95 protein-coding genes and 3 pseudogenes (2 of these 98 running past the window's edge) are annotated in these 115,343 nt (G+C 69.3%); 46 read left to right on the top strand and 52 right to left on the bottom strand.

What is annotated here, in order from left to right; translation table 11 throughout:
- On the bottom strand, positions 1-257 hold the 5' portion of the coding sequence (locus tag H976_RS29805) for a hypothetical protein (protein WP_155917883.1). It extends 793 nt beyond the left edge of the window; the window shows 257 of its 1,050 coding nt (coding positions 1-257); its start codon is at positions 255-257; its stop codon lies off the left edge, out of view.
- Here H976_RS29805 and H976_RS29800 point away from each other — a divergent pair.
- Both H976_RS29800 and H976_RS24065 read left to right on the top strand, forming a co-directional pair.
- Positions 240-623, top strand: a complete 384-nt coding sequence (locus H976_RS29800; RefSeq protein WP_155917881.1) for a hypothetical protein — start codon at positions 240-242, stop codon at positions 621-623. The two genes, H976_RS29805 and H976_RS29800, sit on opposite strands and share 18 nt — an antisense overlap.
- An 80-nt stretch (positions 624-703) precedes the next feature.
- Positions 704-1,987, top strand: coding sequence for an aromatic acid exporter family protein (locus tag H976_RS24065; RefSeq protein WP_051275975.1), 1,284 nt, complete (start codon positions 704-706; stop codon positions 1,985-1,987).
- Positions 1,988-1,997: 10 nt separating this feature from the next.
- Here H976_RS24065 and H976_RS24060 read toward each other — a convergent pair whose 3' ends face one another.
- Positions 1,998-2,606: a hypothetical protein gene (locus H976_RS24060; RefSeq protein ID WP_051275974.1), complete on the bottom strand. Its 609-nt coding sequence runs from the start codon at positions 2,604-2,606 to the stop codon at positions 1,998-2,000.
- 99 nt (positions 2,607-2,705) lie between these two features.
- Between H976_RS24060 and H976_RS0101830 the strand changes: the two genes are divergently transcribed.
- The 4 genes and pseudogenes from H976_RS0101830 (at position 2,706) to H976_RS0101815 (ending at position 6,619) form a co-directional block, all read left to right on the top strand.
- The gene (locus H976_RS0101830; protein ID WP_027860131.1) at positions 2,706-3,152 is read left to right on the top strand and encodes a hypothetical protein; all 447 of its coding nucleotides are present in this window, start codon (positions 2,706-2,708) and stop codon (positions 3,150-3,152) included.
- A 6-nt stretch (positions 3,153-3,158) separates the two neighbouring features.
- Positions 3,159-3,708: pseudogene (locus H976_RS24055) on the top strand (Uma2 family endonuclease).
- Between the two features lie 120 nt (positions 3,709-3,828).
- Positions 3,829-4,932: an NAD(P)/FAD-dependent oxidoreductase gene (locus H976_RS24050; RefSeq protein ID WP_051275972.1), complete on the top strand. Its 1,104-nt coding sequence runs from the start codon at positions 3,829-3,831 to the stop codon at positions 4,930-4,932.
- 58 nt (positions 4,933-4,990) lie between these two features.
- Entirely contained in the window at positions 4,991-6,619 is a 1,629-nt protein-coding gene (locus tag H976_RS0101815) for a response regulator transcription factor (protein ID WP_027860130.1), read from the top strand.
- On the opposite strand, the gene H976_RS0101810 is transcribed toward H976_RS0101815, so the two are convergent.
- The 3 genes from H976_RS0101810 to H976_RS0101800 form a co-directional block, all read right to left on the bottom strand.
- A complete protein-coding gene (locus H976_RS0101810; RefSeq protein WP_027860129.1) occupies positions 6,616-7,833 on the bottom strand; it encodes a threonine synthase in 1,218 nt (405 codons plus the stop codon). The two genes, H976_RS0101815 and H976_RS0101810, sit on opposite strands and share 4 nt — an antisense overlap.
- 73 nt (positions 7,834-7,906) lie before the next feature.
- Positions 7,907-8,575 carry a nuclease-related domain-containing protein gene (locus H976_RS0101805; RefSeq protein WP_027860128.1) on the bottom strand — a complete coding sequence of 223 codons (669 nt, stop codon included), beginning with the start codon at positions 8,573-8,575 and terminating at the stop codon, positions 7,907-7,909.
- Between the two features lie 14 nt (positions 8,576-8,589).
- Positions 8,590-9,198 carry a nuclease-related domain-containing protein gene (locus H976_RS0101800; RefSeq protein WP_196803916.1) on the bottom strand — a complete coding sequence of 203 codons (609 nt, stop codon included), beginning with the start codon at positions 9,196-9,198 and terminating at the stop codon, positions 8,590-8,592.
- Between the two features lie 119 nt (positions 9,199-9,317).
- On the opposite strand from H976_RS0101800, the gene H976_RS29795 reads away from it, so the two are divergent.
- Entirely contained in the window at positions 9,318-9,482 is a 165-nt protein-coding gene (locus tag H976_RS29795; protein WP_155917879.1) for a hypothetical protein, read from the top strand.
- A 199-nt stretch (positions 9,483-9,681) separates the two neighbouring features.
- Here H976_RS29795 and H976_RS24045 read toward each other — a convergent pair whose 3' ends face one another.
- Positions 9,682-10,281 (bottom strand): DUF6642 family protein, encoded by a 600-nt coding sequence (locus H976_RS24045; protein WP_051275967.1) that lies wholly within the window; start codon positions 10,279-10,281, stop codon positions 9,682-9,684.
- Between the two features lie 116 nt (positions 10,282-10,397).
- Between H976_RS24045 and H976_RS24040 the strand changes: the two genes are divergently transcribed.
- The 3 genes from H976_RS24040 (at position 10,398) to H976_RS0101770 (ending at position 16,671) form a co-directional block, all read left to right on the top strand.
- Complete coding sequence (locus H976_RS24040) at positions 10,398-12,818, top strand: DUF262 domain-containing protein (protein WP_081682588.1); 2,421 nt, start codon at positions 10,398-10,400, stop codon at positions 12,816-12,818.
- A 98-nt stretch (positions 12,819-12,916) separates the two neighbouring features.
- Positions 12,917-14,914: a hypothetical protein gene (locus H976_RS0101775; RefSeq protein ID WP_051275963.1), complete on the top strand. Its 1,998-nt coding sequence runs from the start codon at positions 12,917-12,919 to the stop codon at positions 14,912-14,914.
- 128 nt (positions 14,915-15,042) lie between these two features.
- Positions 15,043-16,671, top strand: a complete 1,629-nt coding sequence (locus H976_RS0101770; RefSeq protein WP_027860125.1) for an Hsp70 family protein — start codon at positions 15,043-15,045, stop codon at positions 16,669-16,671.
- Between the two features lie 9 nt (positions 16,672-16,680).
- Here the strand turns inward: H976_RS0101770 and H976_RS0101765 are convergent, their stop codons facing one another.
- The 9 genes and pseudogenes from H976_RS0101765 to H976_RS0101730 all read right to left on the bottom strand — a co-directional run bounded on the left by H976_RS0101765 (position 16,681) and on the right by H976_RS0101730 (position 42,967).
- Positions 16,681-20,034 (bottom strand): helicase-related protein, encoded by a 3,354-nt coding sequence (locus H976_RS0101765; RefSeq protein ID WP_081682587.1) that lies wholly within the window; start codon positions 20,032-20,034, stop codon positions 16,681-16,683.
- A gap of 9 nt (positions 20,035-20,043) precedes the next feature.
- Positions 20,044-20,883: a DUF3883 domain-containing protein gene (locus H976_RS24030; protein ID WP_036223926.1), complete on the bottom strand. Its 840-nt coding sequence runs from the start codon at positions 20,881-20,883 to the stop codon at positions 20,044-20,046.
- Entirely contained in the window at positions 20,883-23,093 is a 2,211-nt protein-coding gene (locus H976_RS0101755; RefSeq protein ID WP_027860123.1) for a UvrD-helicase domain-containing protein, read from the bottom strand. The genes H976_RS24030 and H976_RS0101755 overlap by 1 nt, the downstream gene beginning before the upstream one ends.
- Positions 23,093-29,437: a DEAD/DEAH box helicase gene (locus tag H976_RS0101750; protein WP_027860122.1), complete on the bottom strand. Its 6,345-nt coding sequence runs from the start codon at positions 29,435-29,437 to the stop codon at positions 23,093-23,095. The genes H976_RS0101755 and H976_RS0101750 overlap by 1 nt, the downstream gene beginning before the upstream one ends.
- Positions 29,434-34,047, bottom strand: a complete 4,614-nt coding sequence (locus H976_RS0101745) for a restriction endonuclease subunit M (RefSeq protein ID WP_027860121.1) — start codon at positions 34,045-34,047, stop codon at positions 29,434-29,436. The genes H976_RS0101750 and H976_RS0101745 overlap by 4 nt, the downstream gene beginning before the upstream one ends.
- The gene (locus H976_RS30530) at positions 34,044-35,642 is read right to left on the bottom strand and encodes a C-terminal helicase domain-containing protein (protein ID WP_231388773.1); all 1,599 of its coding nucleotides are present in this window, start codon (positions 35,640-35,642) and stop codon (positions 34,044-34,046) included. Before H976_RS30530 ends, H976_RS0101745 begins: the two co-directional genes overlap by 4 nt.
- 357 nt (positions 35,643-35,999) lie before the next feature.
- Positions 36,000-36,896 (bottom strand): annotated as a pseudogene (locus tag H976_RS30525) (DEAD/DEAH box helicase); the annotation flags it as partial.
- Between the two features lie 37 nt (positions 36,897-36,933).
- Positions 36,934-39,687 (bottom strand): hypothetical protein, encoded by a 2,754-nt coding sequence (locus H976_RS0101735; RefSeq protein ID WP_027860119.1) that lies wholly within the window; start codon positions 39,685-39,687, stop codon positions 36,934-36,936.
- Positions 39,680-42,967 (bottom strand): exodeoxyribonuclease V subunit beta, encoded by a 3,288-nt coding sequence (locus tag H976_RS0101730; protein ID WP_027860118.1) that lies wholly within the window; start codon positions 42,965-42,967, stop codon positions 39,680-39,682. The genes H976_RS0101735 and H976_RS0101730 overlap by 8 nt, the downstream gene beginning before the upstream one ends.
- Positions 42,968-43,132: 165 nt before the next feature.
- On the opposite strand from H976_RS0101730, the gene H976_RS28395 reads away from it, so the two are divergent.
- From H976_RS28395 to H976_RS0101710, 4 genes are read left to right on the top strand one after another with little or no spacing between them, the layout of a single operon-like run.
- Positions 43,133-44,290, top strand: coding sequence for an RNA polymerase sigma factor RpoD/SigA (locus tag H976_RS28395; RefSeq protein ID WP_155917875.1), 1,158 nt, complete (start codon positions 43,133-43,135; stop codon positions 44,288-44,290).
- A 31-nt stretch (positions 44,291-44,321) separates the two neighbouring features.
- Positions 44,322-44,762: a very short patch repair endonuclease gene (locus H976_RS0101720; RefSeq protein WP_231388765.1), complete on the top strand. Its 441-nt coding sequence runs from the start codon at positions 44,322-44,324 to the stop codon at positions 44,760-44,762.
- Positions 44,763-44,783: 21 nt separating this feature from the next.
- Positions 44,784-45,842, top strand: coding sequence for a hypothetical protein (locus H976_RS0101715; protein WP_027860116.1), 1,059 nt, complete (start codon positions 44,784-44,786; stop codon positions 45,840-45,842).
- Between the two features lie 10 nt (positions 45,843-45,852).
- Positions 45,853-47,157, top strand: coding sequence for a hypothetical protein (locus H976_RS0101710; RefSeq protein WP_027860115.1), 1,305 nt, complete (start codon positions 45,853-45,855; stop codon positions 47,155-47,157).
- Between the two features lie 89 nt (positions 47,158-47,246).
- On the opposite strand, the gene dcm is transcribed toward H976_RS0101710, so the two are convergent.
- The 3 genes from dcm to nrdR form a co-directional block, all read right to left on the bottom strand.
- A complete protein-coding gene (dcm, locus tag H976_RS0101705; protein ID WP_027860114.1) occupies positions 47,247-48,674 on the bottom strand; it encodes a DNA (cytosine-5-)-methyltransferase in 1,428 nt (475 codons plus the stop codon).
- A 103-nt stretch (positions 48,675-48,777) separates the two neighbouring features.
- On the bottom strand, positions 48,778-51,723 hold the full coding sequence (locus tag H976_RS0101700) for a vitamin B12-dependent ribonucleotide reductase (RefSeq protein ID WP_027860113.1): 2,946 nt from the start codon (positions 51,721-51,723) through the stop codon (positions 48,778-48,780).
- Positions 51,724-51,845: 122 nt separating this feature from the next.
- A complete protein-coding gene (gene nrdR / locus H976_RS0101695) occupies positions 51,846-52,319 on the bottom strand; it encodes a transcriptional regulator NrdR (protein ID WP_027860112.1) in 474 nt (157 codons plus the stop codon).
- A 318-nt stretch (positions 52,320-52,637) separates the two neighbouring features.
- Here nrdR and H976_RS0101690 point away from each other — a divergent pair, with 318 nt between their 5' ends.
- The gene (locus H976_RS0101690) at positions 52,638-52,988 is read left to right on the top strand and encodes a hypothetical protein (RefSeq protein ID WP_155917873.1); all 351 of its coding nucleotides are present in this window, start codon (positions 52,638-52,640) and stop codon (positions 52,986-52,988) included.
- 265 nt (positions 52,989-53,253) lie between these two features.
- Here the strand turns inward: H976_RS0101690 and H976_RS0101685 are convergent, their stop codons facing one another.
- The gene (locus tag H976_RS0101685; RefSeq protein WP_027860110.1) at positions 53,254-53,643 is read right to left on the bottom strand and encodes a hypothetical protein; all 390 of its coding nucleotides are present in this window, start codon (positions 53,641-53,643) and stop codon (positions 53,254-53,256) included.
- Positions 53,644-53,750: 107 nt separating this feature from the next.
- Between H976_RS0101685 and H976_RS0101680 the strand changes: the two genes are divergently transcribed.
- The 3 genes from H976_RS0101680 to H976_RS0101670 all read left to right on the top strand — a co-directional run bounded on the left by H976_RS0101680 (position 53,751) and on the right by H976_RS0101670 (position 55,818).
- On the top strand, positions 53,751-54,302 hold the full coding sequence (locus tag H976_RS0101680) for a DUF6318 family protein (protein WP_027860109.1): 552 nt from the start codon (positions 53,751-53,753) through the stop codon (positions 54,300-54,302).
- A gap of 347 nt (positions 54,303-54,649) precedes the next feature.
- Entirely contained in the window at positions 54,650-55,114 is a 465-nt protein-coding gene (locus tag H976_RS28390) for a hypothetical protein (protein ID WP_155917871.1), read from the top strand.
- Positions 55,115-55,131: 17 nt separating this feature from the next.
- Positions 55,132-55,818, top strand: coding sequence for a lysoplasmalogenase (locus H976_RS0101670; protein WP_027860108.1), 687 nt, complete (start codon positions 55,132-55,134; stop codon positions 55,816-55,818).
- A 128-nt stretch (positions 55,819-55,946) separates the two neighbouring features.
- On the opposite strand, the gene H976_RS28385 is transcribed toward H976_RS0101670, so the two are convergent.
- On the bottom strand, positions 55,947-56,453 hold the full coding sequence (locus tag H976_RS28385) for a LysM peptidoglycan-binding domain-containing protein (protein ID WP_051275955.1): 507 nt from the start codon (positions 56,451-56,453) through the stop codon (positions 55,947-55,949).
- A 267-nt stretch (positions 56,454-56,720) separates the two neighbouring features.
- Between H976_RS28385 and lexA the strand changes: the two genes are divergently transcribed.
- Both lexA and H976_RS24015 read left to right on the top strand, forming a co-directional pair.
- On the top strand, positions 56,721-57,464 hold the full coding sequence (gene lexA / locus H976_RS0101660; protein ID WP_027860106.1) for a transcriptional repressor LexA: 744 nt from the start codon (positions 56,721-56,723) through the stop codon (positions 57,462-57,464).
- A gap of 90 nt (positions 57,465-57,554) precedes the next feature.
- On the top strand, positions 57,555-59,426 hold the full coding sequence (locus H976_RS24015) for a M12 family metallo-peptidase (RefSeq protein WP_051275953.1): 1,872 nt from the start codon (positions 57,555-57,557) through the stop codon (positions 59,424-59,426).
- 6 nt (positions 59,427-59,432) lie between these two features.
- Here the strand turns inward: H976_RS24015 and H976_RS0101650 are convergent, their stop codons facing one another.
- The 5 genes from H976_RS0101650 to hflX all read right to left on the bottom strand — a co-directional run bounded on the left by H976_RS0101650 (position 59,433) and on the right by hflX (position 66,280).
- Positions 59,433-61,343: an ATP-dependent DNA helicase gene (locus tag H976_RS0101650; protein ID WP_027860105.1), complete on the bottom strand. Its 1,911-nt coding sequence runs from the start codon at positions 61,341-61,343 to the stop codon at positions 59,433-59,435.
- Positions 61,344-61,417: 74 nt separating this feature from the next.
- Positions 61,418-61,975, bottom strand: a complete 558-nt coding sequence (locus H976_RS0101645; protein WP_027860104.1) for a LemA family protein — start codon at positions 61,973-61,975, stop codon at positions 61,418-61,420.
- A 61-nt stretch (positions 61,976-62,036) separates the two neighbouring features.
- A complete protein-coding gene (locus H976_RS0101640) occupies positions 62,037-63,764 on the bottom strand; it encodes a DUF2207 domain-containing protein (RefSeq protein WP_027860103.1) in 1,728 nt (575 codons plus the stop codon).
- 36 nt (positions 63,765-63,800) lie between these two features.
- Positions 63,801-64,775, bottom strand: coding sequence for an endonuclease/exonuclease/phosphatase family protein (locus H976_RS24010; RefSeq protein WP_051275951.1), 975 nt, complete (start codon positions 64,773-64,775; stop codon positions 63,801-63,803).
- A gap of 26 nt (positions 64,776-64,801) precedes the next feature.
- A complete protein-coding gene (hflX, locus tag H976_RS0101630; RefSeq protein WP_027860102.1) occupies positions 64,802-66,280 on the bottom strand; it encodes a GTPase HflX in 1,479 nt (492 codons plus the stop codon).
- An 80-nt stretch (positions 66,281-66,360) separates the two neighbouring features.
- Here hflX and H976_RS28380 point away from each other — a divergent pair, with 80 nt between their 5' ends.
- Positions 66,361-68,466: an ATP-binding protein gene (locus H976_RS28380; protein WP_196803915.1), complete on the top strand. Its 2,106-nt coding sequence runs from the start codon at positions 66,361-66,363 to the stop codon at positions 68,464-68,466.
- On the opposite strand, the gene ggt is transcribed toward H976_RS28380, so the two are convergent.
- Positions 68,394-70,241 carry a gamma-glutamyltransferase gene (gene ggt / locus H976_RS0101620; RefSeq protein ID WP_027860101.1) on the bottom strand — a complete coding sequence of 616 codons (1,848 nt, stop codon included), beginning with the start codon at positions 70,239-70,241 and terminating at the stop codon, positions 68,394-68,396. The genes H976_RS28380 and ggt overlap by 73 nt on opposite strands.
- Positions 70,242-70,348: 107 nt before the next feature.
- Here ggt and H976_RS0101615 point away from each other — a divergent pair, with 107 nt between their 5' ends.
- The 3 genes and pseudogenes from H976_RS0101615 to H976_RS31060 all read left to right on the top strand — a co-directional run.
- Positions 70,349-70,576, top strand: a complete 228-nt coding sequence (locus tag H976_RS0101615) for a hypothetical protein (protein WP_027860100.1) — start codon at positions 70,349-70,351, stop codon at positions 70,574-70,576.
- Between the two features lie 31 nt (positions 70,577-70,607).
- The gene (locus H976_RS0101610; RefSeq protein ID WP_027860099.1) at positions 70,608-70,955 is read left to right on the top strand and encodes a hypothetical protein; all 348 of its coding nucleotides are present in this window, start codon (positions 70,608-70,610) and stop codon (positions 70,953-70,955) included.
- 62 nt (positions 70,956-71,017) lie between these two features.
- Positions 71,018-71,299 (top strand): annotated as a pseudogene (locus tag H976_RS31060) (hypothetical protein); the annotation flags it as partial.
- A 123-nt stretch (positions 71,300-71,422) separates the two neighbouring features.
- On the opposite strand, the gene H976_RS0101600 reads toward H976_RS31060, so the two are convergent.
- From H976_RS0101600 to H976_RS24000, 5 genes are all read right to left on the bottom strand, one after another.
- Positions 71,423-72,652: a molybdopterin-dependent oxidoreductase gene (locus H976_RS0101600; RefSeq protein WP_027860097.1), complete on the bottom strand. Its 1,230-nt coding sequence runs from the start codon at positions 72,650-72,652 to the stop codon at positions 71,423-71,425.
- A 57-nt stretch (positions 72,653-72,709) separates the two neighbouring features.
- Complete coding sequence (locus tag H976_RS0101595) at positions 72,710-73,486, bottom strand: SDR family NAD(P)-dependent oxidoreductase (RefSeq protein ID WP_027860096.1); 777 nt, start codon at positions 73,484-73,486, stop codon at positions 72,710-72,712.
- Between the two features lie 79 nt (positions 73,487-73,565).
- Positions 73,566-74,393 (bottom strand): diaminopimelate epimerase, encoded by an 828-nt coding sequence (gene dapF / locus H976_RS0101590; protein ID WP_027860095.1) that lies wholly within the window; start codon positions 74,391-74,393, stop codon positions 73,566-73,568.
- A 114-nt stretch (positions 74,394-74,507) separates the two neighbouring features.
- Positions 74,508-75,143, bottom strand: coding sequence for an MSMEG_1061 family FMN-dependent PPOX-type flavoprotein (locus tag H976_RS0101585; protein ID WP_027860094.1), 636 nt, complete (start codon positions 75,141-75,143; stop codon positions 74,508-74,510).
- Positions 75,121-75,744, bottom strand: a complete 624-nt coding sequence (locus H976_RS24000) for a winged helix-turn-helix domain-containing protein (RefSeq protein ID WP_081682584.1) — start codon at positions 75,742-75,744, stop codon at positions 75,121-75,123. The genes H976_RS0101585 and H976_RS24000 overlap by 23 nt, the downstream gene beginning before the upstream one ends.
- Positions 75,745-75,809: 65 nt before the next feature.
- Between H976_RS24000 and H976_RS0101575 the strand changes: the two genes are divergently transcribed.
- A complete protein-coding gene (locus tag H976_RS0101575) occupies positions 75,810-77,132 on the top strand; it encodes an MFS transporter (RefSeq protein WP_081682583.1) in 1,323 nt (440 codons plus the stop codon).
- Here the strand turns inward: H976_RS0101575 and miaA are convergent.
- The gene (gene miaA, locus H976_RS0101570; protein WP_027860092.1) at positions 77,122-78,042 is read right to left on the bottom strand and encodes a tRNA (adenosine(37)-N6)-dimethylallyltransferase MiaA; all 921 of its coding nucleotides are present in this window, start codon (positions 78,040-78,042) and stop codon (positions 77,122-77,124) included. The genes H976_RS0101575 and miaA overlap by 11 nt on opposite strands.
- 74 nt (positions 78,043-78,116) lie before the next feature.
- On the opposite strand from miaA, the gene H976_RS30975 reads away from it, so the two are divergent.
- Together H976_RS30975 and H976_RS0101560 are read left to right on the top strand one after the other, a co-directional pair.
- Complete coding sequence (locus tag H976_RS30975) at positions 78,117-78,581, top strand: antitoxin (RefSeq protein ID WP_081682581.1); 465 nt, start codon at positions 78,117-78,119, stop codon at positions 78,579-78,581.
- Positions 78,578-78,832, top strand: a complete 255-nt coding sequence (locus tag H976_RS0101560; protein ID WP_027860091.1) for a hypothetical protein — start codon at positions 78,578-78,580, stop codon at positions 78,830-78,832. The genes H976_RS30975 and H976_RS0101560 overlap by 4 nt, the downstream gene beginning before the upstream one ends.
- Before the next feature lie 125 nt (positions 78,833-78,957).
- Here H976_RS0101560 and miaB read toward each other — a convergent pair whose 3' ends face one another.
- The 5 genes from miaB to H976_RS0101535 all read right to left on the bottom strand — a co-directional run bounded on the left by miaB (position 78,958) and on the right by H976_RS0101535 (position 83,168).
- A complete protein-coding gene (gene miaB / locus H976_RS0101555; RefSeq protein WP_027860090.1) occupies positions 78,958-80,451 on the bottom strand; it encodes a tRNA (N6-isopentenyl adenosine(37)-C2)-methylthiotransferase MiaB in 1,494 nt (497 codons plus the stop codon).
- 26 nt (positions 80,452-80,477) lie between these two features.
- A complete protein-coding gene (locus H976_RS0101550) occupies positions 80,478-81,053 on the bottom strand; it encodes a hypothetical protein (protein ID WP_027860089.1) in 576 nt (191 codons plus the stop codon).
- Between the two features lie 88 nt (positions 81,054-81,141).
- Positions 81,142-81,618 carry a hotdog fold domain-containing protein gene (locus tag H976_RS0101545; RefSeq protein WP_027860088.1) on the bottom strand — a complete coding sequence of 159 codons (477 nt, stop codon included), beginning with the start codon at positions 81,616-81,618 and terminating at the stop codon, positions 81,142-81,144.
- 52 nt (positions 81,619-81,670) lie between these two features.
- Positions 81,671-82,492 (bottom strand): DUF72 domain-containing protein, encoded by an 822-nt coding sequence (locus H976_RS0101540; RefSeq protein ID WP_027860087.1) that lies wholly within the window; start codon positions 82,490-82,492, stop codon positions 81,671-81,673.
- Between the two features lies 1 nt (position 82,493).
- The gene (locus tag H976_RS0101535; protein ID WP_051275947.1) at positions 82,494-83,168 is read right to left on the bottom strand and encodes a GNAT family N-acetyltransferase; all 675 of its coding nucleotides are present in this window, start codon (positions 83,166-83,168) and stop codon (positions 82,494-82,496) included.
- Positions 83,169-83,197: 29 nt separating this feature from the next.
- On the opposite strand from H976_RS0101535, the gene H976_RS0101530 reads away from it, so the two are divergent.
- Entirely contained in the window at positions 83,198-83,683 is a 486-nt protein-coding gene (locus H976_RS0101530) for a nuclear transport factor 2 family protein (protein WP_196803914.1), read from the top strand.
- Here the strand turns inward: H976_RS0101530 and H976_RS23990 are convergent.
- From H976_RS23990 to H976_RS0101495, 7 genes are all read right to left on the bottom strand, one after another.
- Positions 83,680-84,354, bottom strand: a complete 675-nt coding sequence (locus tag H976_RS23990) for a TetR family transcriptional regulator (RefSeq protein ID WP_051275945.1) — start codon at positions 84,352-84,354, stop codon at positions 83,680-83,682. The genes H976_RS0101530 and H976_RS23990 overlap by 4 nt on opposite strands.
- Positions 84,302-85,885 carry an MFS transporter gene (locus H976_RS23985; protein ID WP_051275943.1) on the bottom strand — a complete coding sequence of 528 codons (1,584 nt, stop codon included), beginning with the start codon at positions 85,883-85,885 and terminating at the stop codon, positions 84,302-84,304. Before H976_RS23985 ends, H976_RS23990 begins: the two co-directional genes overlap by 53 nt.
- A 68-nt stretch (positions 85,886-85,953) precedes the next feature.
- Positions 85,954-86,496 (bottom strand): regulatory protein RecX, encoded by a 543-nt coding sequence (locus H976_RS0101515; protein ID WP_027860084.1) that lies wholly within the window; start codon positions 86,494-86,496, stop codon positions 85,954-85,956.
- 127 nt (positions 86,497-86,623) lie between these two features.
- The gene (gene recA, locus H976_RS23980) at positions 86,624-87,712 is read right to left on the bottom strand and encodes a recombinase RecA (protein ID WP_051275941.1); all 1,089 of its coding nucleotides are present in this window, start codon (positions 87,710-87,712) and stop codon (positions 86,624-86,626) included.
- A gap of 256 nt (positions 87,713-87,968) precedes the next feature.
- Positions 87,969-89,831 carry a bifunctional UDP-sugar hydrolase/5'-nucleotidase gene (locus H976_RS23975; RefSeq protein ID WP_036223912.1) on the bottom strand — a complete coding sequence of 621 codons (1,863 nt, stop codon included), beginning with the start codon at positions 89,829-89,831 and terminating at the stop codon, positions 87,969-87,971.
- A gap of 108 nt (positions 89,832-89,939) precedes the next feature.
- On the bottom strand, positions 89,940-90,134 hold the full coding sequence (locus H976_RS0101500) for a DUF3046 domain-containing protein (protein WP_027860083.1): 195 nt from the start codon (positions 90,132-90,134) through the stop codon (positions 89,940-89,942).
- Complete coding sequence (locus H976_RS0101495) at positions 90,131-90,685, bottom strand: DinB family protein (RefSeq protein ID WP_027860082.1); 555 nt, start codon at positions 90,683-90,685, stop codon at positions 90,131-90,133. The genes H976_RS0101500 and H976_RS0101495 overlap by 4 nt, the downstream gene beginning before the upstream one ends.
- 108 nt (positions 90,686-90,793) lie before the next feature.
- On the opposite strand from H976_RS0101495, the gene H976_RS0101490 reads away from it, so the two are divergent.
- Positions 90,794-91,141 (top strand): hypothetical protein, encoded by a 348-nt coding sequence (locus H976_RS0101490; RefSeq protein WP_027860081.1) that lies wholly within the window; start codon positions 90,794-90,796, stop codon positions 91,139-91,141.
- Here the strand turns inward: H976_RS0101490 and H976_RS0101485 are convergent.
- From H976_RS0101485 to H976_RS23965, 5 genes are all read right to left on the bottom strand, one after another.
- Positions 91,122-91,955, bottom strand: coding sequence for an S-methyl-5'-thioadenosine phosphorylase (locus H976_RS0101485; protein ID WP_027860080.1), 834 nt, complete (start codon positions 91,953-91,955; stop codon positions 91,122-91,124). The genes H976_RS0101490 and H976_RS0101485 overlap by 20 nt on opposite strands.
- A gap of 18 nt (positions 91,956-91,973) precedes the next feature.
- Positions 91,974-92,786 (bottom strand): ABC transporter permease, encoded by an 813-nt coding sequence (locus H976_RS0101480; RefSeq protein ID WP_027860079.1) that lies wholly within the window; start codon positions 92,784-92,786, stop codon positions 91,974-91,976.
- A complete protein-coding gene (locus H976_RS23970; protein WP_231388764.1) occupies positions 92,786-93,616 on the bottom strand; it encodes an ABC transporter permease in 831 nt (276 codons plus the stop codon). The genes H976_RS0101480 and H976_RS23970 overlap by 1 nt, the downstream gene beginning before the upstream one ends.
- Entirely contained in the window at positions 93,616-94,542 is a 927-nt protein-coding gene (locus tag H976_RS0101470) for an ABC transporter ATP-binding protein (RefSeq protein ID WP_196803926.1), read from the bottom strand. Before H976_RS0101470 ends, H976_RS23970 begins: the two co-directional genes overlap by 1 nt.
- 76 nt (positions 94,543-94,618) lie before the next feature.
- Positions 94,619-95,077, bottom strand: coding sequence for a MarR family winged helix-turn-helix transcriptional regulator (locus H976_RS23965; protein WP_081682579.1), 459 nt, complete (start codon positions 95,075-95,077; stop codon positions 94,619-94,621).
- A 57-nt stretch (positions 95,078-95,134) separates the two neighbouring features.
- Between H976_RS23965 and H976_RS0101460 the strand changes: the two genes are divergently transcribed.
- From H976_RS0101460 to H976_RS0101425, 8 genes are read left to right on the top strand one after another with little or no spacing between them, the layout of a single operon-like run.
- On the top strand, positions 95,135-96,172 hold the full coding sequence (locus H976_RS0101460) for a glutamate-cysteine ligase family protein (protein WP_027860077.1): 1,038 nt from the start codon (positions 95,135-95,137) through the stop codon (positions 96,170-96,172).
- The gene (locus tag H976_RS0101455; RefSeq protein WP_027860076.1) at positions 96,169-97,143 is read left to right on the top strand and encodes a hypothetical protein; all 975 of its coding nucleotides are present in this window, start codon (positions 96,169-96,171) and stop codon (positions 97,141-97,143) included. The genes H976_RS0101460 and H976_RS0101455 overlap by 4 nt, the downstream gene beginning before the upstream one ends.
- Complete coding sequence (locus H976_RS0101450) at positions 97,140-97,538, top strand: MAPEG family protein (RefSeq protein WP_027860075.1); 399 nt, start codon at positions 97,140-97,142, stop codon at positions 97,536-97,538. The genes H976_RS0101455 and H976_RS0101450 overlap by 4 nt, the downstream gene beginning before the upstream one ends.
- Positions 97,538-98,239: a gamma-glutamyl-gamma-aminobutyrate hydrolase family protein gene (locus H976_RS23960; protein WP_051275933.1), complete on the top strand. Its 702-nt coding sequence runs from the start codon at positions 97,538-97,540 to the stop codon at positions 98,237-98,239. Before H976_RS0101450 ends, H976_RS23960 begins: the two co-directional genes overlap by 1 nt.
- A gap of 47 nt (positions 98,240-98,286) precedes the next feature.
- A complete protein-coding gene (locus tag H976_RS0101440) occupies positions 98,287-102,813 on the top strand; it encodes an ATP-dependent helicase (RefSeq protein ID WP_027860074.1) in 4,527 nt (1,508 codons plus the stop codon).
- Positions 102,806-103,591: an Fpg/Nei family DNA glycosylase gene (locus H976_RS0101435; protein WP_027860073.1), complete on the top strand. Its 786-nt coding sequence runs from the start codon at positions 102,806-102,808 to the stop codon at positions 103,589-103,591. Before H976_RS0101440 ends, H976_RS0101435 begins: the two co-directional genes overlap by 8 nt.
- A gap of 59 nt (positions 103,592-103,650) precedes the next feature.
- Entirely contained in the window at positions 103,651-105,162 is a 1,512-nt protein-coding gene (locus H976_RS0101430; protein ID WP_231388763.1) for a spermidine synthase, read from the top strand.
- Between the two features lie 16 nt (positions 105,163-105,178).
- The gene (locus H976_RS0101425) at positions 105,179-106,153 is read left to right on the top strand and encodes a hypothetical protein (RefSeq protein WP_027860071.1); all 975 of its coding nucleotides are present in this window, start codon (positions 105,179-105,181) and stop codon (positions 106,151-106,153) included.
- Between the two features lie 23 nt (positions 106,154-106,176).
- Here H976_RS0101425 and H976_RS0101420 read toward each other — a convergent pair whose 3' ends face one another.
- Together H976_RS0101420 and H976_RS0101415 are read right to left on the bottom strand one after the other, a co-directional pair.
- Complete coding sequence (locus H976_RS0101420; protein WP_027860070.1) at positions 106,177-106,692, bottom strand: putative immunity protein; 516 nt, start codon at positions 106,690-106,692, stop codon at positions 106,177-106,179.
- Between the two features lie 7 nt (positions 106,693-106,699).
- Complete coding sequence (locus tag H976_RS0101415) at positions 106,700-106,903, bottom strand: hypothetical protein (protein ID WP_027860069.1); 204 nt, start codon at positions 106,901-106,903, stop codon at positions 106,700-106,702.
- Positions 106,904-106,947: 44 nt separating this feature from the next.
- Here H976_RS0101415 and H976_RS0101410 point away from each other — a divergent pair, with 44 nt between their 5' ends.
- The 4 genes from H976_RS0101410 to H976_RS0101395 all read left to right on the top strand — a co-directional run bounded on the left by H976_RS0101410 (position 106,948) and on the right by H976_RS0101395 (position 110,352).
- Positions 106,948-107,733, top strand: a complete 786-nt coding sequence (locus H976_RS0101410) for a molybdopterin-dependent oxidoreductase (protein ID WP_081682578.1) — start codon at positions 106,948-106,950, stop codon at positions 107,731-107,733.
- The gene (locus H976_RS0101405; protein WP_027860067.1) at positions 107,720-108,370 is read left to right on the top strand and encodes a cytochrome b/b6 domain-containing protein; all 651 of its coding nucleotides are present in this window, start codon (positions 107,720-107,722) and stop codon (positions 108,368-108,370) included. The genes H976_RS0101410 and H976_RS0101405 overlap by 14 nt, the downstream gene beginning before the upstream one ends.
- A gap of 76 nt (positions 108,371-108,446) precedes the next feature.
- Entirely contained in the window at positions 108,447-109,919 is a 1,473-nt protein-coding gene (locus tag H976_RS0101400) for a tetracycline resistance MFS efflux pump (RefSeq protein WP_027860066.1), read from the top strand.
- Between the two features lie 34 nt (positions 109,920-109,953).
- Complete coding sequence (locus H976_RS0101395; protein WP_231388761.1) at positions 109,954-110,352, top strand: DUF3054 domain-containing protein; 399 nt, start codon at positions 109,954-109,956, stop codon at positions 110,350-110,352.
- Positions 110,353-110,368: 16 nt separating this feature from the next.
- Here H976_RS0101395 and H976_RS0101390 read toward each other — a convergent pair whose 3' ends face one another.
- The gene (locus tag H976_RS0101390; RefSeq protein ID WP_027860064.1) at positions 110,369-111,265 is read right to left on the bottom strand and encodes a nitrous oxide reductase family maturation protein NosD; all 897 of its coding nucleotides are present in this window, start codon (positions 111,263-111,265) and stop codon (positions 110,369-110,371) included.
- A gap of 350 nt (positions 111,266-111,615) precedes the next feature.
- Between H976_RS0101390 and H976_RS31055 the strand changes: the two genes are divergently transcribed.
- The 5 genes from H976_RS31055 to arr all read left to right on the top strand — a co-directional run.
- Positions 111,616-112,155 carry a VOC family protein gene (locus H976_RS31055; protein WP_369758990.1) on the top strand — a complete coding sequence of 180 codons (540 nt, stop codon included), beginning with the start codon at positions 111,616-111,618 and terminating at the stop codon, positions 112,153-112,155.
- Positions 112,156-112,374: 219 nt separating this feature from the next.
- Entirely contained in the window at positions 112,375-113,121 is a 747-nt protein-coding gene (locus tag H976_RS0101375; RefSeq protein ID WP_027860063.1) for a hypothetical protein, read from the top strand.
- A gap of 124 nt (positions 113,122-113,245) precedes the next feature.
- Positions 113,246-113,593, top strand: coding sequence for a YciI family protein (locus tag H976_RS0101370; protein WP_231388772.1), 348 nt, complete (start codon positions 113,246-113,248; stop codon positions 113,591-113,593).
- 23 nt (positions 113,594-113,616) lie between these two features.
- Positions 113,617-114,909 carry an RNA polymerase sigma factor gene (locus tag H976_RS0101365; RefSeq protein WP_036223909.1) on the top strand — a complete coding sequence of 431 codons (1,293 nt, stop codon included), beginning with the start codon at positions 113,617-113,619 and terminating at the stop codon, positions 114,907-114,909.
- Between the two features lie 31 nt (positions 114,910-114,940).
- Positions 114,941-115,343 carry the 5' portion of an NAD(+)--rifampin ADP-ribosyltransferase gene (arr, locus tag H976_RS0101360; RefSeq protein WP_027860060.1) on the top strand. 8 nt of this gene lie beyond the right edge of the window, so 403 of the gene's 411 nt are visible here — the first part of the coding sequence; it begins with the start codon at positions 114,941-114,943; its stop codon lies off the right edge, out of view.

Raw genomic sequence — 115,343 nt, 5'->3', positions numbered from 1 at the left:
TCGAGTGCCGAGCGCTGGATCTCTCCGGTGTCGGTGCCGGGATCGTCAGCACGCGTGCACTGGTAGGCAGCCCAACGAGCCCACAGCCACGGCGTCATCTCCCCCGACAGGTCGGCCAGCTGGGTCAAGATCGAGAGGTGCTGTCCGCGGTCGACCACGGGCATCCCGCGACGGAAAGTCAGCGCGACCTCGGCATCGCCGGCGCGCTCGGCTGCCAGTGAGCTGGTGACAGAGGAGGTGTGAGAAGTCCGAGACATGCGGACAGACAACGCCTGCCGGGGACCAGCTACAACCAGCAAGAACGCATCTGTGGAAAACCCGCGGCACAGGGCCGAGCACCGTCACGTCTCAGGGCATCGACGCGCACCGCCTGCTCGCCCTGCGCGGCCGAGCACATCCGTGACCGTGCCGCTGCCAGGGGCATCGCGTCGACCAGCGGCACGCATGCCGACGGCACCTGGATCGAGTTCCTCGACCCCGACGGCATCGCCATCCGCGTGATCCACTCGCCCACCCTGGCCGACTCCTTCTTCGGCGTCGTCTTCGGCACCGGGGCCGAGCCGGAGTTCTACGACGTCCCGCGGCTCGACCTGTCCGGCCCCGACCAGGCCGCAACCCATTGACCGGCTGAATCGGGTCCAACCATCGCCGCGGCTGCTCACGCCGCGTTGCAGAATGAAGCGTGGCGCAATGGTGGCGAGGCGTGGTCTCCCGGGAGGCCGCACGCGTGCGCCGGGACGGCCGCGCGGCGGTGCTGTGGTCGCTGCGCATCACGATCGCCGCTACGGCCGCCTACGTGGTGGCCTCCCTGTTCTTCCCCGGCACCCAACCCCTGCTCGCGCCCCTGACCGCGATGCTGGTGGTGCAGGTGACGCCGCTGTCGCTCCTGGCCAGTGGCGTCGACCGCGTCATCGCGGTCGTGGCGGGAGTGGGCCTGGCCGTCGGGTTCGCGGCCGTCGTACCGCTCGAGTGGTGGAGTCTCGGCCTGCTCATCCTGGTCTCCATCACCATCGGCCAGTACCTGCGCCTGCGCTCCAACCTGGTCGAGGTCGCGATCAGCGCCATGCTCGTCCTCGGCGTGGGAGCGATCGGCGCGGAGGCGGCGGCCTGGCAACGGATCGCGGAGACCCTCGTCGGTGCCGTGGTGGGCATCATCGCCACGCTCGTCTTCCCGCCGAAGGTGGCCACCTCCGACGCCGGTCGCGCCATCGACGGACTGGCCGACGCGGTCACCGAGCTGTTGGTCAGGGCGGCCGACGAGCTGCAGGCGATGGCGGAGGAGGACCCGAAGCAGCTGTCCGCGGCGGCCCGGGAGTGGCTCGACGACGCTCGCCGCATCACCCACAACATCCCTCAGGTCGGCGCTGCCTTGCTGAACGCGGAGGAGGGGCGTCGGCTCAACGTGCGCGCCGTCCGTACGCCGCTGGTCGAGCCCGGACTCCGGCAGGGACTGGAGGCGCTCGAGCACGCTGCCGTCTCGATCCGCGGCCTGATGCGCTCGGTCGCTGACGCCGCCGACAACGGCTGGCTGGACGAGCCCTCAGCCGCCGACGTGCTGGCCGACCTGTCCCAGACATTCCGTGAGCTGGCGGCTGCCACCGACGCCTTCGGCGAGCTTGTCCGACACGAAGGGGACGTACAGGTCAGCCTGAGCCACGACGACATCGCTCGTCTCCAGGACGCCCAGGACGGCCTGCTCCGCGCGCGCGCCCGGCTCGACGAGGCGCTGGAGACCGAACGCCCGGCTGACGTGGTCGAGCTCTACGCCGCCACCCGCGCCACTGTCCGACGCCTCCAGCACGAGCTGGCCCTTGACGAGCGGGTCCGCCGCCAGCTGCGCTTGGTCCCTCCGCGCCGCCGAGCCCCCCGACCGCTTCCGCGCCGTCGTCCGCAGGTCGACCTCCCCGAGCCGATCGGGCCGGACGACGCGACCCAGGTGATGCCCCGCGTCGGGGACGAACCTCCGGAGGACGATCACCCCCGCTGAGGCGGTTGAGCTAGGCGGTGAGCCCGCGCCACGACCGCGGACCTCGCCCGCTCCGGCGCAGGTCGGCGAGGTAGTCGGCCCACTTGTCGATGGCTTCCTCGTAGGGCAACCGCGGAAGGCCGCGATAGGAATTCCTGCCCGGCACGAGAACCTTCTCGCGCACCACGTTGTCGTCGACGCAGATCGCGAACATCTCCCTGGTGTCTCGACGGTTGCCGATGATCAGACCGTCGAGGCGATGGTCGAAGGAGAATGCCTCGAAGACGGGAAGTCCTGCCGCTGATGCCTCGGCGCCCGGCGCCAGGAAGTGGGCGATGAGGTAACGGAGCCACTGCACCGGTTCGTAGAACTTCTCGTTGCCGTCGAAGCTCAGGCAGCAGCCCTCCCAACACGCCTGCCACTGACAGTAGAGCTGCGGCTGGCCCGGCGTCGGCCGGTTGTAGGCGTCGATGTCGGCGCCCGACCGCTGCTCGGCAAACGGATTCGGCGGCACGTCGTACGCTCCACCCGGCCTGTCCCAGCGCCGGCTGTGGTGGAAGGCAGAGAGGTACGCCGCCTCCTGGTCGTTGAGTGGCGGGTCGATGACGATGTGTCCGAGGAAGTCGGTCGTGTAGCCCATGGCTCGACCTTCCGCTACGCCAGCGCCCCCGGCAACGGCCATCTTCAGACCTGTGGATTGTGGGATGCGTCCACAGCTGTTCGCGAGCACACTCCCGGGATGGCTCTCGAAGACCTCCGGCTCAGGAACACTCAGCAGCTCGTCGACGACGTGGCGTCACGCGTGCCTCTCGTCGCCGACTCCGTGACGCTCGTTCTGGTCGAGCGACCGTCCACCCGGCAACGCGTGCTGGCCGTACGCCGGCTCGACGTCCCTGCGGATCAGTCGGACGACTACTCCCTGTCGCGCCTGCTGTACGAGGAGATGCAGACGCTCCCGATCCCGCTACGCGATCGTGACCGGCCGACCGTCGTGGTGACTGTCATCGCCCGGCGCGGTTTCAACGTCTGGACGCGCACCGAGATGACCTGGGCGATGGCCTGGCGCTACAGCAACCACCTCACTGACGCGTTCAGCGGAGACACGGTCGTGGTCACCGAGCACGGCTGGGCCTCCCTCGACACCCACGCGGCGGGTGCGCAACCGTCGCTCGACGCGGCCTCGTGAAGCACCATGGTCCATGTGAGCCTGCTGCCGCAGAGTCGGCCCCTGACCCGCTCGGACCTCGACGCCCTGCCGGATGACGGGCACCGCTACGAGCTCATCGACGGGGCGCTCATCGTGACGCCGGCGCCGAGCTGGCAGCACCAGACGATCGTCGGCGAGCTGCACGTCCTTCTGCACGCCGCCTGTCCAGCCCATCTCCAGGTCCTGCTGGCCCGGTTCGACGTCGTGCTCGCGCTGAACACCGTCGTGCAGCCGCACCTCCTCGTCGCGCGTCGGAGCGGCCTCACGCACGGGGACCTTCCGACAGCACCCGCGCTCGCCGTCGAGGTGCTCTCGCCCAGCACCCGCCTGATCGACCTCAACCTGAAGCGCGCGCTACGAGCGCTCGGGCGTCCCGGCTTACTGGGTGGTCGATCCAGAACGACCGTCCATCACGGCCTTCGACCTGCGCGACGGCGTCTATGCCGAGACTGCGGTGGTCGTCGGCGAGGACACCTTCCGGCCCACAGCGCCGTACGAGGCGGAGATCGTGCCCGCACGCCTGCTCGGCGACTGACCACAGGGGCATGGGCGGTTTGACCCATCACTCGGCCCACTGAAGATGCACATCCAGCCCGACGCGGCGCACCTCCTCGCGTTCCTAGCGTGGCGCCACTGATCCATTCGAGGAGGCACCATGCAGCACGTCGAGACCGTCATCATCGGCGCCGGGCAGGCAGGCCTGTCGACGGCGTACCACCTGACCAGGAAAGGGCGCGAGTGTCTCGTCCTGGACCGCCAGCAGCGAGTCGGCGACGGCTGGCGGCAGCAGTGGGACAGCCTGCGGCTCTACTCCCCCGCGAAGTACGACGGCCTGCCGGGGATGCCGTTCCCGGGCGACCCGTGGGCCTACCCCGGCAAGGACGAGGTCGGCGACTACCTCGAGAGCTACGCCCACCACTTCGAGCTGCCGGTGCGGCTCGACGTGCGCGTCGCCCGCGTCTCCCAGGGTGGCGTCGGCTACGTCGTGGACTCCTCGATCGGCCGGATCAGCTGTGACAACGTCGTCGTCGCCACCGGGACGTTCGGGCGTACGCCGGCCGTCCCCGATTTCGCGCGTGACCTCGACCCGTCGATCCTGCAGCTGCACTCGAGCGAGTACCGCCGCCCCGGGCAGCTGCGCGACGGGCCCGTCCTGGTCGTCGGCGCGTCCCACTCCGGCACCGACATCGCCTACGAGACTGCCGAGTCGCGGCCGACCACCCTCGTCGGCACCGACAACGGCGAGATCCCGGTGCGGCTCGAGTCGTCACTGATCAAGGTCGTCTTCCCGGTGCTGATGTTCCTGTGGAAGCACCTGCTCACCCGTCGTACCCCGATGGGCCGCAAGGAGATGCGCCACCTCCGCTTCCACGGTGGGCCGATGCTTCGGGTGAAGCGGTCCGACCTCGCCGAACGCGGCGTCGTCCGCAACGAGTCTCGGGTGGTCGGCGTCCGCGACGGGATGCCGCTGCTCGACGACGACAACGTCGTGGACGTCGCGACCGTGATCTGGGCGACCGGGTTCCGCCAGGAGTTCGACTGGATCGACCTCCCTGTCATGGGTGACGACGGCTGGCCCCAGGAGTTCCGCGGAGTCGTCGCCGACGCCCCCGGGCTGTTCTTCTGCGGTCTGTCCTTCCAGTACGCGTTCTCCTCGATGCTCGTCGGCGGCGCCGGCCGTGACGCGGCGTACGTCGCCCGCCGGATCGGTGCGCGAACTCTCCAGCAGGTCGAGCAGCGTGAGCCGAAGGCAGCCTGACCAGGGACCGGCCCACCAGCGGTCCACGCGGGTATCGTCCGGGACGGAGGTACCCGCGATGGGCGTGCTGGACGACCTGGCGCAGGCTCGATCGGACTACGAGCGCGCTGACTGGGTCGCTGCCCTCGACACCTGGTCGGCAGTCGACCGCGCCGACCTCACCGTCGAGGACCTCTGCGACTCGGCGCGCTCGGCGTACCTGCTGGGCCGGCGTGACGACGCCATCGACCGCTACCAGCAGGCCTTCCGGCTCTGCGAGGACCAGGGCGACCTGGCGGCGGCCGTCGTCTGCGCCTTCCAGGTGGCGATGACCTTCGCGACCACCGGAGAGCCGGCCATGGCCGGGGGCTGGACCTCTCGCGCGGAGCGCCTGCTCGACGAGCTCGGGCCTGACCCGGTCGGGGCGGGTTACGTGACCTTCCTGCACATGTTCCGTGCCCTCGGCGAAGGGGAGCTCGAGACGGCCGTCGAGAGGGCCGACGTGACCGTCGAGATCGGCCGTCGGCACGGCGAGCGCGATCTCGTCGCGCTCGGCCTCACTGCCGGCGGGCGGGTGCGGATCTACGCCGGGCGCGCCGTCGAAGGGCTGGCGCTCCTCGACGAGGCGATGGCGGCCGCGGCCTCCGGCGACGTCTCGCCCGAGGTGCTCGGCAACGTCTACTGCATTGCGATCGAGGGCTGCCAGGACATCGCCGCGTTCGACCGCGTCGCCGAGTGGACCTCGGCGCTGCACCGATGGTGCACGTCGCATCCCGGGCTCGTCGCCTTCACCGGCCAGTGCTCGGTGCACCGCGGCCAGGTGATGCGGCAGCGAGGAGCGTGGGACGACGCGCTCGAGGAGTTCGGTCGGGCCGCCGAGCGGTACCGCCTCGCCCACACCCTGGACGCCATCGGCCAGGCCGAGGGCGAGCGTGGCGACGTCTTCAGGTTGCAGGGTGAGTACGCCGCCGCCGAGGCGGCGTACCAACGAGCCGGGGAGCTCGGCTTCGAGGCCCAGCCCGGCCTCGCCCTGCTGTGGCTGTCCCGCGGTTCGCGAGAGGCTGCTGCGGCCGCCGTACGTCGTCTGGTGGCCGAGGTGCGTGACCCCGTCGGCCGGTGTCGGATGCTCCCTGCTGCGGTCGACGTGCTGCTCGCGGTCGGGGCGATCGACGAGGCGCGGTCGGTGGCTGAGCTCCTCGAGGAGGTCGCCGCGTCCACCGGCTCGGCGGCGATGACGGCCTTCGCGGCGTACGGATCGGGCGCGGTGGAGCTCGCCTCGGGCGACCCAGCAGGGGCGCTCCCCTATCTCCGCAAGGCCCGTCAGCTCTGGGGTCGCGCCGAGGCGCCGTACGAGGTCGGCCGCGTGCGCCTGCTCACCGGCCGCGCCCTCACCGCCCTCGGCGACGAGGAGTCCGGCCGGCAGGAGCTCGAGGCCGCCCGCGACGCCTTCGTCGCGTTGGGTGCCAAGCCGATGGCCGAGGAGGCGGCGTCGTACGTCGAACCCACGCGGCTCCCCGGCGGCCTCACCGCCCGCGAGGTGGAGGTGCTCCGCCTCGTCGCCTCCGGCCGCAGCAACCCCCAGATCGCCGCCGATCTCACCCTCAGCGAGAAGACCGTCGCCCGGCACCTCTCCAACATCTTCGGCAAGCTCGAGGTCGGCTCTCGCACCGCCGCCGCGGCGTACGCCTACGAGCACGGGCTCGTCTAACGCACCGGCACCCGGCCGTCCTTCGCGAGCACCGGCACGTCGACCGGCACCGTCTCCGGGTACTTCAGCCCGGTCCCCGTGTTGAGCACCACGACCTGCTCCTGCTCCTCGATCCAGCCGCTCTCGCGCAGCTCACGCACCGCGACCATGCAGGCCGCACCCTCGGGGCAGATCCACGTGCCCTCCTGGCTCGCGAGCGCGGATACCTCGCGCAGGATGTCGTCGTCGTCGACCGCGATGGCGGTGCCGCCTGACTCGCGCACGGCCTCGAGCACCAGGAAGTCACCCAGGGCCTTGGGCACGTTGATCCCGAACGCCAGCGTGTGCGTGCCCTCCTTCAGCTCGCTCTCGTCGAGCCCGGCGTTGAACGCATCGACGATCGGCGGGCAGCCGCTCGACTGCACGGCCACCAGCCGCGGCAGCTTGTCGCCGATCCAGCCGAGCTCCTGCATCTCGAGCATCGCCTTGTGGATCCCGATCAGCCCGACCCCGCCGCCGGCCGGGTAGAGGATCACGTCGGGCACCTGCCAGCCGAGCTGCTCGGCGATCTCGTAGCCCATCGTCTTCTTGCCCTCGATGCGGTACGGCTCCTTGAGCGTGGACACCTCCTGATAGCCGCTCCGCTCCGCCGCTGCGTGCTTGACCAGGGCGCCGGCGTGGTTGATGAGTCCGTCGACGAGGTACAGCTCGGCCCCTGTCGCGACGCACTCGCGCCGGGTGATCTCCGGCGCGTCGACCGGCATCACGATCAGGCTGCCCATCCCGGCGCGGGCGGCGTACACCGACCACGCGGCGCCGGCGTTGCCGTTGGTCGGCATCGCGATGGCGCGTACGCCGAGCTCGCGCGCGCGGCTAACCCCGACAGCGGCACCGCGCGCCTTGAAGGTGCCGGTCGGGATCAGGCCCTCGTCCTTCATCAGCAGACCGGGTACGCCGACGGCAGCGCCGTACGACGGGAGCGGGAGCAGCGGCGTCATCCCCTCGCCCAGCGTGGTGATGTTCACGGGATCGCGGACCGGAAGCACCTCGTGGTAGTGCCACAGGTCGTGCGGACGCTCCCTCAGGTCCGCCGGAGTGACGCTGGCCCGCACCTCGTCGAGGTCGTACCTCGCGAGCAGCGGCGCCCCCTCGTCACTGACGCCCTGCACCTCGTCGGCGTCGTGCCTCTTCCCGGTGCGCGAGCACTCCAGGTGGGACAAGAACGAGAACGACACAAGGCCTCCTGGAAAGGTGGTCGAGTAGCGAGCGAAGCGAGCGGATAGTCGAGACCACCCTCTCAACCATGGCTCAGCGCAACAGCGAAGCCAGCATCGCGATCGCCCAGTCCGCCACCGGCCACACGAAGTAGCCGATCAACGGGCACAGCACGAGACAGACGGCGACCGCGATCAGCGCGGCTCGTACTGCAGGCGATGCCTGCTCGCCCGGTGTCCATGGCAGGTGCCTCACCTTCGTCTTGTTCGTTTGCATCCGCACCTGGCTGCCACGGACTCCTGTGCTGCCGCGCCCCGCCGAGAACATCGCCGACGGCAGTGCGCGCCCCAGCCGGTCGAACACGTCGTCGACGTAGAACTGCCCGAGCGTCTCCTCCTGCTGCATCAGTACGCCGCCCAGGTCGTCGGTCGAGCACACCAACACCCCGTGCGCGCGGCTGGGGCTCAGCTCGTGATCCGAGGTGCACAGCACGGGAACGAAGAGGTGCGGGTCCATCCCGGGGACCATCTCCGCCAGCGCGATGGCCGCGTCCGCCACCCCAGCAAGAGCAGCTCCTCTGGCAGCGGTGTCACCCCCGAGGCCCGTGCGCTCAGAGGCGATCACGAACACACCGGCCGGACCCACCACGACGTGGTCGACGTTGACCCGCCGGTAGTCGGGTCCGTGCACGCGGTGCAGTACCCGCCACCGACCGGCAGGAAGTGCCGTCAGCGCACCAGCGCTCGCCGAGATCCCGGACATGTGTCCCCCCGTGTTCAGACGTGCTTCGCCGACGAGCGCCGCCAAGGCACCCAGCTCTTGCGCGCCGGCCCGTCGAGGCGATGACCGCTGCGGGGCGGACCGCTCGGTTCACCGATGCGGTACCAGTCCGGAGGCAGTGCCCAGGTGAGGCCGTCGAACACGCGCTTTGCCCGGGCCGCATCCCAGACGCGTCGCTGCGAGGTGAACACGTCGACCAGGTTCCCCGCCGTACACACCAGCACCTCGCCCGCCCACCCGGTGATCGGCTCGTCGCGATCGAAGCACAGCACCGGTACGACGTACTGCGGGTCCAGCTCCGGCACCAGCTGGGTCAGCGCCTTGCCGGAGTCGGCCACACGGTCGACCGTCGCGTCGCGGCTGCTCCCGTCCTGGGTCAGCACGTTGGAGTCGACGTCGATCGCCCCCGTCCAGTCGCGCGAGTCCACGACGAACACCCCCGCACGCCCCACCACGAGGTGGTCGACCGTCGCCAGCCGCCGCGCAGGAAACCGCACGTCGTGCAGAGCCCGCCACGCCCCGGCCGGAAGCGCATCGACGGCGCGCGTAGTCGCCAGCTCGCGCGCACCCTCGCCCGTCATGTCTCCCCCGTGTCCCCCGGACATCGGTGATCCTAGAAGTCGCGCTGGACGGCTGTCCCGGAATCCGGACATTTCGGACTGAGATTCGGGCAGCGGCGCGCTCGCCCAAGATCGTTCCTGTTCGCCCGCGACATGATGAACGCGTGACTCAGTGCTGGCGCGGGATCGGCTCGCGGACGGTGCAGCGGGTACGCCGTGACGGTCGCGCCGCGGTGCTCTGGTCGTCGCGGATCACCATCGCCGCGACCGCACGCTACGGCGTCGCCTCGCTCCTCTTCCCGGGCACGAAGCCGTTGCTGCCGCACTGACCGCGATGCTGGTGTTCAGGTGACGCCGTGTCCCTGCTCGCCAGCGGGCTCGCCGGGTCGCCGCCGTGGTGGCCAGAGTGGTGCTTGCCATCGGGTTTGCGAGCCTCGAACCCCCCGAGTGGGGGGCCTCGGCCTCCTCATCCTGTATGCATCCCTGCAAGTCACCTGGCGTGGGCTGCCAGGTTGCCAACTCCAGCTTTCACGCTTGAACCTGCCTGAGCGGAACGCGGTGCACCTGGGACTTGGTCGCGACGACCAACCCGAGAGACTTCGCGAACAATCCATGTTCCTTGACCAATCGGTTGAAGACCGCGTCGCTGCGAAGCCCGGTTGCGAGGCGTTCGAGCAGGAGGACCTCGAAGGCCGCTGTCTCCAACCATGGGACGGTGCGGCGATACCCCACCACAGCGCGGGCCCCCGTCACCCGTGCGAACTCCTGCAACCTCTTGACGTCGCCCTTGAGGGTGAGACACGTCCCGAAGTAGATGACCTTTCCCCGGCAAGCACCCCGCATGCGTTCCTGGAGCTCAGCCAACGTCACCTCATCGCGACCCAAGGAAATCGAGCCTGCCTCTCCATGCATGGCGAGGTAGAGCACGTTGTACGCCGCGTAGCGCTTCTGCTGCCACTTGCCAACGAAGTACTCAAACTCGTCCACCGTTGCTACATCGCGATGGATGAACTCAGCAATTCCCAGCTGATGGAGCAGGTCGAGAAGTGGACGCACGCTCATCTTGTTGCGTAGATCGGCGTCCCACTCACCCTCGAGGCAGAAGATGCCGTCGCCTATAGCCCGCATCCGAACATTCAACCGCCGGCCAAGGGCTGACGAACCGCAGCTCGAACCACGTCCCACTCACCGGACCATGTGCAAAGCGCAGAAACACTCGCACCTGCGCGTCAACTCACGGCAAGATGTCCCTGGTGGAGACGTTCAAACGCACACCCCTCGAGCTGTTCAACCTGCCGCAACACTTCTTGATACCCCTGTTCCAGCGCCCTTATGTCTGGGACGAGGACGAGCAATGGGAACCGCTCTGGAAAGACGTACGCCGGACGGCTGAGCTGCGGATGGCCCAACCACATCTCAGTCCCAAGCACTTCCTCGGTGCCGTCGTCTTGCAGGCCCAAGAGGGCTCGACCGGCATCTTGAGTGCGCGCAACGTGATCGATGGTCAACAGCGGCTGACGACGCTCCAGCTGTTCATGGACGCCACAGCCGCGGTGCTTGACGACGCCGGTCAGGACCGTCTGCGGAGCCAGCTCGAGCGTCTGACGCACAACGCCGAGGACTACCTTCCTACAGGCTCGAACCGGCTCAAGATTCGGCACTCGAACAAGGACCACGAAGCATTTGACGAGGTCATGTCGGCGGAGGTTCCGATCGCTTACGCCGATCTGAAGCACGCAACCTCCAAGATTGCGCGTGCGCACGCGTACTTCTCCCAAGCAGTCTCCCGGTGGCTCGGCAACCCTGCCGACTTGGCCTTCGAGGAACGCGCGCAAGCGTTGGTGGACGTACTTCAGGGCGATCTGCAGCTGGTGACTATCGAGCTGTTGGCATCGGAGAACTCGCAAGAGATCTTCGAGACGCTCAATGCACGAGGTACCCCGCTCACAGCAGCCGACCTCATTCGCAACTATGTGTTCCAACGGCTCGAAGCGGAAGGCGCGGACACCGGAAAGGCGTACGCGCAGGACTGGCCGTTCGAAAGCTCGTTCTGGGAGACGACGGTCAGTGTTGGGCGATATCCAGTGGGTCGAAGTTCTCTGTTCCTCAACCAGTGGCTGATCGCCCGAACAGGGGACGACATCGGACCTCAGGCCACATTCACCCGCTTCAAGGCTTACGTTGAGCACGAGACCAACGCCGCGATGGCAGACCTGCTGCCGACGATCAAGATGCAGGCGCAGCGGTACGAGTCCTGGACGGCGGCATCCCTTGACTCGAGTCGACAGCTCGGCCCGGTCGAGATGTCTGTGTACCGGATGCGCGCCAACAACGTCGAGCTCCTGAAGCCGATCTTGATCTGGCTGCACGAACCTGGTCGCGACCTGTCCCAAGCCACTATCGCGTGCGTCATCCAAGCGATGGAGAGCTGGGTCACCCGCAGGATGCTGCTGCGGCTTCCCGGATCCGATCTCGGTCGCATCGTGGCCGACGTCATCAGGACCCACTCAGATGAGCGTGATGAAGCCATCGTCGAACGAGTTGTGGGGCACCTCAGTGGCTTGAACGTGACGAGCACCTACTGGCCGAGCGATGAGGAGCTCAGAAGCAGCCTTGCGAACGAGTCCTCATATCAGCGGTACCGCCGTCCGCGACTTCGAATGATCCTGGAGGCCATAGAGGATCACTACCGCGCAGAGACCAACCAGTCGCAACTGGACCGCAAGGGATATCCGATCGAGCACGTACTACCGCAGAAGTGGACGGATCACTGGCAGGTCGAGGGCCTGCAGGCTCAACAAGACCGCGCCGCCCATGTTCATCGACTCGGGAATCTCACCTTGCTCACGGACAAGTTGAACCCCCGGGTGTCGAACGCTGCATGGCCTAAGAAGCGCAAGGAGTTCCTGAAGCACAACACCATCAACATGACCGGGCGCCTTGTCTCCGGCGAGCATGCGGACTGGGATGAGTCCGTCATCGATGCCCGTACCGCAGAGCTGACAGACATCCTGCTCCAGATCTGGCCGGTACCGCCCGGCCACGCCGGTTCAGTGGTGGACCCTCAGGCAAAGGCGCAGGACTGGGTCCAGCTCAAGCACCTGCTTAGCGCGGGCCTGCTGCAACCTGGAGACACGTTCAACCCGCGCTCTGGGCAGGGGCACACCGCTGTCGTTCGCCCCGACGGGAAGCTCGACGTGGGTGGAAAATGGTTCGACTCCCCCTCCGGCGCCGCGCGGCACGTCACCGGCCGAAGCTCCAACGGCTGGAAGTTCTGGCGGCTCTCTGACGGCCGCGAGCTTGGCGAGGTGAGGGCACAGTTCTCGGGCGAGAAGCCAGCACCGCAGCCGCGCTCTTTCGACTGGACGGAGCTCCACCGTGTGCTGGAGCAGCTGCCGCAGGGCCGATGGGTCTCCTACGGCAGCCTGGCGGAGGTCATCGGCACCGCACCCCAGCCACTCGGAAACCACATCACCAGCTGTGCCCAGTGCGTCAACGCTCATCGCGTGCTGACCTCGGACGGCAGGGTCGCGCCCGCCTTTCGATGGAGCGATGCCGAGGACACTCGCGATCCTGTCGAGCTTCTGAAGGCAGAAGGAGTCATGTTCGTCGATGGGCGGGCCGACCGAGTGTCGGAGATTCGCCCTGGAGAAATCGCCGGCTGATCTCGCATCTCACTTGGGCGTGCGCCGCCACGCCGCGCCCCGAGAGACAGACCAGAGGTTGCTGACCGGCGGATAGGGAAGCGTGGCAGGCTTCCCGCATGGACCATCGTGGGCAGGTTCTGCTTCGCAGGACCGAGGACGGGGCGTTCGTCGAAATAGCGCCAGTCGTCAGTCGCGGCACAGGCAAAGAGCTCGTCATCAGGAATTCCGACGGCAGCGAGCAGGCGCACGTGCGCGCGACGAACGAGATCGTCGTCGAGCGGGGATCCGTGCTGCACAGCCTGCGGGTTGCACCGGGCGCAGTCCGCCAAGCGCTTCGAGACCGGCCGGCGGAGTTGTTCAAGCAGATGTTGGCGGAGGCCGGCAAGCCCACCAAGGCGAGCGCGCTGAAGTCGCGGTTGCACGGCATTGACTCCCGGCTTGTCGACAAGGCCTGGGACGCGGCCCGACGCACCCTCGACCAGGATGACGAGGTCCAGAAGTCGAACGAGAGGGTCCCCACCTACAAGCTGTCGGCAGGCGCCGCGGAGCGGAGCTTGCACGTTGCGGGCCTGGGACCACAACTGATCGATGGACCGGGTGCGCCAGCCGCTGATGCCGAGTCTGCGACGCGTTCCAAGGCGTCGGAGCTCGAGCAGGCTCCTGTCTCGCGCACCATCGAAGTGCAGACGTCGGACGTCCCGGCCGACCCGCAGCCGATCGGTGCTCCAGAGCCCGCTCAGCACCTCGAGTCGTTGGCGCAGCGGCTGCGTGAGCTGGAGATCCTCTCACCGGAGGATGATCTGAGCGCACTCGCTCGCACGCCACTCTCCCTGGGCATCGAGCTCGCGAAGATCAAGGCGCCCGAGCTGAGAACGCTCGTTGCCGAGGCGGAGCCTGGGCAACGTCTGGCGCTCTCACTCGTGCTAGGCCCAGGCAAGGAGCGCGTGCTCGAGCCGGATGCGAAGCGGCTCACGGCGGGGCAGCACGAGGCTGTCGTGCGCTCAGGCTTGTGGGAGATTGCCAACGCGAGTCAGAGCTCCAGGCGACTCGTTCCCACACTCGCCGACCTGACCAAGCGTGCTGTAGGCGTCGCGGGGCTGCCCGTCGACCTGCTTCTCGAGCTGTCCCGAGTCTTCACGGAGGCGCGGCAGGTGGGGCAGGAGGGCCTTGACGTGTGCCTGGTCGCACTCGCCCGGGCCGTCCCCGACACAACCGAGTCGAGCCTTGCAGCGTGGGACCTGGGCAAAGTCGCGCTCGCTGCGAGAGCGGCGGAGTTCTCACGACAGGGAGGCAGGTCCGCACTCGTCGTGGCTTTGCACCGGGTCGTGCCCAACGAGGTAGGGCGCCCGAGGTGGTGGGAGGGGATCACCTTCGACCAGCTCGTGGAGGCAGGCCGCGGGCCGCTTGCAGCAGTGCTGGAGGATCCGGCGATCGCGTCGCAGGTCGTCAGGCCGGTCGTCGAGGACGCCGTCCGGAGGACGACGACACGCTCGGGGCTGGCGCGATTGTGGCTGGCGCCCCCCGTGGTGGCGACGTGGGTCGTCGGTCACGACCTGAAGGAAGCCATGCTCCGGACGGGTACGAAGGACCCGATCGCTGGGCGTTGGGCGCAGGAACTGACTGACGTTGGGGAGATCGAGGCCGTGACGGGCCTCCTTGAGACTGCACAGGCTGAAGCCAAGGCAAGTCGTGACGCCGAGGAGACTCTTCGCGCGCAAGTGGCTGCACTGGAGTCGCAGCTGCGAGTCATTGGTGAACAGCTCGCGGGTGCCCGAGGGCAACAGTCGGACCTTCGCGGTGCACACGAGCGGCAGCTCAAGCTAGAGCTCGTCAGGACGGTCGCACGCTTGGCCGCTCAAGTCGGCCAGTCCCCCGCAGCCAGCACCGACCAGTCCTTGATGCGCAGCGTAGAGCACGCTGCTGCGCGCGAGGGGCTTGCTCCCATCGGGCGCGCCGGAGACATCGTCGGCTTCGACCCGGCCAGGCATGACCCGCTCGGCCAGGCCATCCCGGAGCATTCGGCTGTCGTTGTCCTACGTCACGGGTATACCTGGTCTGACGGGCCAGAGGCCATGACGATTCTCAAGGCACAGGTGGTGCCAGACGGGGGGTGATCGAGGTGGCCCTGTTCAGGCGCGCGCCCAGGAAACAGGCAAGCTTGAAAGAGCACTCGGCGGCGAAGGCCGGGACAACTTCGCAACCCCTCCCCGGTGCTTCGCCAGCAGCAGCCCCTACGACCCTGATGACCCACGCTGTCGGCGTCGACTTCGGTACGACGACGACGTTGCTCGCCGAGGGCAGGGCCGGGCGTCTGCCGACGGTGTTCCCCGCGGGTCTGCGTGGGACGTCATACGTCCCATCCCTCGTCGGCGTGGCTGCTGACGGTTCGATTCGAGTGGCCGAGGCAGCCTCGGACCTCCCCCCGGACCGCGTACGGCGGTCCATCAAGCGCGCCATCACCCACGGCGAGACGGAGCTGTCGCTCGCAGACTTCACGGTGTCCGTAGAGGAAGGAATCCGCGCCCTGCTGACGGAGCTAGCGGTCCGAGCACGTGGCGATGTGGAGCTGCAACCGGGCGCTGTACGTCTCGGCTGTCCCGCGATGTGGACCGGTCCACAGCGCAAGCGTCTGCTCGACATCGCCAGGACATCGGGACTCCCTGTGGACGACCACACCCTTGTTGACGAGCCTGTCGCCGCTGGCGTTGCCTGGGTCAACCACCGGATGACTGCCACCCGAAGCGCGGTCAAGGGGCAGCTCCTCGTCTTCGACATGGGGGGCGGCACGCTCGACGTCGCGGTGCTCGACGTTCACGCAGAGCTCGGACAGGTTCCTGAGATCACTGTGCTGTCCTCGTGGGGCGTCGACGAGGCGGGCGATGCGCTCGATGACGCGCTCGCGCGCGACCTTGAAGGCCAGCTTGAGGAACAAGGAGTCGTGCTGGGCTCGCTGCCGAATCCTGACGGGGTTCGGTCGGCGCTACGCCAGGCGGCGATTGAGGCCAAGGAGCGGCTGAGCACGGCCCTGGACACGACCGTTGCCGTTCGCTTCCCGGGTCTCGACCTACCCGTACTGACGCTGTCCCGCGAGCAGCTCGAGGTCGCCTTCGCACCTCAGCTCGAGCGGGCCCGTGCGCTCGTGCTGATCGTCATGAAGGGTGCGCAGGTCACGCACGAGATCGCGAAGTCCCCGGCCGAGATCCGGGCGATGCAGCAGTCAAGCCTGGCACAAGAGGTCGATTACGTCCTGCTCGCCGGCGGGATGGGTCGGGTTCCTGCGGTCGCGCAGCTGATGGGTGACATCTTTCCGGCGGCCGAGATCTCTGCAGACGCCGGGGTACCGAGCGACGAGGCGATCGTCGCAGGTCTCGCCGAGACCATGTCGTACGAGCGGATCAACCTGCACCGGCCTCCGTTCCACTTCGTCCTGGAGTACCAGGGTGAAGACGGGGCCGTCGCCCACCAGAGCGTGTACGAGGCGTATTCACCGTTCTACGCCCCTCATCTCGCGCTGCAGCGCAGCGTTCTCTACTTCGAGTGGCGGCCGGGGCGCAATGACCTGCCCAGGCGAGGCCTGGGATACCTTCGCGTCTTCACGGCCGGTGGGGAACCAGTCCGCATTGCGATCGAGGGCGAGGAGGACCACGGCCTCAAGGTCCGGTTCGGCAACAGTCCTCCCGCGGTCCTCATCTATCCCAACGGGCGGGTGCTGATCATCGACGGCAAAGGCGAACGCACCGCCTTCATGGTCCCTCGCTGGCCCGTGATTCGCGGCAAGGACCATGCGGTGCTGTACGTCAAGAAAGCTGCCGATACCAGAACCCCCGACCTGGGAAGCCCTTGGATGAAGGACCCGCTCTTCCTCCACTAACATCCCTGGTCAGGCGGGATGCACTTGTAGCACTGCCACGGTCGACGTCGTGACGTCGAGATGACGCCGACTCTCCAGTTCTTGCCGCACACGAGCCTTGTCAAGCTCGAGGTTCCTGATGCGCCCCTCATGAAGACGCACGACTCGATCGTCGCGCTGGCGCTCGCGGACCTCTGCCAAGGTCGCGCGCGCACGCTGCGTCTTGAGCTCGATGGACCGCTCCTGCGACGCCAGTCGAGCGTCGACCAGCGCCTCGTTGTCGGCTCGCCGTTCGCGCGTGGCGTCCCGACGCCGCGCAGCCGCCAGGTCGTCGAGCAGCCCGAGGCGACCCTCCAAGAGGTGGTGGGGCTGTCGCTCGACGTTGACGAGCCGGCCATGGGCGATGCTGTCCAGCAGTGCCGGGCCCACGTCTTCGAGCGGCTCGCCCGATTCGAGGTCAACGGCATGTGCCCAGAGCTCAGTCCGGGGACGCACACCCGTGGACCACACCAGGTCCAACCTCACCAGCGCTCGCTCAGTTCCCAGGTCCAGGTCGGGTATGCCCACGATCGCGAATCGCCGTAGGTTGAGCGAGTCCTCTTCCAGCGTCTTGAGCGCCAGGTCCACGAGCGGGTGCCGGCTTGAGATCAGCTCAACCTCGTGCTTGCTCGCGACATCGCTGTCAAAGGTGACCCGGATGTCTCGACGAGTGGCAAGCTCGGCCGCCAGCTGCCCGACGGGCCGCATGCTGCCACTTCGCCTTATGTCGAGCGTGCGAAGTCGCGTGGCCAGCTCCGCTGTGCCGGTCAGCCGGCAGATCCCAAGCTGGCTGGGAGACGTGAGCCTGCCTCCGTGCTGCGCCAGGACGCGCCCGACGAGCAGACGAACCTCCCCCGGCCCGACGAACCGCCCTTCGGTAGGACCATGTTCAGTCATCCCGTCCACCTGGAGCTGGTCCACGGTGGACAACGCACCGCGGGACTCCTCCAGCTGTCGGAGCTGCTCCGCGCGCTCGGCCAGAGCAATCGCGATCCGCTCCGACTCGCGATCACGCTCGGCCTTGGTCAGGTGCGGGTCAAGGAGCGATCGGGTGATGTCCTTGAGGTCATCCCGAAGGATGGGCTCGAGCTCGCCGATGGAGCGCTCGAAGACACCGATCCGGCTGTAGAGGCGTTCGAAGATGTCCGACTCGATCGTCCCAGGCACGTGCATGTTCAGGATGAATATCTTCTCGTGCTGCTGACCGAAGCGATCGAGCCGACCGATCCGCTGCTCAACCTGCATGGGGTTCCATGGCAGGTCGTAGTTCACCATGACGTTGCAGAATTCGAAGTCGAGGCCCTCTGCACCAACCTGGCTCAGCAGGAGGAGCTCGAATCTTCCAGCGCGGAAGTCCTCCATGATCGTCTGACGGTCGTTCATCGAATTCGCGCCCGTCATCGTTCTGACGGTGAAATGGGGAGCGAGGCGGTCCCCCAGGTACCTCAGGGTTCCCGTGAAGAACGAGAACACCATCGCCTGGTTCATGCCCCGGGCACGGACGTCGAGGAGCCGCTCGAGCATCGCCTCAAACTTGGAGTCGACCTCCAGGGGCGTCAACAGTCCTGGGAGGTCGAGGACTTTCGGATCGAGGGCCTCAGCATCGAACACCTCGGTCTCGCACTCGACAGTGTCCTCGTCCTCGTCACCTACGTCGGCGAACTTCTTGCGGATGCTCTCCTGCATCGCGGGAAGACAGGAGGCTGCCTGTCGAAGGGGCATCTGCAGCGCAAACCCGATAGGAGATCCACGGCGGACCGACTCTCGCGTGTAGAGAGCACGAACGCCCTCGTACATGGCTCGCTCACGGTCCGACCAGCTGACGGGAACCTGTTTCGCCTCCCTGACGGCCTTCTGGTCCGGCACGTCTGCCTTGCGCGTGCGCGTCAGGACGCTGCCCAGGGTGTTCAGTGAGCTGGCCGCCCGCCTGGCGACGGCGACCTCCTCAGACGTCAGCGGTCGATCGACGTCGAGGATCTTGCACAAGCGCTCGTAGTCCGGACGCGCTGTGACCGCAGCGCCGAGCTCCATGTCGACGACGCTCCTCGCAACTCTGAGCAGTGTGCGCGGCTCCCCCCTCTTGCGCTGCAGGTCGCGAGTGATGGAGTTCAGCGCCTGGTTGGGCTCCAGCTGTGCCTCAAAGACAGCGGGGTCGCTGAACTCGTCCTCGTGAAGCATGTTGACGAGGTTGAACAGGTCGCCCTGTCCTAGGTTCAGTGGCGTTGCCGAGAGGAAGACCAGCACGTCAGCCCAGTCGGACAGCAGCTGCCCCAGCTGATAGCTCTTGCCACCGCGGTTCCGCAGAGCATGGGCCTCGTCGACAATGATGAGGTCGAACCGTGCATGCACGTCGGTAAGAGCCTCGAGCGCCTCGTCATGGCGTCTCAACGCTTCGAGGCCGACCACACCGGCGAACCGGGCATCGCGTCCTTGGGACATCTTGAGCGCCTGGTCGCGCAGCTCCTGCGGCGTCATGAGGGTCAGGTCGCGGTCGAATCGCCGACCCATCTCGCTCTTCCACTTCAGACGCAGAGATGCTGGGCACACCACAAGCACGCGATCGAGAGGGGTCCTGCGCTCGAGCTCGCTCCAGATGAGACCGGCCTCGATCGTCTTGCCCAGCCCCACCTCGTCCGCGATGAGCAGCCTCCCAGTCCCGGAGGATAAGAGCTTGAGCACTGGCACGAACTGGTAGGGCCGAAAGATGGTCTTGCTTGAGGCGTACGAGTAAACCGTGTCCGTAAGAGCGTTTCGCAGCTTGGTCCACGTCACGGTGAGGGAGACATCGTCTGCCGATCCACCCGGCTGCTTGATCCAGAAGGACGGGTCCCTGGGATCTCCCTCGATCACCTCCACGGCATCGACGTCCATCACCTGGAGCCCGCGCGCCCCACGTACCTCGACCTCGTACTCGCCCGACCTGAGACGGACGCTCGTGATCGTGCCCAGATCACCCGAGCCTCGGACCCTGACCATGTCCCCTTCGCGCACACCTGCTGATGTGTCGACGGCCCGCGCTTGCTGCCACAGCGAGTCGAAGACCGGCTCCACAAGTCCCAGATGCCCGGTCACATGTCTCTGCTCGCCTCGAGACGGGCTAGCCGGTGAAAGGCCCAATCTCACCACCATGACGAGGCAACTGGATCCACGCCGGAGCGTGTAGGTCCCAGCATGTAGCGCCCTCGACCAGCTAGAACCATCTGTGAACCTGAGGGACCCACCAGCCAGCTCGGCGGCGCTGGCTAGCTCGGGCGTCGGGTCTCCAAGGACCAACCACTGCGCGGCACCTCCTCCGAGGTCCGTCCATCGGCCGTCTTGTGAAGGCAGGTATGCCACGTCGTCCATGGGAGTGTCCTAACCGATGTTCGGGAGGCCGCGGAAGATCGTGGGGTCGAGCTGCGCCTGCGACCGCAAGGAACCAGCCAGCTCGTAGTGGCCCCCGCCGCGCGGCGTACCGAACTTGAAGAGCCGGTAGAGCACGAATCTGTTCGGCTCTTCCTCGGAGAGGTCGACCTCGTTGCGTGAGACCAGGAAGGGCAAGTGGCGTGCATAGCGCGTCGTCTTCACCTCGATGTATCGCTCGTCACCATGGTGATCAAACGAGCGCACGTCGTATCCGAGACCGTCACCGTCGAGCACGGACACATGACGCACCTCCTCGGCCAGGTCTGGCATCCCGGCCTCCGCAAGGCGACGACGTTCGAGCGCTACGACGGCCTCCTCGCCCGCGACGCCGAGGGACCGGTTGCGCGACTCTCGCTCGTGAAAGTCCACCATCCGCGCCACCCTGGTCCGGCCCAGCTCCGGCGAGCTCAATGGCACGTGGGGCACGGCGACGGCGTCGCCGAGGCTGACCGCTGAGGAGGGGGCCGGTTGCTCGGCGGCCTCGACCATGTGCTGGCGCAGGTCCGTGGCCTCACCGAGCCGTTGGGTGACCCGCTCACGCAACAGCCCCTGCACGTTGCTGGCCGGCTTGTAACCGTCGATGAACACCCCGCCGAGCTCGTCGAGGACGGCAGAGATGTTCTGCAGCTTGTACTCGACCGACCCGCTCGAACGGTCGATGTTCTGCATCAGGTCGCGCCTGTACGCAGCCTTGCTGAAAGCTTGTCCGTCTAGCTCGAGCCGCAGCATCGAGAAGTAGGTGTCGATGGTCAGGTCGACCTCCCGGACGTTCCATGCCTCCCCAGCCATCAGGCTCCTTCCGGGATAATTGGCAGCAGCTCGCTGGGCTCCCCGCTCCAGACGACGACGAGCTCGTCCCGGGCACGCGTGGCGGCGACGTACAGGAGTGACCGCTCCTTGAGGAGGGCGTCCTCTCGCTCGGCCTCCGGCAGGTCCCGCAGCGCGTACGCCGCAGGCACAGAACCCGCGTCCGCACCCGTGATCAGGACCCGCGAGAACTCCATCCCCTTCGCGCGGTGCATCGTCATGACCACGGGCTTGCCCGCCGGCAGGCTCTTGTCCGAGACGAAGCGGGAGTCGATGCCACGTTCGTCGAGCGCCCGGACGAGCCGCTCTCCCGCGTTCTCCGAGCGCACGAGCAGGCCGATCGTCTCGGGTGTGACGCCCTCGTCGAGCCACGTGCGCACGACCGCGACCGCCGTGTCGAGCTCCGCGGTCGGCGACCCTGTCTGGAGCAGGCTTGGTGGAGGACCAGTGCGCGCAGAGCGGTACTGGCTCGGGTCCTCGGCCTGGTCCTCGAGGTCCACGAACTCGGTGCCGGTCAGCATGCTGACCGCGTAGCGGAGGTTCTGTGCCGTGGTGCGGTAGTTGAGCCTCAGCCGCTGCGAACGACCGACGATGCGCACGCCGTACCGACCGAGGACGACCTTGTGCCCGTAGATCCGCTGGTGCGAGTCCTCGGCGATGAAGAGGTCGTCCGGCTTCTCCTCCACCAGTGCGCGCAGCAGCTGCCAGCGAGCAGGTCCGAGGTCTTGTCCCTCGTCGACGAGGACGTGGTCGAAAGGGTGGTCTCCACTGGCGAGGACCGCCTCGGCGGAGACGGCCGCCGCCTCCGAGAAGTCGAGGCTGCCCCGGATGCCCGCCTCCAGGCGGTAGGCGGTGACCACCTTCCACACCTCGGAGCGTGCCTGTCGGTCGAGCGAGACGCCACGACCTTGCCGGCGCACCTTGGCGTACTCCTCGTACGTCGTGACCCGGTTCGGCAGCACCACGGTGACGTACTCCGCCTCGAAGAAGGCTGCGCTCCGCAACTCCGCGGCGAGGCCGGCGCCGGCGGTCGCGATCGCGTCCCGCCAGGCGTTGCGACCCGTGACCTGGCCGACCTCGCTGGTGCGGCTGCCCAGCACCGTCGTCACGGCAGCGGGCACGGTCCGGGAGCACGCCTGCCTCACCGCTCGCGCGACGGCGTCGACACCACGCACCAGCACACCCGGCTCGCCGAGGCGCTCGGCGATCGCCAGCGCGGGGTCGAGGACGCGCAGGTCCCGCTGCATGGCCTCTGCGAGCGTCTTGTTGAAGGTGGTGAGCAGGATCCGAGCCTCGGGGTGCTCCCGCGCCAGACGACGCGCACGGTGCAGCAGCACGACCGTCTTGCCGGTGCCCGCTCCGCCCGACAGGCGGAACGGGCCGTTCCAGCTCCGCTCCACGTACTTGCGCTGCTCCGGGTGCAGGAAGACCCGCCAGGCCTCGAAGTCGGCGTCCTCGATGGCACGACGCAGGGCAGCGTCGTCCTCGACGAAGGCGAACTCCATCCGGGACGCGGGGTGGGTCAGTGCCTTCGCCAGGGTGGCGTCGTCGTCCGACGTTGCCGGCTCGGCGTCGTCGATGCCGAGCGACTCCCGCACCTGCTCGATGCTCCGACCCGCGACGAGGTCGACGAGCGCCACGCCCTGCCATCCCGCAGCAGCCTCGGCCAGCACCGTGATCTCGTCCGGGTCGCGCACCTCCATGGCGAGCTCGACCAGCGCAGGATCGAGACCGAGGTCCTCGACCAGGGTGCTGGCCGTGTGGCCGAGCTGCACGAGCAACGGGTCGCTCGGCACGTCCGGCGCTGGGGCCGTGGCCGGCGCAGACGGGCTTCCCCCCCGGCCGATCGCCGGCCCGTCGGCGAGCAGCAGCTCGGCGATGCCGTTCACCGGGTTGACCTGGAGCCGTGCCTGCTGCGCGAACGCGATCGCGTCGTCGTGCGGCCACACCCCGAGGTAGACGTACATCGCCGCGTCGGCCTGGCCCTGCACCTTGAACAGGACGGCACGCCAGAACTGGTCGACCCGGCCGGTGCGGACACGGGAGTCGAGCGAGCCCCCGATCGGCTCCATGTGAAGGCCGGGCCTGGTGTCGTCCTGTGCGAGCTTCTCGAGGAACGCGTACGCCTTGCCGCGCACCGACCCGTCGATGTCCGGGGCGTGCTGCTGCGGTCCGAGGATGATCTGGGGCACTACGGGGCTCCTGCCGGCTCGAGGGCGTCCTGGATCGCGCCACTGTCGGGTGGGACGACCCGCCAGCCGAGGTCAGCCAGCTCGAGGCGGTCGTCGTCGCTGAGGTCGAGGTCGACCACCAGCCGGTGGTGCGGCCAGGCGATCTCCAGCACCAGCCCGTCCCCCGTCTCGCCGCCGACCTCCGGAGGCGTCACAGCGAGGCCGGCAAGCTGGCGCAGGAGCACCGAGGCCGTCTCACCCACTGCCTGGTCGAGCAGGCTCCTCCACGGCTCGGCGTACGTCGTCGTGGCGGGCCCGCCCTCGGTCGCGGTGGTGGCCGGGCCCACCGCTGCGGAGGGAGCATGCAGCTGGCTCCGGGCAAGCACACTGGCCTCCTGCAGCCGCAGGTTGAGCAGGTTCGAGAGGCGCAGCCACTCGTTCCACGCCTCCTTGTGCGGGGGACCGAGCAGGTCCTTACGGTCGTCGAGCAGCACCGCCACCTCGCTGGCGTTCCCGGTCGTCCGGCGGGCGACGACCGTCAGCGTGTCGTGCCGCCACGACCACGTCGCCGCGTCTCCTGTGCTCGGCACGGGACCGCCGTCGTGGAGGTCTCCCGACAGTGTCAGCAACGACTCGGCCGCGTCCGACCTCCCGGCGGCCCCGCTGCCGATGAGCAGCAGGGGGAGGTGCTCCGCAAGCTCCCGAAGGCCGACGGGGTCGGGTGCGGCGATCCAACCCATCAGCAGGTCGAGGGGCCCACCCGTCACGAGCCCGCGATGCACCGGGCGGAGCGTCCCGTTGCTCGCCGCCAGCACCTTGCTCCACCGGGCGTCGTCGAACCACGGGGCGGGATCGCTCGTCCGCTGCTCGGCGACGTCGAGGTCGTGCCAGGTGAGGGAGACCACGACGTACCCCTGCGCCCGCAGCGCGGCGCGCTTGCCCGCGTCTTCGGCCAGCCTGTTCACCGCGGGACTGGCGTGGAACTGCCACCCGTCGCAGAAGACTGCGACCCTGGGGACGCCGGGGTCGTTGCACACGAGCACGAAGTCGGGCTTGACGTTGCCGAGCGGCAGCTGCGGCTCCAGGGTCCAGGTGCGTCCTCCGAGGACGACAGTCCACCGGTTGCCGTGCGGTCCGGGGTGCTCGCCGACCGAGGCGCCCAGCCCGTCGACGAGGCGCTCGCGGAGCACGCTCCGGAACCGTTGCTCGATGTGGGTCTCGGGGTCCGCCGCCGCTGTTGGCTCCGCCACGACCGTCCATCCGAGCGCCTCCTCGGGCTCGTCGAGCGCCCCCGCGGCGGTGAGCATGTCGTGCAGGTGGCGCTCCGCGGCCAGCCGGGAGACGTAGCGACCCGACGGCCCGTTGATCCACGGGGAGAGACAGCGGTGGCAGGCGGCCCGGTCCTCGTCCTGGCACGGGCAGTCGCGCACGACGAGCCAGGCCAGGCGCAGCACCGACCACAGCTTCTGCGGCTCGGAGAGCTCGGCCAGGTAGCCAGTTCCTCCCGGCACCACGTCGTGCACGAGCAGGCCGTCGCGGTTGTCCGACCCGTTGCTCAGGAACGGGTCGACGACCTGCTCCACGGCGAGGTGGTCCGGGTTCCCCCCAAGGTGCTCGCGCAGCCCCAGCTGGACTGCGGCGGCGAGGCTGGGGAGGGCGAACCGGTCGCCGAGGGTGACGGTCGCGGGCAGCCGGACGACGACCCCCTCGGTCACCAGGGTGCGCGACAGGGCCACCGCCTGCACGTCCTCGTCGGTGGCGTGCCGCTGGGGGCACCAGGGTCGGTGCTCGGTGGCCGCGTTGCGCCGGGTGCCGGTGTCGACCTTGCCGCACCGGGCGCACACGCGGAACAGCGGCGCGGCGTGCTCCTGGCCGGCCACGTGGAGGGTGCCAGAGGAAGGTTCACCGGTCCGGCCGAGGTTGAGCCAGCGGATGGTCATTCCGTGCAGGTGCTTCACGCCGAGGGGGTAGCCCTCGACGTGCCACTCGGTGCGGGGCGTGCCGACGTCGGCGGCGGTGACAACCTGGAAGCCCGCGCGCACGCGGTCGTCCCTGCCGTCGTCGATGGTGGCCTCCTCACGACGTACGGCGGAGGACACGCTGGTCAACTCCACCACGTCGATGCTCTGGCGCACGTCGGCGATGGTCGGGTCGCCACACCGCGGGCACGTCGTCGGCGGCTGGCCGCCCTCGTCGCGGGGCTGGCCGTGGCCGCAGGCCGCGCACAGCGCCCAGGTGCGGACGGCCTCGCCCTGGTGCCCCAGGTCGACCGCGTCCACCAGGAGCTGGTGCCGGTTGGCGTAGAAGGTGGCGCCGGGAGCGAGGTCACGCAGCGCCAGGGCCGACGCCCGGTGAAAGGACTGCTCGTCCGAGTGGTAGGTGTGGCCATCGGGGTCCAGCCAACTGATTGTGACGTCGAGGCTCACCGTGTCGTCAACCAGCGTGTAGCTGGGCAGGATCCCGTGCTCCTCCAGCACCTGGATCCAATTCCTCTTGGAGTCGCGCAGGTCGGCGAGCTGCTTGCGCACCAGCCCGAGACCAGCCTCGGCGGTACGCAGGGCGAGCTTGTCGTCCTCGGTGGCCGCTGGCAGCCCCGCCCGCTGCTGGAGGTCGGGCAGCTCGGCCTGGATCTCGGTGATCCGGTGCTGGAACGTCTCGATCCGGGAAGCCCACCGGTGCCGCTGCTCGTGCAGGAACACCGCCATCGGGCTGGTGAGCGTCGACGGCCCTGGTGTCGTCCACTGCTTGAGCCCCTCTCGCGCCGTGGCCGAGAGGTCCTCGAACCCGGCGAGGAAGGCGTCGCGGGCGCCAGCTTCCTCGGCCGCGGTCGCGAGGGCGTGGAGGAAGCTGCCTGGCTCGATGCTGCCGAGGGCGTGGGTCGGGGTGGTCGGGTGAGGTGCGTCCGCCTTCCTGGCGAGGGCGTCCGCGACCGATGCGAGGTACTGGCGTCGAAGGATCTCCTCCGCGTCGAGGTACGTCGCGGGCGGTCGCACAGCGCCGTTGACGACCGAGAGCGGGTCACCCAGCCGGGGCAGCTGCTCGCCCCGACCCGAGACGAACGCCAGGTTGAGGGCGCTGCCGGTCAGGCGGCCCGCGCGCCCGACCCGTTGCAGGTACGACGCGACGCTGCGCGGCAGCCCGGCCAGCATGACGGTGGAGAGGTCGCCGATGTCGATGCCCATCTCCAGCGTCGGCGTGGCGACCAGGACGTTGGGGGCCGCCGGGTTGCTGGCGCCGGCCTTGAACTGGGCCTCGTAGGCGAGCCTGGTCTCGTCGGGCAGCAGGCTGGTGTGCTCGCGGGCGATGACGCGGGTGGTGTCGGCGGCGGCGTAGAGCCGGCGGTAGAAGTTGTCCGGGTCGCCCGAGGCACGGACGAGGGCGCCGCGGCAGCGCAGCACCTGGCACGGCGCACCCTCGAGCTCGTCGACCACCTGGGGGGTGCCGGGGTGCAGTGCGCCGCACGTGTCGCAGGCCAGGAGCGCCGCACCGTCCGCCAGGTCGACGTCGTCCACGGGCTGCACGAGCACCCGGCTGGGGAGGACCTCGTAGACCTGGGCGCCCGACTGGGTGTTGACCACCTGCACGACGTCGAGTGCCGCGAGCTGCTTGAGCAGCTGCACGACCAGTGAGGCACCCTCGACCGGCGCGCAGCCGAGCGCCCGGGCCGTCCACACGGCGTACCAGCTCCTCGCGGAGGCGGCGGGCACCAGGTCGGTGTCCCGGGAACTGCCTCCTCCGCCGACGCGTGGGTAGGCCGGGGCGGGGCGGCCGCGCGGGAAGGCGGGCATCCCGTCGGTCGCGGGTCGACCGCCCCAGATGGAGTAGCGGCGGCCGTCCTCGGCCTGGAACCGGCGGAACCACTCGTGCTGCACGGCGCCGTCGGTGCGCATGCGCTCGAGGACGCCACGAACCCACCGGACGCGGTCCTCGTCGGTGACGCCCAGCCCCTGCACATGCTCCTCCCCGAGCACCTTCTCGACCTCCGAGACGGCGCGGAGCAGGGTGGCGCGCGACGCCTCGACCTGTGCCGCGAGGCTGCCAGTCAGCTCGAGGGTCCGACCCAGCCGCGACTGGAGGCCGACCTCCAGGACGAGGTCGAGGAGCAGGCGCTTGCGCACGCGACGCATGACCGCGGGCGGCACCCGGCGCTGACGCTCCTGCTTCCAGAAGGGCGCGAACTCGTCGCGGTCGGCGTGCTCGGGCGGGAGGATTCGGTACCGCCGGTGCTTGTCGTCACCCGCCTGCGTCAGCACTCGCTCGACGGCCTGGTCGAGCGACACCGGGTCGTCACCCACCGCCGCCCGCACCACGGCGCGCAGGGTGAGCCTGTGGGACCGGCTCTGCACGAAACCCGCTCGGTGGGCGGCATCCTGCACCGAGTCGGTGAACACCAGGGACTTCTTCTCCGCCTGGTCGAGGTCATCGCCGCCGAAGATCGTCGACAGGGAGACCGAGAGCAGGGTGGCCACGGCCGAGCCGAGGAACCGGATGCCGTCCTTCTGCAGGCAAGAGGGGCAGGTGTCGTCACGGGACAGGTCACCTGCCCTCGGACCGGCGTGCGCAAGAACCGGGAGCGCGCGTCCCTCGGCGAGCTCGGCGTCGTCCGCGGGGAGGGTCGGGAGCACCTGCCGCTGCTCGGCGTGCAGCCACATCAGCCGCGGCTCGTCGGGATCGTGAGCCGGATCGGCGTTGCCCTGCTCGGCCTCGACCGGGGCGTGGATCAGCGCCCGGAACTCACGGTCGTCGAGGATGCGGGCACGGCGCACGTCGTCGGGGTCTGCCCCCGTGAGGTCGAACCCACCGATGGGAGCACGGAGCACCGCCCAGCCGGAGCGACCGCAGTGGCGGCAGTAGACCGCCGGGAAGGCCTGCACCCCGCCCGCGCCCTCCTCGCCGTGAGTGAGGTGCCGATCGTCGGACCACAGGTAGTCGGGCGTGCCGCTCGCCCGTCGGTCGATCCGGCTGAGCTCGCGCACCCACAGGTGCAGGTCGACCGACAGCGCGTCGAGGCCGACCTCCTTGCGGACGTGGCTCAGCACCGCGCTCCACAGCAGCAGGACCTGCTCGGCCGTGGCGCGCGAGGCCTCGTCGGCGGCGTACGAAAGCAGCACCCGGTCAACCAGCTCGGCGAGGGAAACAGCCTGCTCGGCGGCCTCGACCAGCGACCTCGTCAAGGGGTGCGCCTTGACCAGGTCCAGCATCTCGATCGCGCTGGCCCCAGCGAGCATCGGCGCCGCGCCGTCCGCGTCGGCGAAGAGTGAGGACAGCACGCGCTCGGCGATCAGCCGGCCCGTGACCTGCTGGCTCCCCGTCTCCACGGCCAGCTCGAGCGCCGACCGGTCTGTGCGCGGCACCAGCGAGGTGGCGGGCTCGCCGAGCCACTCGTCGAGCCCCAGGCGCGTCTCGGTGACGACGGAGTCGGGTTCGAAGTCCTCACCGAAGACGGTGCGCGCGAAGTCCAGCATGGCGGCCGGGTCGCCCTTGTCGCCCAGGGTCGCCGACGTGGCGACCGGCGTCACGATCCCGAGCGGACGAGCCCGGTCGGCGGCGGTGAAGGCGTCCTCAGGCCAGTGGCTCTTCAGGGCCATCCCGAGTCGACGCAACAGCATGGCGACGTCGGTGCCCTGTGCGCCGTCGTAGGTGTGGAACTCGTCGAGCACGAGGTACTGCAGGCTGGTGGCGCTCTGCGTCCAGATCTGCTGGTCGGCCTCGCGCAGCAGCAGCTGGTCGAGCATCTTGTAGTTGGTGAGCAGGATGTCGGGTGCCTGCCGCCGGATGACGTAGCGGTCGGTGATCAGTCCGTCCCTGCTGACTCGGGACCGGGTAGCTCCCTGTTGGCCGGTGTACAGCGCCGCGGTGATCCCCGAGAGCTGCTGGTGCTGGGTGATCATCCCGGCCAGTCGGCCAGCCTGGTCGTTGGCCAAGGCGTTCATCGGGTAGACCACGACGGCCTTCGTGCCTGTGACGCCCCGCTGCTTCGCCCGCACGACGTGGTCGAGGATCGGGTGCAGGAACGCCTCGGTCTTCCCGGACCCGGTGCCGGTCGTGACCAGGGTGGGCAGCGGCCGCGTCTTGTCCGGGCCGAGGTCGAGGCTGCTCAGGCGCTGGAAGGCGGCGGCCTGGTGACCGTACGGCGGGTAGCCCTCGTGCCACCCCAGCGATTCGCGCCACCCCTCCTCGGCCGGCCGGAACGGGAGGCGCACCCGGAGGTACGGCCCCTTGAAGATCCCGTTCTCCCGGTCCTGCAGCAGGTCCACGAGCGCTGCCCTCGCCTCCTCGTCGGCCAGGGAGAACGTGGTGGCCAGGTAGTCGAGGATGCTCTGCTGGACCCGCGGCGCCTGGGTCGTGGGCAGCAGCTCGCTCACGCGCCGCCCCGCTCCGCGAGCACCTTCTCGAAGTGGGCGTACGCCTGCCGCATGTCGGCCTCGCGGTCCAGCGTCACGAACGGCAGCTCGTAGGTGTAGGTGTTGCCCGAGGCATTGGTCGCGGTGCGCTCCTCCGGGCCAATGTCGCCGCCCTTCTTGCGCCAGACGTTCAGCACTGAGTTCGGCACGCGGCGGCCGTTCGCGTCGTAGAAGTAGGTGTTGCGGTCGTAGCCGGCGAGAACCGCGAACTGGGTGCGGTAGATCGTACACAGCTCGTCGGCTGTCAGGCCGAGACACAGAGCCACGATGGCATCGATCTCGACCAACGCCTGACGGCGGTCAGACGCCCGGCGGAGCGGCGCGTCGCTGTTCCAACTTCCAACAACCGCGGCCATTGCGGGGCGGCCCTGATACTCAATCCCTCCGGCCCACTCATCCGACTTCGTCACCGCGGAGACAGCCTTCTCCCAAAGTCCCGCGTATGCGCTCGTGATGCAATTCAGTCGCAGTGTGCGAGCCAGGAGATTGTCTGCCAACGGATGCTCCGGGATCCAGGCAAGGCGTTGCACGGTCGCAGCACGGATGTGGCCCTTCGGGACGCACCGAACGCTGAAGTCACTAGTGAGTGCACTAAGAACTGCCAAGGTCAGCACGAGTGAGCGTGGCTCGTCAGGAATCGCAAGCGATTGCACTGCGTCTACGTGAGCGGATCCTGGGGGGATGAGCGCGGGAATCAACGTGCGCTCACCCGTCGTTGCGGCCATTACTCGCCAAGCAACCCGGTAGTAGTCGCGGGCCGCAAGTTCTTTGTCCTCGCCCCAATGTGTGTAGTCCCGGTCATACTTCGCGCGGTCATCGCCGGGCTTGTAATACGTCACCGGAACCGCGTCGCATGCAAGCGTTTCCAGGTCGACCGTGGACCAGTCTTTGTTGCTCTTCATCGTTGGGTTCGGGACTTTGTAGAACGGCACGCTCACATGGAAGTTCGGCCCCTGAAGGATGACGTCGCTCCAAGAATTCGCAGGGCCCCACTGGCTCTCGAAGTACCCCCGGGTCCGATCGTTCTTCTCGTGCCAGCCGGCCGAGAACTCCAGGGGCAACGAGCCCAGTCGCTCCTGGCTAGATAGCTTCTCCAAGACGGCCGCACTAGCCATGTTCACCGTGTACACCATGCGGGTCTGCGACACCGGGACGGCCGAGCTCTCCAGCAGGGCGTGCCAAGTCGTGAGCGTCGCCTCCGACACCTTAAGAATCCGGTCCCGATGAGGACGCAGGTCCCACCTGCCCTCTGCGTCTTTCAGACCCGGCTCTGCCCCACCCCCCCGATGGTCGAACGACCGGACGATGGTGTCCGGGTGGTAAAGGGAACTGGCCGTGAGGAAACCGGTTTCCTCCCTCGTCGCTGCGTACACATGCACGCCAAAAGTGACGTGGTTATCAATCTCGAACAGAGCCAACTCGTTGTGGAACTGCCAGTGCCGCCGAAGGCGGCGATAGGTTGCCGCTCTCAAAGCTCCCGCCCTTTCGTCCGTGAAGTGCGACTCCGGGTGGATCAGCGCGACGCTGCCGCTCTGAGACTGGTGGCTCCAGGTCTGCTCCATGAAGCAGCGGTAGAGGTCTGGCTGGAGCCCCTTGAGATGGGGGTAGAGCTGCGGCGCACCCACGAACGCCGAGGTGACGTTCACGTCCACGGTTCCGTCGATCACCAAGCTCCGGATCCCCGGGAGCTTCAAGGTTTGTGCCTGACGCCGGATGATCTCAGCTTGTAAAGGTCGAAGGGCGAGCTGCCACCAGGGATCCCCCTCGGCCAGCAGGGCTGGGACGTCAGCGGTGGGACGCACCCACGGTGGGTTCCCCACCTGCAGGTCGAAGCCGCCGCGCTCGAACACCACTGCGAAGTCCAACTCCCAGTGGAAGAACCCCTGCTGAGCCGCGACCCGACGGCAAACGTCGAGCCATGGGTGATCCACGATGACCCGCTCGACACGCATCGCACCTGCAAAATCGCGGTCGAGCGCTTCCGCGACGGCGAGGTCGTCCCAGGTGACCACGTCGGCCAGCGTTGCATCGCCATGTTGGTTGGCCCTGGCGGAACCCGTCCCCCCGAGAATCTTGGCAAGTGCGTCGTACCACTGTTCGAGGGTGGGAGGGGTGGTGCCGTCGCTCTTAAGGTCCTCAGTCAGCGGCCAGAACCAGAGCCCACACCAAGCGTCCAGGACGAGCTTGAGTCGCTGGTAGGCGCCGTCTGGGTCGGCGAGCGACTCCTCGATCTGCTCGCGAGTAACGTAAGCCGCTGCCGTTGTCTTTTGCTCACGACCCCAGAGCGGGATCTCGCGGCGAGCCTGCTGATCAGCGATCTCGAGGCGACGAGAGGCGATCACCCACAGGGTCTCGACGCGCTGAGCGAGCTCAGTCAGGAGGTCGAGGTGCTTCTTGCTCGGCTTGGACCTGGTCGAGCGGCGCCAGGTCTTGAGGTCGGCAACTGCCTCGGAGACGAGCTCCTTGACCTCCTTGCCGACATCCGCCGCGGCACCCCAGCCCTCGGCCGGGACGAGGAAGTGGTGGACAAGATCTGATCGATCGCCAATGTCCGTCGGGACCGTCGTGAGCCACGACTTGGACTGCAGGTCCCACCGTGTGAAGCCGGCGCGCCGGGCTCCGATGAGGGAGTTGCCCCTCTTGAGGTGGAGGCCGAACCACGGGGCCTGCAGCCCCTCCACCATGGTGTCGAGCCACAGCGAGACCTCGGCGAGCTCGACGGCGGTCGCGTTGAGGTCGACGCCGTGGACATTGTGGAGCGCCAGATAGGCCTTCACCTTCTGCAGCTCGCGCGGGTACGCCTCGGGGTCGATCCGCTCCCCGAGCTCCTCCTGCCGACGGGTGAGGTACTCCGCCGCCAACTGCCGCACGGCCTCGATCGCGAACGCCCCCGAGCCCAGGGCCGGCTCGCAGACCGTGAGCGCCAGGATTTCCTCGGCGGTGGTGCGCTCGCCGTCCTGATCGAGCAGCTCCTCGAGCGCTTGGCCGACGGTGAACCTTGTCAGCACCTCGGGGGTGTAGTAGGACGCCGACTGCTGGCGCTCGCGGCCCGCCAGCCGGAAGACGAACGCGCCGCGCTGGTGGAGCACCGGCTTCAGCTCGCCGGTGACCTTGTCCTCGGCGCGAACGAAGTCCTCCTCGTCGATGCCGCCCGACCGTTCAACGGGCACGAGCCACGACCCCTTGGACGAGTCGCCGCCCTTGGCCACCTCATAGAGGTCGGTCTCGGCGAAACGTCCGGTGTAGGACATCAGGCCCTCGTACACGGCTCCGAGCTGGTTGATGCCGAGCTCGGCGTAGGAGATGAAGCCGCGGTCGCGACCACGCGTCTCCTTCGACAGCAGCAGGTGCTGCAGCACTTCCTGCAGCCGGGCGTTGCCAAGACCGACTTCAGCGACGTGCGCAACCGCGTCGGGGTGGAAGAGGTCTGCTCGCAGGGACCGGAACTGCAGGGGCTCGAGCAGCCCCTCCTCGTCCTTGCTCACCTCGGGCTGGTAGCCCTGGTCGACGAGCCGGAAGAGCACCCCGAGCGAGTCGTAGAGGTGGGTTCCGCGCTCGGCCCGTGGGTCGGTCAGAGGCACCTGCACGAGCTCGCGGAGCCGGTCGAGGCTGTAGCCGGCGTCGTACTCGGGCGCGCCGACCGGCAGCACGCCGAGCTCCGGAGACGCCTCGGCGTACAGCAGGAACAGGATGCGGTAGAGGTAGCGCAGCGCCTGCTTCGCCAGGGGCTGTGCCTCTGCCGGGGGCAGCGCTTCCAGGCCCTGCTCGCGACGACGGGTGACCACCTCGTTGGCGATCAGCTCGATAGAGAGCCGCACGCCCTCACGCAGGTCTTGCGAGACACCGACAGTGTGCTTGACGGACTCCTCCAGCACGTCGTGCCACCAGACTGTCCCCTCCGCGTCCGGCGCGAGGGACTCCGCGGACAGGCACGACAGTGCCTGGTCGACCTCGCCGCCCTTCGTCAGGTCGTTGCGTTCGCAGAGCAACTGGACGTCGAGCGACAGGTAGCGGCCCTCCGCCCACCGCTCCTTCTCGGCCACCAGCAGCACCCGTCCGGCGAGGACGAGGGCGAACGCCGGGCCGTGCTCCTGCACGAACAGGCTGGACAACATCCGGGAGGCGGAGATGACGACGTCGCCGGTCTCGTCGTCCCTGAAGGGCTCGGCGAGGGTGGGCGCGTCCTTGGCCAGCAGGTCCTCGACCGACTCGACCGGCACGCCGGCGACCAGCGCCACGCCGGACACGTCGGGCAGGCTGGCCTGGATCACCAGGGTGAGCGGGCCGGAGGTCTCGTGCCGCAGCCCGATGGCATCGAAGCCGAGGACGGAGACGAGGTCGGTCCGCAACTCCGTGTTGAGGCCGGGGTCCTCCGCCAGGCGAGCCAGCCGGGCCAGCAGGTCGGCTCGGCCGGCGGTGAACCTGCTGCGCGCGGTCTCTGTCTCGGCGTCGTCCCAAGCCTTGCGCCGAGCGAGCGCCCGGGCCTTGAAGGACTCCTTGGTGGCGTCGGTGGTCAGGTAGTGCTCGCTGATCCAGTCGCCTCCGACCACGATCGCGTCGCTGGCGCTCACGGCTGACCTCCACGGGAGGACGGGACTACGACGAGGAGCGGACGGACGAGGCGCTGGTCGGGCAGCAGCGACTCCGCCACCTCACGCTCACGGGACACCAGCGCGGCCCGGTCGCGCAGCTCGAGGCGCTGGGCCTCGCGGGCGGCGTCCACCTCCCACTGGCTGACGCGCTCGAACCAGGCGTCGACGCGCGAGCGAACATCCGCGGCGGACGTCTCGACCAGCGACGAGAGGAAGGCGTGTCCCTGATCGACCCCTGGTGCGACGTACGCCTGCAGGTCCTCCAGGTCGACCAGTGCACCCATGTTGACCGGCGCCCCGTCGAGGCCGACCGACGCCAGCGCACGCCTGAGCGAGGGGTGCGGCTCGGGCAGCACGAGGCCTGTCGCTCCGCCGCCGACGAACCGCAGCGACAGGAACGACGAGGCCACGGCCTGGCCTCGCCGATTGGTGAGCATGCCGTGCATGAGCACGGCCACCTCGTCGACCGGGCCTCGGACCGCGAAGACCTGGTTGCGACCCAGCTGGGCGAGCGCCCGGTCCGCCGCCCAGTCCAGCACGGGGTGCAGGGGGGCCAGGAAGTGCGCCTCGGGCCAGGTGATCCCGTCCTCGGCTCGTGCCGCCTCCATCGCCTCCTCGCCACGCCGCGTAGTCGTGGCGAGACGGAGCCGCTCGGTGACGCGGCGTTCCCGCAGGTAGGTCTGCGGCAGCACCTCGAGCCGGCGCCGCAGGTCTGGTGAGGGCTCCAGGTCGGCGACCTGGTAGGCCCGGTCCTCCTGCCACGAGACGCCGTCCGGCCACGGCCGACCCGGGGTCAACAAGACCTCGTCCAGGGTGTCGCGCAGGAAGTCAAGGTCACTCGGGTAGACGCCCGACGGCTCGTGGTCGACGGAAACGGCGGGCTCGTCGTCGGGCGCGGCCACGATCGCGGCGAACAAGTCGTCGAAATCGTCGCCCGTCCCGACGTCCTCCACCGCGCGGACGACCTCGTCGAACGACTGCTGCTCGGCGAGGACGCGACGGATCTTGTCCTCCTCGCGGGCGACGTCGTGCTGACCCATCAACGAGGCGGAGTCGCCGAGCGCCAAGTGGGCCTCGTGCTCGCGCTCCATCAGGCGGGTCAGCACGCGCAGGTCGCCGAGCGACCCCTCCGCCTGCGGGTCGAGCAGCAGGGTCGTGATGCGGGGACGGTGCCGCTGGCCGTAGCGGTCGATGCGGCCGTTGCGCTGCTGGATCCGGATCAGGCTCCACGGGATGTCGTAGTGGACGAGGTGGTGGCACTGGAGGTGCAGGTTCACCCCTTCGGAGGCAACGTCGCCGGTCACGAGCACCCGGGTCGGCGACGACTCCAGCTTGAACGACTCGACCACGTCCTGCTGGTCGACGTCGGTGAGGCCGCCGTGCAGCACCACGACCTGGTCCGTCGTCATCCTGAGGTCGTGGCAGAGCCTGGCCTGGAGCCACTCCAGCGTGGCGACCCGTTCGGCGAAGACCACGACGCGGGTCGGGCTCTGCTTGGCGACCCCGATGTCGTCGAGGTGGGCGCGCAGGGCGTCGTACTTGCCGCTCGGCTCGATGTGGGCACGCTCGGCCATCGAGAGCAGCCGCGCGAGGGCGTCGTCCTCCGCGCGCTCGTCGGCACCAAGGTCGGGGTCGACCTTGCGACGTCGCTCGCGGACGCTCGTGATCAGCGCAGCAGGCGAGGACAGGAACGCCTTCATCAACGTCCACGGGAAGAGCGACGCGTTCGGGCCGGAGTACGGGCTGCGGCCGGACCGGGGGTGCAGCCAGACCTCGTCGAGCTCGCGCGCGATCTCGTCCTCGACCGGTGAGGCTTTCACCACTTGGTTGTCCGGAGGAAGACGCTCGGCCCAGTCACCGCCGACGTGGCTGGCCACCTCGGGGCTGTGCCGGTGTCGTCGGATGACGAGTCGCTTGACCTCCTCCGTGACCAGCTCGCCATGGGGGGTGACGGCGCTCGGCTCGAGCATCCGCACCAGCTCGGCGAAGGACTCCTTGCGCCCGTTGTGCGGCGTCGCGGAGGCGAGTATGAGCGCATCGGTCCTTGAGGCCAGCAGCCGTGCCAGGCGGTTGTTCTGCGAGGCACCCGTGACGTTGTGGGACTCGTCGATCACGACAGCGTCCCAGTGCTGCTTGCGCAGATGGCTGAGGTAGCGGTCGCTCTTCAGGGTGTCGATCGAGATGACGACGCGCTTGTAGTAGGCAAACGGGTTGCGGTTGCCCGGCACCTTCTGGCGGATGCGCTGGATGCCGACCGAGTCAAGCCGGACGAAGGGCAGCGCGAAGCGGGTCCACATCTCGTGCTGCATCTGCTCCAGCACGTGGCGGGGGGTGACGACGAGGATCCGCTCACCACGGCCGCGGCGTATGAGCTCGGAGAGGATCATGCCGATCTCGATGGTCTTGCCCAGGCCGACAGCGTCGGCGAGCAGGATGCGCGGCCGCAGGTTCTGCGGGTCCAGCGCCTTGCGGACGGCTTCGAGCTGGTAGGGCAGGGCGTCGGCCAGGCCCTGGGTGGCGACCGTGAGGGTCGGGTCGGTCACCGGGACGGCTGTCTTGCGGGAGGTCGCTTCCAACCACAGCCGGGAGCGACGGTAACCAGGGGTTCCGTCGGCGACGACCTGCGCCTGCGAGGGGTCAAGCACCTCGATGGCGTCGAGCCCGGTCGAGAACGTCGCAGAGGTGTCCCGCACGAGCTCGGAGAGGCCCTGGACGTCGATGAACCACTCGCCGTCGGCCGATCGTTCGGTGCGGGTGACCAGCCACTCCTCGTCGCGCACGACCAGCACCGATCCCGGTGCTGGCGCAACGCGCTCGCCCTGCGCCACGTCAGTCACCCGCACAACCTAGCTGCGACCTGCACCGTCACTTCTCGTCCCTCGGGTCGCGCCACTGCGAACAGCGGGCTTGCACGGGGCAGGACGCACAGACCTCAGCGCTCTCGGCGCGGGGGGGCAGAAGCTGCGCACTTGGTGGAGCAATGGTGAGGTCGTCGACGTAGTCTCCGTCCTTCGCAAGCTGGTAGGCAGCGTCCAGGTCGCTGGAGCCGCTCTGCGTGCCCTTGAGGGTCAGCAACCACTCCGGCTTGGCCCCGTGGTGCTTGACCACGCGCTTGTCGTAGCTGCTCCGCCGCTGACCCTCCGTCAGGTGCGGCCAGAGGACGTTGCCCGTCGCCCGTGCGACGAGCGACGACTCGCCCTCGACCTCAAGCGCTCCGACGAGGTTGCCGTACAGCATCGACTGGAGGTGGCTTGGCCCGAAGGAAGCGGTCGGACCCATGGCCCACTGGAGGGCAAATCGCCGGGGGCAGGCTCGCGAGGCCGCGCCTGCCCGGGCGTCTACGGAGTCGACTGCTCCCTCGAGATCATCCTCGCCCTCGTCCGCCTCCGCGGGCTCGGGCCGTACACGGTCGGCGTCTTGCTGCGCCGGACTGGGACCTGCCTCAACCTCAACTCCGCCGACGACGTCTCGCACAGCCTCCGTCGACGCGGGCACCGTAAGCAACGAGACGATCGGTGACAGCCGCCGCCGCTCGCCGGCGGAGTCGGAGACCCAGCTGACGGTGACCGTCCCCTCCGGGCCGACGCCGTCGAGCGCGAGCCAGAAGAGGTAGAGGTCGCTCAGACCCGCGGTCTGCGCCCGTGTCTCCAGCAGGCCTGCCGTGACCGGCTCGACGGCGTCGTCGGTGGACGCGCGCAGGTCGTCCAAAGTGAAGGGCCACCCCACCGCCTGCGCCGCTGTCGGGAAGGCGTCCTCCGCCATGTTGGCGAGGTGCAGGTCCTTCTCCACTCGGGCCAGTCCGAGTGCGTCAAGGCCCCTGAGCTTGGTCACCCTGGTGCGCGCCGGGTCCTCGCTCTCCTTGTCCTCGAGGTCGAGGCTGCGCCCGAGGATCATCGCGACGACGTCGACCAGGCCGGCGACGTCGATCTCCTCGTCGGTGAGGACACCAAGGCCACGCAGCTTGGCCTCGACGGCCCGCGCCTGGTCGGGAGGGAGCTGACGGAGCGCGCGGTCCAGGCGTTGACGGACCGTCCGGAGGTGTTCACCCAAGACCACCCGCTCCCTGGCGGTGGTCTCCTCGAGCAGTCGTACGACAGCGTGGACCGTGTCGCGAACCCGGGCGGCGTCGGTCGTCGAGATGTCCGCCCACGGCACCCGGCGCGTGAGGTTCGCGACGGCGAGCTCGATGCGTCTGGCGTCGTTGTCCGTCTCGTCCCGGGCTCCGCGGGGGGCCACCCGCCCCTCAACGGACTCCACCAGCTGGTCGGCCCGTCGGGTCCAGTCGTCCGCGAACTGGCAGCCGGTGAAGTAGGGCAGCACCCGCCGGAGTAACGGGGCACCGGCTGTGTCCATGGGTGCTCCTACCTCGAGGTAGCCGCTCGCGACCATGTCGAGCATGGCGTCCGGGCTCACCACGAAGGAGACAGCACCGTTGTCGTCCTGAGTGATGCACCCGTGGAGGGCGAGCAGGAAGCTCCCCACGGGCAGCTGGGACAGGCTCGGCGCCGCAGGTTGGTCGAAGGCGTCAGAGTCCCTTGCGTCCTGTCGCCCGAGCCTGCCGACGTACCGCTCGACCTGCTCGGCCGCAGCGGCGAATCGAGCCGGCGCAACCTGGCCGTCCGCGGTCTCGGCGCGCCAGAGCCGCACCAGCTCGGCGGGACTGCGGCACTCGACCACTCGCACTGCCGCGGGCGACCCGGGTTCGGCACCTGTCAGCACGCCACGGAAGGCCCGTGCCCCAGATGAGACGTCGTGGTCGACATACACCGGGAACGGGACGGGCATCTGCCACTCGGTGCGGAAGAAGTAGCGCCAGGTGGAGAAGGCGGGGTTGTCGCCGTCGTCGTGGACGATGAACACCTGGTCCACGCCCGGCACGCGGGCCAACGCCTGGAAGAACGCCCACTGGACGGGGTTGTAGAAGTAGAAGCCGTGGTGCACGATCGTGCGCCGCTCGGCGCGACCGAATGCCCGGTCAAGTGCTGCGACGATCCGCTCCCTCAGGCCCTGTGCCTGCGGGGTCGACTGGCCCTCGAGCTCGTCTAGGTCGACCCAGAGCAGGTCACGTGGCGCCCCGAGCGACGGGACGTCGACCTCGGCCTGGGCCCACGCCTTGGCAGCGAGCCGAGCGGCCGGGTCCTTGGCGACGAGCGAGTCGGGACGCACGCCGGCAGCGACGAGCGCGTGGACGGTGGTGGCGTACTGACGCCGCGAGGACAGCAGCGCACGTCCGACTCTGCCCTGGGCGTGCTCCCGCACGAAACGACGCAACGAGTCGTCGACCTGGATGCCCGTGCGGAGCCGTCGGCCGGAGGCCTCGTCCTGCCAGTCGCTCACCCGTGCACCGTGCACCTTGGGTCTCGCCGCGAAGAGATCTGGGACGGGGAAGCCGTCCAGTGACAGGCTCATCTCCCCCGGCAGTCCGGGGAGCGTGACGAGGTCGATCAACGTCGCCACGGGAAAGGCGAGCGATCCCTCGTCCCGGACCGCACGCGCCAGGGTGGTGGTGGCGGTCACGTGTGCCACGTCGACCCAGCCCAGACCTGTCTGCTGCTGGAGTGCCTCGGCGATCGCGTCGCGGGACACCCTCGGCAGCGCCAGCGCGCGCATGTCACCCACGAGGGTCTCCCATCATCAGCAGGTCGGCCCAGCAGGTGGGGCTGGTCGTGCTCACCCTGGCTCGGTGGTCCACCATCAGCACCAGCTCCTCCTTGGCGCGCGTCATCGCGACGTACAGCAGGCGTGCCTCTTCGCGCGCTGTATCGGTGTCGTCGGTGCCCCAGTCGTCGAGTTGGCGGGTGACCGGCACGTTGGTGTAGTCCGTCTCGTTCCACTGGCCCTTGTTGAGGTGCCACCTCCACAGCAGCCGCACCTGCTCGTCGGGCGGGCGCAGGACGGCCGTGCGGGTCGTCACGGAGCGGGGCGGCCCGAACTGCCGGTTCGTGGACGGCACGACGACCCGGTCGTACTCGAGCCCCTTCGCCTTGTGGACCGTCAACGCGACGATCCGGCCGCCGGTCTCCGGGTCGGGCTCGTCCTCGGTGCGGTTGGTCGCGATCTGGAGCCGCAGCCAGGAGAGGAGCCGCTCGAGGCTGAGCGGCCCGTCCTGGAACTGGGCGTCGAGGAGGGTCAGGAGGTGGTCCAGGCAGCGGCCGTAGCGCCGACGCTCCGTCTCGTCGTCCTCGCCCGGCAACGAGCACGCCTCCGGGGCGAACACGCGGGTGCACTCGACGACCCACTCCAGCAGCGGCGCAGTGGAGAGCAACCCGGCGAGGAGCCCCATCCGGTCCCGCAAGGGCGCCAGGTCGTCACGACGGAAGCTGCCGTCCTCCACGACGTGGACGAACCGGGTCTGCCAGGCGACGGGTACGCCCACATCGCCTCCCCAGGACATCGCCTCGACGCCGGTCGGTGCCTGGCCGCCCAGGATCCCGGCTGCCCACCGGGTCTCACAGAGCTCGAGCAGCGCCGCCGCGTCGTCGTGGTCGGCGACCGCCTCCAGGAGCACCCGTAGGTCGCGCACCGCCGGGGACGACCAGAAGCTGCCACCCACACGCAGCTCGCACGGTAGCTTGCGCTCGCGAACCGCCCTCTGCACGGCGATGGCCTGCCAGTTCTCGCGGCACAGGATGCCGATCTGGTCGCCCGACTCGGGGGTCTGCCACCGCTCGACGATCGCCGCTGCCTCGACGGCGAAGTCCTTGACGCTGATCCGCTCGATCGATGCGGGGCAACTGGGGTCCGTCTGGCGAATCTGAGGTCGCAGCCGGTCTTGGGGGGAGTACGGCAGGAGATCTTCCGAGCCCCACGCGGCAAACCACGGGTGCATGGAGTCGAGAAGCTTCTCGCCCGAACGGAAGTTCCGGGTCAGGTTGTACGTGCGCGGCGCCGGCAGTTCCCGCGCGCCGAATCGCTCGTCTAGCTCGTGGAACGCGTTGCCCTCGGCTCCGCGGAAGCGGTAGATGCCCTGTTTGACGTCACCCACCACGAAGAGCCTCGCCCCGAGCCGCTCTCGCACGTCGAGGACGAGGTCCATCTGCCCGGCGTCGGTGTCCTGGAACTCGTCGACGAAGAGGTGCCGGTAGGGCCGGACCTGCGGTTCCCCCTTGGTGCGGAGGACGGCTGTGGCAGCCGGCACGAGTGCGTTCGTCGGCAGCGTCTGGTCGCGCAGGTAGGTGGCTGAGAGGGTGGCCGCAGCATCCTCGACGACTGCCTTCGTCAGGGCGACCACCTGCTGGCCGAGGTGTCCGTCAGGCGAGCTTCCCCAGTCGACGTCATCGACGCCGGATGGTCTGGCGACACCCAGCAGGTCGACCCCGTTGTTCTCCAGCGCCTCCCAGACGGCCAGCACGTGCCTCTGCCACTCGTACGCCGCGGGGACCTTTTCGTGGTGTTGGTCAATAAGCTGCACCAGTCGGCTGGACAGCGCCTGCTGCACCGCGTCCTGCACCTCGAGAGTCCGTCGCGCCACCCGTGCGTCGGGCCCGAGGCCGATGGCTCCACCGCCCGAGGCGATGACTCTCTTGGCGAACGAGTGGATCGTCGTGATGTCGGCTCGCGCCAGCTGGAGCATCCAGGCCAGGACCGGGAGCGCGCAAGACCCGCACAGCCGCTGACGGAGCAGCAGCGTCCTGGCGATCCGGTGACGCATCTCCGAGGCAGACTCGCGGGTGAAGGTGATCAGCGCGATCTCGTCGGCTCTCAGGTCTTGGGGCTCCTCCCCCTTGCCAGTTGATCGACCTGAACCAGTCGCTAGCAGGTAGACGATGCGCTCCGACATGGTTTCGGTCTTGCCCGTCCCGGCCCCCGCGCTGACGACGACGTCAGAGTCAGCCGGCGCGTGCACGACGCGGTACTGAGCGAGGTTGAGGCCGCCGGCCGCGTCGGCGGCCATGAGCGCGGCCTTGACGCTGTTGGGGAGGGCGTCGAGTCCCTCCCCGTCCACGATCCAGGTGTCGGTCAGGTCCACGTCGGCGACGACTGCCCACTCGAGGAGTCGCGCGTCCTCGTACGCCTTGAACCGCTCGTGTGCCAGCAGGTGAGCACGGGTGGTCGTCGACACGATGAACACGCGGACGCCGTACTCCACGAGGCCGAGGAGGTCATCGAGGTCGATGCCCTCGAGCCCGATCCGCAGGACTGAGTACCGCGGGAAGTGGGGCACTCCGAGGGAGCGCCGCAGGACGTCGAGGGCGAGCGCGGGGTCCTGCTCGAGCCACTCGTGCGGGAGCGGTCCTTCGGCGACGACATCTTTCGCACGCTTCGCCTCCGGAGCATCCACCACCGCTACGACGCTCCGCCTGCGGCGAAGCGTGCGCTCGACGGGGAACAGGTCCGCAGCCTCGACGGCGTCGCCCTCCCCCTCGTCCGGGAGGATGGGCTCCTCGCCCACCGCGACGTCGACCACGGGTCCCGGCACCTCGTGCATCTCCGAGACGGGCCACACCCAGGCGGGCACGAACCCCCCGCTCGCTCCACGGCGAACGTCGTAACTGCCGACCTCGCGCAGGTGCTCGACGTCGGTCTGCAACCAACGTCCCGGCGCGGTCGCCGTAGGGGCCTCGTAGAGGACGACCCACACCGGCGTCCCGGTCTTGGCGCTGATCTTGAGGTAGTCGGTGAACGCGGCCTTGTCGATCCAGTGCTGGCTCTCGCCGGTGAGCGGATCCACGGATGCGCGCGACCGACTCTTGACCTCCCAGAACGCCGTGGCCCCGCCCTTGATGGCCGAGAAGTCTGGGCTGCGCAGGTGCTCGCCACCCACCTTGGTGAGCGGGGCACGGGAGCGCTCCGTGTTGCCGACGGCCTCACCGAGCGGCGTGACGGCGTACCCACGGTCCTCCAGCCAAGAGCCCCACGCCAGCTCGCACCGTCGCCACAGCGCGTCCTCGTCCAGCACCCCGAGCCCTTCTGTTCATGTCGATGGGCGCCGTGTGGTGCCCCCACTAGTCCTATCAAGATCTGCGGACGAGCGGGCGCCATCCGTCGAAAGTCGGAAGCCTCACCAAAGCCATGACTTGTGTCGGTGGGGCGATCTAGCGTGTGCGACCACGGAGGGGACGACATGAACAGGGACATCCATCAGCAGCGACTACTCGATCGTCTGGCAGCCCGACTGGACGGTGAATCCATCAAGCGCTCAGACGTCGAGGAGGCTCTGCGAGCTGCCGGCGGCGGTCAGGAGCTTCGTGCACAGGTCGAGCGCTCTCTGTCCGAGGCTCGCATCAACGTGGTCGAGGACGTTCCGGGGCACTTGGCGACCGACGACGATGCGACGACCACGCAGACAACGGCTCGGGACGTCGACCCCGTCGAAGTTGCGCGTCGGCGGCTTGAGCTCGACCGTGGCCGTGCTCCGAAGCGTCTGGCGAAGGTACTCCTGACTGCGGAGGAAGAGGTAGGACTGACGCTCCTCGCGCGCCCTGATGGGCAACCACTTGAAGCGGGCGGCTTCGCGCTGCTCACCGGCGAGTCCAAGGCGGCTGCTGACTCGATGTTGTTGCACAACATGGGCCTGATCCACTCAGTAGCCCAGCGCCTTTCGGGGCAGGGCCTCGAGTACGACGACCTGGTCGCCAGTGGTGTCCCAGGTTTGGTGCGCGCCATCGAGAAGTTCGATCCCAACCGGGGCCTGAAATTCTCCACCTACGCAATGCACTGGGTCCGCCAGAGCATCTCGCGGGCCATCGACAACGAGGGTCGGCTGGTCAGGCTCCCAGTCCACGTCATTGAGTCGATCCGGAAGGTCAAGGCCGCACAAGAACGACTGACTATCGATGGCAAGAAGCCACATTGGTCGGAGATCGCTCGTGAGTGCCACATGTCGGTAGAGAAGGTCGAGGAGCTCTTGCTCCTCGCTCCGGCGGTCGTTTCTCTGGACAAGCCTGTCGGCAACGACGGCGTCACCTTGGGCGACCTCGTGGACCGACCTTCCAGGCCCGACCCCGTGGACGTCAGGGGACTCGACGGAGATGACCTGCAAGCGCTGCTGGGCGACCTGGTCGAGCGCGAGGCGGACGTGCTCCGACGACGCCATGGCCTGTATCCCTACGACGACAAGGCGACGCTGGATGACATCGGCAAGGTCTACGGCGTGACGCGGGAGCGGATCCGGCAGATCGAGTCCAGGGCCATGAAGAACGTTCGCGCCCTGTTAGGGCTGGATCCGCCCGACGTCCGCACAGACCCCGCTGACGACGCTGACCCGACCGAGCCGAATTGAGGCGCGTGCGCACCCGTGCTGCACTGACCCGGTGAACGAGCAGGAGCCTCAACGCATCCCTCCAGGCGGTCCGTTGTCCATCAAGATGTCGCGCCTCGCGCGCCGAGACACCGCGCCAGAGGTCGCCCTTCGCCAAGCCATGCACCGCCGCGGCATGCGGTTCCGCGTGCAGATGAAGGTCCCCGGGAACAACCGGCGGACCATTGACATCGCGTTCACACGTGTGAGGCTGGCGGTGTACGTAGATGGTTGCTTCTGGCACGGCTGCCCTGAGCACCACGTCCGGCCACGAGCGAACTCGGAGTGGTGGGAGTGGAAGATCGCGCGGAACCAGGCACGCGATCGCGACACAGATCAGGCTTTGCTCGTGAGTGGATGGGCCGTGCACCGCGTATGGGAGCACGAGCTTCCAGAACAGGCTGCGTACATCGTAGAGCGGGTCTACCGTGATCGCTCCGCCCATCTGACCTGACTGACCCGATCCGGAGCTCACATGTACCGCCCCGACTACTACTGGGGCACGGGCGTGCAAGTGCGCGAGGCGAGGTGGGGCTGGCGACGCGACATCCGGTTCCAGGTGGTGAACCCGGACATCGACGGGTTGCTGACGGCCTGCCTGCTCCACCAGCTCAAGGGTTGGCCGATCATCGGGTTCTACGACACGCAGCGCCTGCTCATCGACCCCGCGCATCCACTTCCGCTGACCATGCCCGAGGTCATCTGGGTCGACATCGACATGTGCTGGCCGGGCGCGCGCAGCCTCAGTCAGCACGTCGTCCTGGACTCCCCCGCTGACGCCTCAGTTGTCTCGGCGTACGCCGAGACAGTGAACCCAAGCCTGCTTCGGGGGCACGCACGAAGAGCGCACTACAGGGAGAAGTATCCATTCGGGACGTTCCAGTGGGCTTGGTGGCTCATCGGGCCCGGCGCTCTGCCCGCCGCTCCGGCCGTTGACGACGCGGTCATGACTGGCCTCGCGTGGATGCCTGACGGTGGGTTCCAGAGCGTCGAGGGGGTGTGGCGCGAGAACTGTGTTCTCTGGGCTACCCAGCACATGCCTGGCAGCATACTTGCGCCGCTGGCCGGCACGGACCCCAGCCTGGCGCGTGCGGCCGTCGTTGCGGCGGAGCGCGAACTTCGTCGCCTCAGTGGGGTCGACCGCGGCTGGCGAAACCACCAGTTCACCCTCACCCACGGATCGCGCACAGGACCCGAGTTCAACGTGCCCCTGAACGAGGTGCCTGACACTCTGCAAGCACTTTGCAGTGCCATCACCGAGATCTACGGGTGGCGAACCGTCTCCCTGCCGCGCTCGTACGACGCGCACGAGGGTGCCTGGCTCACTGGCCAAGAACCACCTCCTGGTTGGCCGAAGTCAGCGAACCATCACGAGGTCGCATCGCTGGCTGTCACCGGTGGACGCCAGTTCTGTTGGACCACGCCTGGCGACCTCAGGGTCGTCTTGCCCGAACTTTCCCACGCTCCGTCTCTGGGGACCGATGTCAACAGCGCCGGGACGTTGGGCGCGCAGAGGCCCCAACCACAGGACTAGGAAGATAGCTATGTCGCAACGATTCATCCCCTCCGCGAGCAAATTGGAGGCCGTCGCCCGAATCAGCAACCTGACCCGGAGCGGGCCAGAGACGCTAGGTCCAGGGAGCAAAGAGCGGAAGTCAGTCCTCGTCAACCTGTCTCGGGGCCTATCCCTGGCTGTTGACGAGTCGCTGAGCAAGCCTGAGCTCGGCGAGGCAATCGCGCGAGAAATCGGGGCGACCTGGGATCGGTCCTGCTGGTCTGCTGGGTCGACCATCACACTCGTCGGGCTCGATCGCCTCTTGGAGGCGGCAGAGCGTCACGGGTCCATCGCAGCAGTGGGGGTAAGCTCTCACGCGACGTATTCCAGCCCGCGGGCTGAAGCCGAGGCCTTGATGAACGTCTTGGTGCCGTTGGTGCGAGGCGAATGGGATGGCCGAACCTGCGTCAACCAGATGCGGGAGGCTGAATTCACGCACTGGGCACAGGACAAGTGGGCCGGCTGGTACTTCGAGTTCATCGCGCTCCCGGAACTCATCAACCGCCTCGGTGGGGGCCCCCGAAAGGTTGTCAACACGACGTTCGACTACGTGCTTCGCTCCACGTGGGACCTCAAGGCGCACAGCGAGAGCGGGGGCGCAGCGGAAGCGATATTGAACGACCAGGAAGCGGTCAGGCGAGCGATCGACGAGGGCGGACTCGGATTCATCGTCCTCAGCGGCCGACGCGTCGACGATGGTGGCGAGTTTCGTGCGTGGCAGCGACGACAACGGCTGGCGGCTGGGAAGAAGCCCAAGCCAAGACGGCGAGCTGCCGGTGACGAGACCACAGAGCCACGGCAAGCCCCGTCCTCCCCAACTTTCGTTCCGACTCGAATCGAGATCTTCCACATCGGCGACGAGAACGCCTTCAACCATGCCCTCCAGACGCGTGCGCTCAAGCAGTACAAGCAGGGACGACAGTCGTCTGGTGAGAAGCGGAAACCCAAGTACAAGTTGAATTTCTCGACTGCCCGAGAGTCCCTCCTGCTCACCAGCGTCACGCTGGACCACGTGGCACCGATAGGTACCAAGAATGGACCCACCCTCTGCCGCCTGGAGTACCTCACGACCAACGGGTGGGCCGTTGGCCATGCCGGTATTGCTCTGCTCCACCCGGCTCGCTACGTCGAGCGGCTCACCGCTCGGGGAAAGTTCGCGCGGTGCACCGAACTGAATCCCGACCTGAGCGAGGGCAGGGTGCACGTCTCGCCGAACCTCCCCGCCGACTTTTCGATTCTTGTGCCCGACCCCCCGTATCGCATCCCGCGAGTGGGCAAGACCCGGCCCGCGTGAAGTTCAACGGAGGATTTTCACCACCGTATGGATCACAAGATAAGGCCGAAGAAGCCTTCTGGGGTGCTCTGAGGGAGGTAGTCCCTGTTTCAAGGTTGGAACCGCTCGTCAGGGTTCGCGGGGCACGACTTGACGGACTCAACCACCTGCGGCGAGACCCGCGAGATCTCATTGCTGTGAGCGAGCACGTATTCGCGGAACACGTAGTACGCGGCGCCCACGTTCACGCCGTTGCCCATCTGCTTGTAGGACGCAGCGTCGCGCTGCTTGATCGGACCTCGATCGGTGGTCTGCATGAACTCGAAAGAGTCCGGGAGCCCCTGAAGCCGAGCGGTCTCTCTGGGGGTCAGACGACGACGTTCATCGCCAAGAATCGAGGTCTGCGTGATGGCGACCAGCGCCGGGACGTAGTCGGGACGCTTGACTCGAATTCCAGAGGGCCGGAAGTGCATGATCGTCTCGGAGAGAGGCTTGGCGTCTCCGGCCTGCCACTCGAACTTGCGGCGTGATGGAGGGAAGGAGTCGAGCTCTGGACGGAACCGGTCGATGACCGCGCGATGGCGCCAGTAGAAGAAGGCGTTCTTCCGGAGGAAGTCGCGCTTCCATCTGGGATAGGGCTCTCCACGCAGCTCGGCTGCGTCGATCATGTCCTCGGCCTCGGCGGGCGAGCGGAAATCGTCGTACCAGATTGGGAAACCGGGAAGTCGCTCCCCCGGCTCCAGCCGCTGGGCCACTTCCGCCAGGAGCCGGTCCCAGGCATCGATGATCTTTAACTCCGCTGACTCGAGTTCGTACTTACGCTCGACACGCTGTTGTGGCAGGAGCGGAAGATCGCGTCTCAGGTTCCAGTCTGTCTTTCGCCACTTGAGGTCGAGCCCAGCGGTAATCGGATCGTCGAAGCACTCCTTCGACTCGGCGCGATCCCTCCCAACATAGTGCGCCAGGATGAACACCCTGTCCCGGACTTGGGGCCGCCCACCCAGGGAGGGTGGCAAGAGGTGTGGTGAGAAGATGGCCGGCTTACTTGCCGTGCGATAGCCAAGTTGACGAAGCGTCATCACGATCGTCTTGAAAGTGGTGTCGCGATGGCGAGGGCCGGCCAGGTTGCGGACGTTCTCCAGAAGGACGACAGACGGCCGCTTTTCGGGGTCAGCCAGAATCTTGGCAATGTTCCAGAACAGGGTTCCGCGGGTCTCGTCCATCCCGCGCTGGAAACCGCTCTTGGAGAACGGCTGACAGGGGAAACCGGCAGCAAGGACGTCAGCGCGCGGGACCCTGACCTCCGACTCCGTCAGTTCGACGATGTCGCCGCTGACCTCAAACTTCACTCCCTCGGGGAGCTTAGCGCCAGACTCGCGGAGCGGGCGGAGCCAGTTGTAGTCGTAGACGGCCTTGGCGTCCTTGTCGATCTCACTAGCGAACACCCACCTACCACCTGCGGCGTGCAGCGCAGCGTGAAAGCCGCCGATCCCGGCAAACAGATCAGAGAAGGTGAACCCTGCAGCGTTCGAGCTCATGTTCGAAGACTACTGCTCTCACTCGAGGGGAAGCGGGAATGGTTTGCCGTGTTGTGGAAAAGCTGGTCGTGTCCCGCCTGGGACACGACCAGCTCGCCGTCGATCAGCTGCAGCCAGAGGTCGAGCCGCAGCCTTCACACACATAGCAGCTACCGGCTGGCCGCATCTTCGTACCGCAGGTCATGCAGAGGGGGGAGTCGACTGCCGTGCCGGTGATCTTCTCCAGGAGCTCGGCGCTCGTGTGGGCCTCGCCAACGTGGACCTTGGCGGGGACCTCGCGGTCCTCGTTGCCGTGGGTGTCCTTGGTCTCGAGGTCGTCGGCGCGGTCGTCGTGGTCACCGGAGTGGTCTCGACTATCCGCTCGCTTCGCTCGCTGCTCGACCACCTTTTCGTCGTCGACCACCTCGGCCATCAGCTCCGAGGCGCCGCCGGTCTCCTCGATGGGCTCGTAGCTGCCCGTCTCGAGGTGGCGCTGGCGCTCGTCGGCGGAGTAGATGCCGAGCATGCTGCGGTCCTCGAAGGACAGGTAGTCCAGGGCGAGGCGGCGGAAGATGTAGTCCATGATCGACTGCGCCATCCGGACGTCGGGGTCGTCGGTCATGCCGGCGGGCTCGAAGCGGAGGTTGCTGAACTTCGAGACGTAGGTCTCCAGCGGGACGCCGTACTGCAGGCCGATGGACACCGCGATCGAGAAGGCGTCCATCACGCCGGCCAGGGTGGAGCCCTGCTTGCCGAGCTTGAGGAAGATCTCGCCGAGCTCGCCGTCCTCGTGGGCGCCGGAGGTCATGTAGCCCTCGGCACCACCGACGGTGAACGAGGTGGTCTTCGAGGCACGCGACTTCGGGAGACGCTTGCGGAAGGGCTTGTGCACCTCCACGACCTTCTCGACGACCTCGGCCGCGCCACCGGACGTGGACATGGCCTGGTCCTTCTTCGAGGAGTCGGACTTGCCGTCGGAGAGAGGCTGGCCGACCTTGCAGTTGTCGCGGTAGACGGCTGTCGCCTTGAGGCCGAGCTTCCAGGACTGCAGGTAGATGTCCTCGATCTCCTCGACGGTCGCGGTCTCGGGCAGGTTGACCGTCTTGGAGATCGCACCGGAGAGGAACGGCTGGGTGGCCGCCATCATCCGCACGTGGCCCATCGGCTTGAGGGCACGAGCACCCATGGCGGTGTCGAAGACCTCGTAGTGCTCCTGCTTGAGGCCGGGGGCGTCGATGACGTGGCCCTTGTCGGCGATGTATTCCACGATCGCCTCGACCTGCTCGTCCTGGTAGCCCATCTTGCGCAGCGCCCGCGGGATCGTCTGGTTGACGATCTGCATCGAGCCGCCACCGACGAGCTTCTTGAACTTGACCAGCGAGAAGTCCGGCTCGATGCCGGTGGTGTCGCAGTCCATCATGAAGCCGATGGTGCCGGTGGGCGCGAGCACGGAGGCCTGCGCGTTGCGGAAGCCGTTCTTCTCCCCCACCTTCTGTACGTCGGCCCAGACCTGCGTGGCGAGCTTGTGTACGGCGGAGTCGTGGGCGCCGAGAGTGCGGACCACGTCGTTGGCCGCCTGGTGCTTGCGCATGACGCGCTTGTGCGCGTCGGCGTTGCGGGCGTAACCGGCGTAGGGACCGACCACGCCGGCGAGCTCGGCCGAGCGCTTGTAGGACTGGCCGGTCATCAGCGAGGTGATGGTGGCCGCCATCGCACGACCGCCCTCGGAGTCGTAGCCGAGACCCATCGCCATCAGCAGCGCGCCGAGGTTGGCGTAGCCGATGCCGAGCTGGCGGTAGTCACGGGTGGTCTGACCGATCGACTCCGTCGGGAAGTCGGCGAAGCAGATCGAGATGTCCATGGCGGTGATGATGAACTCGACCGCCTTCGCGAACAGCGGCGCGTCGAAGGTGTCGTCGTCCTTGAGGAACTTCAGCAGGTTGAGCGACGCGAGGTTGCACGAGGAGTTGTCGAGCGACATGTATTCCGAGCACGGGTTGGACGCAGTGATGCGGCCGGTCTCCGGGTTGGTGTGCCAGTCGTTGATGGTGTCGTCGTACTGCAGGCCCGGGTCGGCACACTCCCACGCAGCCTGGCTGATCTTGGTGAACAGCTCACGAGCGTCGACGGTCTCGATGACCTCGCCCGTGCCGCGGGCCCGCAGGCCGAACTCGGTGCCGTCCTCGACCGCACGCATGAACTCGTCGCTGACCCGGACCGAGTTGTTGGCGTTCTGGTACTGCACGCTCGTGATGTCGGCGCCACCGAGGTCCATGTCGAACCCGGCGTCACGCAGCGCGCGGATCTTGTCCTCTTCCTTCATCTTGGTCTCGACGAACTCGACGATGTCGGGGTGGTCGACGTCGAGGACGACCATCTTGGCCGCGCGACGGGTGGCGCCACCGGACTTGATGGTGCCCGCGGAGGCGTCGGCGCCGCGCATGAAGGAGACCGGGCCGCTCGCCGTACCGCCGGAGGACAGCAGCTCCTTGGAGGAGCGGATGCGGGAGAGGTTGAGGCCGGCGCCGGAGCCGCCCTTGAAGATGAAGCCCTCTTCCTTGTACCAGTTCAGGATCGAGTCCATCGAGTCGTCGACCGAGAGGATGAAGCACGCGGAGACCTGCTGGGGGCTCGGGGTGCCGACGTTGAACCAGACCGGGGAGTTGAAGGAGAAGTACTGGTGCACGAGGAGCCAGGTCAGCTCGTGCTCGAACAGCTCGGCGTCGGCAGGTGAGGCGAAGTAGCCGTTGTCCTCGCCGCCCTTGCGGTAGGTCTTCACGACGCGGTCGATGAGCTGCTTGAGGCTCCACTCGCGGGCGTCGGTGCCGACTGCGCCACGGAAGTACTTGGTCGTCACGATCGTGGAGGCGTTGACACTCCAGAAGTCGGGGAACTCCACGCCGCGCTGCTCGAAGACGACGGCGCCGGTCTTCCAGTTCTGCTGGACGACGTCGCGGCGCTCCCAGGTGAGCTCGTCGTAGGGGTGCACGCCAGCGGTCGAGAAGACGCGCTCGATCTTGAGGCCCTTCTTGCGCGTGCGTGCGCCGGTCCCGCTCACCGTTTCGGTCATCTTTGGTCCCGCTCCCTGTGTTGTCGGCTACTTCATCTTCACTGGTGGCGGTGACACTTTCGGTCCCGCCGCTGCTGGTGCCCCGCGCGCAGCTTCCCCACTACGCACGGGGCGGATCTTGGTCAGCCCGTTGGCTGAGGTGTTGGTGCTGATCGCTCCATCCGGAGTACGGCGATCTCGGTCTCGAAGTCCTCGGCGGACTCGAAGGCCCGGTACACAGAGGCGAACCTGAGGTACGCAACTTCATCGAGGGCCCGCAGCGGACCGAGGATGGCCAGCCCGATCTCGTGCGCCGGCACCTCTGCCCAGCCCTCGCCGCGCAGGGAGTCCTCGACGGTCTGTCCGAGGCGAGCCAGGTCGTCCTCGTCGACGGGCCGGCCCTTGCAGGCCTTGCGTACGCCGGAGATGGCCTTCTCGCGGGTGAACGGCTCGCACGCGCCGCTGCGCTTCACGACCGTGAGCTGCATCTGCTCGACCGTGGTGAACCGCTTCTCGCACGCCGGGCACGACCGGCGCCGGCGGATCGCCGAGCCGTCATCCGCGACCCTGGAGTCGAGGACCCGGGTGTCGGTGCTGCGGCAGAAGGGACAGTGCATCGCGGGCCTCCTCTCAGGGGTACAACCTGTGTCTGGAACTGTGGATTCCGGCGTTTGCCGGTGGAAAACCTCGGTGTGATGTGGCTAACTCGATCAGTTCTGTGGAACTAGATGTGGATAACTACATCGGTGTAACTACTAGATGTAGTGGAACCGTACGCCTGCGCATCCGAGTGCGCAACAGCGACTTCCACGTACTTCCGGTATGGCGGCATCCGTGCAGGTCAGCGCCCTCTTCGACCTGGAAAACGGGCGTGTCGGACACGGCTTGTGCACTGCGGAGCCCCTCTTGGCGGGGGCTGGGTGACAATGACCGGCGTGGGTAGGCACACCGGGGAGCGGGTTCGGGCCGCTGAAACGACGCCGCGCCCGCCGAAGCGGCAGATCGTGGCGCTCTCGCTGTTCGTCACGATCACGCTGGTGGCGTGGGGAGTACTGGTCCTGGCAGCCATCGACTTCGGCCGCGACGCCCGCTCGGGAGACTCGACGGCCTGGACCTTCTTGGGGCTGGCCTCGGTCGGCGCGGCCGCCTGTCTGTTCGTGACGATGATCCTCGGCGCCAAGCTGGTCGGGGTGGTGCGAGCGCGTACGGCGACTCCTCCCCCGACTCGGCTTCCCGGCGGGCGACGCGCGGCTCGGCGTACCACTTCTGTCGGTCGTCGAACGTAGGCTCCACCTGTGAGCAAGCTGGACGCCCAGAGGGCCATGAAACTGGCGAGGTACGAAGCCAACGAGCAGCGCGCCCGGGATCGAAATGCAGGATCACCGCGGGTCAACGCGACTCCTGCGCCGGTCGCCCCCCGCCCGGCTACCCCGGCCGCGCCGAAGGCTGCTGCGGCGTCGACTGACACCTGCGGGCACAAGTCGATGAACGGTCGGGCGTGCACGCGGGAGCCGGGTCACTCCGAGAAGAGCCACCGCTACAGCTGATCGCTCAGACGCGATCCGCCAGGCGTCGTACGAACTTGAGGCCTGACCAGGTCTCGTCGATCGCGCACACCTTGACGTCCACGTAGCCGGCGGCGAGGCCGATCTCGCGTACGGCGTTGTCGTCGAGGTCGGTCGGCACCTTCGATGCCTTCTTGGGCCAGCAGACCCAGACCATCCCGGCCTGCTCGGTGCGCTCGAACAGCTGCGGCAACCGCTTCTCGAGCTTCGCGGCGCTGGTGTGGAAGGTCAGGCTGATGTCGAGCCGCTTGGGCAGCCGCCGAGCCGTCGGGGCATCGAGGTCGAAGGTGTCCGGGGCGTTGTCGAGGAGTACGACGTGGTCCGGCTTCACGCCGAGCTTGCGCTCGAGCGGTGTGCCTGAGTAGCCCGCAGCCATGACCCCTCCAGTCCCGTTGTCCACAGGCGAACCGATCGGTGTAGCCAGCACGCCCTCGGGGTAGTTAACTCCCCATCGACTCGGGTTCGTAGCTCAAGGGGTGACTCATGCGCGGGCGTCACACGCTGGCCGTCGTCATCGGCGCGCTGTGTCTGCTGCTCGCTGGGTGCGGGGGTTCTGCCGAGCCGCAGCCGTTGCCGCGGCCGACGGCGAGTCTGTCTCCGTCGCCCTCGGCTACTCCCCCGGTGATGCCGTCTGCTGCGAAGGATCAATCGAAGGCCGGTGCCATCGCTTTCGCTCGTCACTACGTCGACTTGATCAACTTCGCGCAGGCCACTGGGCAACTCGAAGAGCTGAGGGCGGTCGAGGACGCCGGTTGCCAGTCATGCGAAAAGGCTGACTCGTATATAGACCACCTCTACCAGTCGGGCGGCTCGATCCGTGGCGGCGCCTTCAAGATCAAGGGCATCTCGACCGTGAAGAACCCAGCGACTAAAGGATGGCTCGTCGAACTAGGAGTTGACTTCGGTCCACAGGTGGTCGACCACCCAAGTCCCAAGGAAGACGAACACCCCAATGGCGGACGCCTTCCTCTCAACGTGCAGGTGGCTTGGCGGCAAGACGGGTGGAGGGTCCTCGAGTGGACGCGAGGCGCCTAATCGCGTTGGCCGCAGCCGCGCTGTTCTGCATCCTTCTGTGGCCGCTTGAGGCCAATGCAAAGGGTTGCGGAGGCTCTGTTGAGTCCGTCGGGAGTGCGTTCGCCGCCCAAGGGCAATGCTCGACAGGGCCTGGGTCCAGCGGCGGGTCCACCACGTCGACCGTCACCCACAACGGCTCTACGCCGCGCTACGAATACCGCAGCGCCTGCGGTGCAGGCCTAGACGGTGAAAGCACGTGCGCCTCGAATCCCTGCCCACCGGGCGAGCAGGTGTACCGCCTGTGGCAGACCGAGCCCCCTCCCGCCGCCCCCATGGGACTCGTGTGCTCGGGCAACGGGCCTCCACCCGTGGCAGCTGCTCCGCCGCAGGTGACCGAGGGGATGGTGCTGCAGGCGTTCCGGCGGATACCGCTGCCCTCGTTGCGGTCGCACTCCCAGCCGGCGAACAAGACGCTGATCAACTTCGACACGATCTTCTTCACCGACGCCCAGCCATTGACGCGGACGGTGACGTTGTTGGGGCAGCGGGTCCGGCTCGAGATCAAGCCGTCGAAGTTCGAGTGGGTGCACGGGGACGGGACCGAGGACACCACGTCGACGCCGGGGGCGCCGTACCCGGCCAAGGACGTCGTCTACCGCTACCAGGACGCACACCGCACGGTCGCGCACCGGGTGGTGGTGACCTGGAGCGCGGAGTGGTCGCTGAACGGTGGTCCGTTGCGCCCGGTCAACGGGACGGTGACGACCACCGGACCGGCGACACCGCTGCGGATCGCGGAGGCTAGTCCGGCCCTGTCGGGGAGCGGGCACTAGGCGCTAGGTTCGCCAGCGTGCGCCTGCAGACCTCGACCAAGCTCAAGCTCGCCTACATCGGTCTGGCGGCGGTGGACACCTGGCTGTCCAGCGTCCCTGGCAAGGCGGCGCACCGCGCGCGGTTCGTGACCAAGCCGTTGCTGATGCCGACCCTGTCGGCCTCGCTGATCACAAACCCGAAGGCGTCGGACTCCCCGCTACGGACCAGCACCGTCGCCGCCCAGGTCGGCGGCTGGGGCGGCGACGTCGCGCTTCTCGGCGAGGGCACCAAGCCGTTCCTCGTCGGTGTGGGCTCGTTCGGACTGGGACACGTCGCCTACCTGACCGGCTTCCTGCGCCAGCACGGGCACTCCGACCCCCGGCAAGCCGTCGGACCCCGCGCCGTCGCCGGTTCGTGGGCGCTCACGGCGCCGGTGATGGCCTTCATGGCGGGACGTCGCAACCGCGATCTCGGCGGGCCGGTGTTCGGCTACGCCACGATGCTCGCTGCGATGGCGGCAGCCGCCAACTTCCTGGACACCGACCTACCGCCCTCGGCGCGCCGGCTGACCGCTGCCGGTGCCGGACTGTTCATGGTCTCCGACTCACTGCTCGGCTTCCGCAAGTTCGCGATGACCAACCCGCCGCCCCAACTCGAGACCGCGGTGATGGCGACGTACACCGCTGCCCAGTTCCTGCTCAGCGAGGGTGCTGCTCGCGCCTGAACCGGACGTGCGAGTGGGGTGGGACCGGCGTGCGGTCCCACCCCACTTCTTCCCCCGTGACGACGACCCGGGTCGAATGAGTCGTCATCACGTCTGTCCCGCCCGTGCCTTCCCGCACGGCGGACGACTCAGCCGCGGGGGACGGCGAGCTTCTGACCCTCCTCGATCTGGCCACCGGGCAGGGAGTTGAGCTCCTGGATGCGGTGCACCATGTCGCGGATGTGACCCGGCTTGGCGAGGTCTCCGGCGATGCCGTAGAGCGTGTCGCCGGGCTGGACCTCGACGATGCGGACCGGCTCGGGAGTGCCGCCGGTCAGGGTGGCGGTCGCCCAGCCGCCGAACGGGACCATCAGGGCGAGCGCGAGGGTCAGGAAGCCGAGGACCAGGACGATGCGGCCGCGCCGGGTCAGGCGCACGGTCCGGGGCGCCGGCTTGCGCGGCGCCACCTTCGTCTGACGACGCAGCTGCACCACGGGGGCGGCCGGCGCGTCGACCGGCTGGCCGTAGTCGAGATCGAAGACCGTCTCGAAGTCCACGCCGGTCTGCGGCGCACGCTGCGCCGGGACGACGTGGCGAACGAGCGCGTCGAAGCGGGTGTCGACGTCCGACTCGGACGGGATGCTCAGTGTGCTCATCGGTCTACCTCTTTCGGGGAAGTGCCCGGCCCTGGTTGGCCGGACGGGGAAGCGACCCCTGCGTTGTGCTGATCGATGTCTATCGCCGAGGACCGACAGTTTTCGCCGAAACTCCGAACAGACGTTCGTTCGAACACATGTACGACGGTAGAGCACATGTTCGAACAGCGCAAGAACATATGTTCGAACGAATTCGGGGCTCCGAGCGCGACACGCGGTTCGAACATGTGTTTGAAGTGACCCCCTCGGGTGGACTACCTTCCCCCTATGGCGACTCGTGATCAGCACCACAGCTCCCCCGCCCGCGGCACCGTCTCGGAGCTGCCCGACGCGGCGCCCGACGTGACGGGTCTGACCCCGCGCCAGCAGCGCATCCTCAACGTGCTGCGCGAGTCGATCGAGAAGCGCGGCTACCCGCCGAGCATCCGCGAGATCGGCGAGCTCGTCGGGCTCACCAGCTCCTCCAGCGTCGCCCACCAGCTGCGGGTGCTCGAGCAGAAGGGCTTCATCAAGCGCGACCCCAACCGGCCGCGAGCCCTCGAGGTGTTCATCCCCGAGCTGATGGCTGCGCGACGGGCGATCGCGAGTGCCGACGACGCCGGCTACGACCCGACCGGCATCGGCGACGCCGTGCCCACCGCCACCATGGTTCCGCTCGTCGGCCGCATCGCCGCCGGTGGTCCGATCCTGGCCGAGCAGCACGTCGAGGAGATCTTCCCGCTGCCCAAGACGCTGGTCGGCGAGGGTGAGCTGTTCCTGCTGGAGGTCTCCGGTGACTCCATGGTCGACGCGGCGATCTGCAACGGCGACTACGTCGTCGTACGCCGCGAGCAGACCGCCGAGAACGGCGAGGTCGTGGCGGCGATGCTCGACGGCGAGGCGACGGTCAAGACCTTCCAGCGCAAGGACGGCCAGGTCTGGCTGCTCCCCCACAACGACGCCTACGACCCGATCGACGGCACCGACGCGGTCATCCTGGGCAAGGTCACCGCGGTCCTGCGGCGGATGTGACGACCATTCCGTGGGCAGTGCGGCATCCACTCCGTGGTCAAATAACACATTAAGGGTTATTGACGTATAAACCGGGGCAAAATTCGGCTCGTGACCTTCCCCGCACCCCGCATCGCTGTCGCCACGGCGCTGTTCCTGACGCTCGGTGCGGCTCCCGCGCTGGCCGATGCCGGCGACACCGCGGGCAATGCCTCCCTGCCTGTCCAGGACCGCGGCAACCCGCACGCGGCGACTCTTCCGCGTGACATGCACGGCCTGGCCGCGGTCAAGGCACTGGGCACCCACCTGGACGCGGTCGCGGCGCAGAACGACCTCTCCGCCGCACGGCTGACCAAGATCCTCACCTCCGACGACACGGCCTGGCTCTCCGAGGACGGGCAGATGTTCTACCAGGAGGAACCGCCCAGCGCCCCCGTCGAGCCCCCCTCCGCCGACGTCGGTCCTGGAGTGGTCCAGCCGGACACCGGCTCCGGCAGCGGGAGTACGACGACACCGGCGTACCCCGTCGCCCAGACCTTCAAGCTGCACAGTCGCCCGGGCGCGAGCAAGCTGATCTTCCTCGACTTCAACGGTGCCGAGATCAAGGGCACCGGCTGGAACACCCGGTCCAACCCGCTCGGCGTCGGGGTCTACACGGGCTACGACAGCGACGGCCACCCCGGCACCTTCAGCACGGCCGAGGACGCCTGGATCCAGGAGGTGTGGCGTCAGGTCGCGGAGACCTACGCCCCCTTCGACGTCGACGTGACCACCGAGGACGGTGGGCCCGACTCACGCGAGCGGACCACCAGCCTGGACACGCACTTCGGCACCCAGGTGTTGTTCACCAACTCAGCGCAAGCGGTCGCTCAGCTCTGTAACTCCGCCTGCCTCGGCCTGGCCTGGGTGGGCACCTTCAGCGACGTCGACCCGGTCGGCTTCTACCAACCTGCAGCACTGGTGTTCACGAAGACCACCATGTCGGCCACGGTTGCCGCCCAGGGCGCCGCACACGAGGCGGGCCACACCCTCGGGCTGCACCACGACGGCACCACCTCGCAGTCCTACTACCCCGGCACCAAGGCGTGGGGTCCGGTGATGGGCTCGGCCATGCCGCGGGCGGTCACCGAGTTCAGCAAGGGCGAGTACGCCGGCGCCAACCAGACCGAGGACGATCTCGCCGTGATCCAGGCCAACGGCCTTCCCCTCCGGACCGACGATCACGGCAGCACCCGTCAGACTGCCGACGCGCTCGGCACCCAGGCGTCGTACGCCGTGAACGGGATCATCAGGACGCGCAGCGACGTCGACTTCTTCTCGATCGCGCTGCGCTGCTCCACCAACCTGACGGTGGCCGCAACCGGAATCGGTCGGCAATCAGCACTCGACCTGCGACTGGATGTTCTCAATGGCTCGGGGGTCACCGTCAAGAGCTCCAGCCCGGTGTCGGGCTACACCACCGCCAGCCCACCCCTGTCGACCGGCATGAACGCCTCGGTCACGGTGCCGGGAGCGATCGGGACCTACTACCTGCGTGTCGACGGTGTCGGAAACGGCGACCCGAAGAAGACCGGCTGGTCGGACTACGGCAGCCTCGGCCAGTACCGCCTGACCGCCAAGGGCTGTGCCACAGCGACCTCGCCGTCGCTCGCGGCCAACGACGTCCAGGTGACACGACCCGCCGCGCCGCGGATCGGCAAGGCCGCACCGGGAGCCAAGGGCGGCACGTCCACAGCGCTGGTGCGCTGGCTGGCCCCGACCAGCAACGGGGGCGCGGCCGTCACGAAGTACCGCGTGCTCGCCCGTCGCCTCAACGACCAGGGCCGCGTGGTCCGTTCCTACGGATCGGCCTACCTCAAGCCGGCCGCGCGGAGCCTGAACATGAAGCTGCCCAAGGCGCGCTACAAGTTCGTCGTGGTGGCCTACAACCGGGTCGGCGCCTCACCGTTGTCGCGGGCCTCCAACATCGTGCGAGCCCGCTGAGGCCGGTCAGCCGCCGGCCAGCCGCGCCAGCGCCTTGCGTACGACGGCCGGGTCGTCGGTCTGCCACATCGGCGGCAGGCTGGCCCGCAGGAAGCTGCCGTAGCGCGCGGTCACCAGCCGGGGATCGAGTATGGCGACCACGCCCCGGTCGGTCATCGTGCGGATCAGCCGGCCGGAACCCTGCGCCAGCAGCAGCGCCGCATGGGTGGCGGCAACCTGCATGAACCCGTTGCCACCGGCCTGGTCTGCCGCGCGCTGACGCGCCGACATCAGCGGGTCGTCGGGGCGCGGGAACGGGATCCGGTCGATGATCACCAGCTGGCAGGTCTCGCCGGGCACGTCGAGCCCCTGCCACAGGCTCAGCGTGCCGAACAGGTTGGTGTGCGGGTCACCGACGAACTGGCGGGCCAGCTCCGGCAGCTGGGCGTCGCCCTGCGCGAGCGTGGTCAGGTGGGGCAGCGCCTCGCGCACGTGCTCGGCGGCGGCCTCGGCGGCTCGCCGGCTGGAGAACAGTCCGAGGGTGCGGCCGTCGGCAGCGTCGACCAGCTCGGTGATCTCGTCGAGGTGGGCCTGGGTCAGCCCGTCGCGACCGGGGGCCGGCAGGTGCCGTGCGACGTAGAGGATCGCCTGCTGGCCGTAGTCGAAGGGCGAGCCGACGTCGAGGCCCTCCCACTTCTCGCCGCGGTCGGCCGGAGCGAGGCCGAGCGAGGTCGCCACAGCGTCGAAGTCGCCGCCGAGCTTGAGGGTGGCCGAGGTGAAGACCGCCGTCTTGTCGGCGAGCAGGCGCTCGCGCATCGGACCGGCGACCTCGAGCGGAGCGACGCACAGCTGGTTGCCGCCGCGGTTGCGCTCGCGCTCGTTCATCCAGAGCACGTCCTTGTCGGAGCCGGCCGCCATCCGCCCGGCGATCGTGAACAGCTCCTGGGCCCAGCCCTTGGCCTGGGTGGTGCCGGCGTCGTCGCCGGTGTCGCGCGGGAAGGCCGAGACCAGCGCCCGGGCGGCGTCGCGCACCACCGCGAGCGCGTCGCCCAGCTGCTGCGGCATGACGTCGATGCGCCCGGGCCGGCAGTCGTCGATGGCGTCGCGCAGCACCTCGCCGGCGTCGGCGAGGTCGTCGGCCTCGTTGCCCTCGATGTGTCGCTGGGAGCGGCGGGCGGCGCGGTCGATCTCGGGAGCGGACAGCTCGTCGGTGGCGGCCTGGGTCACTCGTGAGACGAGCTCGTGGGCCTCGTCGATCACCGCCACGTCGTACTCCGGGATCATCGGGACGCCCTCGATGGCGTCGATGGCGAGCAGCGAGTGGTTGGTGACGATCAGTTGGGAGCGGTAGGCGCGCTCCTTGGCCCGCTCGGCGAAGCACTCGGCGCCGTAGGGGCACTTGCTGGCGCCCAGGCACTCGCGGTGGCTGACGCTGACCTGCCGCCAGACCCGGTCGGTGTGCCGCGGCGCGTGGTCGCGCTCGCCGGTGCCGTTGTCCTGGGCCTCCTCCTCGATCCACTCCCGCAGCGCCACCACCTCGGCGCCCAGGGACCCCTCGGGCAGCTCGACCAGCGCCCCCTGGTCGTCGGGCACGCCTTCGCGCACACGGTGCAGGCAGGCGTAGTTGGACCGCCCCTTGAGTACGGCGAAGGTGCCGCCGCCCTCGAGCTGGTCGCCGGCTGCCTCGAGCAGGGCCGGGATGTCGCGCTCGACCAGCTGGTGCTGGAGGGCGAGCGTCGCCGTGGCCACCACGACCCGATCACGATGGAGCAGGGCCGGGACGAGGTAGCCCAGCGACTTGCCGGTGCCGGTGCCGGCCTGCACGAGCAGGTGGCGCTTGTCCTCCATGGCAGCGGCCACCGCCTCGGCCATCGCGACCTGGCCGGGACGCTCCTCACCACCGAGCTGCTCGACCGCAGCGGCCAGCACCTCGCGCACGTCGACCACGCAGGAACCCTATGCGGACGCACCGACGAGCGCGGCACGGCCCACACAGGCGGGCCGGGCCGAGATCAGAAGTGGACCTGCGGTGCCTGCTCCTGCCCCTCGGGGGCCTGGTAGAAGTCGCGCGAGTGCACGCCCGCGATGCCGGTGAAGAACATCCACGGGATCGTCCGGGTCAGCTTGTTCAGGGTGGCCACGGCGTCGTTGTAGTACTGCCGCGCGAAGGAGATCTGGTTCTCGGTGTCGGCCAGCTGCTTCTGCAGGTCCAGGAAGTTCTGGTTGGCCTTGAGGTCGGGATAGTTCTCGGCCACCGCGTTGATGTTGGCCAGGGCCCCGGTCAGCTGCGCGTCGGCAGCCGCCTTGGCCGGCACGTCGTCGCTCTTGGCGGCCTCCTGCACACGAGCACGGGCGTTGGTGACCTCCTCGAGGACACCCTTCTCGTGGGCGGCGTACCCCTTCACCGTCTCGACGAGGTTGGGGATCAGGTCGGCGCGGCGGGTCAGTTGGACGTCGATGCCGCCCAACGCCTCCTGCGCGCCGACGTCGGTGCTGCGCAGCTTGTTGAAGCCGATGACGACGAACCCGATGACGACCACGAGGACGACGATGACGATGATCCAGGTCATGCTGATCTCCTTGGTTTCGACGGGCTCGACCGTCGAGTGGGATTGATTGTGGGGCACCGGCTCACCAGGAGCCACCCCCTCCGCCGCCGCCACCGCCGCCGCCGGAGAAGCCGCCGCCTCCTCCGCCACTCGACGACGAGGACTGGGTGGCCTGGTAGGCCGAGATGGCCGAGCTGACGGTGGAGGAGAAGTCGGCGGCCATCGAGGAGGCGAAGCTGCCTCCGGTGTAGCTGTAGCCGGACCCGAAGTAGACCGGCGTCGGTGGCTCCTCACCGGTCTCGATGCGGTACTTCTCGGCCCACTGGTCGGCGACCCCGAAGGCCACCGCCCACGGGATGTAGGCGGTGTAGAGCTCCTTGCGACCCGAGAAGTCGAAGCGGTCCTCGCTCGACGGCGTCGCGAGCACGCGGCGGAAGCCGCCGATCCGGGACCACAGCTCGCGCCCGGCCGCGGTGCGCTTGGTGCCGGCGCCAGGACGCAGGAGCTCGATCGCGAACACCGCGAACAGGCCGGGGATCAAGGCGATGACCGAGAGGCCCAGCGGGTTCACGAACCCGAGGAACAGCGTGAGCAGGATGGCGAGGATGACCAGGATGCCGCCGAAGCTGCCGAGCCCGGCCGCGGTCATCAGCCCGTTCTGGCGGGCCCAGCCGCGCACGGAGTCGTCGAACTTCGACAGCGCGCTCTTCAGCTTCTTGCCGGCCGAGACGCTGGTGTTTGCGGTGAAGGAGCCACCCGGCACACCGAGCACCTGGGCGGCGTACGCCGAGACGGGGTCGAGCTGCTGCCAGGCAGCCGCCTGCCCGGTGTCCGTGATCGTCCAGCCGTCGGAGTGGTCGAGGGTGGTCGCCCCCTTCTCCGCCGTCTGCATGATCGAGGCGACGAAGGCCTCCTTGCCGATGCTCTCGGTGAACAGGTACTTCGCCTCCGCGGGTCCGATGCCGTCGGGCGGCGCATACATCAGCGGGTACGCCGGCTTGGGCTCGCGCGTCCCCCGTGCGGTCAGCTCGCCCATCAGTCCGGCGAAGGCCGCGATGGCCAGCAGCAGGATCAGCACGATCTCGCTGCTGCCGAGGACCGGGTCGAAGCGCTGCGGCCAGGGCAGTCGATCGCGCTCGGGGGCGGCCATCGCGAGCGTCGTACGCACGGTGACCGGGGTGTTCACGTCGAGGGCGCCCGTCCGCACCACGAAACCGTCCCCGCTGGGCTGGGCGGTGCAGCCGCTCGCCGACCCCTGGCCGATGGCGCACTTCACGTCGCCGAACTTCACGGGCAGGTGCACGGTGAGCCGGGAGGCCTGGATCGGCATCCGCCAGCCGGCGCCGATCAGGTTCCAGTAGAAGTCGGCCCGTCCCTTCGAGGTGGACCCGAGCGCGCTGTCGATGTCGTACCTGATCACGTAGACGTGCTCGCCGGTCATGGTGGTGTCGGCCGAGCCGATCTTCACGTTGCGATAGCGACCCTTGCTCTCGGACAACACCTCGAACGGCTCCGCCCGGCCGTCACGGCTGACCGCGATGTGGTGCGGCACGAGCCGGACGTGGGAGTCGCCGGGGTCCTGGACGTCGAAGAACCGGAAGATCCCGTGCTTGAAGTCAGGAAAGCTGACCCGCAGCGTCTCGGTCACCGTGATCCGACCGTCCTTGGACACGGTCGAGTCGGCGACGTAGCTGGTGATGGTCGCGGTGTCGCGCTCGACCCCGCCGAGCGAGGGCCAACGGATGGCCGGGAAGAGCACCAGCCCGGCGAGCAGGAGCAGCGCGATCCCCCGCCCCACCCACCGCGTCATGTCCGCACCCTACTGATCGGCGGCGGTCACCGGGTCTCAATCGTCGCTTCCGGTGCGCACCTCCACAACGAGCGCCAGGTGATCGGTGTGCGGCACCTCGATCGTGCTCGTCCGGACGGCAGTGAAGCCGTTGCTGGTCAGCACGTGGTCGAGCGCCACCAGTGGTCGAGGCGAGGTTCCTCGCCACTTCGAGGGCCAGGTCGGCTGCCAGCCGGACCCGGCCTCCTCGGCGGCGTCGCGCATCCCCTCACCGAGCACCCGCCGGAACAAGGCATGGTCCTGGGTGGCGTTGAAGTCGCCGATCGCGAGGGTCGGCCCTTCGTGCACTGCGGCACGGGCACGCTCCCGCAGCACCCCCAGGTCGCGGCGCCAGGCGACTGGGCCCTTGACCGGTTGTGCGGTGTGCACCGCCAGCAGCCGGAAGGGCACGATCGTCGCCACCCGCACGTCGAGCCCGCCGTTGCCGAGGGTCAGCGGCAGGATCTCCGCGACCTGGAAGTGGGAGAACACCATCGTTCCGCTCGCCCCGTGTGCCGGTTGCCCGACGTGGTGCGGAAACAGCCGCGAGAGGCCGGCCCTCTCCAGCGCGCTGTTCACCTGCGGCGTGACCTCTTGAAGGACGAGTACGTCGACATCACGGGAGGCAGCCGTGCGCACCACCGTTGCGGCATCACCGTGCCCGAACTCGAGGTTGGCGCTCATCACCACGAGGTCGGGGCGACCACCGCCTCCGACGTACAGCGGGCCCGACCAGTAGAGGTGCGCCGCAACGCCGACGGCCGAGGCGACGACCGCCGCCAGCACCCAGCTCCGGTGCCTGGTGCCACGCAGGAGCAGCAGGCTCACCGCCAGCGTGACCACGAACCCCAGCACGGCGTACGACGCGAAGGCAGCCGCCATGATGGGCCACGACCGGCTGGTGACCACGAAGCGCATCGCCGTCAGGCCGACCAGACCCATGATGGCCAGCGCGAGCACGGTCGCGAGGGCGATCCGGACGAGTCTGCGCATCCCCGCAGACTAGGCGCGGCCGAGCGTCAGGCGGGGTAGGCCGCGAGCTCGCCGGCCAGCGACTCGTTGACCCGAGCCTTGAGCAGGGTGCCGTCGGCCGTGTGCTCGATCGAGATCACCTCGCCGTTGTCGTGCACCCGGCTGAGCAGGTCGCCCCGGTCGTAGGGCAGCAGGACCGCGATCTCGACCGCCGGCCGGGGCAGGTCGGCCTCGATGGCGGCCAGTGCCTCGGGGATGCCCTCACCGGTCTTGGCCGAGACGACCACCGAGTGCGGCTCGCGCTGGCGGAGCCGGGCGAGCACCAGACCTTCGGCAGCGTCGGCCTTGTTGATCACCACCAGCTCACGGACGTCGGAGGCGCCGATCTCGGCCAGCACCTCACGCACGGCGGTGATCTGGCCCTCGGGGTCGGGGTGGGAGCCGTCGACCACGTGCAGGATCAGGTCGGAGTCGGCGACCTCCTCCAGCGTCGAGCGGAAGGCCTCGATCAGCTGGTGGGGCAGGTGCCGGACGAAGCCGACGGTGTCGCTCATCGTGTAGATCCGGCCGTCCTCGGTCTGCGTACGACGGGTCGTGGGGTCCAGGGTCGCGAACAGCGCGTCCTCGACGAGTACGCCGGCATCGGTGAGCCGGTTCAGCAGCGAGGACTTGCCGGCGTTGGTGTAGCCGGCGATCGCCACGCTCGGGATCTCGTTGCGGCGCCGACCGGAACGCTTGGTGTCGCGGGTGGTCTTCATGTGCGCGAGCTCGCGGCGCAGCTTGGCGATCTTGGTGTTGATGCGGCGACGGTCGGTCTCGATCTTGGTCTCACCGGGACCGCGGCCACCGATGCCGCCGCCCTGCGAACCGACCCGACCACCGGCCTGGCGCGACAGGTTGCCGCCCCAGCCGCGCAGGCGCTGCTTCATGTAGTTCAGCTGGGCCAGCTCGACCTGGGCCTGGCCCTCCTTGCTCTTCGCGTGCTGGGCGAAGATGTCGAGGATCAGTGCGGTGCGGTCGACGACCTTGACCTTGACCTTGTCCTCGAGGTTGCGCAACTGGCTGGGCGCGAGCTCACCGTCGAGGATCACCGTGTCGGCGCCGGTGGCGCGCACGATCTCCGCGAGCCCCTCGACCTTGCCGCGCCCGATGTAGGTGGCCGGGTCGGGGCTGTCCCGGCGCTGGTAGAGCGCGTCGAGCACCTCGGAACCGGCGGTCTCGGCCAGCAGGGCGAGCTCGGCCATGCTGTTCTCGGCGTCCTCGACCGACCCTTCGGTCCAGACGCCGACGAGGATGACGCGCTCGAGGCGCAGCTGGCGGTACTCGACCTCGCTGATGTCCTCGAGCTCGGTGGAGAGTCCGGCGACGCGACGCAGGGCGTAGCGCTCGGCTAGGTCGCGCTCGCCGGTGGTGTCCTCGGGAAGCTCGTCGCGGGCCGCGTCTGCGCGCTGGTCGGCGGTGTCGTCCCAGTCGGCGGTCTGCGCCAGCTCCTGGGCGAGGTCGAAGGGTTCGGGTGCGTTCGTCATACGGGCTCCAGACTAGGCGCGTGCGCAACCCAATTCCCGATATGGGTGTATTTGTGCAGTTTGCTGGAGAGACTGGGGAGATGGCGTCCCTTCGCCCAGGAGCAACCCTGGCCCACCTAGCGCTGTACCTGGTCGCGGTGGACCTCGGGCGGCTGGTGGGCTCGCAGGCCGACGGTGTCTTCTTCTTCTGGCCCGCGGCCGGACTTGCCGCGCTCTGGCTGATGGACGCCCGCAGCCGGGAGCAGGTGTGGTTCAGCTCGGCGCTGCTGGTGGTCGGGACCACGGTGCTCGACGTCGCGCTGGGCGTGGACCCGCTCGCAGCGGTCCTGTACGGCATCGCGAACCTCACCGTCGGACTCACCGTGCGGGCCTTCAGCGCGCTCACCGAGGGGACGTCGTTCTGGGGCAGGCTGCCGCGACGGCTGGCCAAGACGCGCGACCTCATCGACGTCGGCATCGCGTGCGCCGTCGCGGGCGCGGTCAGCGCCGTACCCGGCATGGCGGCCGCACTCGTCAACAACGGCTCGGTGTCAGGCGAGGACCTCGTGGCCTGGGTGGTGCGCAACGCAGCCAGCACCTTCATCGTCGTCACCTCCGTGCTGGGGGTGCTCACCACGGTGTTCCGCGCCCACGCCCGCAACGGCTGGGCGGCGATCCTGACCCCCAAGCTCCGGCGCTACTGGGGCCTCGAGCTGGTCACGGTCAGCGTGCTCTCGATCGGCGCGGCTGTGGTGATGTTCCGCAACGCGGATGCGTTGCCGATCGCCTACGCGATGATCGTGGCCTCGATCTGGCTGGGCTACCGGTTCTCCCCCGTCGTCGGCGGTGTCTACACCTCGGTCTTCGCGACCATCGCGGTGCTCTACACCCAGGTCGGGTTGGGACCGTTCGGCGCGATCGAGGACCTGACTGCGCGGGCGATCACCGTGCAGGTCTACGCCTTCGTCACCTCGGTGGTGGTGATGCTGCTGTCGCTGGGCGGAGCCGAGCGTGCAGCGCTCTACGCCCGAGCGACGGCGTCCGAGGCTCGGGCCACGTCCCGCGCGGAGCTGCTCGACGCGGTGATGAACGTGATGACCGACGGCCTCATCGTCCTCGAGGGGTCCGGCGAGGTGATGATGCGGAACCCCGCGGCCGAGGCGATGATGGGGCCGCGTCGTACGACGGGCCAGGACGCACCGGACGACTACGGGATCTTCCACCTCGACGGCACCTCGATCGAGCGCGACGACCTCCCCCACACCCGTGCCCTGGCCGGTGAGCTGGTTGCCGCGGAGGACATCCTGCGCATCGACCCGAGTACCGGCCAGCAGGCGGTCCTCTCCGTCGGCGCCCTGCCGTTGCCTCGTCCACAGGCGGACGGCGGGACCATGGCGGTCGTCGTCATCCACGACGTCACCCAGGAGCGCACGCACCGCCGCGAGCTGCAGGCCTTCGCCGGCACGGTCGCCCACGACCTCAAGGCCCCGCTGACCGGGGTCGGCAGCTGGGCGGAGATCCTCGCTGACCAGCTCGACGAGCTCGGGGTCAATGTGACGGCTCCGCGATCGAGCCTGCGTCGCATCGAGACCGCGGCCGCCCGCATGGAGCAGCTGATCGCCGATCTGCTGGCCTACTCGCAGGCCCAGAGCGCGACCCTCTCCCCGGTCTCGCTGTCCCTCACCGGCATGGTCGAGCAGGTCGCCCGCGAGCAACGAGAGGTGTACGCCGACGTGCGGCCGGTCATCGAGCACGGGCCGCTGGGCCAGGTGATCGCCGACCGCACGCTGCTCGGGCAGCTGCTCTCGAACGTCATCGGCAACGCGGTGAAGTACGTCGCTCCGGGTACGACGCCGCACGTGCTCATCGGTAGTGAGCTGGTGGGCGACATGCTGGAGGTCCGGGTGGCCGACGACGGCATCGGCATCCCACGTGGCGAGCGCGGCCGCATCTTCGACAGCTTCTACCGTGCCTCGAGCTCGGGCGGCTACCCCGGCACCGGCCTCGGCCTGGCCATCTGCGCCCGCGCCGTCGAGCGGCACGGAGGCCGCATCTCTGCGCGCGAGGGGCTCGACGGACGCGGCACCACCCTGGTGTTCACGCTGCCGGCCGACCCCAGGCCCGAGCCTGAAGATCAGCGCCCCGGCGACACCACCAGCGCCGAGCCGCCGCCGCGGCGGGTCGGCTCCGCGACCGCCGTCAGGTAGCCGCGCGGACCGAGCTCGATCGCCGTCGCCGCACCGATCTCGGCCGCCGTCGTGCCCGGATCACCGGCTGGCACGAAGGTGTGTCCGTAGGCCTTCAGCTGGTCGCCGTACTCGTCGATGAACGCCTGTTCTGCGGTGACGTCGGCGGTGTTGCGCTGCGAGGCACGCGGTGCCGCGATGGCCTGCTCGATGCTCATGTTGCGGTCGTAGCGGTTGAACAGCATCTGCAGCACGGTCGTGATGATCGTCGAGCCCCCGGGCGACCCGAGGGCCAGCACCGGCTTGCCGTTGCGCAGCACGATGGTCGGCGAGATCGACGAGCGCGGCCGCTTGCCGGGGTCGATCCGGTTGGGGTCGGCCTTGTCGTAGACCGCAGTGAAGTCGGTCAGCTCGTTGTTGAGCAGGAAGCCGCGGCCGGGCACCACGATCCCCGAGCCACCGGTCTGCTCGATGGTGAGCGTGTACTCGACGATGTTGCCCCACTTGTCGGCCACGGTCAGGTTGGTCGTGTTGACGTTCTCGGTGTCGGGCTTGGCGTTGGGGCGAGCCGTCGCTCCACCGCACTTCCCGTCGTAGTGGTGGACGTTTCCGGGGTCCACCGGCTTGGTGAGCGCCTTCGTCGGGTTGATCTGGCAGGCGCGTTCGGCGGCGTACCTGTCGGAGAGCAGGGCCTGCTGCGGGACGTGGACGTACGCCGGGTCACCGACGTACGCGCCGCGGTCGGCGAAGGCCAGGGCGCTCGCCTCGAGGTAGTGGTGCAGCGCGTCGGTGTCGGACATGCCGCGCAGGCGGAAGCGCTCGAGGATGTTCAGTGCCTCGCCGACCGTCGTGCCGCCGGAGGACGACGGCGCCATCCCGTAGACGTCGAGGCCGCGGTAGCCGACATGGGTGGGGGCTTGCTGCTTGACCCGGTAGCGCGCGAGGTCCCGGGCGTGCAGGTATCCGGGCGGGATCGGCAGGTCGGGGTGGGCCCGCTTCGGCGGGTGCTGTGCGGTGCGCGCGATCTGCCTGGCGAGCGGACCGTCGTAGAAGGCCCGGATGCCGCGCTTGGCGATCAGGCGGTAGGTGGCCGCCAGGTCGGGGTTGCGCAGGATCGACCCGACGGCGGGTGGCTTGCCACCGGGCAGGTACAGCTTGCTGGTCGCCGGGAAGTTCGCGAACCGGCGCTGGTTCTCGCTCGTCTGGAGGTTGAACGTCTTGTCGACCTCGAAGCCCCGGTCGGCCAGCCGGGTCGCCGGCCGCAGCGCCTGGCCGATGCTGGTGGTGCCCCAGCGCTTCAGTGCCGTGTTCCAGGTCGCCAGCGATCCCGGCGTACCGACGGAGACGCCGCTGGTGACCAGCTCGGGAGTGAAGTTGTAGGGCTTGCCGGTCTTGGGGTCGATGAAGGCGTCGTGCGGCATCGTCCTCGGGGCCGTCTCGCGGCCGTCGATGGTGCCGACCTTGCCGGTGCGGGCGTCGTAGTGCACGAAGTAGCCGCCGCCCCCGATCCCGGAGCTGTAGGGCTCGGTGACGCCGAGTGCAGCCGCGGTCGCGACGGCCGCGTCGACGGCGTTGCCACCGCGCTCGAGCACCTGGAGACCGATCCTGGAGGCCTCCGGGTCGACCGAGCTCACCGCACCGCCGTACCCCTTGCTGGTGGGTGTCTTGAGGTCGTACGGCGCCGGCGCCGGGGAGGCGCTGCTCCCCTGGGCCGGTGACGTGGTGGCGGCGAGCCCAGCGAAGCCGGTGAGCAGAGCAGCTCCGGTGGCGATGAACCGGCGACGGACGTGCGACATGAGTGGCCTCCCGAGACGTTGACCTTGCCAACATTCAAGACACGCAGCGGTCCCGCACGCAAACGCGAGGTGTTTGTCGGCGGCCCGCGTCGGGTACGCCGCAGGACATGAGCGACGCCGAGAAGCCGACCCCGCCCGGAAGCCCGATGCGGGACGACCAGCCCAGCGGTGACCGTCCCGGAGGCCACGACGACGACGCCTCGGCCCACCCCGCGAGCGGCGGGCACACCATCCCGATCGACGAGGAGCAGCCCGATCCGGGTGCGGAGCCGGGCGAGGGCCACGACCTCCAGGAGGAGAACGCCGGGACCTCGGAGGACCAGCCGTCCCAATGAGCCTCGGCGCCAACGAGCGGAAGGACACGACATGAGCGACCCGGCCGACGAGACCGGCACCGTGACCCCTGACCACGCGGGGGCGGACACGACCCGTGACTCGGGGCAGACTCCTCCGACCGAGATCGAGGAGTCGGACCCCAACGCCGACAGCGCCGACGGGTTGGCCGGCGGGATGGGCGTGAGCAGCGAGCGTCCCGGGCCCGTGCGCGGAGTCGACGAGGAGGTCACCTACGGGACGGCGCCGACGCATCCCCCCGACGAGAAGGTGGGCGATCCCCCACCCGAGCAGTCGGCGTACGACGGGGAGCCCGAGGTGCATCCCGACAACGACCTACCGGCCCATCCGCGCAACCCGGAGGGCAACCCGGGTCACTAGGGCGGCTGACCGCGTCCTCCCCGGCCTTTGCGCGAACGGAGTCCGAGGCGCAGGCTGCGAGCATGCCTCTCTCCGCGGACGACCTCGCCGTACGCTCCGACGACTTCGACCAGGTCGTGCTGTCGCGCGACGCCGCACTGGCCGTCGACGTCCTGGCCGAGCACTTCGCACTCGTGCTGGTCCACCCGGCGCCGGCCGTCGTGCCCCGCTCCGCCTGGATCGAGATGCTGCCGGACTACGTGGTGCACGCGTGGGAGGTCGAGGAGCAGAAGCTCGAGGTCCGCGACGACCTCGGCGTCGTGCTGCAGCGGATCCGGATGGAAGCCACCGTGCTCGGCGAAGACCGCAGCGGGCCCTTCGTCGTCTCCGACCTCTGGATCCCGGTCGACGACGGGTGGCGGGTCTGGCGCCGCCACTCCACTCCGCTCAGCGCGGGACGGATGCCCGGCAGCGACGGCAGAGCAGCCTCAGACGATGACGACCGGGTGGCGCACGACGGCGTCGAAGAAGTAGCCACCGTCGTTGAACCGCGCCACGTCCGGTTGGGTGCGGCCGCGGACGTCGGTGGCGCGGGCGAGCAGGGCGTGATCGCCAGCCGTGGCCCCCGGCCAGCGGTAGGACCACCGAGCCCATCCGTCGCGGTGGTCCTCGAGGCGCACGCGGTGCCAGGTGTCGCCGTCGACGCTCACCTCCACGTGCTTGATCCGGCCCGCGCCACTCCAGGAACGACCGTGGAGCACGCGCCCGCCGCGCCTGGACAGGCTCTCGCCCTCGACCAGCTCCCAGGCGCTCCGGACCGGGTTCGTGGTCAGCGGCGGACTGTCGGCGGGCCAGTCGCCGCCGGTCATCCGGTACCACTTGGTGTTCCACGGCGAGGTCAACGGACTGCGTGAGACCTCGAGCGAGCCCAGCCACTTGATGCTGGCGATACCGACCCAGCCCGGCACGACGAGACGCAGCGGGAAGCCGTGGTCGGGCAGCAACCGGCGTCCGTTGGCCGCCCACGCCAGCAGGACGTCGTCGAGTGCCTTCCCCACCGGGATGGGCCGGCGCACCGGTCCGTAGTCGGTGCCCTTGTCGACGTACGACGGGTCGAGGCCGGTCGCCATCACGTCCACGGCGTCCGGTGCGATGCCGAGTCGACGCAGCACCTCCCGCAGCCGGACTCCTTCCCAGGTGACCGTGCCGACGGCACCGAGCTTCCACTGCGTGCCTGCGGCGGGCGTCCCCTGCTGGGTGCCGTAGAAGCTGCGGCCGTTGCCGGTGCACTCGTGCACGGTGGTGATCCTCGTGTGCGGCAGACGCTTGAGGCCGGCCAGGCTCAGGCTGACCGCCTCGTCCCGGGAACGCTCCTGCCTCAGGCCGTCACCGAAGACCTCGAGCCGGTAGCTGTGCGGGTCGATGCGCGGTGTGCTGGTGTCGTTGCGGACGAACAACCGCGGCTGCGGGGTCAGGAAGCGATCGTGGTCGACCGAGTCCCAGCGCATCTCCGCGTTGCTGCCGTAGACGACGAAGTCCTTCTCCGGCAGCGGTTTGAGGATGGGCCCGTCGGGTGGAGTCTCTGCCGATGCCGCGCCGGGGCGCGTCGCCGCAGCACCCGCGCCGACCGCGGCCAGTCCGAGGACCGTGCGGCGGCTCAGGGCCGCGGCGGAGGAAGTGTTGTCAGCGGTGTGTGCGGTGGCCGAGTTCGTCCCCATGCCGCCACATTACTCTAGTAAGTCACTCAACATAGTGAGCGGCTTGCCGTCATCTTCCTACTTGGGAGGCATCCGGATCCCGCCGTCGACCCGGATGGTCTCGGCGTTCATGTAGGAGTTGGTCAGGCACTCGATGACCATGCTGGCCAGCTCGTCGGGTACGCCGAGCCGCTTGGGGAACAGCACGCTCTCGCCCAGCTTGGCCTTGAACTGCTCGGACTGCTCGCCCTCGCCGTAGATCGGGGTGTCGATCAGGCCGGGGGCGACGGTGTTGAGGCGGATGCCGACCGCGGCGAGGTCGCGGGCGACCGGCAGGGTCATGCCGACCACACCACCCTTCGACGCGGAGTACGCCGCCTGGCCGATCTGCCCGTCGAAGGCGGCCACGCTGGCCAGGTTGACGATGGCACCGCGCTCGCCGGACTCGGTCGGCTCGTTGCGCGACATCGCCGTACCCACCAGGCGGACGCAGTCGAAGGTGCCGATCAGGTTGATCGCGACCACCTTGGAGAAGGCCTCGAGGTCGGCGGCCGAGTCGTAGGAGCCATCCCGACCGACGGTGCGCTGAGCCCAGCCGATGCCCGCGGAGTTGACCAGGGCGCGGATCGGACCGAGCTCCTCCGCCTGCTCGATGGCGGCCTTGATCTGCTCGGTCCTGGTCACGTCGACCGGTGCGAAGACGCCACCGATCTCTCCGGCCAGCTCCTCGCCCTTCTCGGAGTTCAGGTCGGCGACGACCACCTTCGCGTCCTTGGCGGCGAGCTGACGGGCGACTGCTGCTCCGATGCCGGAGGCGCCGCCGGTGACGATTGCACTGGCTCCGTTGATGTCCATGCCGGGAGCCTACGACCCTGCTTGCGTCATACGAATGGGGGCCTCGAGGCCACGAAACGTATGACGCAAGGTCGGTTCACTAGAGGGCGGTGACCCCTTCGGCGGTCAGCACAGCCGGGCCGGTCATCAGGATCCGGTCGTCCTCGGTCCAGACGATCTGCAGGGTGCCGCCGGGCAGGTCGACGGTGTACGGCGTACCGCGGTCGGCATCGTCGGCGACCGCCGCCGCCACCATCACCGCGCAGGCACCGGTGCCGCAGGACCGGGTCTCGCCCGAGCCGCGCTCGTGCACCCGCATGGCGACGTGGTGGTCGCCGCGGCGTACGACGAACTCGACGTTGACGCCGTCGGGATAGGTCGCCTCGTCGTGACCCGGCACCTCACGCAACTCGCCGGCCTCGGCCAGGTCGTCGACGAACGTGACCGCGTGCGGGTTGCCCATGCTGACGTTGGTGGCCCTGAGCTCGCGATCTCCGACACGCACAACCGTGTCGCCGAGCACCTGAGGCGTACCCATGTCGACGGTGACGGTGTCGGCGTCGAAGGTGAGCGTCTTGACGCCGGCGCGGGTGGCGATGGGCAACGGGTTGCGGGGATCCACGTCGGCGTGGGTGACCAGGAAGTGGCCGAGCACCCGGATGCCGTTGCCGCACATCTCGCTGAGCGAGCCGTCGCTGTTGCGGTAGTCCATGAACCAGGTCGCCTCACCCCGCGCGGCCACCGCCGCCGGGTCCTCGGTCGCGTCGGTACGCACCACCCGGATCACGCCGTCGCCGCCGATCCCGGCCCGGCGGTCGCACAGCCGGGCCACCTGCTCGGGCGTCAGCTCGTGCTTGCCGTTGGCGTCCGGGACCAGCACGAAGTCGTTCTCGGTGCCGTGGCCCTTGACGAAGGAGTACTCGCTCACGCGGGGAATCCTGTCACGGGGATGGTTTCCCCGGGCGCCCGGGGAAACTGCCACCGGCGGGCGGATACTTCGGCCCATCGCCTCCAGTTTTGCCCGCCAGCCCCGTCCGTTTCGTCACGCCGGCGGGGCGTACAGCTTCTCGGCGTACGACGGTCCGTAGTACTCGTCGAGCTCGTCGATCGTGGCCTCCGGGCGCTCCAGGCGCTGCGCCAGCACCGCGCGCCGTGCCACGACGGCCTCGGGGTCCCAGGTCTCCGGCTCCCACAGCTGCGCGCGCAGGAACGCCTTGGCGCAGTGGTGGAACACCGCTTCGATCGAGACCACCAGCGCGATCTGCGGCCGGTGGCCCTTGACCTCCAGGGCGTCGAAGAAGTCGGCGTCGGAGACCAGCCGGGCGCGGCCGTTGATCCGGAGGGTGTCGCCGCGGCCCGGGATCACGAAGATGAGGCCGACGTGAGGGTTCTCCAGGATGTTGCGGTAGCCGTCGGCCCGCCTGTTGCCCGGTCGCTCGGCGATCGCGATGGTGTGCTCGTCGATGACGTGCACCAGCCGGCCGGCCGGGTCGCCCTTCGGCGAGGCGTCGCAGCTGCCGTCGGCGGCGGAGGTCGCCAGCACGCAGAACGGCGCCGAGGACAGCCAGGCCACGTCGAGGTCGGTCAGGGTCGGCCGCTCCTTGTCGCGCACCCGCGGGACAGGCTCGCCGAGCAGGTCGGTCAGCGCAGCGACGTCAGTGATCTCGGTCCACGTCATGCGCCGACGGTACGCCGGACGGGTCGGGATGCAGACCGAGATACAGGCTCCACGGCTCGCCCTCCGGATCGCTCGGCATCGTCGCGATCTCGTCGAGCACGGTCTGCAGCCGGTCCTGCACCCGGCGGCGGTCCTCGGCGGTGAGCCGGAAACCCAACCGGGCACTGTCCAGCTGCCCGGGCCCGAGTCCCTTGATCTCCTCGAGGAACGTCTCGAGCAGCAGGTCGCGACCACCCTCGGGCCAGTCGAGGCCGGTGGACACGTAGAACGACTTGCCCGAGGCCAGGTAGGGCCGTTCGCGTGAGCCCCGAGCACCACGGCGGGTCGGTTGCTCGATCAGGAAGCCGGTGTCCACCAGCGTCCGGACGTGGTGGAGCACCGAGGCAGGGTTGAGGCCCAGGACCTCGGCGATCTCCTTGTTGGTCCGTGGCTCGTGCAGCGTCGCCCGCAGGATCCTCAGCCGAAGGGTGGAGGCGAGGGCCTTGGCCTCGGCCTCGTCGGCGTCGCGGCGAGCCCACACCTGGCGGGTCGAACCGACCGGGAGCGGGCCGTACGGCGCTGCCTCCAGCGGGGCCTCATCGCGGGCGACTGCGCTGTCCATAGCGACACGGTAGCCGCTTTCGCTAACCGATTGATAATTCCCAATCAGTGGGTCAGGATGCTGGCATGACCGTCGAACCTCCGGCCGCCTCGGGCGCCGACACCGGGGCGCCGCCCGCTGAGCCGGAGCCGGCCACCAGGCTTCGTGGCGGCCTGCTGCGCCACCACGACTTCCGCCAGCTGTTCCTCGCCGACTCGCTGAGCCAGTTCGGCACCCAGCTGTCCATGCTCGCCCTGCCGGTGCTGGCCGTGAGGGTATTGGACGCCACACCATTCCAGATGGGACTGCTCGGGACGTGTGAGTTCCTCGCGTTCCTCGTCATCGGGCTGCCCGCCGGCGCCTGGGTCGACCGGTGGCGCAAGCAGCGTGTGCTGGTGTTCAACGACCTCGTGCGCGGCCTCGCGCTCGCGACCCTCCCCCTCGCCTGGGCCCTCGACGCCCTCACCTTCGGACAGATGCTGCTGGTCGCCCTGGTCGTGGGCTGCTGCACGGTCTTCTTCGACGTCGCCTACCAGAGCTACCTCCCCGACATCGTGGAACCGGACGACATCGGCGAGGGCAACGCCAAGCTGCAGGCGGTGCAGTCGGTCGCCATGATCGGCGGCCCGGCCGCCGGCGGTGGCCTGATCAAGCTGATCGGCTCGCCCCTGACGGTGGGGCTCGATGCCCTGACCTTCGTCTGGTCGGCGTTCTGGGTACGCCGGATCCAGCACGTCGACACCCCTCCTCGCCGTGAGGACCGGCGACCGCTCGCCGTCGAGATTCGCGAGGGCCTCTCGTTCGTGCTCAGGAACCCGCTGCTCTGGCGCATCACCGCGTGCACCGGCACCGCGAACTTCTTCTCCTCGATGACCGGCGCGATGCTGGTGATCTTCGCGCTGAACAACCTGCATCTGGACCCCGGGCACCTCGGCCTGGCCATGGGCATCGGCGCCGCAGGCGGCCTGCTCGGGGCACTCACCACGCCGCGCGTGAACAACCTCGTCGGTGAGGGCAGGACCATCCCGTTGGCCTCGCTCGGCTGGATCCCCGCCCAGGCGCTGATGCCGCTCGCCGGAACCGTGATCCCGCCGATGGTGGCCCTCACGTTGTCCAGCTTCGTGGTCACCTTCGTCGTCGTGGTCTACAACGTGACCCAGGTGAGCTTCCGGCAGCGCCTGTGCCCGAGGCCCCTTCTCGGCCGGATGAACGCGTCGATCCGGTTCATCGTCTGGGGCACCATGCCGATCGGCGCCTTCATCGGCGGTGTGGTCGGCGAGGCGGTGGGCGCTCGCAACGTGTTCTGGATCGGCGTGGTCGGCGCGGCCATCTCCGCGATTCCCGTGGTGTTCTCGCCACTCATCCGCATGCGTGACCTCCCCAAGGAGCTCGACCGGCTCAGCGCCTGACCGCCTCCAGGGCCCGCTCGACGCGCTGCGGATCGTCGTGGCGCACCCAGGTGATGCGCAGGTCCTTGCGGAACCAGCTGTCCTGACGCCGGGCAAAGCGACGAGTCCCGGCGACCGTCTTCTCGCGTGCCTCCTCCTCGGTCAGCTTGCCGTCGAGGAAGGCCAGCACCTGCTGGTAGCCCAGTGCCCGGTTCGCCGTACGCCCCTCCCGCAGACCGTGCTCGGCGAGGCGTCGTACCTCCTCCACGAAGCCGTCGGCCCACATCGCCTCGACCCGCTGCTCGATACGGCGGTCGAGCGTCTCCCGGTCGATGTCGACGCCGATCTGGACCGCGCCGGCGTAGTGGTAGCGCTGCTCGGGCAGGGATGCATTGAACGGCCGGCCGGTGAGCTCGATGACCTCGAGGGCGCGTACGACGCGGCGGCCGTTGCTGGGCAGCACCTGGGCCCCCGCCGCCGGGTCGAGCTCGCTTAGTCGGGCGTGCATCGCCGCGGACCCGATCTCGGCGAGCTCCGTCTCGAGTCGGGCGCGGACCTCGGGGTCGGTACCGGGGAACTCGAACTCGTCCAGCACGGCACGGGTGTAGAGCGCAGAACCGCCCACCAGCACAGGGGAAACTCCCCTGCTGCGACAGTCGTCGATGATCTCCCGAGCCCACCCCTGGAACTCCGCGACGGTGGCCGGCTCGGTCACCTCGAGGACGTCGAGCAGGTGATGGCGAATGCCTCGGCGTTCGTGGACCGGCAGCTTCGCCGTACCGATGTCCATGCCGCGGTAGACCTGCATCGAGTCGGTATTCACGACCTCCCCGCCGAGCCGATCGGCGAGGTCGAGCGCGAGGTCGCTTTTCCCCGCGGCCGTCGCGCCCACCACGGCTACGACGGGGAGGGGGCTCGAGGCGCTGGACACGGTCGCTAGTTTGGCAAAGACGCCGTCGGGTACGGCGCTCGGAGCACGTAGGTCGACGACGAGGAGAGGCAGACGTGGGATTCCTGGACGACGCGAAGAAGAAGCTCGAGGACGCCGTGGACAAGCACGGCGACAAGATCGGCGAGGGCCTGGACAAGGCCGGCAGCTTCATCGACAAGAAGACCGACGGCAAGTACGGCGACAAGATCTCCACCGGAGTCGGCAAGGCCAAGGAAGCGCTCGACGGGCTCGACGGCCGCAAGGACGACATCGCCGCACCACGACCGGACGCGAGCACGCCACACCCGGACCCCGACACCGACCCCTCCCACCCGACCGGGCCCACCGGACCGTCGGACCCCACTGAGCCGACCGAGCCCACCGAGCCGACGGCCCCGACCGGGCCGATGGGTGGAGGGTCCGAGGGCGACCCGGACCCGGTGCCGACCGATCCCTCGCCCCTGCCTCCCGAGCCCGGCGCCGACCCGGCCGAGGACGCTGGTCCGGGCGCGAGGCCGGCCGCGGGAGCCCCGGCGTGAGCGACCAGTCGACCAGCAGCCAGAACCCGGGCGAGAAGCCCGAACCGCAGATGGACGCGCCGCCCGACCCGGGCCCCGGTGGTCCTGCGGACTGGATCGACCCGGACGAGGACGACGTCCGCCTGGCCACCCCGGACCAGCCGCGCTCGGCGCAGGTCGAGGACGACCACGTGCCCGACGAGATCGAGGACGCCGAGGACCTCGACGAGGACGACAAGGATCTCGAGCCGGGCGACGAACCGCCGGCCTGAGGTCGGCCGCCCACCTCACCACTCCCCGAACATGCGAATGTCACGAGTGGGACAGCAGAGCACTCCTCGGAGCGCTCCAGTCACATTCGCATGTTCGAGGGCCGGGGACGGATCCCTGAGTCGAGCTAGCGCGAGCAGCCGTCCTGGGCGGGCAGCGGGGCGGGGACGCCCACGGTCGGCAGGCCGAGGGTGACACCGACCGGAGCAGGCGCCGTGCGGGCCTCCCAGGCGTCTCCGGAGCGGGTACGACGGACCGACTGCACGGGTCCGTCGGCGACGAGGTGGTGCGGTGCGCCGTACGAGACGACCACCTCGACCACGTCGCCCGGGCGTACGTCGACGGGCGAGCCGTCCTCGGTGACCGGCGTGAAGTGCACCAGCCGGTTGTCCCGGGCGCGACCGGAGAGGCGGTGGGTGGCCGCGTCCTTGCGACCCTCGCCCTCGGCGACCAGCAGCTCGACGGTGCGACCTTCGAGCGCGCGGTTCTCCTCCCAGGCGATCTGGTTCACGGCCTCGACCAGGCGCTCGTAGCGCTCCTGCATCACGGCCTTCGGCACCTGCTCCTCGAGCGTGGCCGCAGGGGTGCCGGGACGCTTGGAGTACTGGAAGGTGAACGCACCGGAGAAGCGCGCGGCACGGACCACGTCGAGGGTGGCCGCGAAGTCCTCCTCGGTCTCGCCCGGGAAGCCGACGATGATGTCGGTGGTGATGGCGGCCTCGGGCATGGCGGCGCGGACCCGGTCGATGATGCCGAGGTACCTCGACTGGCGGTAGGAGCGTCGCATGGCCCGCAGCACCCGGTCGGAGCCGGACTGCAACGGCATGTGCAGCGACGGCATCACGTTGGGGGTCTCGGCCATCGCCTCGATGACGTCGTCAGTGAACTCGGCCGGGTGGGGCGAGGTGAACCGCACCCGCTCGAGGCCCTCGACGTCACCGCACGCGCGCAGCAGCTTGGAAAACGCCTGCCGGTCGCCGAACTCGACGCCGTAGGCGTTCACGTTCTGGCCGAGCAGGGTCACCTCGCTGACGCCCTCGGCCACCAGCGCCTCGATCTCGGCCAGGATCTCCCCCGGCCGGCGGTCCTTCTCCTTGCCGCGCAGCGCCGGGACGATGCAGAACGTGCAGGTGTTGTTGCAGCCGACCGAGACCGACACCCAGGCGGCGTACGCCGACTCGCGCTTGGTGGGCAGCGTGGAGGGAAAGACCTCGAGCGACTCGAGGATCTCGACCTGCGCCTCCTCCTGCACCCGGGCGCGCTCGAGCAGCACCGGCAGTGAACCGATGTTGTGCGTGCCGAAGACGACGTCGACCCACGGCGCCTTCTGGGTGATCGTGGAGCGGTCCTTCTGGGCCAGGCAGCCGCCGACGGCGATCTGCATCCCCGGCTTGCTGGCCTTGATCGGCGCGAGGTGGCCGAGGTTGCCGTAGAGCTTGTTGTCGGCGTTCTCCCTGACTGCGCAGGTGTTGAACACCACCACGTCGGCGTCATCGCCGTCGGGCGCGGCGACGTAGCCCGCGTCCTCGAGCAGCCCGGTCAGGCGCTCGGAGTCGTGGACGTTCATCTGGCACCCGTAGGTGCGGACCTCGTAGGTGCGTCCTGAAGCAGATCCGGTCATGGCCGCAACAGCCTACGTGGGGTCGGCTACGGCCGCGGGTCGCCCTCCGCGATGTCCTCGATGCTGTCGTCGAGCTCCTCGGGGTCGATCGGCCCCGCGCCGTGCTCGGAGTCGCGAGTCGTCGCCTTGGGCTCGTTGTGGAACGGCTCGCCCGACTCACCGTTGGCGGGAGTGTCGTCGGCCTCGATCACGATCGGCTCCGGCAGGTCCTCCGGCGACGGCGGCTCGAAGTGGGCGAGATCGGGGCCGGGGATGTTGTCGCGCGGGTCGGCGACGGTCTCCGCCGTCTCGGTCTCCGGTGCCTCTGTCTCGGGGGCCTCTGTCCCGGGGGCTTCGGCCTTCCGCACCTCGGTCTCGGGGACCTCGACGTCCCGCTCGAGCGGCTCGGCGGGTGCCGCCGCCGGCGGCGTCTCGGAGTGCGGGGTCGGCGAGGTGCCGGTGATCGTGCTCCGGACGAGGCCGATGCCGGCACCGGCGGCGCCCTTGACGAGCCCGGCGGCCAGGGCGGTGCTGCCGATGGGGTGCTTGGCCACCGAGACTGCGGTCGAGACCGCTTCCTGGGCCAGTGTCCCTACGGTTCCCACGGTCTTCCGGACGCTCATCGTCGATCCTTTCCTCGGCTGTGGCGGACACGGTTCCAGTGCCCGGACGCCACCTTCGCAAACACCGGTGGACACCCGGCGAACGGTCTCAGGACGTGGCTGCCTTCTTGGGTGTCACCCAGAGCCGGATGACCCCCTCGATCACGACGGTGCCGTCGCCGCGGACGCCCCGCACGCGCACCGGCAGGTCGGGGTCGTCCCCGGCCCACTGCTCAGGGTCGGTCTCGGCGATGCAGGTGATGTCGCTGGTGGCCTTGGCGGTGTAGCTGACCTCCATCCCCTTGGGGATCCACCGCTTGTCCCGCGGGATGGACGCCTCGGCCAGCACGCCCATGGCTGCCTCCAGCCCGTTGCACAACGCGATCGCGTGCACGGTGCCGATGTGGTTCTTCACCCCGCGTCGCTTCGGGATGACGACCTCGGCGTGGTTGGGCTCGATCACCGTGAAGCGGGGCCGGATGGTCCAGAAGTACGGCGCCACCTGGGAGAACGCGAAGGAGAACAGGCGGTCCCCGACCAGCGGGATGGCGTGGGTCTTCTGGTACAGATCGACGACTCGGCTCATGGGCCGAACATTACTCGTCAGTAGGGTCACCCGATCCTGGGTGTGGGGAGCCTCACGCGCGTCCGTCCAGGCGCTCGATCAGCCGCATCGCGTCGTACGGCGCGTAGCCCTTCATGTCGTTGTCGAAGTAGACGAAGGAGTCCCGTCCATCCGCGGTCCAGCCGGTCAACTGCTCGGCCCACCGGTCGAGGGCCTCGTCGGTGTAGCCACTGGCGTAGAGCTCCTGGTCGCCGTGCAGGCGCGCGTAGACGATCGGGCCGACCGCCTGCTCGAACCGCGGCCACTTCCCAGCCGAGTCGGCCACCACCAGCGCCAGGTCGCACTTCTCCAGATGCCGGACAGCCTCGTCGGAGGCGAAGCTCAGGTGCCGGGGCTCCAGGGCGTGGTGGATCGGCCGCTCCGCCACCTCGCCGGACCACAGCCGGTCCCCGGAGAGCCGGTCGTCGTGGCGCGTCGCCAGCTGGGCGGCCTCGGTCGTGGTGCGCGGGAGCAGCTCGCAGAACCGGGTCAGCACGTCCTCGTCGTAGGCGAAGGTCGCCGGCAGCTGCCAGAGGATCGGACCGAGCTTCTCCCCCAGCGCGAGCACACCCTGGGCGAAGAAGTTGGCCAGCGGCTGCTCGACGTCCTGGAGCCGCTTCATGTGGGTGATGAAGCGGCCGCCCTTGACCGCGAACACGAAGTCGTCAGGCACCTCGGCCCGCCACTTCTCCCAGCTCGACGGTCGCTGCAGGGAGTAGAAGGAGCCGTTGACCTCGATCGAGGAGAGCTGGGAGGCGGCGTACTCCAGCTCGCGCCGCTGGGGCAGGCCCTTGGGGTAGAAGTCACCGCGCCACGGCGGGTAGCGCCATCCAGAGATGCCGATGTGGTGGGTCACCTCAGGCCAGTACCCGACGGACGTCGATGCTGCACCCCACGACCGTGTCGACGCGGCCGTCGCCCTGTGGCTCGTCGAACCACATCCCCTCGGTGGCGCCGAGCTTGGCGAGCACGCGCAGCGACCTGGTGTTGCGGTGGTCGGGGGCGGCGAACAGCTCCGTCGCGCCGTCGTACGCCGGGACGACGAAGTCACGCAGGAACACCCACAACAGGCTGGTGCCGAGACCACGATCGACGTGCGCCGCCTCGCCGATCACGTAGTCGAAGCCGATCGCGTCGGGCCGGCCGCACAGCAGGGCGAACTCCGGATGGTCGGAGATCCGGTAGTCCTGGCAGAACCCCACCGACCGGCCGTTGACCTCCCAGACCCAGTAGCGGACCCGGTCCTCCCCACGGATGCCGGGTCCGTAGTAGTCGGCGATCTGCGCGACCGAACGGTTCTCGTCCCACCAGGTGGCGACGTGCGGCGCGTTGATCCATCGCTCGAGGGCGCCGAAGTCACCCTCGGTCATCGGACGCAGCGCGAAGGTGTGCTCCTCGTCTACCTGGAAGCGCAGCGGGTCCGAGGACAGGTCCACGGCCAGCACCGGTCCGCGTCCGCCGGCCAGCCGGTCGGCCGCACGGGCCCACGACTCGTCCTCACGGACCTCGGCGCGGGTGAACTCGATGAGCACAGGGCCCAGTGTGCTGGTTGGATGCTCGCGTGCACACCACGGCAGAGATCGAGCAGGCCTTCCGCGACTACCAGGCAGCGGTCCAGCGCATCGCGGACACCGGCGACTGGCCGCGCTTCGCCGACCTGTTCACCGAGGACGCGACCTACGAGGAGCACGCGTTCGGCAGCTTCACCGGACGCGAGGCGATCCGCTCGTGGGTGGTGAGGACGATGACGTCGTTCCCCGGAAACACCATGACCAGCTTCCCGATCGCCTGGCACGTCGTGGACGAGCCGACGAGTCGGGTCATCTGCGAGGTCCGCAACCTGATGCCCGACCCGGGCGACGGATCCCAGCACGAGGCCAGCAACCTGACCATCCTCACCTACCGCGGCGCCGGGCTCTGGTCGCGCGAGGAGGACGTCTACAACCCGATGCGGTTCGCCCGCATGTCGGCGGAGTGGGCGGAGGTGGCCCGCCGGCACGGTCGGCTGAGCGAGGAGGGGCAGGCCTTCCTGGCGCAGTTCCGCTAGGCCTTGCGCGGCGGCGGGAACGTCAGCATCGGCTCGATGCGGTCGAGTCGGCCGAGCACGTAGTCCCGGAGGTCCTGGGTGTTCCTGGGCTGGTGGCCATGTTGATTGCTGGGCCCGTCCTCGCCGAGGCTGCCGGACATCAGCCCGCCGGAGAGCATCCCGCCGATCAGCGCTCCGGCGAAGGTGGCGGCGTCCTCGTCGTCGGGAGGAAGCCCGAGTCGCTCGGCGATCACCTCGCTCATCATCGCGATGGGGCGGAGCAGCTCGGCCATCAGCCCGCGCCGCAGCTCCGGGACCTGCTGGATCAGCTCGTTGCGAAGGCCCTCCAGCTCGAGGTCCTCGTCGGGGACCTCGGTGGTCAGCGCCTCGATCGCGTGGCGGAGGGCGTCGATCGGACCCAGCTCGGCGGGGGCGGCGCGGAACAGCTCGATCGTCCGGGTGTCGATGAACTCGGAGAGCACCACTTCTTCCTTTGTCGGGAAGTAGCGGAAGAAGGTGCTCGGCGAGACCTCCGCCGCTGCAGCGATCTGTTCGACCGAGGTCTCGGCGTACCCCTGCTCGCTGAACAGCCGCAACGCCTCACGCTGGATGGTCGCCTTGGTGCGCGCCTTCTTGCGCTCACGCAGGCCGGGCAGTGGAGGCATCGGCTCGGTCGACGGCTTCTTCGGCACGTCCCGATTCTGCGCCATCGAGCGACGGGTCCGCCTCAGGCTCGACCGGACGTACGACGGGCATCAGTCGCCACGCCACGATCGCACCGACAAGCGCGATGCCGGCAGAGGTCCAGAGTGCGGCGTCCATGCCCTGCACGAAGGCGCTCGCGACCGAGTGCGCCAGCGCGCCGGAACCGCTCTGGTGCGCCACCTCCAGCCCGGCCTGGGCCGACTCGCGCACGACTCCGGCCGTGTGGACGGGCAGACCCTGGGTGTCGACCGCCGCCCGGTACTCGTGGTTGAGCAGGGCGCCGAGCACCGCGATCCCGAGCACGCTGCCGACCTGGCGCAGGGTCTGCACCAGTGCCGAACCACTGGCCGCCCGCGCCCGGGGCAGCGTGAACAAGGCGGTGTTCTGGGCAGCGAACAACGACATCCCGAACCCCAGGCCCACCACCGTGGACCACATGCCCGTGCGGCCGAAACCGTCGGAGACCCCGGTGGTCGCTCCGCACACCAGGCCCGCCGCCATCAGCACGAACCCGGCGGCAGCCAGCGACCTCATGGAGAACCGGGTCCCGAGAGCGTTGGCCAGGCGCATTGCCACGAGCATCCCGGCCACGAGCGGCAGCGAGCGCAGACCGGTGCCGAGGGCGTCGGCACCCAGGACGGCGCGGTAGTACTGCGGCAGGGTGAACATCACTCCGAAGAAGGCCAGGCTGGCGATCGCCGCCGCCACCGCGCCGTAGCGGAAGCCGCGATCGGCCCAGACGGCGAAGTCGAAGACGGGTACGACGCCGCGCAGTCGGCGTTCCCAGACCAGGAAAGCCGCGAGCACGAGCAGGCCGCCGATGGTTCCGATCAGCACGACAGGGTCGCTCCACCCTCGCGCCGGCGCCTCGATCACGCCGTAGGTGAGTCCCAGCAGACCGGCTCCCGCAGCCACGGCCCCGACGACGTCGATCCGCTCTCCCTGGCCGGTGACCTCGTCGCGCGGCATGAACCGCGTGACGGCGAGGATCGCGAGCGCGATGACGGGCACGTTGATCGCGAAGACCGAGCCCCACCAGAAGTTCTGCAGCAGCAACCCGCCCACGATCGGCCCCAGCGGCAGGCCGATCATCGTGGACAGGCTCAGCACCAGGATGGCGCGGGAGCGCTCGGCCGGCTCGAACAGGACCACCACCGCCGACATCGCCAACGGAATCAGCACCGCGGCCCCCAGGCCGAGCACGGCCCGGGCAGCGATCAGGCTTCCCGGGCTGTCGGCGACGGCACACCACAGCGAGCCGAGCCCGAAGACGGCGAGTGCGGCGAGGGTGAGGTTCTTGCGGCCGAAGCGGTCCCCCAGCATCCCCGCCGGTAGCAGCACGGCCGCCATCACCAGCAGGTAGGCGTCAGCGAACCACTGCAGCTGGGCGGTGGAGGCGTGCAGGTCGACGGCGATGTCGGGCAACGCCACGTTGAGCACCGTCATGTCGAGCCCGACGACGAACAGGCTCATCGCCGTGGCACCCATCGCCCACCAGCGAGCGTTGTCCTTGGTCATGGTCAAACCTCAAGTCAGTGTTAAAAGCACGTGACTTGATATTAGGAGTGACTTTCACTTTTAGCAAGCTAGTCCCCGAACTCGATGTCATCGTCCGCCTGGTCCAGGTCGAGCTCCTCCTTGACCACGCGGAAGGCGACACCGGCGGAGTGGCCCTTGCGGGCGAGCATGCCGACGAGGCGGCGGACCGCCTTGTCGTGATCGAGTCCCCGCGCCGTGCGGAGCTTGGCCCGCACCAGCGCGCGAGCCGCCTCGACCTCGTCGTCGGCGTCGATCTCGTCGAGGGCTTCGCGAGCCGTCTCGTCGTCGATCCCCTTGCGGCGGAGCTCCTGTGCCAGGGCTCGCTTCGCCAGGCCCTTGCCGGACTGGCGCTGCTCGACCCACTCGCGCGCGAACGCCGCGTCGTCGACCAGCCCGACCTCCTCGAACCGGTCGAGGAGCCGGGTGGCGATCTCGTCGGGCACGTCTCGAGAGCTCAGCTTGGTGGCCAGCTCGGAGCGCGTGCGGGCCCGGCCGGTGAGCTGGTTGAGCAGGATCGTGCGGGCCACCGACTCGGGATCGGCGTCGGGGCCGGCATCGAGGGTCGGGTCGGGGTCACGTGATCCGCGCATGGCACCTCCCTACGGTCGCGGTTGGCGTGCGGGGTGGTCTCGACTGATCGCTCGCTGGCGCTCGCTGCTCGACCACCTGGTTCAGCGCGTTGGCGCACCTCACCCCGTTGGTCGAGCCCAGCCCTGGTCAGAAGTCGATGCCGTCGGGGTCGATGTCGGGGGCGTCGGCGGTGAAGCCGCTGCCCTCGTCGCCGGCTGCGGCCGGGGTGTCGACCGAGGGACCGATGCCGAGCTTCTCGAGGATCTTCTTCTCGATCTCGTTGGCCAGGTCGGGGTTGTCGCGGAGGAAGGTGCGGGCGTTCTCCTTGCCCTGGCCGAGCTGGTCGCCCTCGTAGGTGTACCAAGCGCCTGCCTTGCGGACGAGGCCCGCCTCGACGCCGACATCGATCAGCCCACCCTCGCGGCTGATGCCCTGGCCGTACATGATGTCGAACTCGGCCTGCTTGAACGGCGGCGCGACCTTGTTCTTGACGACCTTGACGCGGGTGCGGTTGCCGACCATCTCGGTGCCGTCCTTGAGCGTCTCGATGCGACGCACGTCGAGGCGGACCGAGGAGTAGAACTTCAGCGCCCGACCACCGGTGGTGGTCTCGGGCGAGCCGAACATCACGCCGATCTTCTCGCGCAGCTGGTTGATGAAGATCGCGGTCGTGTTGGCGCCGTTGAGGGCACCGGTCATCTTGCGCAACGCCTGGCTCATCAGACGGGCCTGGAGGCCGACGTGGCTGTCGCCCATCTCGCCCTCGATCTCCGCGCGCGGCACCAGGGCCGCGACCGAGTCGATGACGATCAGGTCGAGCGCGCCGGAGCGGATCAGCATGTCGGCGATCTCGAGCGCCTGCTCACCGGAGTCGGGCTGGGAGACGAGCAGGGCGTCGGTGTCGACGCCGAGACGCTGGGCGTACTCCGGGTCGAGGGCGTGCTCGGCGTCGATGAAGGCCACGATGCCGCCGGCCGCCTGCGCGTTGGCCACCGCGTGCAGGGCGACCGTGGTCTTGCCGGAGGACTCCGGGCCGTAGATCTCGACCACCCGGCCACGCGGCAGGCCACCGAGGCCGAGCGCGATGTCGAGGGAGATCGCCCCGGTGGGGATGACCTCGAGGGGCGCCCGCGTCTCGTCGCCGAGGCGCATGACCGAGCCCTTGCCGAACTGCTTCTCGATGTTGGCGAGCGCTACGTCGAGCGCCTTGTCCCGGTTGTTCTCGGCTCCAGCCATGTCACCCTCACGTGTGTCGTGCGTCCCGCGATCGGAGCGCCTGTTGTCTGACCTCGTCTGTCCTGCCAGACGTTAGGAGCCCCCACCGACAACCGCGATCTCGTGCTGCGGAGCTGTGGAAAAGCCGGTGTCGACCCCTGCCTGTGGACACGACGGTAGTACGAACAGGTGTTCGATCCAATCCAACACGCCCGGTGAATCGGGTGGTTTCGAGACGGTCGCTGCGCGACCTCCTCAACCACCGAAGAGCCACCTGCTACTGGATGCGGGTCAGCGGCCCCGGGGTGTACGGCGAGTGTGCGGTCAGGTAGGCCGCGAAGGCGTCGATGTCGAGACCCCCGAAGTACTTCGCGGTGCCGCCGGTGAAGGCCGGGAAGCCGTCGCCGCCGTCGGAGAGGAAGTTGTTCGTGACGATCCGGTACGACGCCGCCTTGTCGATCGGGGTGCCGTTCAGCTTCACCGAATCGGCGACCGCACCGGACGCGCCGAGCTGATAGCTGAACCCGTTCGACACCTGCAGCACCTTGCGGGCGGCCTCGTTCGATCCGGTCACCTGCTGGGCGAGCAGGTCGTAGATCTGCTGGCCGGTCAGCGTCATCGAGACCAGGTAGTTGTTGAACGGCTGGACGTTGAACGCCTCCTCGTAGGTGACGTCACCGGTCGGCTCGCCGTACTTGGAGTTGGCCGCGCTCAGGTCGGTCCGGATGCCGCCGGGGTTCATGAACGCGATCACTGGCTTCTGGCCACCGGTCACCACCGACGGGTCGGCCAGCTGCGCGTCGGCGATCAGGTCGCCGAGGGCGCTCTCCCCCGCGTCGTTCTGGGCAGCCGTGACGTCGGTGGTGATGTGCCCGATGACCTTGCTGGCGATCGGCGTGACCAGCTGCTTGTAGAGGTCGATCAGCGAGGTCTGCGCCGGGTCCGGCGTCACGTCGCGGCTGACCTGGACGTTGGCGCCCTTGACCGAGCCACGCACGATGTCGTGGGTGCGGCGGTTGTAGAGCAGGTCGGTCTCGGTGAACAGCCGACCGAACGAGGAGGCCGAGGTCAGCAGCCGGGGACGGCCGACCGGGTCCTTGACCTGGCAGACGTAGGGCTGGTGGGTGTGCCCGCTGACCACCATGTCGATGGCCGGGTCGAGGTTGGCGGCGATCGGCAGGATCGGCGAGGAGGCGGCGAGGGTGCCGCCCTTGCCACAGGTGTAGTCGAAGTTCGGGTTCACGTCGTACGTCGTGCCGGTGGCGGGGTCGGTCCACTTCTGCTTGTCCGGTACGCCGCCCTGGTGGATCAGCACCACGATCGCGTTCACGCCTCTGCGCTTGAGCACGGGGACCAGCATGTTGGCGGTCTGCACCTCGTCGGAGAACTCCAGACCGGCGACACCGCTGGCGGTCACGATGCTCGGGGTGTCCTTGAGGGTCATCCCGATGAAGCCGATCTTCGCGCCGTGCACGTTCTTGATGGAGTACGACGGCAGGATGGTCTGGTCGGTCCCGGCGTACTTCACGTTCGCTGCCAGGTAGTCGAACTTCGCGCCCTTGAAGGTGTGGTCGGGGCAGGAGTTCTGGTTGTTGGCGCCGTTCGGGCCGTCGGCGATGCACCCGCCGTGGGCCATCCGCTGGAGCTCCTTGTAGCCCTCGTCGAACTCGTGGTTGCCGACCGCGGTGACGTCGAGGCCCAGCTTGTTCATCGACTCGATGGTCGGCTCGTCGTGGAAGGCGGCGGACAGCAGCGGCGAGGCGCCGATGATGTCGCCGGCCGCCACGGTCAGGGAGTTGCGGTGCCCCTTGCGGGCCTGGGCGAGGTGCGTGGCGAGGTACGCCGCCCCTCCGGCGTCGTTGGTCACGTCGACCGGCTTGCCGGTCGCGGGGTCGATCTTGTGGTCGACCACGTTGCGGCCCGACGACCCGGCCGGGGGCTCGAGGTTGCCGTGGAAGTCGTTGAAGCTCAGCAGCTGGATGGGCATCAGCGAGCTGTGGTGGTGGTGCGGCTTCGGGTGGTGCGGCCGGTGGCGGTTGACCGCGTCGGCCGGGCTGGTGCCGGCCAGCAGCACGAGTGGGGCGAGGGCGCAGGCCCCGGCGGCCAGGACGCCGACGAGGCGCCGAGGGGTGGTGTGCATGGGGTGCTCCCGAGTGTCGTTCTCCGAGTCGAACCCCGGCAGGCTAGTACGCCGGTGCGTGCAGACGGCACCCCCAGGACGTCACGGTTGGGTGACGAGAAGGCGAAATCAGCGCTCTCGCGCGGGGAGCCCGAGCTCGGCCCACACCGCTAGCCAGACCACCTTCGGGTCCTCCCCCGCGGCGAGGGCCTCGAGGACGGTGCGCCCGCCGAGCTCGCGGAGCACGTGCTGCTCGGCCCAGGAGCGGGCGTACGGCGGACCGAGCGCGTTCTCCATCCGGGCCCAGAACTCGGTGTGCCTCACAGGTCCCCCGCCGGAACGGCCGACGGCTCCGCGCTCCTGGAGACGTCCCACAGGTGGTGGACGACGTCGTGCAAGTGGTAGACGCCCATCGTCTCGACGGTGAAGAGCGACCCGTTGCTCCGGCGCCCGGTGCGCTGCCACTGGTCGTCCTCGACTGCCGCGTAGACCGCTGCGACCTCGGCCGCACGCTCCACCAGCTCGACACCGACCTCGGCCGGGTCCTGGAGGTCGTAGGCCTGCTCGACCGCGGTCGCGTCCTGGTCCCAGTTGTCGAACGTCGGGTCGTCCTGGTCGAGCATGAGCCGCACCCGGCGCGCGAACAGCTCGTGCACGTCACGGACGTGGCAGGCGTACTCGAGCCGTGACCACACGTGCGGAGCAGGGCGTACGGCGAAGTCGGGATCGGCCAGCACGTCGTACCAGCCGCGGGTGTTCTTGTGGACCAGGTCGGGGATGTCACCGCGGGAGACGCCCCCGGGGTCGAAGCCGCACTGCCGGCACGGCTCCTCGATGACCCAGGTCCAGTCCTTGGTGTCCGGCTCGATGCTCACGACGGCAATTGTGCCCGGCCGGTCCAGAGGCTCATCTGCCGGATCCGGGCGTCCCGGGCGCGCGGGATCGTGTAGACCGTAGGCAGCCCCGTGCGGAAGGAGTCGGACGTGAGCCTTGGTCCGGTCGTGGTGGTGGTGCTGGCCGTCGTGCTGCTGGCCGTCGCCGTGCTGCTCGTGCGGTCGCGGCAGGTGACCCCGTGGCCGGCGATCGTCGCGGCTGCCGTCGCCTCCGGTGTCTGCTTCACGGTCGGTGGCAACTCGACGAAGGAGGCGTCCGAGCCGAGCGTCGCCACCGTGGTGGCCGCGGTGGCCGGCATCCTCTGCGTCGCAGCAGCGATCCTCGCGCTCATCCCCCGCATCGCCCGGCCGCCGTTCACGCGGCTGCCGACCATGCTGGCATCGGGAGCAGTCGTCATCGCCGCGGTCGGACTGGTCGTCAACGAGCTGGTGAGCTGACGCCGGGCCCGGGCAGCTCGAAGGGCAGCGTGACGTCGTCGAGCCAGCTGGCGCAGCCGCAGTCGCCGACTCCGTCGAGCCCCGCCACCACGTCGGCCAACAGGCCCTTGAGCCGGCCGATGTGCTTCTCGAAGAGCGCGAACACCGTGGCCTGGTCGACCGACTCCTCCTTGCTCACGCCGGCATCGACGTCGGTGACCAGGGCGATGGTGGCGTAGCAGAGTCCGAGCTCGCGGGCGAGCACGGCTTCGGGGTGGCCGGTCATGTTGACCACGGTCCAGCCGGCGCTGGCGTAGCTCTGCGACTCGGCCCGGGTGGAGAAGCGAGGGCCCTCGATGACGACCATGGTGCCGGTGTCGAGGACGTCGGCACCGGCGGCGGTCACCAGCGCGGCACGCAGGTCGGGGCAGTAGGGATCGGCGAACGGGGCGTGCGCGGCGCCGCGGTCGACGTAGGTCTGCACCCGGCCGGTGGTGCGGTCGACGAGCTGGTCGGGCACGACCAGCGTGCCGGGCTGGGTGGTGGGCTGCAGGCCGCCCACGGCGCACGGCGCAAGGACCTGCTCGACGCCCAGGCTGCGCAGGGCCCAGAGGTTGGCGCGGTAGTTGATCCGGTGTGGTGGGAACTCGTGGCCCGGGCCGTGCCGCGGCAGGAACGCAACGCTGCGGCCCTCGACGTCACCCACGGCGATCGGCGCCGAGGGATCGCCGTACGGCGTGCTCACCGCGACCGTGGAGGGACTGTCGAGGAACTCGTAGAAGCCGCTGCCACCGATGACGGCGATGCGCGGGTGAGGGTCGGACCGGTCAGCCATGGGCGCCAGTCTGCCCGGTCAGCTCAGCAGCAGCTTGTCCAGCCGGCGACCGACGATGACGAGGCCGACCAGCCCCATCGCGACGAGGTAGACCACCGACACCGTCGACTCCCACGTGACCACACCGGTGCAGAGCTCGCGCACCAGCACGACGCCGCGGTAGAGCGGGGTCACCTGCACCACCCACTGCACCGCGGCCGGGAAGGCGCTCAGCGGGAAGAAGGTCGCGGAGAACAGGAACAGCGGCAGGGTGGCGAGGGTGACGTACTCGAAGTCCTGCCAGGAGCGCATGTAGGTCGTCAGCGCCATGCAGGCGCCGCCGAAGGCCAACCCGATGAGCAGGGCTGCCGGCAGCGCGAGGACCGCCCACCACGAGTGCACCAGTCCCATCGCCACCATCACCACGAGGAAGGCCGCGGAGTAGATGCCGCCGCGCAGCAGCGACCAGCTCAGCTCGCCTCGCGCGATGTCGCTCGTGGTCAGGGGCGTGGCCAGCATCTGGTCGAAGAGCTTGTTGTACTTCAGCTTGAAGAAGAAGTTGAACGTCGAGTCGAGCAGCGAGCCGTTCATGGCGGACGCGGCGAGCATGCCGGGCGCCACGAACTCGGCGTAGGGGATCGTCTGGCCGTGGAACTCGAAGCCGGTGACCAGCTGCCCGACCCCGATGCCGATCGAGAACAGGTAGAAGACCGGCTCGAGGAACCCGGTGACGAAGATCCACCAGGCCGAGCGGTAGGCGAGGTAGTTGCGGTGGAGCAGCAGGCCGGTGGCCTCGCCGGCCCCGAGCTGGGCTCCCGCGGAGCGGCCGATCGCCTGGTTGAGGAGGGCCATCAGTCGATCAGCCTCTTCTCCAGCGTGCGTACGGCGAGCAGGTAGCCGACCACGGCACACGTCACCAGGTAGACGACGTGGATCGCCGCGGTCGACCAGTCGACCGTGCCGAGGACCAACATCCGGGTCAGGTCCACGCCGTGCCACAGCGGCGTCAGCCGGGCCAACCACTCCATCACCGGGCCGAGGTTGGAGATCGGGAAGAAGGCCCCGGAGAACAGGAAGAGCGGGATCATCCCGAGCCGGAAGATGAGGCTGAAGCCGCTCTCGCTGCGCATGGCGGCAGTGATGGCGTAGAGCGGGGCGGCGAAGGCGAGCCCGATCAGGAGCTGCACCGGGAAGGAAAGCAGCACCCCCCACCACGACTCGAAGACCCCGAACGGGGCCATCACCAGGGTGAAGACCGCGCACACGGTGCCGACGCGGAACAGCACGAAGCCGAGATGGGCGAGCACGACGTCGGCGATGTTGAGCGGCGAGGCGATCATGCCGTAGAAGGTGCGTTGCCACTTGATCATCGACATGACGGGATAGGTGACCTCACCGAAGACGACCGTCATCGCCTGCGCCGCGAGCATGCCCGGCGCGACGAAGGCGAGGTAGCTGGTCGCGCCCTCGAGCTTGGCGGGGTCGTCCTGGATGAAGCCACCGAGGAACACCCCCATCGCGACGATGTAGAGCAGCGGCGTCACGAAGGACGAGATGACGCTGCCCTTCCACGTGCGGCGGTAGACGGTGGCCCAGTAGTCGGCCATCCGGACGGCGCCGGCCAACGGGCTCCTCGGTGCCGACGACGGTGTCGTGCCGGTGGCGGTGTCGGTCGTGGCCATCAGTCGACCAGCGTGCGGCCGGTGAGGCGGAGAAAGACGTCCTCCAGGGTGGAGCGGCGTACGAGCGAGACGGCCGGGGCCAGGCCGCGCTCGTGCACCTTGGCGAGCGTCTCCTCGCCGTCGGAGGTGTAGAGCAGCAGCCGGTCGGGCAGCACCTCGACCCGCTCGGCGAGGTCTGCCACCTTGGCGGCCAGGGCTTCGTGCTCGCCGACGCCGAACCGGAGCTCGGCCACCTCGCGCGTCGACCAGGCCCGGATCAGCTCGAGCGGGGAGCCCTCGGCGACGATCAGGCCCTTGTCCATCACCACGAGTCGGTCGCACAGCTGCTCGGCCTCGTCCATGTAGTGGGTCGTCAGCACGATGGTGACTCCCTGCTGCTTGAGCCGGAACAGCCGGTCCCAGACGACGTGGCGGGCTTGGGGGTCCAGGCCCGTGGTCGGCTCGTCGAGCAGCAGCATGTCGGGACGGTTGATCAGCGAGCGCGCGATGGTGAGGCGCCGCTTCATGCCGCCGGAGAGGTCCTCGACCTTGGCCTTGGCCTTCTCGGTGAGCTGGACGAACTCGAGCAGCTCCTCGACGCGGGTGCGCACGTCGGCGCGCGGGAGTCCGAAGTAGCGGCCGTAGACGTAGAGGTTGTCGGCGACGTTGAGCTCGGTGTCGAGGGTGTCCTCCTGGGGGCAGACCCCGATGCGCGCCCGGATGCCGGGACCGTCCTTCGCCGGGTCCATGCCCAGGATGCGCAGCTCACCACTGGTGATCGGGGAGACGGCCGCGACCATCCGCATCGTCGAGGACTTGCCGGCACCGTTGGGGCCGAGGAACCCGAACGACTCGCCCCGCCGCACCTCGACACTGATGCCCTTCACCGCCTCGACGGTGCCCTGCTTGCTGACGAACGACTTGCGCAGGTCGACGGCCCGGATCATCGGTTCGGCGGCATCGGTCACGGTTGTCGACCCTAGACGCCGAGTCCGACAGGTAGCACCTGATTTGTCGGCCCACTCACTGAGCCGCCGCGTTGCGCGGATACTCCTCGATCACCCACTCGAGGACCCGACGGGCCGTCTCGTAGTCCTCACCGAAGGTGCGCGCCAGCCGGCGCTCCACCTGTTGAAGGTGGCCGAAGCCGTCCGCCGCCACCCGGTGGCCGTACTCGGTGTAGGTGACGATCTTGGCCCGGCGGTCGTTCGGGTCCGGCTCCATGTCACAGATCCCGAGCTCCACCAGCTCACGGACGACCTCGCCCATCGACTGCTTGGTGATGCCGGCCTGGGCAGCCATCTCGGTGACGCGTGCCCCCTCGCCCGGCAGGTTGCCGAAGACGGTGCCATGGGCCAGCCGCAGCTCGGTGAAGCCGCGCTCCCGGGCGGTGGTGATCATGTCCGAGCCCAGCCCGCGGGCTGCCCTCTCCACGAGTCCGATCAGCGGCGTACGACCCAGAGGGCGGATCTCTCTTGACATTGGTAAGGTGACCTTTCTATTTTAGACAGGCGACCTTACTTTACCAAGGAGCCCGTCATGCACCACCTTCTCCTCCGCGAAGTCTCTGACCTCTTCCAGGGCGGCGCGTCCCGATCGGTCCGCGCCGGCATCGAGCACGAGCTGCTGGCCCGGGACGTGTCGGACGGCTCCGTCGTCTCGATCGATCGAGTGCGTCGCGCGATCCGCGGGTCCTCGTACGAGAGCTGGGTGGGGTTCGAACCCGGCGGTCAGGTCGAGCTGAGCCTCCCCTGCTCGCCGTCCGTGCCCCAGCTGGCGGACCGGTGGCAGACCACGATCGAGCTGCTGCGTGCGGACTGCCGGGCGGCAGGCATCGAGCTCCGCGCGGACCCGGTCGACGATCGCGCGGTGCCACGCCAGCTCGCCAGCCACCGCTACGTGGAGATGGAGCGGCACCTCGACGGGATCGGGCCGGCGGGACGGCGCATGATGCGTCGTACGGCCTCGACCCAGGTGTGCCTCGACTGGTGGCCCGGCGCCCCCGGTCTCGAGCAGTGGCTGCTGGCGTTGTCGGCCGCGCCCTTCCTGGCGGCGGCGTTCGCACGGAGCGCCGGTCCGGCGTCGCGGCTGGCTACCTGGCTCTCCGTGGACCCGTCTCGAACGGCGTACGACGACCGGCTGTTGCGGAAGGCCGATCCGGTGGCGCACTACGCCGCCTTCGCTGCGGGGGCAGCTGTGTTCGCCATGCCCGGAGAGGACTCGTGGCGGGGATCTTTCTCGTCGTGGGCCCGGACCCACCGCGTCACCGAGCAGGCCGTGCGCCACCATGTGTCCACGCTCTTCCCGCCGGTGCGTCCGCGTGGCCGCTATCTGGAGCTGCGGTTCCTCGACGTGCAGCCCGACGACGTGGTCGTGCCGCTCGCGGCCCTGCTCAGCCGGCTGCTGTACGACGACGAGGTACGTCGCCGCGCGCTCCGGCTCGTGCTGGACGACGGTCGGAGACAGGCGGAACGCTGGGAACTGGCGGCCCTGGCTCCCGAGGTACTGGCCGACACCTCCTCGGCGCTGCTCAGCCTGGCCGAGTGGTCCGTGCCGACCCGGGTCGGTGTGGCGTGAGCGCGCTGTTCGTCGTTGACCCCCTGGAGGGGCTCGACGCCGGGATCGACAGCAACGTCGGGCTGATGGCGGCCGCGACGGATGCCGGCGTGGCGGTGTGGGTGTGCGGCCCCGAGGACCTCGCGCTGGTCGCCGGCCGGCTGCTCGCCCGGGCACGGCGCATCGAGGTCCGCCCCCGGGTGCCGAGCGGTGACCACCGGTGGTTGGTCGACTCGCCGTGGTTCGACGCGGTCGAGCAGCGGGTGGTCGACGTCGCCCTCGAGGTGCAGGTGGCGTTGCTGCGTCTCGACCCGCCGGTGGACCCCAGGTACCTGCGGACGACGTACCTGCTGGACATCGCCCACGACGCAGGCGTGCAGGTGGTCAACCGCGCCGCTGGCGTGCGCGAGATGCAGGAGAAGCTCTGGGTGCTTCGGTTCGCCGAGCTGTGCCCGGAGACGTTGGTGACCGCCGAGGTCGACCGGGTGCTGGAGTTCGCCGCGCTCCACGGGACCGCGGTCCTCAAGCCGGTCGACGGGTTCGCCGGGATCGACGTCTGGCTCCTGCGCCGCGAGGACCGGAACGCCCGTTCGCTGGTCGAGTCCGCGACGGGCCGCGGCCGCCGGCACGTGATCGTTCAGGAGTACCTGTCCTCCGTCGACAGCGGCAACAAGCGCCTCTTCGTGCTGGACGGCGAGATCGTCGGTGCGGTCGACCGGTTCCCGTCGTTCGACGACTTCCGGATCGGTCCTCCGGCGGCTGCGATCGGTCCCGACGACCGCGACCGTCTCGTCGTAGCGACGCTCGCGCCGCACTTCCGGCGTCTCGGCATCGTCCTGGCCGGCCTGGACGTCATCGACGGCCGCCTGATCGAGGCCAACGTCACCTGCCCAGGCGGGATGCACAAGACGGACGCCCTGCTGGGCACCGACCTGTCCGGCGTGATCATGCGCCGTCTGCTCCACCACTCCGAAGAAAGGGTCCTCTCATGAACACACTCCAGATCACGTGCGTCGCGCTCCTCGGAGCGTTGCTGTTCCTGCTCGGCGCCAACGTGACGCGACACCGGGCCGTCCGCGGCGCGACCGGCAACCAGATGCCCACCGAGCCCACGGACCGGATGTTCATCGCCATCCGTGCCCACGGGAACGCGTCGGAGTACGTCCCGACGCTGTGCGTCCTTCTCCTCATCTGCGGGACGCTGTCCGACGGCTGGTGGGTCGATGCGCTGGCCGTGGCGGCCGTCCTCGCACGCTACATCCACGCGATCGGGATGCTCAGGTCGGAGACGATGGCCGCCCATGGTCCGCTGCGCGACATCGGCGCCATGGGCACCTACGTCATCGGGCTCGCCCTTGCCGTGACGGCAGTCGTCCTGGCGACCTGATGAGCGACCCACTCATCGGGATCGCCGCAGCGTCGTACGTCGTGAGCAGGCCGTTCGGACGCCTGGCCGTCCATGGGATCCCCCAGTCGTACGTCGAGCACGTGACGGCCGCCGGCGGGCGACCGGTGCTCCTCCCGCCCGGAGCCGGCCACCTCGCGCTCGACGCGCTCGATGGGCTGGTGCTGGCCGGAGGTGGTGATCTCGACCCCTTGCTCTACGGCGTCGGCACGGCCGCGAGGGACGTCGACCGGGAGCGGGACGACGCCGAGATCCACCTCGCCAGGGCCGCTCGGCGGGAGGGGACGCCGACCCTGGGCGTGTGCCGGGGCGCGCAGGTGTTCGCCGTGATGGACGGGGGGACTCTGGCGGCCGACGTACCGCACGTGTGCCCCGGCGAGGGGCACGCCATCAGCACGTCCACCGGTTCCGTGTGCCAGGAGCTGCTCGGCACGCGGACGAGTGTGAGCTCGTTGCACCACCAGGCGGTCGTGCGCACAGGGCCGGGCTGGCGGGTCACGGCCATCGCGGACGACGGGGTCGTCGAGGCGCTGGAGTGGGAAGGAGCCCACTGGCCGGCTGTCGGCGTCCAGTGGCACCCCGAGATGGATGCCACGGGACCCGCGCTCTTCGGGTGGCTGGTGTCGCAGGCCCGCCTCTCGGACGTCATACGAAGTGGCTGCCATGGCGACCAGGACGTATGACGTCCTGGGCCGGCCGACCTGTCGGTGCCGTCAGGCAGGATGTCTGAGTGCACCAGTTCAGCCCGGCCACGCAGGAGTGGTTCGCCGCCGCCTTCGCGCGGCCGACCCCTCCCCAGAGCGGGGCGTGGGACGCCATCTCGGCCGGCCGGCACGCCCTGGTGGTGGCCCCGACCGGCTCCGGCAAGACGCTGTCGGCGTTCCTCTGGTCGATCGACCGGCTGGCCACCGAACCCGTGCCGGAGAAGAAGAAGCGGTGCCGGGTCCTCTACGTCTCGCCCCTGAAGGCACTCGCCGTCGACGTCGAGCGCAACCTGCGCGCCCCGCTCGTCGGCATCCGGCAGACCGCCGAGCGCCTCGGCGTCGAGGTCCCCGAGATCCGGGTCGGCGTGCGATCCGGCGACACCTCGCCCCAGGACCGTCGACGGATCCACACGACGCCGCCCGACATCTTGATCACCACGCCCGAGTCACTGTTCCTGATGCTCACCTCGCAGGCCCGTGAGGCGCTGCGCGGGGTCGAGACGGTCATCGTCGACGAGGTCCACGCCGTCGCCGGCACCAAGCGCGGTGCCCACCTCGCAGTCTCGCTCGAGCGGCTCGACGACCTGCTCGACAAGCCGGCCCAGCGCATCGGCCTGTCCGCGACCGTGCGTCCGATCGACGAGGTGGCCCGCTTCCTCGGCGGTGCCGCTCCGGTCGAAGTCGTGGCACCGCCTTCGGAGAAGGAGTGGGACCTCAAGGTCGTCGTCCCGGTCGAGGACATGACCGAGCTCGGCGAGGAAGGCGACGACGGTCCACGCGCTGGCTCGTTGTGGCCACACGTCGAGGAGCGCGTGCTCGACCTGATCGAGCAGCACCAGTCGACCATCGTCTTCGCCAACTCCAGGAGGCTCGCGGAGCGGCTGACCGCACGGCTCAACGAGCTGGCAGCGGAGCGAGCTGAGCTCGGTGGTCGAGCAGCGAGCGAAGCGAGCGATCAGTCGAGACCACAGGACCGCACGCCGGCCGAGATGATGGCCCAGTCCGGCCAGTCCAACGGCGCGGCTCCCCTCGTCGCGAGAGCCCACCACGGCTCGGTGTCCAAGGAGCAGCGCGCGATCATCGAGGACGACCTCAAGCGCGGTCGGCTGCCCTGCGTGGTGGCGACCAGCAGCCTCGAGCTCGGCATCGACATGGGTGCGGTCGACCTGGTCATCCAGATCGAGTCGCCGCCGTCCGTCGCGAGTGCCCTGCAACGGGTCGGTCGTGCCGGCCACCACGTCGGCGAGGTGTCGCGTGGGGTGCTCTTCCCCAAGCACCGTGGCGATCTGGTGCCGTCGGCGGTCACCGTCGAGCGGATGCGCACCGGCGGGATCGAGGCGCTGCACGTGCCGGCCAGCCCGCTCGACGTACTCGCCCAGCAGATCGTCGCCGCCACCTCGCTGGACACCTGGGACGCCGACGAGCTCTTCGACGTCGTACGCCGCGCGGCGCCGTTCACGTCGCTCCCCCGGAGTGCCTACGACGCGACGCTCGACCTGCTCTCCGGGCGCTACCCGAGCGACGAGTTCGCCGAGCTGCGGCCCCGCCTGGTGTGGGACCGCGTCTCCGGTGAGCTGACCGGACGACCCGGTGCGCAGCGGTTGGCCGTCACCAGCGGCGGCACCATCCCCGACCGCGGACTGTTCGGCGTCTTCCTGGTCGGGGAGAAGCAGTCCCGGGTCGGCGAGCTCGACGAGGAGATGGTCTACGAGTCACGCGTCGGCGACGTGTTCACCCTCGGCACCACCAGCTGGCGCATCGAGGACATCACCCACGACCGGGTGCTGGTCTCCCCCGCCCCGGGGCAGCCCGGCCGGCTGCCCTTCTGGACCGGCGACTCCCTCGGACGACCGGCCGAGCTGGGCGAGGCGATCGGCGCCTTCACCCGCGAGGTGGCCGCGATGCCCCGCGAGCAGGCGATCGCCCGGGCGACAGCCGCCGGGCTCGACGAGTGGGCGGCCGACAACCTGGTCTCGCTGATCGAGGAGCAGCGCGAGGCGACCAACGCCGTGCCTCACGACCAGCAGCTGGTCGTCGAGCGCTTCCGTGACGAGCTCGGCGACTGGCGGCTCGTCGTACATTCCCCCTACGGCACGCCGGTCCACGCCCCGTGGGCCCTGGCCATCAACGGCCGGCTGCGCGAGCGGTACGGCGTGGACGCGGCTGCCATGGCCACCGACGACGGCATCGTGCTGCGGATTCCTGAAACCGACCAGGACCCGCCCGGCGCCGAGCTGATCGCCTTCGAGCCCGACGAGATCGAGCAGATCGTCACCACCGAAGTGGGCGGGTCGGCCCTGTTCGCCTCGCGCTTCCGCGAGTGCGCCGCGCGGGCCCTGCTGCTGCCCCGCCGCGACCCCGGTCGGCGCGCCCCGCTGTGGCAGCAGCGCCAGCGCTCGGCCCAGCTGCTCGAGGTGGCGGCCCGCTACCCGTCGTTCCCGATCATCCTGGAGACGGTCCGCGAGGTGCTCCAGGACGTCTACGACCTGCCCTCGCTGGTGGCGCTGCACCAGCGCATCTCCGAGCGTCGGCTGCGTCTGGTCGACGTCAACACCCAGCGGCCCTCCCCCTTCGCGCAGTCGTTGCTGTTCGGCTACGTCGCCGCCTTCATGTACGAGGGCGACTCCCCCATCGCCGAGCGCCGGGCCGCTGCGCTCACCCTCGACCAGGGCCTGCTCGCCGAGCTCCTGGGCCGGGCCGAGCTGCGCGAGCTGCTCGATCCCGACGTGCTGGCCGAGGTCGAGTCCGAGCTCCAACGGCTGGCCGAGGACCGGCGGGTTCGCGACAGCGAGGGCATCGCCGACCTCCTGCGGCTGCTGGGTCCGCTGTCGACCGAGGAGGTCCAGGCTCGCTGCACCACTCCCGGGCAGGTGACCGACTGGCTCTCGCTGCTGGTCGACGCCCGTCGCGTCGTACCCGTGCTGATGGGTGGCCACGAACGGTGGGCCGTCGTCGAGGACGTCGCCCGCCTCCGCGACGGGCTCGGCGTACCCGTTCCGCCCGGCGTGCCGGCCGCCTTCACCGAACCGGTCGACGACCCGCTCGGTGACCTGGTCGGCCGCTACGCCCGCACCCACGGACCCTTCCTCGCCTCCGAGGTGGCCCACCGGCTCGGCCTCGGCGTCGCGGTCTGCCAGCAGACCCTGGCTCGTCTCGCGGCGCAGGGCCGGGTGCTCGAAGGTGAGTTCCGCCCGTCGGGAGCCGGGGCCGAGTGGTGCGACGCCGAGGTGCTCCGCTCCCTGCGGCGCCGGTCGCTGGCCCGTCTCCGCCACGAGGTCGAACCGGTCGAGCCGGTGGCCCTCGCCAGGTTCCTCCCGGCCTGGCAGCACGTCGTGTCGGGAGGCGGGCGCGGCCTGCGCGGGCTCGACGGCGTGGCCACGGTCGTCGAGCAGCTGGCCGGTTGCGCCACGCCGGCCTCGGCGCTGGAGTCGCTCGTGCTGCCCGCTCGGGTCCGCGACTACCACCCGGCGATGCTCGACGAGCTCACCGCCACCGGCGAGGTGCTGTGGGCCGGCCACGGCGGACTGCCCGGCTCGGACGGCTGGGTCTCGCTGCACCTCGCCGACACCGCACCGCTCACGCTGCCCGACCACGGTGACCTCGAGCTCGGTCCCGACCACCAGGCGGTGCTCGACGCGCTCGAGGGTGGCGGTGCCTACTTCTTCCGCCAGCTCGCCTCCACCGTCGGCACCAGCGACGACAAGGCACTGTCCGCTGCGTTGTGGGACCTCGCCTGGGACGGTCGCGTCGGCAACGACACCCTGGCCCCGCTGCGCGCCCTCACCCGCGGAGGTCGCAGCGCTCACCGGCTGAAGCGGGCACCGGCCCGCGTGCGCGGCGCCCGGCCGCGGCTCTCGACCACCGCCCTCCGCGCCGCTCCCCCCGACGTCGCCGGACGCTGGTTCCTGCTGCCCGAGCGGGAGCCCGACCCCACCAAGCGAGCCCACGCGGTGGCCGAGAGCCTGCTCGAGCGCCACGGTGTGGTGACCCGCGGCGCGGTGGTGAGCGAACGTACGCCGGGCGGGTTCGCCGCCGCCTACAAGGTGCTCTCGGCCTTCGAGGAGACCGGCCGCTGCCGCCGCGGCTACTTCGTCGAAGGACTCGGCGCAGCCCAGTTCGGCACGGCCGGTGCGATCGACCGGTTGCGCACCCACCTGCGCGACAGCGACCGTCCGGAGAAGCCCACCGCCCTCGCGCTCGCTGCGACCGACCCGGCCAACCCGTTCGGTGCCGCGCTCCCCTGGCCACCCCAGGAGTCGGGCCATCGACCCGGTCGCAAGGCCGGCGCCATCGTGGTGCTGGTCGACGGCACCCTGACGCTCTACGTCGAGCGCGGCGGGAAGACGTTGCTCACCTTCTCCGAGGAGGAGGAGCTCCTGGCCCCCGCCATCGAGGCGCTCGGGCGCGCCGTACGCGAAGGCGCGCTGGGTCGTCTCGTCGTCGAGAAGGCCGACGGCGCCAGCATCCTCGGACAGGACTCCGAGGTGCTCCGCCGCGCGATGGAGTCGGCCGGCTTCATCGCCACTCCTCGAGGACTACGCCTCCGTGCCTGAGGGTGACACCGTCCACCACGCCGCCCGCCAGCTCGACGCGGGACTCTCGAGGCAGGTGCTGACGAAGAGCGACTTCCGGATCCCGTCACTGGCGACCAAGGACCTCACCGGCGCGACGGTCACCGAGACGGTCTCGCGGGGGAAGCACCTGCTCACCCGGTTCGACAACGGCGTCACGCTGCACACCCACCTGAAGATGGAGGGCCACTGGGCCGTGCACCCGGTCGGATCCCGGTGGCGACGCCCGGCGCACACCGCCCGGGTGGTGCTGCGTACGCCGACCACCGAGGCGGTGGGCTTCTCGGTGGTGATGGACCTCGTCCGCACCGAGAAGGAGGACGAGCTCGTCGGCCACCTCGGCCCCGACCTGCTCGGCCCCGACTGGGACCCCGACCTCGCGCTGGCCAACCTGCGCGCCCGTCCCGATGCCCCCATCGGCGATGCGCTGCTCGAGCAACGCAACCTGGCCGGCGTCGGCAACGTGTACAAGTCCGAGCTGTGCTTCCTCGGCCGGGTCGACCCGTTGACGCCGGTCGCAGCCGTGCCCGACCTGCCCCTCATCGTCGAGAAGGCCAAGCGACTGCTCGAGGCCAACAAGGACCGCGTCACCCGGATCACGACGGCCGACAGCCGTCGCGGGCAGCAGCTCTGGGTCTACGGACGACGTGGGCCGTGCCTGCGCTGCGGGACGCGCATCTCGAAGGCCGACCAAGGTCCTACCGGCCAGGAGCGGCCGACGTACTGGTGCCCGCGCTGCCAGCCACGGCTCGGCGGCTGAGCGCTGCCGCGACGTACGGCCTCGACCGGCCCCCATGGGAGTGCCGGTAGGTTTCCCGCGTGACGACGAGACGTGCGCCGCTGCTCGAGATCGTCGTGTTCTGCGTCGGCATGGCCAGCCTCGGTGCCGAGATCGCCGCCGCCCGCCTGCTGGCCCCGTGGTTCGGGGCGAGCACGATCGTCTGGGCCAACACCATCGCCACGGTGCTGGTCGCGTTGTCCATCGGATATGCCCTCGGCGGGCGGCTAGCCGACCGCAACCCGACCCTGCGCAGGCTCTCGTGGTGCGTGGTGTGTGCGGCCGCGATGCTCGCCCTGGTGCCGTTCGTCAGTGGCCCGTTCCTGCACCTGTCGGTCACGGCGTTCGACAAGCTCTCGGGCGGGTTGTTCGTCGGGTCGCTGCTCGGCGTCGGCGTGCTGATCGCCGTACCCGTGCTGCTGCTGGGCATGGTCTCGCCGTACGCCGTGCGCCTGAAGGTCGACCAGGTCGAGGACGCCGGACGCGTCGCCGGGCGGCTGTACGCCATCGGCACGATCGGCTCGCTGACCGGCACCTTCCTGGCCGCTCTGCTGCTGATCCCGGTCGTCGGCACGCACCGGACGTTCCTGCTGTTCGCGCTCGTGCTCGCCCTCGTCGCCGTACCCGGCCTCGGTCGCCAGTGGGTCCCGGGCGTCGTCGTGAGCGTCGTCATCGCCGGCCTGCTCGTGGTCCCGGTCGGTACGACGAAGTCCGACACCAGCTCCGGCAAGGTGATCTGGGAGCGCGAGACCGAGTACCAGTACGCCCGCGTCATCGAGGAGTCCGACGGCGAGCGCCTGCTCGAGCTCAACGAGGGCCTGGCCGTGCACTCCATCTACCGCCCCGGCCGGTGGCTGACCGGCGGCTACTGGGACGACATGCTGGTGCTGCCCTTCACCGCGGCACACCCGCCGAAGCGCGTGGCGATCCTGGGCAGCGCAGCCGGTACGACGGCACGCGCGATGGCGCACTTCTTCCCCGACGTGAAGATCGACGCCGTCGAGCTGGACCCGGACGTCACCGAGGTCGGCCGCAAGCTGTTCGACCTGCGCGGCCGCTCGATCACCACCCACACCGCCGACGCGAGGCCGTGGCTGCAGGCCCAGCACACGAGGTACGACGCGATCCTGGTCGACGCCTACCGTCAGCCCTACATCCCGTTCTACCTGACCACGCGGGAGTTCTTCGACGCGGTCAGGGACCACCTGACCCCGGGCGGGACCGTCGCGATCAACGTCGGGCACCCGGCGCAGTCCGACCGTCTCGAGAAGGTGCTCTCGGCCACGCTGCGCGCCTCCTTCGGGGACGACCGGGTGTGGCGCGACCCCGTCGACGACACCAACACCATGGTCCTCGGCACCACCTACGACAGCGACCCCACCGACCGGCTGCTGGCGGCCCCGATGCCGGCCGAGGTGGGCACCGTGGCCAGCGCCGTCGCCGGTCGGCTGGTGACGGGACTGCGCGGCGGAACGGTCTACACCGACGACCGCGCACCGGTGGAATGGCTGGTGGACGCCTCCCTGGCCCAGGTCGCCGAGGACAACAGGTAGGCCGCACAATGTCCCGGTGGAGCCCGAGGACCTGCCGGACGCCGAGGACCTGTGGTGGTCCTGGGTGGTGCTCGCGGCCCTTCACCGGGCGGTCGGCAACGACGCCTGCCGGTTCCATGCCAAGCAGCTGCTGCTGACCCTCGACTCGGCCGACGGCTGGCTCCGGATGCAGCGGACCCACGGCTCCCGATCGGTGCTCTGGGGCCGATCGGCACTCGCGCCCGACTCGCCACCGGACGCCAGGCGCGGTGCACCCGACTGGGCGCTGTCCGACGCCACCGAGGAGCGCCGGCCGACGTTCTTCGCCTGGCACGCGCACGACGAGTGGGACAGCAGTGCCCTCGGTGTCGACGAGGGCGCCGTCCACCTGCTGCGCCCGTTGCTGACCGTCGACCCCCGCATCGTCGCCCTCGGCCGGGAGGGCCGGCTGACGCCGGACGAGCTGGCGGCGTACGCCCACGGCGAGCACCTCGAGGAGGCGGCCGAGATCGCCCGGTTGGCAGCCGCGACGGCGCCACGCACGTCACGCGGCTCGGTGTGGTCACGCCTGCGCGACCAGATCCACGACCAGATGCGCGACACCCTCGACATCGATCGCGAGCTGATGCAGCGCCCGCCGATCCTGGTGCAGTGGTCGCGCGCGAGCGGGCCCGGCGTCCCCTTCGAGTACGACGTGATGGCCGTCCGCGGGACGGTGATCCCCTCGCCCCTGAACACCCGCCTGCCCACGCCCGTGGTCCGGTCGCTCACCAACGTGCTGCGGACCCTCCACCGGGAGGAAGCCAGCGAGGAGTCAGGTGCCTGGCTGTTCGCCCGCGTCACCTCCGACGGAGTCGTGATCCGCTTCGAGCGGGCCTTCGACAGCTGGCCGTCCTGGTACCAGGTCCGCCACAGCAACCAGGGCCCCGCGCTCGAGGACCTCGCCTGGGAGATGGCCCAGCGCACCCCACCGTGGCGACCACCGTGGGCGAGCCTGTTGCCGCCCGGGTAGTCGGCCACGGCGCCCGCCGGTGGTCAGGACGTGAAGACGCCCCAGCAGATGTCGTCGCGACGGCGCTGGTCGTCGAGCACCAGACCGCGGATCGCCTCGGGGAGCTGGTCCCACTGCCACTGACGCTCGCGTCGTCCCGTCAACTCGCTCTGCTCTTTCGGCACCGACGCTCGGGCCGCCTTGATCGCGTAGGCGGCGGCGCCCAGGTCGTGCGCGGCGACGTGGGCGACCGCACCCGCCTGCCCCGCGGCGTACGCCGCGTGCCGCGCGGCTCCGCGCAGGTCCCTGGCCGCTCCCATGGCATGGCCGCCGGAGGCACGAGCCTGCATCATCGGGACCTCTCCACGCACCCAGGCGCGGGCCGCCTCGATGGCGTCGCGCGGCCGTGGATCATGGGGCTGCGCCGTCTCGAACAGGTGCAGCACGTGCTCGGCGCACGCGGCGGCCCAGACCGCGAGCAGGTGATGGTCGGGATCGGTGAGGGTGCCACCCCGGCGGATCGTCACGAGCCGGGGGTCGCGGACCTTCGGCAGGATCACGGGCTGGTCAGAGGTCGTCTCGAACCGGCGGCGTGCGCAGGGTCCGGACGAGCAGGAAGACCCCGATCGCACCGACCACGACCCCGATCACGGCCCAGACCCCGTGGCCGCTCATGCCGGAGCCGCCGATGACGTCGAGGCCCTGCAGGATCCAGAGGAGTCCCAGCAACGCGAGCAGGATTCCGACGACCAACGACACGGTGCGGCTCATGCCAGCGACGCTACCCCGCTGGGCCAGCCGGTTACGTTGGAGGCATGCGCCGTTGGTGGGCTCGCCGACCTGGCCAGGCCGTGCCGGGCGAGAGCCTCACCCCCGAGGCCGTGCCGGACCAGTCCGACGCTGGACGGCCGGTGGGGCGGCGGGTGGTGATCGGCCTGCTGGGGCTCGGCACCCTCGGGATCGTCACCGGCACCCGCGCGCAGGACGCGGTGACGTCGCTGCTGGCGCCGGTCCAGCTCCACGACCCGACCGGGCTGTCGGGGCTGTTGCCCGTCGGCAACACCTTCCGCTACTACTCCGTGACCGGTGGCGCGCCGACGCGTGACGCGGCGACGTACCGCCTCTCGATCAGCGGCCTGGTCGACCACCCGAGCACCCTGACGTTGGCCGACCTCCAGGCGATGCCGCAGACCGAGCTGGTCCGCGACTTCCAGTGCGTGACCGGGTGGCGGGTGCCGCAGGTGCACTGGAGCGGGGTCCGGTTGTCGACGATCCTCGACCGAGCCGGCGTACAGGCCTCGGGCCGGGCACTGAGGCTGACCTCGTTCGACGGCACCTACACCGACAGCCTGACCCTCGACCAGGCACGGCTGCCGGACGTCCTCGTCGCCACGAAGATGCTCGGCAGCGACGTCACCCACAACCACGGTGGCCCGGTGCGGCTCTACGTCGCACCGATGTACGGCTACAAGAGCGTCAAGTGGCTCTCCGGCATCGAGGTCACCGACACGGTGATCCCTGGCTACTGGGAGCACCGCGGGTACGACGTCGACGGCTTCGTCGGCCGGTCGAACGGGAGAAGCGGCGATGAGCGCACCTGAGACCAGCGTCCCGTCGGAGACCGGAGTGACGATCGACCGGTTCAGCCGGAGCTCACGGTGGGTGCACTGGCTCACCGCGATCCCGATGATCGTCTGCATCCTGACGGCGGCCGTCCTCTACAACGGGCAGATCTCGGTCATCGCCGGCCACCGCTACCTGGTCGAGCAGATCCACGTCTACTCCGGGTTCGCGCTGCCGGTCCCCCTCCTCGTCGGCATCCTCAGCCGGGCCTACCGTGACGACGCCCGCCGGCTCAACCGGTTCACCTCCCGCGACTGGGCCTGGCTGCGGTCGCGCACCCGCCGCGACGGGACGATCGAGGTGGGCAAGTTCAACGCCGGACAGAAGCTGAACGCTGCTCTCTCGGCCGGCTCGATCGGCGTGCTCCTGATCTCGGGCGTGGTCATGTACTTCACCGACCTCGCGCCGCTGTCGTGGCGCAGCGGTGCCACCTTCGTGCACGACTGGTTCGCCCTCGGCGTCGGGCTGCTCGTGGTCGGCCACATCGTGATGGCGGTCAAGGACCCCTACGCGATGGCCGGCATGCGGAGCGGCCGGGTGCCGCTGCGCTGGGCTCGCCGCGAACACGGTGGCTGGGCCCGCGAGGTCGCCGGCGAGACCGGTGAAACTTCGTGAAACCGGGGTGAAGCCAACGCTACCTAGGGTCGCTCACGCGTCGATCGGAACTCGGCGCCGTCCCTAGGAGGCCACCATCACCACCACCCTCACGACTCCGGTCCCGTCGCGTACCTACCCGTCGCTGCGCGCGGCCTGGATCCCCCTTGCCGCCCTGTGTCTTGCCTTCTTCGTCGAGATGGTCGACAACACGTTGCTGTCGATAGCCCTGCCGACCATCGGTCGCGACCTCGGCAGCGGTACGACGGCACTGCAGTGGGTCACCGGCGCCTACTCGCTGACCTTCGGCGGACTGCTGCTGACCGCCGGCTCGATGGCCGACCGGCTCGGGCGCCGCCGGGTGCTGCTGGTCGGGCTTGCCGTCTTCGGGCTGCTCAGCCTCTGCGTCATCGCAGTCACCACGGCCGGCGAGCTGATCGCCCTCCGAGCCGCACTCGGCATCGCCGCCGCGGCCATGGCGCCGATCACCAACTCGCTGGTCTTCCGCCTCTTCGACGACAAGGCGCTGCGCATGCGCGCGATCACCGTGATGATGGTCGTGGGCATGTCCGGCTTCGTCCTCGGCCCGCTGCTGGGTGGCACCGCCCTGGCCCACGTGCGGTGGGAGTGGTTGCTGGTCGTGAACGCCCCGATCGCGCTGATCGCGTGCATCGGCGTACGGCTCGGCGTACCGGCTGACCGGCGCGAGGACCTTACCGACGACGCGCTCGACCTGCCCGGCGCCGTACTCAGCATCAGCGCCATCGGCCTCGCCTGCTACTCGCTGACCAGCGGCGTCCAGCACGGGTGGGTCTCCGCGATCACCATCACCTCGATCATCGGCGCCATCGCGGCCGGCCTCGCCTTCGTCTGGCACGAACGCCGCAGCGCCGCACCCATGCTGGACCTGGACCTCTTCTCCAACGGCACCGTCCGCGGTGCCGCGATCGCCCAGATCGGCACGGCCATCGCGATGGCCAGCGTCATGTTCGGGCTGATCCTCCACTTCCAGTACGCCTACGGCTGGAGCCCGGTGCGGGCCGGCCTGGCCAACCTGCCGATCATCGTGACGATGATCGCTGCGTCCCCGTTCTCGGAATGGCTCGCGCGCCGGTTCGGCCACCGCATCGCGTGCCTGGTCGGCGCCGGGTTCCTGTCCGCGTCGCTCGTGGGCCTCGCCTGGGGCGTCGACCACGGGTACGCCGCCATCGCCGTCTGCATGGTGCTGATGACCATCGGGCTGCGCACCGTCATGACGATCTGCGCGGTCGCACTCGTCGACGCGATGCCGAGCAACCGCACCTCCATCGGTACGGCGCTCAACGACACGGCCCAGGAGGTCGGCACCAGCATCGGCACCGCCGTCATCGGCACCGCCATCGCCGCGCTGGTCACCACCCAGCTCCCGCCCGGGGTCTGGAGCAGCGACCTCGTCGAGTCGTTCTTCCACGGCGAGCGGATCACCTACGCCCTGCTGGCGGTCGTCGTGGGTGTCGTCACCGCACTCGGTGCGCGCACCCTGACCGACTCCCGCACCGTCGAGGAACCGGCCATCGAGGAACCCGTCTGACGCGTCGCCTCGCGGTCCTGCGATCCTTCTCGGCGTGACCGGGAAGGCGTCAAGACCCACCGCTGGGCGGCTGGTACCCCTGCTCGCCGATCTCGTGTGCGTGCTGGTCTTCGCGATGGCCGGCAAGTCCACCCACGAGTCGAGCACCTCCGACTGGGTGGTGCTCGCGATCGTCTGGCCGTTCGCGCTGTCCGTCGTACTCGCGCACGCTGGCGTGCTCCTGCGCCGACGACCGACGGCCCGGACCTGGCCCGAAGGTGTGCTGGTGCTGGCCGTCACCTACGTGCTCGGCATGGTGCTGCGCCTCGTCTCGGGACGCGGCATCGCCGGCGGGTTCCTCGTCGTCGCCCTGGTGTTCCTGGCGCTCACCATGCTCGGGTGGCGCGCCGTCCTCCGGCTCACCAGCAGACAGCGGGCAGCGCGCACGAGCTGAAGGTCAGGCGCGAGCCCTACGAGCAGGCCACGCCCACGCACTGCAGTGGGTCGCCGTTGCCCTTGGCCTTGTTGCCGCCACCGTCGATCGCCCCGGGCGCGTTGATGCCGAGTGCGGTGTTCTTCCGGGCGTCGTTCCGCGTGATCGTCGTGCTCGCCGAGTCGACGTGGATGCCGTCGATCCCGCTGCGACTGACGTAGTTCTTGACGACGCGCGAGTCGGTCGCGTCGGCGTTGACCTGGATGCCCTGTCCGGTGCTCTGGTCGACGACGTTGGCCTGGACGAGGTTGCGGGCTGCACCCTCCCCGAAGACCGCGATGCCGAAGTCGCCGTTGCGGCTGACCGCGTTGAGCTCCACCACGTTGTCGGTCGAGCCGTCGGTGACCGAGATGCCGAAGGTGTTGCCGACCACCGCGTTGCCCCGCACCCGGTTGTGCGAGCTGAGGCCCAGGGTGACGGCGTCGCGGCCGTTGCCGTGCAGCACGTTCTTCTCCACGACGTGACCGCCACCTCCCGCGAGGTTGATGCCCTGGTCGTTTCCGTAGGCGTTGAGCTTGCTCACCACGGCCAGGGTCGACTCGTCGAGGACGACCGCAGACTGGAAGCCGGTGATCCTGCCGTTGGTGATCCGCACCTTCGTGTGGCCGGCCGCCCGGACTCCGGCGTACGGCGTCGCATAGGCGCCGGGCCCGGTGATGGTGTGCCCGTTGAGGTTCAGCGTCACGCCGTCGGCGCCGATGCTCAGCCCGTCGCCGGACGCATCGCAGGTCAGGTTGCTGGTCAGCGTGGTGTTGCTGGTCAGCACTGCGCCGCACTGCACGGCAGCCGAAGCGGACGACCAAGGCGTCAGCGCCGCCAGCACTCCCCCGACGGTGACGACGGCGAACCGGGACAGCGTGCTGCGAGCGGGCATGAGAGCCCCCTTCGTGAGGAGCGGGGTCCGCTTCACTATCGATGGCCACTCGGCGAACCACCAGCACGGCGTCCGATTGCCGGCGAGTGGACTAGATCGAGGTATGAAGGTGCCCGTGCTCGACGACGGAACAGGGAGGACGCCATGGACCACGACCTGGTCGCCGTGACCAGCGAGCTGCAGGCTTTGGAACCGCTCTTTCACCGCACCGAGAGAGGCACGAGCCGGGCCGACTTCGAGGCCATGACGACCGAGGACTTCTGGGAGGTCGGCGCCTCCGGGGCGCGCTATGACCGAGCGTTCGTCTGGTCGACCCTGGAAACGCGCTACGCCGTGGCGGCTCCGGACGAGTGGTCCACCGACGACTTCGCCTGCCGGCCCCTGAGCGCCGACACCTACCTCGTCACCTACCGCCTCCGACAGCGCGACCGAACCTCGCGTCGCGCCACGATCTGGCAACTGGTCAACGGCGACTGGCGTGCGCTCTACCACCAGGGGACCGAAGTCGGTACCAAGAGGCACGGGGCGCCAGCGTCACCCGCATCCTCCGATTGCCGGACGGAACCATCGCGACCGTCGATCTCGACGTGCGTGGACTGCCTGTCGCCCTGGCCGAACCGCTCCCCGGAACCGGCCTGGCGACCCCGTCGATGAACGGTACGTCGGTGGGCGCCTACCGGCTGACGGTCGAGGACGCCGTCGCGGCCATGGCCACAGCTCTGGGGGCCGGGGCGACGGTCAGCGTCGAGGTCTGGAATGCGTTCTGGGGCGTGCGCACCGGGGAGGTCCTGGACCCATCCGGTCACCGCTGGGCCTTCGATCAGCCCCTCGAAGAAGTGTCGGTCCAGCAGATCGAGTCGCAGCTGGCCCTGCTCCTCACGGGACGCTGACGGAACCTCAGATCCTGTCCGACGACCTGACTCACCGCACGCTGCGAGACAACCCACCCGGACCGCGACGAGCGTTGCTAGTCTTCTCGAGCCCGTGCACGACAGCGAGGAGGTGGTACCCGTGAACGATTCGACGTGGGTGCTCCTCTGCGGAGCCACGGTCGGGCGGTAGGTCGTCCGGGAGCGCCGTACACACGAGCACTCCCGAAAGGCACGACCATGCACTTCATCACCGAAAGCCGCCTCGATGACGGCATCCTCGAACGTGAGTTCACCCTCGGCGACATCCCCGGAATCCTGTGGACTCCCCCATCGGCACCAGCGCCGCTGATCCTGCTGGGGCACCCTGGCGGACTACGCCAGATGTACCCCCGGCTGGCGGCGCGAGCCCGACGCTCCGCGGCCGACGGCTTCGCTGCTGCCACCATCGAGCTCCCCGGGAGCGGTGACCGCCCCCGGTCAGCCGACGCCGACCAGGCACGAGCAGATCTGCGCCGGGCGATGGCGGCCGGAGAGCCGGTCGACGAGATCGTCGACCGCTTGGTCCTCCCACTGGTCGAGCGAGCGGTGCCGGAATGGCGGACCGCCCTCGACGCGCTGCTGGCACTGCCAGAGATCCGCGGGCCGGTCGCGTACTCGGGCGGCGTGATCGCCATCGGTGTCCGGCTGGCGCTCGTCGAACCCCGCATCGTGGCCGCCGGCCTCTTCGCCGGCAGCTTCGTCCCCCGGGTCATGTTCGACGAAGCCCGTCAGGTGACGACCCCGCTACACGTCCTGCTGCAGTGGGACGACGAAGGAAACGACCGCCAGCTGGCACTGGACCTGTTCGACGCCTTCGGCTCCCGCGAGAAGACGCTCCAGGCCAACCTGGGCGGTCACACGGGCGTGCCACAGTTCGCAGGTGAGGACGCGGCCAGGTTCTTCGTCCGGCACCTGAACGATCGGTCGGCGCTCCCCCCGGGGTGACGGCGAAGAAAGTTCGAGGGCCGATGTCGAAACACCCGGCCGCCGTTCGACGTACGTGCGACAAGCAAGCCACCGGCAACCAGTAGGAGTGATCGAGATGCCGCGTTTCATGGGATTCGTGAGGATGGAAGAGGGCGTCGGTACGCCGCCCAAGGAGCTGTTCGAGGCGATGGACACCTACATCGCCGGACAGGCCGAGAAGGGTGTGTTCCTCGACGGCGGCGGTCTCTACGGGACCGAGGACGCCGTCAACTTCGTGGTCCGCAAGGGCGAGGTCAGCCGGGTCGACGGACCGTACGCCGAGGCCAAGGAGGTCGTCGGCGGCTGGGCCATCATGCAGTACGACACCCTCGAGGACGCCGTGGCCGACCAGCAGGAGTTCGCCGCGCTGCACGCGAAGTACTGGCCCGAGGTCACCGTGATCTCGACCCTGCGCCAGATCTCCGACGGCCCCGAGGCCCCTGGCGACTGAACAGGTCTCACTACGCTGGCCTGGTGCCGGCAGAGACGAGACCGAGCGGCCCGATCGAGGCCGTCTACGCCGCGTGGCGGGCCGAGTCGGCCCGCCTCGTCGGCGCTCTCACCCGGATGACCCGGGATCTGGACCTCGCCGAGGACCTGGCGCAGGACGCACTCGTGGCGGCGCTCGAGCAGTGGCCCTCCACCGGCGTACCCGAGAATCCGGGCGCGTGGCTGATGACCACCGCGAAACGACGCGGCATCGACCACTTCCGACGCTCCGACACCCTGCGCCGCAAGGTCGCCGAGGTGGCACATGCGCGTGGCGGGGAGGAGGACGAGATGCCAGACCTCGACAGCCAGGTCGACTACATCGAGGACGACGTCCTGCGGCTCATCTTCCTGTCCTGCCACCCGTCCCTGACCGCCGAGTCCCGGGCGGCACTGACGCTGCGCCTGGTCGGGGGGCTCACCACCGCCGAGATCGCCCGCGGGTTCCTGACCTCCGAGTCCGCCATGGGGCAGCGCATCTCGCGAGCCAAGAAGACGCTGTCGGCCGCTCACCCCGAGTTCGAGCTGCCCTCCGGGCCGGATCGGACGCGACGCCTCGACGACGTGATGGCCGTGATCTACCTGATCTTCAACGAGGGCTACACCGCCACCGCTGGTGAGGACTGGATGCGTCCCGACCTGGCGAGCGAGGCGATGAGGCTCGCGCGCATGCTCGCCGCCCTCGCCCCCGAGGACCCGGAGGTGCTCGGACTTCAGGCGCTGCTGGAGATCCAGGGCTCGCGCATGGCCGCCCGGCTCGACGAGCACGGTGCACCGGTCCTGCTGGAGGCGCAGGACCGGACGCGTTGGGACCAGCTGCTGATCCGGCGCGGGCTGGCCGCCTTGACGCAGGCCGAGCAGCTGGCCGCGCGCGGGAAGCCGGTCGGGAAGTACTTCTTGCAGGCCTCGATCGCCTCCCAGCACGCCCGTGCCGCGCGTGCCGAGGACACGAACTGGCGCCGGATCGCAGCCCTGTACGACGTCCTGGCCGACGCCGCGCCGGGCCCGGTCGTCGAGGTGAACCGGGCCGTGGCACATGGACGGGCCTTCGGTCCCGATGCCGGGCTCGCCGTACTGGAGGGGATCGACGCAGGCGAGCTCGGTGACTCCTCCCTCGTGGCGAGCGTGCACGGAGACCTCCTCGAGCGGGCCGGGCTGCACGGGCAGGCAAGCCAGTCGTTCACGGAGGCGGCCGCGCGCACCAGGAACGAGAGCGAGCGCGCCCTCCTGCACCGTCGGGCCGAACTGAACCTGGCGCGCGCGTCCAAGCCGACCTGATCCAGCGTTGGTGTCCCCGTAGGCTGTGGCGGTGAGCGACGTGCTGGACGAGGGACCGTTCTTCCACGGCACCAAGGCCGATCTTCGGGTGGGCGATCTCCTCACGGCAGGCAACCGGTCGAACTACCGGCCCGAGGTCGTGATGAACCACATCTACTTCACCGCGCTGGTCGACGGGGCCGGCCTCGCCGCGGAGCTCGCCGCGGGCGACGGTGCTCCACGGGTGTACGCCGTCGAACCGACAGGCGCCTTCGAGAACGACCCGAACGTGACCGACAAGAAGTTCCCCGGCAACCCCACCAGGTCCTACCGCAGCCAGCACCCGCTCCGGGTCGTCGACGAGGTGACCGACTGGACCCGGCTCACCCCCGAGGCCCTCCAGGCCTGGCGCGACCGGCTGGCGGCGATCCTCGCCGATGAGCGTGGCGAGATCA

It is taken from the genome of Marmoricola sp. URHB0036 (assembly GCF_000426045.1).
Classification (GTDB): Bacteria; Actinomycetota; Actinomycetes; order Propionibacteriales; family Nocardioidaceae; genus Marmoricola.
The sequence above is the reverse complement of the archived record's forward strand: the minus strand, read 5'-3'. Positions and strand labels throughout refer to the sequence as shown.

What these genes read in the sequence shown, in the direction of transcription:
- H976_RS24060 (WP_051275974.1), bottom strand. Translation starts at nt 2,606, where the DNA reads ATGGGCTACACGACCGACTTCCTCGGACACATCGTCATCGACCCGCCA.
- H976_RS0101830 (WP_027860131.1), top strand. Translation starts at nt 2,706, where the DNA reads ATGGCTCTCGAAGACCTCCGGCTCAGGAACACTCAGCAGCTCGTCGAC.
- H976_RS24050 (WP_051275972.1), top strand. Translation starts at nt 3,829, where the DNA reads ATGCAGCACGTCGAGACCGTCATCATCGGCGCCGGGCAGGCAGGCCTG.
- H976_RS0101815 (WP_027860130.1), top strand. Translation starts at nt 4,991, where the DNA reads ATGGGCGTGCTGGACGACCTGGCGCAGGCTCGATCGGACTACGAGCGC.
- H976_RS0101805 (WP_027860128.1), bottom strand. Translation starts at nt 8,575, where the DNA reads ATGTCCGGGATCTCGGCGAGCGCTGGTGCGCTGACGGCACTTCCTGCC.
- H976_RS0101800 (WP_196803916.1), bottom strand. Translation starts at nt 9,198, where the DNA reads ATGTCCGGGGGACACGGGGGAGACATGACGGGCGAGGGTGCGCGCGAG.
- H976_RS24045 (WP_051275967.1), bottom strand. Translation starts at nt 10,281, where the DNA reads ATGCGGGCTATAGGCGACGGCATCTTCTGCCTCGAGGGTGAGTGGGAC.
- H976_RS24040 (WP_081682588.1), top strand. Translation starts at nt 10,398, where the DNA reads ATGTCCCTGGTGGAGACGTTCAAACGCACACCCCTCGAGCTGTTCAAC.
- H976_RS0101775 (WP_051275963.1), top strand. Translation starts at nt 12,917, where the DNA reads ATGGACCATCGTGGGCAGGTTCTGCTTCGCAGGACCGAGGACGGGGCG.
- H976_RS0101770 (WP_027860125.1), top strand. Translation starts at nt 15,043, where the DNA reads ATGACCCACGCTGTCGGCGTCGACTTCGGTACGACGACGACGTTGCTC.
- H976_RS0101765 (WP_081682587.1), bottom strand. Translation starts at nt 20,034, where the DNA reads ATGGACGACGTGGCATACCTGCCTTCACAAGACGGCCGATGGACGGAC.
- H976_RS24030 (WP_036223926.1), bottom strand. Translation starts at nt 20,883, where the DNA reads ATGGCTGGGGAGGCATGGAACGTCCGGGAGGTCGACCTGACCATCGAC.
- H976_RS30530 (WP_231388773.1), bottom strand. Translation starts at nt 35,642, where the DNA reads ATGGCCGAGCGTGCCCACATCGAGCCGAGCGGCAAGTACGACGCCCTG.
- H976_RS28395 (WP_155917875.1), top strand. Translation starts at nt 43,133, where the DNA reads ATGAACAGGGACATCCATCAGCAGCGACTACTCGATCGTCTGGCAGCC.
- H976_RS0101715 (WP_027860116.1), top strand. Translation starts at nt 44,784, where the DNA reads ATGTACCGCCCCGACTACTACTGGGGCACGGGCGTGCAAGTGCGCGAG.
- H976_RS0101710 (WP_027860115.1), top strand. Translation starts at nt 45,853, where the DNA reads ATGTCGCAACGATTCATCCCCTCCGCGAGCAAATTGGAGGCCGTCGCC.
- dcm (WP_027860114.1), bottom strand. Translation starts at nt 48,674, where the DNA reads ATGAGCTCGAACGCTGCAGGGTTCACCTTCTCTGATCTGTTTGCCGGG.
- H976_RS0101700 (WP_027860113.1), bottom strand. Translation starts at nt 51,723, where the DNA reads ATGACCGAAACGGTGAGCGGGACCGGCGCACGCACGCGCAAGAAGGGC.
- nrdR (WP_027860112.1), bottom strand. Translation starts at nt 52,319, where the DNA reads ATGCACTGTCCCTTCTGCCGCAGCACCGACACCCGGGTCCTCGACTCC.
- H976_RS0101685 (WP_027860110.1), bottom strand. Translation starts at nt 53,643, where the DNA reads ATGGCTGCGGGCTACTCAGGCACACCGCTCGAGCGCAAGCTCGGCGTG.
- H976_RS0101680 (WP_027860109.1), top strand. Translation starts at nt 53,751, where the DNA reads ATGCGCGGGCGTCACACGCTGGCCGTCGTCATCGGCGCGCTGTGTCTG.
- H976_RS28385 (WP_051275955.1), bottom strand. Translation starts at nt 56,453, where the DNA reads ATGAGCACACTGAGCATCCCGTCCGAGTCGGACGTCGACACCCGCTTC.
- lexA (WP_027860106.1), top strand. Translation starts at nt 56,721, where the DNA reads ATGGCGACTCGTGATCAGCACCACAGCTCCCCCGCCCGCGGCACCGTC.
- H976_RS0101645 (WP_027860104.1), bottom strand. Translation starts at nt 61,975, where the DNA reads ATGACCTGGATCATCGTCATCGTCGTCCTCGTGGTCGTCATCGGGTTC.
- H976_RS0101640 (WP_027860103.1), bottom strand. Translation starts at nt 63,764, where the DNA reads ATGACGCGGTGGGTGGGGCGGGGGATCGCGCTGCTCCTGCTCGCCGGG.
- H976_RS24010 (WP_051275951.1), bottom strand. Translation starts at nt 64,775, where the DNA reads ATGCGCAGACTCGTCCGGATCGCCCTCGCGACCGTGCTCGCGCTGGCC.
- hflX (WP_027860102.1), bottom strand. Translation starts at nt 66,280, where the DNA reads ATGACGAACGCACCCGAACCCTTCGACCTCGCCCAGGAGCTGGCGCAG.
- H976_RS28380 (WP_196803915.1), top strand. Translation starts at nt 66,361, where the DNA reads ATGGCGTCCCTTCGCCCAGGAGCAACCCTGGCCCACCTAGCGCTGTAC.
- ggt (WP_027860101.1), bottom strand. Translation starts at nt 70,241, where the DNA reads ATGTCGCACGTCCGTCGCCGGTTCATCGCCACCGGAGCTGCTCTGCTC.
- H976_RS0101615 (WP_027860100.1), top strand. Translation starts at nt 70,349, where the DNA reads ATGAGCGACGCCGAGAAGCCGACCCCGCCCGGAAGCCCGATGCGGGAC.
- H976_RS0101610 (WP_027860099.1), top strand. Translation starts at nt 70,608, where the DNA reads ATGAGCGACCCGGCCGACGAGACCGGCACCGTGACCCCTGACCACGCG.
- H976_RS0101600 (WP_027860097.1), bottom strand. Translation starts at nt 72,652, where the DNA reads ATGGGGACGAACTCGGCCACCGCACACACCGCTGACAACACTTCCTCC.
- H976_RS0101595 (WP_027860096.1), bottom strand. Translation starts at nt 73,486, where the DNA reads ATGGACATCAACGGAGCCAGTGCAATCGTCACCGGCGGCGCCTCCGGC.
- H976_RS0101585 (WP_027860094.1), bottom strand. Translation starts at nt 75,143, where the DNA reads ATGACGTGGACCGAGATCACTGACGTCGCTGCGCTGACCGACCTGCTC.
- H976_RS24000 (WP_081682584.1), bottom strand. Translation starts at nt 75,744, where the DNA reads ATGGACAGCGCAGTCGCCCGCGATGAGGCCCCGCTGGAGGCAGCGCCG.
- H976_RS0101575 (WP_081682583.1), top strand. Translation starts at nt 75,810, where the DNA reads ATGACCGTCGAACCTCCGGCCGCCTCGGGCGCCGACACCGGGGCGCCG.
- miaB (WP_027860090.1), bottom strand. Translation starts at nt 80,451, where the DNA reads ATGACCGGATCTGCTTCAGGACGCACCTACGAGGTCCGCACCTACGGG.
- H976_RS0101550 (WP_027860089.1), bottom strand. Translation starts at nt 81,053, where the DNA reads ATGAGCGTCCGGAAGACCGTGGGAACCGTAGGGACACTGGCCCAGGAA.
- H976_RS0101545 (WP_027860088.1), bottom strand. Translation starts at nt 81,618, where the DNA reads ATGAGCCGAGTCGTCGATCTGTACCAGAAGACCCACGCCATCCCGCTG.
- H976_RS23985 (WP_051275943.1), bottom strand. Translation starts at nt 85,885, where the DNA reads ATGACCAAGGACAACGCTCGCTGGTGGGCGATGGGTGCCACGGCGATG.
- H976_RS0101515 (WP_027860084.1), bottom strand. Translation starts at nt 86,496, where the DNA reads ATGCGCGGATCACGTGACCCCGACCCGACCCTCGATGCCGGCCCCGAC.
- recA (WP_051275941.1), bottom strand. Translation starts at nt 87,712, where the DNA reads ATGGCTGGAGCCGAGAACAACCGGGACAAGGCGCTCGACGTAGCGCTC.
- H976_RS23975 (WP_036223912.1), bottom strand. Translation starts at nt 89,831, where the DNA reads ATGCACACCACCCCTCGGCGCCTCGTCGGCGTCCTGGCCGCCGGGGCC.
- H976_RS0101485 (WP_027860080.1), bottom strand. Translation starts at nt 91,955, where the DNA reads ATGGCTGACCGGTCCGACCCTCACCCGCGCATCGCCGTCATCGGTGGC.
- H976_RS0101480 (WP_027860079.1), bottom strand. Translation starts at nt 92,786, where the DNA reads ATGGCCCTCCTCAACCAGGCGATCGGCCGCTCCGCGGGAGCCCAGCTC.
- H976_RS23970 (WP_231388764.1), bottom strand. Translation starts at nt 93,616, where the DNA reads ATGGCCACGACCGACACCGCCACCGGCACGACACCGTCGTCGGCACCG.
- H976_RS0101470 (WP_196803926.1), bottom strand. Translation starts at nt 94,542, where the DNA reads ATGATCCGGGCCGTCGACCTGCGCAAGTCGTTCGTCAGCAAGCAGGGC.
- H976_RS23965 (WP_081682579.1), bottom strand. Translation starts at nt 95,077, where the DNA reads ATGTCAAGAGAGATCCGCCCTCTGGGTCGTACGCCGCTGATCGGACTC.
- H976_RS0101460 (WP_027860077.1), top strand. Translation starts at nt 95,135, where the DNA reads ATGCACCACCTTCTCCTCCGCGAAGTCTCTGACCTCTTCCAGGGCGGC.
- H976_RS0101450 (WP_027860075.1), top strand. Translation starts at nt 97,140, where the DNA reads ATGAACACACTCCAGATCACGTGCGTCGCGCTCCTCGGAGCGTTGCTG.
- H976_RS23960 (WP_051275933.1), top strand. Translation starts at nt 97,538, where the DNA reads ATGAGCGACCCACTCATCGGGATCGCCGCAGCGTCGTACGTCGTGAGC.
- H976_RS0101415 (WP_027860069.1), bottom strand. Translation starts at nt 106,903, where the DNA reads ATGAGCCGCACCGTGTCGTTGGTCGTCGGAATCCTGCTCGCGTTGCTG.
- H976_RS0101410 (WP_081682578.1), top strand. Translation starts at nt 106,948, where the DNA reads ATGCGCCGTTGGTGGGCTCGCCGACCTGGCCAGGCCGTGCCGGGCGAG.
- H976_RS0101405 (WP_027860067.1), top strand. Translation starts at nt 107,720, where the DNA reads ATGAGCGCACCTGAGACCAGCGTCCCGTCGGAGACCGGAGTGACGATC.
- H976_RS0101390 (WP_027860064.1), bottom strand. Translation starts at nt 111,265, where the DNA reads ATGCCCGCTCGCAGCACGCTGTCCCGGTTCGCCGTCGTCACCGTCGGG.
- H976_RS0101375 (WP_027860063.1), top strand. Translation starts at nt 112,375, where the DNA reads ATGCACTTCATCACCGAAAGCCGCCTCGATGACGGCATCCTCGAACGT.
- H976_RS0101370 (WP_231388772.1), top strand. Translation starts at nt 113,246, where the DNA reads ATGGAAGAGGGCGTCGGTACGCCGCCCAAGGAGCTGTTCGAGGCGATG.